This window comes from Eudoraea chungangensis (assembly GCF_029360665.1).
In the GTDB taxonomy this organism is placed as follows: Bacteria; Bacteroidota; Bacteroidia; order Flavobacteriales; family Flavobacteriaceae; genus Eudoraea; species Eudoraea chungangensis.
Genome location: NZ_JARDUB010000001.1, coordinates 692,055 through 807,397 on the forward strand (window position 1 = coordinate 692,055; position 115,343 = coordinate 807,397).

The following is a 115,343-nucleotide window of genomic DNA, read 5'->3' on the forward strand; positions in this document are numbered from 1 at the left end:
AGGATAAACTTATCAAATGTTGCACCAGTAATTTTTTCAATAATTTGGGTAAGAAGCCAATAGTTGGTTTGGTTATAGCTAAACTGATATCCAGTTTCAAACTCCATTTTATCATTGTATAATTTTCCCATCAGTTCATCATCAGTTAAAGTACTTTCATATTTCATGATATCTGGAAGCCCAGATGAATGACTCAATAGGTTTTTAATTTGGATCTTTTGCCATTCAATTGGTAAGTCATCGATGTACTTTGCTATTGTGTCATCCAATTGTAGTTGACCTCTTTCAATTAATTGAAAAACTCCTGTCGTGGTGATAAGCTTTGTGGCTGAGAAAATTCTAAATAAGGTGTTTTCGTTAACAGATAATCTATCTTCCAAGGATGCTTTGCCATAATAGTCTTTAAAAATCACTTCGTCATCTTGAATAACTGCCAAGGCCAAACCAGGAATATTATGCTGTTCTATGGTCTTCTTGATATAAAAATCAATTTCACCACTTAATTGAGAAGTTTTGATTTGCTCTTTCTTATAGGTAAAAGAGATTGAGATAATCGAAACAATAAAGATTATTGTCAATAGTTTTTTCATTTTGAATTTGTTTAAATCAACGATCCGCAAAATTACTCGAACTAGGAAAAAAAAAGTGCCACTAAAAAAAAGTGAACTGATTTGTTTGAGAAAAAATCAAGACGCTAAATAGAAATTTCAAACCAAACCCAAAAAAAGACACTAAGTGCTCATATCTTATTTTCTATTCGAAATTGTTTGGGTGTTTTACCCGTATGTTTTTTAAATGCCCTATGAAAAGCAGACTTCGAATTAAAGCCCACCTCGTATTGGATTTCTAAGACATGTGTTGATTTACGTTCAGGGTTTTGAAGTATTTTGATTGCCATTTCAATTCTATATTCGTTGATAAAATCGAAAAAATGTTTACCTATGTGCCTATTAATAAGTAGAGATAGGTCTTGTGTGTTAATGTTTAGGTTACGAGCCAATTCCTTTATGGTCAAGTCAGGAGAAAGAAAAGGTTTTTCTTTGATAATATAACTGTTCAGTCTAGTTATATCAAGATTGATTTTCTTTACATCGCTTGTAACCGGTAGATTTTTAAGATTAAATATTTTATCCCTCGGTACGCTAACCAATTGGTTTTTAATCCCCTTTGATTTAAATATTTCGGGAGTATACAGACTTCTAAGAGTTAACCATGTTACAAACGCTAGTAATAATACTGTATGCGTTGTGCGTGCAGTCAAGACAAAATCGATATTGCTTACATATACTGCTATGGTTCGAAGGAATGAAAAAACAAAAAATAATATTACTAAGGGGATAAAATCCTTTAACCACTTATAGTTTAAGTGAGTCTTGTGCGAATAATCACTTCTCAAGGTTCTATTTTTGTAATCTAATAATATCATACTCACAACATAAAATGCGCCAGAAAAAATGCTTATTGCAGCATAGGTTTTAGATTCTAGTTGGGCGTGGAATGATTGGTAAAAAACTATTCTTTCTAATTCAGACACCATAAAAAACCTTGGCATAAAAATGATTGACACCAAAATGAAAGGAGTGAGATGTATCAGGTGTTTTTTCTCAAATTTAAAATTAAAACGCAATACTGAGACAAAGTATAAATAACACAGAGGTGCCAACAACAATATTAACTGATCTCTAAACTGCTCAAAAATCAAAGGCATCTCTAAATACCTAGAATAGAGAAATACACTAATGTGTATGGAAAATGTTATTAGAAAGAATCCCATCAATCTATTGCTCATCTTCTTATGTCTATTACTTTTTACAGTGAGCAAAAAAACCGAAAGTACTAAAGTGATGAATACCACGAGCAATGTACTTTTTTCAAGAATTATATTTTTATACATATATTAAAATCAAATAAACCGTACACATAAAATAAAGATTTTTTAAGGTCAATTTAAAATATAGACAAAATAAATTTACTGCTGTATCCATTCCATACGGCATAACATAGTTTCGTGCTGTAAACGCACAATCTTAGCAAACTTGATCCTATCTTTTTGCGGGGTAAATCAAAGCTCTCTATTCAAAACTTGTTTCAGGTTTTCCAATTCGAGAATTTTCCAATGTATTTTTATCCAATAGTTTTGAAACCCTTTTGCGCTCCTACTTCCAATTCTCCTTAAGTACCTAGTTATTGTACTGTATAAGTCTATCACTTTCTAGTGAACAGTAATTAATTTTTAGCTCTAGTTCTAAATCCCTTCTACTGTTTTTTCTACTTGTTCCGTAAAGTCTAATCCCTTTAAGGGCATCTTATGGATTTCTGGAATTGTACTATTCTTTTCCCAATTGCCTAGTAGCTCTTCTAAATAATCTAATCTTTTTTGAGTCGATAATCGTAAACCATAAAGTTCATTAGATGTGTATTCTTGCACAATATTTGTCCCTTCAAAAAGTCCATCATCAGTTCAAGCGTCAATATATGTGATTTGGGGTCTTCTCTGAAAACTCCCTATCATGTACTGCAACAATTCGAATGATCGTGGTAATAGAGAAATCACTCATTCTCTTCTTTTTTATTTCATTTATATAGAAGCACCGCTACCATGCCTATGACTCTGTCACAATAGTTGCTAAGTTGTCAAAAAAGAGATTTTCGTAAGGGAGATTCATTAGGTTTCCCAAACCTCTTTTAAACAACCACTATTTCATTATAATGTAAATAGAAACTGTTGTTATTCTGTACGCAAACCTTTTTCTATATATTTCCAAATACTTGGATTATTTGAATCTCCATATTTATTTTCGCCCGTCCAAGTATACTCATCAAAGTCTTCATTAAAAACTATTTCACCATACCTCTCGTGAAATTCGCTTTCAGAATCAGGTTTATTCCGAATAGTTAATTTTCTTTGTTCCTTATCCCAAACAAGAACATCCAGCTGTGTTTTATACCAATTACTAAACATCGATACCATTTCGAACTGTTTGGCTTTTTTATTGTAATTGATGTACCAATTGTATTCTCTTTCTCTACCATTAGAATCTACCGATTTCGCAATGAATTCAATATAATTGCCTTTCAAAATATATCTTACTTCCCGGGTTGATGTTTCCCACCATCCTTTTTCAATATTATCTTCTCGGGTTTCCCATTTCCCAATTAAGAAATCAAGTTCTTTAATTCCTCTTTCTTGTGCACAGGTAAGCTTAGAAAGTGATACAATGATTAGAAAAAACAAAAATTTTCCTAGTTTTATATAATTCATATTCAAGTTTTTAAAAACGCCTTCCGGTCTTATTAAGCAATAGTTTTTAATCGTATCGAAGACATTGTTACTTATTGTTTTAATATAGTCGATTTTTTTCATCATTCTTAATGATTTCATCCATTTCACTATAGCTTTTTTCCAGTTCGCCGCTGTCCGCTAACTCATAAGGTTTCCTTAATTCCTGGGATTAAAAAGATTAATCCAACTTTGGGGTTTTCTAAGACGTTCATAAAGGTAACTGCTCTTCTATTTCCCAATCGATCCGGGATTGCTAAAGTTTTTTGGTCTAAAACTTTCACAAAGCCCGGAGGATCACCTTTTTGGTAGCTATCAAAATTCCCACTTTGGACCGATGACGAAATAACAATAAATGGGGATTTCTCAATAAATAATCATGACTTTTCATCAATATAATCAAGTGTTTTTCTGGCAACTAACGCACTAGAATGTCCAATAATATCTAGAAAATCTTGTTCGTTAGTAATGACTAATTCAAATTATCGTTTCATAATTAATACTTCTAATTACACATAACTATGAGTGTTCGATTGCTGTGGTCTCCGTTTTAAGGCTTTAGTTTCAATCCAAATTACATCCTGTTAGGAGGCGTTTTCTTAATTGTTTATTTTCTGCTTTTCGTAACCTGAAAAATAGATTTTATATCATGTTATTCATATAATTTTTGATATTAGGATCCTCATAGATTTTCTGAACTTTCTCCGTATACAACTTTGTAAACTCCTTATTTTCAATAAGATTTCCAAAAAGAGATTCTTGTCTTAAGAAGGCTAAAGTGTCTGTATTGGTTTTTTTGGCTGCCTGATGGAGTTCGATACTTCTGGCATCGATTATTTCTATGGGGTTTCCATTTCTATCTATTCCCTTATCACTATAATAACACCAAGCGGCAATCACTAAAGTTGCAAACTTTATACTTCCAGCAGTTGCTAAATTATCCTGTAGTGTGGCAATTAAAAATTTAGGTAATTTGGCGGAGCTTTCCGAACAAATCCGGCTGATACTGTCTTTAATATTAGGATTGGCAAAACGCTCTAACAAAGTGTCTTTGTAGTCTTTCAGGTTAATACCTTCTATCTCGCCTAAAATAGGGGTGGCTTCATTATCTAGAAAGGCACGTAAATAGATAACAAAGGTTTCGTCTTCCATACAGGCATTGATAGTGGGATGTCCATGAATAGCCCCCAAAAGACCCAAGACCGAATGACCTGCATTCAGTAAGCGTAATTTCATTTTCTCATAAGGACCAACATCGGGGACGAATTGCACCCCGGCCTTTTCAAAGGCAGGGCGGCCATTAGAAAATTTATCCTCTACCACCCATTGAATAAAAGGTTCGCAGGTAACGGGCCAGGCATCATCTACCCCATAGGCCTGTGTCAGGACTTCAACATCTGCTTCAGTTGTCACTGGTGTAATTCGGTCTACCATACAATTAGGAAAGCAGACTTCTTCGGCTATCCATTTGGCCAGGTCCGAGTCTTGTGCTGCTGCAAAAGTGAGTAACATCTTTCGCAGCATGTCACCATTATGTTCAATATTATCACAAGAAAGCACTGTAAATGCGGACAGACCTTCGGCACGGCGTCTTTTTAATGCTGCAGTTAAAAACCCAAAAACAGTTTTTGGTTCTTCTGGGTGCTGTAGTTCGTGTTGAATGTCCGGATTGTCAAAATTGAATTCCCCTGTACTGGGATTAAAATTATACCCTCCCTCGGTAATGGTCAAGGAAACAATTTTCGTCTCTTCAGAAGCCATGCGCAGGATCACTTGTTCTGCCGTATCGGTGCCCATTATAAAATCTACGATCGATCCGATAACTTCAGCTTCAATTTTTCCATTGGGATGTTTAACCATCAGGGTGTAAAGGTGGTCTTGCTTTTTAAAAATGTTATATAGTTTGACATCTGCTTCACGCAAGCCTACGCCACAGATTCCCCAGACTGAGGCCGCACTGTCATTTTTTAATTGGTGCAAATAATACGCCAAATGGGCACGATGAAAACCCCCAACACCAATATGAACTATTCCAGATGTTTCTTCTCCACGTTTATATTTTGGTACAGGGATTCGACTTCCCACTTTTTGTAAATTTCGTTGCCTGAGTTGTATTGGAATTTCCATGGCTATCCTTTGGTATTTGATTTACCTCTTCTTAGCGCCCAATAGGCCAATACGAAATAAACGATGGTACAAACAAAGGCGTAGGAGTAAAATAGTTCCCGATTTTCGATATAATCCGCTTCAGTAGAACTTGCGAATAGTACATTACAGGCCAAGATCAAAGTGGCTGCCAAGGCCGAAATTGCAATAATTTTCAATCCTTTGGAGAAAAAAGAAACATCCTTAAAAAGAACGGGTTCTTCCTTTGCTTGCTCCTCCTGAAAGCCTCTGATTCTATCATTTCGGAGGTCTTCTTCTTTTACTTGCTCAGAATACTCTTCCTTAGCGCCATATCGAGAGGCGAGAAAGGTATACACCGCAATGGTAAAAACCCAAGTGGGGATAAACAGGTAATAGAAGGAAATCAGGTCTAAAGCATTCAGGCCAAAACCAAAGACAAGGCCTAGGCCCCAAGAAGCAACCGCAGGCAAACTAAAGCTTAGCTTACGGTATGAAGACCAATAGCGGGTTAAGCCAATTCTAGGAAAAATCTGATGTTCTGCAAAAACAATGGCCCCTACAGGAACTACAAGCAGCCCGGCATAAGTCAATAATGGCAGTATTTGTGAAAACACAAAGGGAAAACAGGCAATGCAAACGGTGACCATACCAACTACAATGGTGGTTCTCTTTCTGGAATGGTTGAAGAAAATTGCCTGTGCAGCCAAACCCGATCTATATAAATTGGTAATGGCGGTTGTCCAGCCCGCGACAATTACAATAACAAACCCCGACCAGCCAAGGGCATAATAGGCTACATCTCCGGGATCCAATTCTATGATAGATTTTCCTAATATAACAGCAGCGCCGGCACCCATGATTCCGGCAGCAATCCATGCGATATAGTGTCCGAACATCATGCCCGTACTAGTGGCATAGCCATAGGATTTCTTTTTCGCAAAACGCAAAAGGGCCATGTCGATCAATCCAAAATGTGTAATAGTATTGGCAGCCCATCCAAAGCCTATAACTTCAACCAGTCCTATTCCTGGAGCTCCGGCACTATTGATGCCTGTCCAAATAGACTCGTCCCCAAGGGTCATAAAATCGGTCCATCCTCCCGGTAATGTTTTATGCAATACGTCTAATGATAAAGCAGGAAGGAGTACCATAGCTCCGCTGGTAAACATTACAAAGAGCCAGGGTGCACAGATGCCTGAAAATTCAGAAACTGCATTAAAACCATAGAGAGCAATGGAGACCACAACAATACCTACGGCGATTACAATCAAAATAAACCAGGCATTGGTAGGGTACCAATTGAGTTGTGCGGGAATATCAAATGCAAAGCGCACTGCTGTAGCTGAGACTGTTATCATCGCCGCTGATATTACCGAAAAGATGATAACGTTTGCCCAATTGTATAACTTTGTCATCGAGTCGCCAGCTATCTTATTGAGATAGGTATAGAGGCTCAAGCGTGTATCAACAGCTATTGGTGAGGTAATAAAGCGCCAGCTAAGTACGGCTAGAATATTTCCTATCAAAAGGCCAAGGATAATATCCATCGTTTTGGCGCCTAGGGCTACAAAGGTAGCCCCTATTACAAACTCTGTAGCCGCTACATGTTCTGCGGCATAGAGTCCTGCAAAATGAGTCCAATCGTGTAATCTATGTTTGGCGACTGGTAATTGTTCTTCATCAAGGTTTTTAAATTGTTTAAATTCTTCGGTCGTCTTCATATCTTAGTTTGTCCTTGGAAATAAGATTACTATAAGTTATTAAGTGCAGGGAATTTTCACAAACTTTATTCTAAATTTATGATGCCCCTACCCTAAATAATTCAACCCGTAGAAAGAATGAAAATAGTAGTAAGCTTTAATATACTAATAGACACTAAATTTTGCTGATATATTTTTCTGGTTCGTTTTCAAAGCTCACCTTACACCCATCACAGCAGAAGTATACCTTCTCTCCTTGGTATTCTACAATATGCTTAGGATTCAATTTGGAAACGGGAACATTACAGACAGGGTTAATGTAATAGTCGTTCACAAACTGCTCATTAACTTCTTCCTTGTTTTCCTTTATACCCCCACAACAAGACTCCTTACCGCTCTTCTCATTTCGGAAATCATCGATTATCTCCGCCAAAATACTGATGGCAACCTCACTGGCCAGTTTAGCATTAATATCCAAGCCTACAGGACTTCTCAGTTCTGCAATACGATCCTGTGATATCCCGGCATTCGTCAAAAAACTTTTGATATCCTCAGATTTTTTGGCACTTGCCACAAAGCCTACATAGCTCGCCGAGGTTTCTAAAGCTTTCTTTACGGATAGCTCATCATCTTCTCCCTGAGTAGTAACTATAATAAAGGTATTACTAAAATTTTTAAACCGGCTAAAGTCAACTTCACTTGAGATACTATTGGCCAAAGGAAACATTTGAAGGTCTGCGTCTGTTGCCATTACAGAAACTCTGAAATCTGCAGTGCAGGCCATTTGTACTAGTTTACGGGCTATATTACTTTTCCCTATTACAATTAACTCGGGTTGTGGCATCACAGGTTCTATCATAACTTCTAAGGTTCCTTTACTTTGACAAGACATTACATATTCTTTGTAGGTCGCTGTAGACCGAGAGCCACCTTCTGGGGATATTCGAATACGGCGGTAGCGCTTGTTTTTTATTACATCCAAGGCCTCTTTAATAACAATTCCGCGAACGCAACCTCCTCCTATCCACCCAATGAGTTCTCCGGTTTCTAAGATTAGTGCCTTGTCTCCCACCTTTCCAGAGCTTGGGGCAATGCGGTCTACCACCTGTGCAATGGCAAAGTTAGAGCCTTTGGCCAAGTGTTTTTCTATTTGCAATGCTAGTTCGTTAAACATCCATTAATAATTTTTCCAATTTAAGCAGACTATCTAGATTATGTGCAGATTCAAAAGCATCCAGATGGGGCATCACATTTACAATTCCTTTTTGAATTGGCTGATAGCCATCCATTCCTTTTAATGGATTAAGCCATACCAGCGTTTTGCACTTTCTGCGTATTGTGCGCACAGCTTCTTTTAGTTCTGTAACACTGCCTGTTTCTAAACCATCGCTTAAAATAACTACGATATGCTTTTGACTTAAAAGTTTACTCCCATAGTCCGACAAGAATTCTTGAAGAGATTCTCCTATTTTAGTTCCACTCGACCAAGAATTAACATTCTTCCCTATCTCCTTTAAAATTTCCAATTCATTATTTTGGCGGAGCATTGGTGTAATGTGGGTCAAATGCGTACTAAAGGTAAAGAACTCCAAACTTTTAAAATACTTTTTTAACACTAAGACATAGCGTAAAAGATAGTAACTATAGGTATCCATAGACCCGCTTACGTCCAGAATAAAAATTACTTTTCGCTTTTCCTTTCGCTTCTTTTTATAGGATAAATCCAATAACAAGCCTCCTTTAGAAACGCCTTGGCGGATAGTGTTTCGTATATCAATACGACCTCTATTGGAGTTCTCTAACCTACGCTTAAAACGCATGCTCATTTGATGAAAAAGCTCTTCCGCCAGCTCCTCTAGTTTTTCTTTATCGGTTACATCAACCTTTGAAAAATCTGTATAACGCAAGCGAATACTTTCATTTGCCCCTACGGTCTCTTTAGCTTCATGCTCTTTAACCTCTTTCTTAGGTAGTTTAAACTCTGTCCCCAAGAAAATAACCGTGGCGGTTTCCTTCTCCTTCTTTAATTGCTTAATCTGTTTTTTTCGTTTTTCTAACTTCTCCTCATAATACCGACTCCAAAAACGCTGGAACATTTCATCAAAACGGTCAAAATGTTCTTTCCTTTTGCAGTATATCGCCTTTAAGCTATATTGAAATAATTTTCGATCCAGCGCATAGCCTTTTTCAGCAATACTAAAAGCGTCACGCGTTTCTTGAGGTCCAAGCATAAATTGTCTCTCTCGGCAATACATGGTAAAGTCGATAAGGCGTTCTTTAAAGGATTTGTCTACTTCAACTAACATGAAATTAATGCAATTAATACTAGCGTTCTCTTGGATTTAGACCGGCATTCGATTCATATAGCCTCTTAAATTTTTCCATATTCACAGGCTTGTAAACTTCTTTAATAGTGACCGGAAAGTTTCCTACGTTATATTTGGTAAAGTCTTTTGTTGGCCGGCTTGGTCTTAAAGCAAAGCCTCCTCCACAATTGGGGCAAACATTGTCCAAAATATTCGTTACACATTCTGCACAAAAAGTACATTCAAAAGAACAAATCATCGCTTCACTACTCTCGTTGGGCAGTCGCTTGGCACAGTTTTCACAAATAGGACGTATTTCTAGCATAATTATATTTAAAAACCCCTTAGAGTGGTAAAATAAAAATGTTTTTGTCAATTAACTCAGCTCAACTAATAGGGTATAAGAATTCTTGAACAGATTTATTACGAACAAATTCAACGTCGTCTTTATGTTTTAAAACGCTTCCAATAGTAGTCTGGACGATTTCGTCTGTGATATTCTTTTGATTCATCAGTAATAAGGTCTTAGCCCAGTCTAAGGATTCGGCAATTCCCGGAGGCTTATGCAAACTCGACTTACGTAGATTATGAATAAAAGTAACGACCTGGGTAGCCAATTCTTCGTCTATATTAGGCAGCTTTTTTGCTATAATATTTATCTCTCCCGTTTTAGAAGGAAAATCCACCCAATGATATAGGCAGCGTCTTCTTAGTGCGTCGCTTAACTCCCTAGTACGATTAGAAGTTAAGATAACGAGAGGTTTAGATTTTGCATTAATGGTTCCTAGTTCGGGGATGCTAATTTGGAAATCCGAGAGCAATTCTAAAAGGTAGGCCTCAAATTCTTCATCGGCTCTATCAATTTCATCAATCAACAGAACAACTGGTTTATCAGAACTTATAGATTGTAATAATGGACGCTGCAATACATAGTCCATTCCAAATATCTGATTCTGTAACTCCATTTTATTCTCTTCTTGTTCAAAGAGTTTAATATGAAGAAGTTGTTTTTGATAATTCCATTCATAAATGGTAGTACTTACGTCTAATCCTTCATAGCATTGCAGCCTTATCAAGGTAGTACCTAAATGTTCTGCTAAGGTTTTAGCCAACATAGTCTTTCCCACTCCTGGATTACCTTCCAATAACAAAGGTTTTTCCAAATTTTTCAGTAGAAATAGAGAGGTCGCTAAAGCCTCGTTTAAAATATAGTCGTGTTCATAGAAGTCTTCTATGAGTGCCTGAATGTCTTTTGTCAATAGCCGCCTTTTTAAAAAAGAAAGCCATACCGTATGGGCATAGCTTTTCTTTGTTGATTATAATAATAATTAAACTGCTGCTTCAGCAGCTTCCAATTTTTTAGAAAAATTCGATACAAATTGTTTAAAAAGCTGATTGGATACGGTAGTAATTAATCGGGAACCGAACTGTGCAATTTTCCCATTAACCGTTACATCCATAATGGCATCTAATTTAACCCCTCCCTCTTCACGCTCATTTAAATCTATGGTCATCATCATTTCTGCGTTTCCATTTCCTTTAGAATCCACACCGTCACCAGTAATAATAATTTTACGGTTTTCTTCGTCGATTTCTTTATAAAAAATATCGGCATCATACTTCACTCCCATAGGGCCAAATTTCATTCCTACTTTTCCTTTGTAGTGATTATCCCCAACTTTCTCGTCTACGGTTACACCTGGCACGCAGTCCATAATTTTCTCTGGGTCTATCAAATGCTCCCATACTAAATCTGTGCCTTGTGGAACTTCGAACGATTTATCTAATTGTGTTTTCATTTAAGTTTCATTTTTAAAATCCCTTATAGGGGTTTCTTGATATTGATTTAATACTAGGCCTTGGCCTTCGCTTCCTGTATAGCTTCCCAAACTTTTGCCGGTGTAATTGGAATATCCAAATGCTTAATTCCTAAAGGATACAACGCGTCAATAATTGCATTTGCAATAGCTGGTGGTGCACCAACAGTAGGGGATTCCGCAACTCCTTTCGCTCCCAAAGGATGGTGTGGCGAAGGTGTTATAGTATGGCCTGTCTCCCAATGCGGACTTTCCACGGCTGTGGGCACTAGGTAGTCCATAAGTGTTCCGTTAAGCACGTTTCCTTCATCATCGTATTCAATTCCTTCGTACATAGCCGGAGCAATTCCCTGGGTTAATCCCCCGTGAACCTGTCCTTCGACTATCATAGGATTGATAATATTTCCACAGTCATCTATGGCAACAAAACGTTTTACATCGATAGCCCCTGTTTCCTCATCCACTTCCACAACACATATATATGCGCCATTAGGGAAAGTTAAATTTGGCGGATCATAATAATGTGTAGCCTCGAATCCTGGCTCCATCCCTGGAGGGAAATTAGTATAGGCCGCAAAAGCTACATCCTGAATTGTTTTGGACTTTTCGGGGGCACCTTTTACAAAATACTTCCCTACTTCCCACTCAATATCCTCTTCGCTAACTTCTAATAAATGTGCTGCAATTTTCTTGCCTTTATCTCTTAGCTTACGGGCCGCAATTGCCGCTGCCGCTCCTGCGGTTGGCGTACTTCTACTGGCATACGTCCCTAAGCCATAAGGCGCAGTGTCTGTATCTCCCTCGTCAATCTCAATATCTGTATATGGGATACCTAGTTCTTCAGCGAGTATTTGTGCATAAGTTGTTTCATGACCCTGCCCCTGAGACTTTGTCCCAAAACGTGCTAAAGCTTTCCCTGTTGGATGAACTCGAATTTCGGCACTATCGAACATCGCGATTCCCAAGATATCAAAATCTTTAGACGGCCCGGCACCTACCACTTCCGTAAATGTACATAAGCCAATCCCCATCAATTTTCCCTCCGCACGTTTTTTAGCCTGCTCTTTTTTATAATCGTCATAGCCCAACATGTCCATAGCTTTTCTCAGAGTGGCTTCATAATCTCCACTATCATAACTCCATCCCAAAGGAGAAGCATAAGGAAACTGATCCTTTTTAATGAAATTTTCCAAACGCAAAAGAGCTGGATCTTTTCCAATTTCGGCGGCTAACTTATCTACCATACGCTCAATAGCATGGACAGCTTCCGTAACACGGAAGGAGCATCTATAGGCTACACCTCCAGGCGCCTTGTTAGTATAAACAGCGTCTAGTTCCGCAAAGGCATTATCATAGTCGTAGGACCCTGTACAAATAGAGAACATACCCGTGGGATATTTGGACGGATTAGCAGATGAATCTGTATACCCATGATCGGCAAGAGTGGATACTTTAAAAGCCTGAATTTTACCATCTTTGGTAGCTGCTAATTCGCAATCCATATGATAGTCTCTAGCAAAACCGTTTACCAAGTTTTCAGAACGGTCTTCAATCCATTTAACTGGCTTTCCGATTAAGAAAGAAGCTGCAATGGCAATAACATATCCAGGGTATACTGGTACTTTTCCACCAAATCCACCTCCAATATCCGGAGCTATAATTCTAATTTTTTCTTCAGATAAACCTACATGGCCAGCAACCAAAGCTAAAATAGTACGAATAGCGTGTGGTGCCTGAGAGGTCAAATAAATCAACATTTTCTGGGTATCCTTATCGTAAGAAGCAACAACCCCACATGTTTCAATAGAAGCCACGTGTATTCTTGGCAGGTGAATTCTTTCTTTAACCACCACATCTGCATTGGCAATAGCAGCGTCGGTTTTTTCTCTGTCTCCACGCTCCCAATGATAAATATGATTGTCTTTCTGCCCTTCTTTATCGGGCCTTAATAAGGGCGCGTCTTCGTCTAAAGACTTGAAAGGGTCAACGATCGCTTGCATAGGCTCGTATTCTACCTCCACAGCCTCTGCCCCATCAACAGCGATATACCTATCTGTTGCCACTACTGCACAAACCTCTTGGGATTGATGCATAATAGTATCTGTTGGCAATACCATTTGAGAGTCGGAAAGAAGCGTTGGCATCCAATGTAGATTATACTGCGCCAAATCTTCACCTGTAATTACAGCTAAAACGCCATCAATGGCCAATGCTTTTTCCTTATTTATACTTTTTATTTTGGCGTAGGCGTATGGACTTCTAACCATTACCATACTTAACATGCCAGGTAATTTTACATCATCGGTATAGTTACCTTTGCCGTGTAAAAAACGGGCATCTTCTTTTCTTTTTACAGAGTGGCCCATTCCGCCTACCTCTGGTGATGTTTTACATGAGAACATAATTTTTTCTTTAGAGGTTAAACAGTTTCTTCCTTAGGGTTGGCCATTTCTTTTGCAGCCTGTTGGACAGACTTTACAATATTGTTATATCCTGTACAACGACATAAATTCCCTGAAATTCCCCATCGAATTTCTTCTTCCGTAGGGTTTGGATTTGTTTTCAACATATCTATAGATCTCATTATCATTCCAGGGGTGCAGAAACCACAATGAAGCCCGTGTTGGTCATGAAAAGCCTGCTGCAAAGGGTGGTTTGTGCCGTCGGCAGCAATCCCTTCTATAGTTGTGATGTTGGCACCATCTGCACGTACTGTTAGATAGGTACAAGACTTTACCGATTTACCATCAATAAGAATGGTACAGGCTCCGCAACTTGAAGTATCACAGCCTATATGCGTTCCGGTCAAATCCAGGTTTTCTCGAATAAAATGTACTAAGAGCAAACGCGAATCTACCTCAGCAGAAACACTCTCCCCGTTAATTGTCATTGTTACATTATGTTTAGCCATAGTAGTATTAGTTTCTGGCTCTTTCCAGAGCCTTATTTATCATTCGTTTAGTTATGGTATTTACAATAGACCTTTTGTAGGCTTCAGAGCCTCTTAGGTCCGATTCGGGTTCGCAATCTTCACTAGCTATTTGCCCAACTTGTTCAATTAGTTCATCGGTAACCTTCTGTCCTCGAAGAACTTCTTCTCCTCTATCTAAACGCATCGGCACTGCGCTAACATTGGTAAGGCCAATCCCAATTTCCTGGCAAACGCCAGCATCGTCTAATTCTATATGGACTGCAACTCCTGCCGTTGCGTAATCGCCAACTTTCCGTTCCATTTTATAATAGGCACCTCCGCTATTCTTTTTTGCCTTAGGTATTTGTATTTCGGTTAAAATATCTCCTGGTTCCAAGGCCGTCATATAGAAACCATGGAAAAATTCATCAATAGGGATTGACTTTTCGCCATCTGCTCCTTCCGCAACGATAGTGGCTCTAAGTGCAAGCATCACCGCCGGTTGATCGTTCGCAGCATCTCCATGTGCAATATTGCCTCCAATGGTTCCGAAGTTTCTAACGGAGGGGTCTGCCGTTAGCCAAACCGCATCTCCAAAAATAGGATAACTGGATATTAGTAAATCACTGTGCTCTAAATCGGTCTGCGTGGTCATCGCTCCTATTTTTAGCAAATTGCCTTCTTCCTTAATATAGGAAAGTCCGCCGATCTTACTTATATCAATAATGTGTTCTGGAGTTGCAAATCGAAGCTTCATCATGGGAAGCAGACTGTGACCGCCCGACATGTATTTTGCCTCTTCGCCAAGCTCCTGTGATAAGGCAATTGCTTCTTTAACAGAAGTGGCCTTATGGTAATCAAATTTCGCAGGAATCATAATTTTTTTGGTGTTTAATTAACAGGTAGACAATAAATATATCTTATTTTTCCCGATGTCACAAAAAAATAAGCTTTTGTTTAACGTTTTTGTTTAACCCTACTTAGGGTTAGATTAAGTGCTCTCCATTTTTCTTAATAATTAATCATTTTGAGGAAATTCTTACCTTTAATGCAGACTAAAAATTATCATTAGGCATGTACTCCCAACTCTATTTTGATTATAACGCTACCACTCCCTGTTCAAAACAAGTTGTAGAGGTTATGCTTCCTTATTTTAAGGAAGATTTTGGGAATCCTTCCAGTAGTCATCATGCCTATGGATGGTTGGCAATGAGTGCCGTAGAAGAAGCAACTCATTCTATAGCAAAGAGTCTAGGAGTCTCTCGAAATAGTCTAATTTACACTTCGGGTGCGACTGAAAGTATAAATATGGTATTGAAAGGCGTGGCAAGAAAATTGAAGGCTAAGGGAAAGCATATTATTACTACTAAGGCTGAGCATAAAGCGGTGTTAGATACTTGTAAATTTTTGGAGGAAGACGGATTTTCAATTAGTTATTTAGATGTAGATTCTTCTGGACTTATTTCTTTGGAAGCCTTAAACAAAACACTGCGCTCGGATACCATTTTGGTCTCTATACTCTATGCCAACAATGAAACCGGGAACATTCAACCTTTGCATAATATTGCCAAACTTGTTCACGATAATGGAAGTCTATTATTTTCAGATACTACTCAAGCTTTGGGTAAAGTTTCCTTGTCTACAATTCTAGATTTGGTAGATTTTGCTTGTTTTTCTGGACACAAAGTTTACGGGCCAAAAGGTATTGGTTTGGTCTATATCCGAGATAATGAAAACAGAAATACGGTGCCAAGTTTAATTCAAGGAGGAGGTCAACAAAAAAAACAGAGAGGTGGTACTATTAATACACCATTGATTGTTGGTTTGGCGAAAGCTATTCAGCTGGCCCAATCAACCTTAAACATTGAGAGTGAAAGGCAAAAAAAACTAAGAGACCAATTAGAGCAAAGCCTATTGGAGAAAATAGAAATGACTGTTCTAAATAGCAATGCGCCCCAACGCTTACCTAATACAACAAATGTTTCCTTTGCCTATGTTGATGGTGCAAATTTGCTTACTGCTTTAAGCCGTCAAATTGCCGTTTCCAATGGGTCTGCCTGTAATTCGGCCTCTGTGGAGCCTTCACATGTTCTAGTGGCAATGGGGGTGGATCGCAATTTGGCTTATGCTTCTTTACGCTTTAGTATTGGAAAATTTACGTCGGTAGAAGATATAAAAAAGGCTGTAGAGATAATATGCAAAGAAGTTACTAAGCAGCGAGAAAATAATATTCTCTGGGAGCGACGAAACGTTTAAGTAAAATACTTTTTTTGTAAGACCTTTATGATTTAATTATTCCGTTCGTGAATGGGTCCTATTTTCTCCCGCAGCATCCCTCCTTTTTTTCCTGATAGCACACTTAAGATTTCACTAAATAAACTCAAGGCAATTTCTTCTGGCGTATTGGCACCAATCTCTAGTCCACAGGGAGCGTAAATTCTATTTAATTCCTCTTCGGTAAACTCAATGCCATTTGCTTTAAATTCTGCTATCATTTTATCGAACCGTTTTCGCGGGCCCAAAGAAGCAATATAAATTGAGTCAGAATTTATCAAATTCAACAGATTGGCATAGTCCGTTTTATAATCATGAGCCATTAATATAATTGCGGTTCTGCTGTCAATGTCTGGCCGGGCTTCATCTTCTTTTAAGTAAATATTATTTACGGATTGTAGTTTTTGCTTTTTCAGTTTTTGAATATTCCCAACCAGACTTACGTCCCAATCCATCAGTTTTGCCAATTCTAAAATGGGGTAAACATCATAGTTGTCGCCATATATAGCTAAATGAAATTGTGGAGGAATCAGTTCAATAAAAACCCTAACCTCTAATTCATCTTTCTCAAACTTATAGGTTTTGGATTTATGATTCTGCAGTACTTCCTGAATCTTCTCTTGCAAAAAAATTCGCAGACCGTCATGCTTACAATCTTCCAGTGTTTCCGATTCTTTGTCGTAGTAAAAACTCTTCCCCAAAGGAATATTATCTGCCTCCATGTTCGTATCCGTAATAGTCGCAATTATATGAAAGCCTCTGTCTGAGACACATTTTTCCAACATTTCCAATGTGGAAGAATTTTCGGAAATGGGAGAAATCAATACATCTATTATGCCATTGCAGCCTAAACCTACCCCTATCTCATTCTCCAAGGAAGTATCATAAGTAACAATAGACGGTTGTTGTCTCAGTATAGCAACCTGGGATCTCCTCAGCGCATCTCCTTCTAAACAACCTCCGCTTATGCCTCCTTCAAAGACTCCAGACTCAAAAACGAGCATTCTGGCACCTTCTCTGCGATAGGAAGATTCTTCCACTCTCACTACCTGAGCAATGGCACATTTTTCGGGGGAATTCTTATAGGAATTATAAAGTTGTAGTATGGATTTTATTTCTTTCATTTTCTTAGAATTTCTTATTTCTTTCTTAAATAGCGCTCCGAATATATCAAAAAATAGCTATATTAACTGCTCTTAATTATCGAGTATTGCTATGAAGGATTCGTTTAATAGGACTATAGACTATGTCCGTATTGCAGTAACAGACCGCTGCAATCTGCGGTGTTTCTACTGCATGCCTGCAGAGGGAATTCCCTACGAACCCAAATCCCATCTGTTAAGTTATGAAGAAATTACACGGCTGCTCGAAGTATTGGGAGGCATGGGGTTTCAGAAAGTCAGATTTACTGGAGGGGAACCTTTTCTTCGAAAAGACTTTGTGCAATTATTAGAGAATACTTCGGAACTAGAGGCTATTAAATCTATACATATTACCTCCAACGGCACGCTGCTTCAAAGACATATTCCCAAGCTTAAAGAGCTCGGAATAAAGAAAATAAACCTAAGTATTGATTCTTTAGACAAAGATAGATTTCAAAAAATTACAAGGAGGAATGACTTTGAGAAGGTGATGCAAACCTTTCACCTTTTAGTAGAAAACGACTTTAAGATAAAACTGAATGCCGTTATTATGAAAGGCATCAATACTCAGGATATAATTCCTTTAGCAGAATTGGCCAAAGACTATCCGGTAGACGTCAGATTTATTGAAGAAATGCCTTTTAATGGCGGGTATAAGGAAAATGTGGAAATGTATTCTGCCCGGGATATTTATGCAGATCTAATAAAGCATTATCCAGACTTAGAAAAGCTTCCAAGCAAGCATGGAGATACGGCAAGATTACTCTCTAACCCAGGGTATAAAGGTAATATTGGTGTTATTGCTGCTTTTTCCAGAACTTTTTGTAATACTTGTAATCGTCTGCGAATTTCCTCTAAAGGAGACATTAAAAGCTGTCTTTACGATGACGGGGTATTTAATATTCGTGATTTTATGCGTTCTGGGGTAACCAATAAAGAACTGGAAGATAAGTTTAAAGAAATTGTACGTTTAAAACCAAAAGACGGGTTTGAGGCTGAAAAGATGCGAAAAATTCCAACCGCTGCCATGCAGAGCATGAGTAGTATTGGTGGGTAACTAATAATCCAAACCGTTATTGATGGTTGATTTTAGCCCTTTATTAATAGTAAAGTAGAGCTGCTTTTTTGTGATATAAAGCTCCGAAAGAACAAATGAAAAACACATTTATTCCCTACGAAAATGCCTTGTCTATCTTAGAGCAGCACAAGGCCGATTTACCCATAGAATCGCGAAATATAGAAGATTGTATTGGAGCATATCTGGCAGAAGACCTAATCGCAGATCGGGACTTCCCTCCTTTTGACAGAGTAACCATGGATGGGATTGCCATAGCATATGAAGCCTTTGAAAAAGGTATCCGAACCTTCCCTATAGAATCTACCGCCGCGGCTGGAAATCCACAAACAGGCCTGAAAGAGCCTGCCAACTGTATTGAAGTAATGACTGGTGCAATTATGCCGCAAAATGTGGATACTGTAATTCGATATGAAGATCTTACGATTGAGGGGCTAGAGGCTACCATAAATCTCGACAGTTTAAATTATAAACAAAACGTGCACTTTAAGGGAATTGATATTGCCAAAGAAACGGTAATAGTAGAAAGTGGAAAGAGAATGTCTAGTGCAGAGATCAATATTGCGGCAGCAGTTGGAAAAGATTATTTGCAAGTACATAAAATGCCAAAAGTGATTATTTTTTCTACAGGTGACGAATTGGTCCCGGTTAATGAAACGCCCAAACTGCATCAAATACGCAGGTCAAATATTTATGGGATTCAGGCAACTTTAAAAGAATGGGGCGTTTCTGCAGACCTCCTACATTTGGCCGACGATAAGCAAGAGATGTTCCGGACCATTTCTACAGCCCTTCAAGAATACGATCTCTTTATTTTTACAGGGGGTGTTTCCAAAGGTAAATTTGATTATTTACCAGAAGTTTTGGAAGAACTACAAGTAGAAAAACACTTTCATAAAATTCAGCAACGCCCCGGAAAGCCTTTTTGGTTTGGGACTAACGCAGAAGGAAAAAAGATTTTTGCCCTGCCTGGGAACCCCGTTTCATCTTTTGTATGCGTGTATATGTACCTAAAGTATTGGTTAGAAAAGTCTTTAGGAATAAAATCCGAAGTGTTCTATGTAAAACTAAAAAACGATATAGAGTTTAAACCAGATTTGGTATACTTTCTAGAGGCAGTCATTGAAAGCAAAGAAGACGGAACGCTGGTCGCAGAGGCTATAAAAGGAAATGGTTCTGGTGATTTCGCAAATCTTGTAAAAACCGATGGATTTTTAATATTACCGCAAAATAAAAGCCAATTTTTTGCGAATAATGTATATCCTTTTGTACCTTACCGGCAAAAATGGTAAAAAATTGCTAGGAATATTATGAAAAAAAAATGTTGTAAAACGAAGATAGAATCCCCAAAAAAATTTGTAGCTGCGGGGGAATCTATGTCTTTTTTGTCTACCGTTTTGCTCATTTTAATTCCTAAATGCCCGCTTTGCTTAACGGCCTACATGAGCGCTATGGTGATGTTCTTTGATGTAGAATACACAACTTTGGTTCCAGTTCTATTACATACCAAACCCGTAATGGGACTTATAATTATTATGATGATTATTCTTAATAGAAAAGACAAGCGCACCATTATTTCCTTAGCCATATCCGGGCTGGCCATGACCTTTTTAGTCTTAAAAACCTATTATGCCACCGCTTTATTCTTTCCGGACTGGATTATTTATATTGCTTTTATCTTTGCGATTTGGTATAATGGAAACTTCCAGTATTTCTACCGTTTCTTAAAATTTAGTCAGAAGAAAAAAGTGATTTCCTAAAACGCTATTTGAAATCCATTTACCAATAGAACTCTCACCCCTACTAGTAAAACAAGTATTGCAGTAACTATTTTAATACCGCTGCCAGTTAGTCTACTAAGACTTAAACGAATACCTATTTGTCCGCCAATAAATACGGCCACGATCAAGCCAATTACTTCCATATAAGGGAGTTCAAAAGTACCTCTGGTAAGTAAACCGCCAATTCCAGAAATAGAGTTTACTAAAATAAAGAAACTGGCAAGTGCCGCTATCTTAATAGATTTATCCCATTTCATATGGTTAAGAATAGGGGCCAAAAAAATACCTCCTCCAATTCCTACCAAACCAGATAACAAGCCAATCCCAGCGCCTAAAAGGTAGGTCAGATAGGATGGGTAATTCGGGTTTTCCCCTTCCGATTTTTTAGGTTTAAAGGTTTGGTAGATTAGGGCTAGGGCCGAAATAATCAAGGCAAAGCCCAGGATTACAAAAAAGATGTTTTCAGACAATCTAAAACGGGCGCCAACAAAAGCCATGGGGATACTACTGAGCACAAAGGGAAGAAATTTTTTAAAGTCGAGATATCCTTTTTTATAGTACATATAACAACTGCCTGTTACCACTACAAGGTTACATATTAGGGCGGTACTGCGTATCACAAAAAAACTTACAAACACCAGGCTTAGCAAGGCCAGATAGCTAGAGCCGCCACCAAAACCAACGGAAGAGTAGAGCGTGGCAATCACAAAGAAACCAAGCATTAACAGAAAGAACTCTGGGAGGGTTAGGAGCATGAAATCAAGTACTGATTAAGACCTCCTAAAATACTAAAAAATGAACTCTGAGGATACTGTTCCCTTAATTGTCTCAAGGCCATTTCACTCCGCTTCCCTGACTGACAAAGAAGATATACAGGCTCAGAAAAATCAATTTCACTCAAAGAACTGGATAAGTCGGACAAAGGAATATGTACGGAATTTGGGAGGTGATATTCTTTGAATTCTTCCACCGTTCTTACATCAATAATCTGAGCATTTGCGGCTATTAATTCATGTATCTCCTCTACCTCTATCGTAGGAAGGACTTCACAGGGCTCGTTCCATTCATAAAAATCTTGGAGTTTCTCAATCTTTAAATTTTCCGGACGCGCCTCAAATTCTATGGTAAGAGAAGACTGTTGCAAACCATTAAAAATCAATACTTTTCCTGAAAGTACCTCTCCAACTTCGGCCATTACTTTAACTGCCTCTAAGGCCTGAAAACTGCCAACTATTCCTGGAATTATACCGAGAACCCCATGTTCATTGCAATTGGGCACTTCGTTTTCCTTGGGCATTTTTGGAAAGAAACATCGGTAACTAGGTCCGTTTTTATAATTAAAAACACTAACCTGACCTTCATATCCATGAAGTGCTCCATAAACAAAGGGCTTGTTTAGTATAATACAGGCGTCGTTCACTAAATATCTAGTTGGAAAATTGTCTGAAGTATCTACCACCAGATCATACGATTCTATAAGTTCAAGGGCATTAGAGGGCGCCAAAAATTCTTGATGTGAAATAACCCTCGTCTCCGGGTTTTGCGCTTCTAACTTTTCTTTGGCGGCCAAAACTTTAGGCTTCCCTACATCGGCTTGGCCATACAGAACCTGGCGATGTAAATTACTAATCGAAACCACGTCCTTATCTACTATTCCTATAGTGCCTACTCCCATAGCGTTTAAATACGTAAGCACAGGAACACCCAAACCTCCGGCGCCAATAACCAATACCTTAGCCTTTTGCAGCTTTACCTGGCCTGTCCTACCAAAACCCTTTAAAATAGTTTGTCTGTTATAGCGCTCCTGCTTCATCCCTAGGCGAGTTGTTTTAAGGCCTTTTCATATTCCTCTTTGGAATTTGCATTCAGTAGTACGCTCTCTTTTTTGGGAAATACCAATTTGGTGTCGTGATTAATTAAGTACTTCCTAGGACAGGTGCCATTGCCAGCTTCCAGATATTGGATAGAGGCTTCAAGAGCCTCCGGTTCCCAAATAGCACATAATGGCTCTGGTAAGGGGTTTTCTTTTAAGGCAAAAGCCGTGGCCTTTTTAGAAGTATCCCGTTCAGAAATCAATTCTTTTAGGGAAGGAACGTCTATCAAAGGGAGGTCGCAAGCTAATACCAACCAGGCCACCTCCGGATACTTTTTATGTGCGGATAGCAGACCATTATAAGGTCCGCGAAATTCATTTAGGTCTACGATGGCTTCCATTTCTAGAGGTAGTTCTTTCTTCTGTTCTTCACGTAAGCTAATAAAAGTTTTATCACACACCTCATCTAAAAGGCCGTAAAGATACTCCCGCTGGGGAAGCCCGTGATAGGGAATTAAGCCCTTATCTGTACCCATGCGACTGCTTTTGCCTCCGGACAAAACCAATCCGTATATTTTTTTATTTGAAGTCATTTTTTTTATATATAAGTTTTGTGCCCTATGTGTCTCCCGTATTTACCGAGATATTCGGGTCTAAAAACGAGTTTCTTTATTCCACAAATTTTGAAAAATCAATTTAAGTAAAAATATATAGATCTCCTTTAGCTTTATTATCAATTTATGATTCACAGGCTATAATTTAAAACGCTACATCCCTAAAGGAGTCTTTCATAATTTGGTTTTTCCTAAACTTAAATTTCCAAAATTCGATTACTATCTTTGATGAAACCACTAGTATGTTTATGCCTTGTTGTATGCCCTCCAAATTGTTCCAAGCTTGAAATTAATACCTATAACTCATCGTAGGAGCTATGCAAAATGCATATTTAAGCATCTCTTTTTTGCTGTCTTCTGAACAGGAAATAAACCTCTGTGAAATGGATTATAAATGCCCTTTGGTACAGATGGAATATGCCAGCCCTTGTTGTTTTCAAAGAAAAATCACCCCTATTTCCACTTATAGAAATAGCTATCTATTTGTCTGCCCTAAGTTTAATTGTTTTGCATCTCTACAATCGGAAATGTTGCAATCAGTGTGTCAAATGAGGGTTTTTTGGTTACTCGTTAGTGGTTAAAATATGATATTAGAAATTGTGAAAATATCTCATATATTTCCTTTGGAGGATTTGAACCAAGGTATGTCATTGTAGGGTTTAATTCTAACCAACTAATCTAAAATAAAATGCAGCCTGGTCTCCGTTTTTTTCCTTGTTAAGTTTTCGCGCCATCTTCTTATACTTTAGTTTTTCGAAATATGTAATAATCCCTTTTTTAAATCCTTTGGGGTAAACAGAGAATAAGGACTCATCTTTTATATATTTTTCACTTCCTAAAAATTGAAATGCAGTAGAATCGTACTCTACTTTGTAAAAATCTAATTTTGCCAAGTCTGCCAGTTTTTGCATACTCCTAATGGAGTGAATAAAAAAATGTCGAGGTGCATCTAGTTGAACCCAGTTTGTTCGATATTTTTTCCATGCAAATGAAGAGGTCGTGGGAATTCTTAAAATAGCGACGCCATTGGGGGATAGTAATTCAGAAACTTTTAATAAAGTCTTTATAGGGTCTCCTATATGCTCAAAAGAATGATGGAAAGTAATAACATTCCATTTTCCAGAAATCTCATATATCTCAGAATTAGTAATCTCCAGGCCATTTTTATATGAAATCGACTTACTTAAATACGGGTCACATCCTAGGAGGTTTTTAAATCCGGCTTCCGCTAAGGGGTATAAAAAAGAAGAACCATTTCCGCTACCAACATCCAGAATTTTGGTGTCTATGTTTACGTCCAATCCCTTAAAAATATCGTAATCGGCCTTTCCTGTTATAATTCGTGTAAATTTTTGAAGCAATATGTTTTTACTAACCAATGAAGCGTATTTCCATTTTCTAATAGAACCAATAAAGCCCTTAAATTTTTTTTCCTCAAATTTCGTAAAACTATAATACCCACTTGGATAATATGGAGACATGTTTTCGGGTATTTCGCCTATCTGCAGACAATCACAAGCATTGCATTGAAAATACTTAAATTGATGACGCAATCCGTACATCATTTCTCTGGCGGCATATTCCATATTTCCATTTTCATTGCCACAAATTTGACAGACATAAATTTCCGTTTCATTTTTTATATCCATTGTAATTCACTTCGAATTAAATCCATCATCTCGATTAATGATTAATTGTCTTTAATACTTGTTCTTGAGATCCTTTCTATTTGCAATCGAGGAGTATTTATACCAAAGATCACCTATCTTCCATTATTGATTTTATACCATTATTGCGATCCATTCTCTTGGTAGTATAGACTAATTGTGCTGATTAAAGAATAATTAATTTGTGTTATTCCCTCTTAATCTCTCTTTCGCCACTACTTGCATTTATGCGTCTTTCATTTCAGGCGGGATTTAAAACATATTTCGTTCTCTGCCCCTCTACTAATTAATTAAAATCCATGCTGAGCCGATGAAAAATCTAAGTCTGTTAACCCTTGTTTAATTTCTGGTGCATTCATAAATAGGTTCCAAAACAACTGTGTTTTGTAATTTTCCATCATAGGACCAATGGTTCCCTGGTCAATTGCCAAATATCGCGGCGTTTTCCATTGATAATGTATGGAAAATGCATCATAAGGCCCAACAATACCAATATACTCATCCTGCATATCCTCGTATAAATAATGTAAAAATTTTAAGGATTCATCGGGCGTATAAGGAATGGAAGATAGCGCTGCGGTAGGTGTAATTACGCCTTTGTCATTATTTGGTTGATGCGCCGCATAGCCTGTGCTGCCGTCAGAATTGCGAGAATAACTAGCGGTTAACCCCCAACACTTTTCATTATAACCCTCAAATTCATTTGGGTTTTGAACGCTATGCTGATAAATAATTTGTGTATGATTTTTTACAACATCCCAATAATTAGCATAATTATCGGTTAGTCCACGCGGGTCAAGAGTCAGAAATGAATATTGAGCCCAGAACAATGGCCCTACGTTGTGGGGTGCTCCATTGTGATTAAAAATAACCGGTATGTCATACTGGCTGGCTCCGCTTAAAATACCTCCATTTCTCGCCCATCCATTGTGGTAGACATCTGGTGTAATAGAATGCGTAGGAGAGGATGCAGCCATTACATAAGCAATTAGACCTTCGTTATAACCTGTAATGGGCAAATTCAATTGCCACTCAAAATCTGGCGACCAATGCCAGTACAATACGTTTTCACCCTTTGTATACCAATTCCATTCTACGCCCTTCCATAATGCATCTGCTTTTTGCGCTAATTCCTGTTCCTGTATGCTGCCGTTTTTAAAATATTCTCGGATACAAATCAAAGCCTGACAAAGAAAGGCCGTTTCCACTAAGTCTCCTCCATTATCTAAAGGGCTAAAGGGGATTGTCTGGCCGTTGATTCCATCCATCCAATGTGGCCATGCGCCATGAAAACGGTCTGCAGTTTCCAAAAAGCTTAAAGCAGTTTCCAGGTGTTGTACCCCCTCTGTTCTGGATATGTACTGGTTTTCAATTCCCAACAGAATATTGAGAAAGCCAAAGCCAGAACCGGCTGTGGTTACTATATTCTCTTCAAAAGACAGGTTGTCTTCGTGTAATCTCTCTCGCGCTAACTTAGAACTTGGGTGTGCGTAATTCCAGAAATACCCTAAAACATCTTCTTGCGCTTTTTCGATTAATTCAATGTCAGAAAGCATTGGAACCTCTTCAACAACCATGTTGTCTTTCTTGCAGGAAGATAACAGGAAAGTCAAAATTAGAATATGTCTAAAGTGGTTTTTCATATACTATGATTGCTTTTCACTTCTTCGAAGAGGGCTTAAGGACATTGAAACATTGGATACTTTTTTTACCAATGTCTATTTGGAATAAACATAAGACTTTTTTACTTAAAGTAGTTGCCTACCAAATAACATATCGGTTCCATATTAGGAGAATACTTCACTTGCTTAATAAGTCGTTTCAGCTCTTAATTTGTACGCTTCGGTCATTTTGCCTGCATTTACACTATTCCTCTATCCTACATTTGTACTATAAAATAAAAAAACAATAATTTAAATAGTATAAACATGGGAAATATAACCTTATTATTAGCAACCGGAATCACCTCCTTAATGTTAGCGTTTAATGGGTCTAACCATTACTCCAACGACATAGAAGTGTCAAAGCACAACACTGCAATGCAGTCCGATACCTGCTTGTTGGCAGATCTAACTTATATAGACGAAAATGATGAAATAGAATTAGGTTTTGATACCGCTGTCTATTTACCTGAAGACTATAATGCTTATGAGGGCATGACTTTTGACATCAGCGAAATTGAATATGCTGAAATAGAACAAAATATAGAACTAGGATTCGACACTAAAGAATACCTTCCTGAAGATTTTAATGCTTACGCTGAAGTGGAGCTAAACTTAGATGATATCATATACATCGAAGACGAAGAGGAAGACTTCGAACATGGATTAGATGCTAGTGTTTACGTACAGTAAGACTTTAGTGTCCTCCAGAGATTAAATCGATGATTGGATTGGTTTGTTTATTACGAGCCCTATCTTTAACGATAGGGCTTGCTTGTATCAACCAAGGCCAAATTAATTTGACAAAGAAATTCATGTAAATTTGTGTTGTACCCGCCCTACCTTATAAACGATTGTTAATATGTTAAGACAAGTAAAAGTAAAACAAGCCCGTCTGATAAAAGTCTCTTTGATTCTAGCTGTTCTGGTTACTCTCCCAAAGACAATCTATATCTACAACAAATTTCATGAGGGGGATATGGATTTTTCCATAGACTGGGTGGCAGACTTTTTTATAAAGTTTGTTTTTTTCTTTCTTTTCTCATATCTCATTTTACAGCTAAATTCTAACTGGGGATATTTTTTTACAAAATATAAAAAAGTAATAAGGGTAGTTGCTGTTATTATTTTAAATCTCGGGATCCTTTTAGCAGGGGCTACCGTACTAGATTTTATTTTTGACTTCATAATTGGTAACCCATTGTCTGTGCAGGAAAAAGGGTTCTTGTTTTTTGAACTTACGGTACTTGTTATAATCTTACTTTTTGTTTCCAGAATACTTAGGCTTCAGTTGGTCACTCAGGTTAGCTTAGTTGAAAATGAAAGACTTAAACAACAAAATCTACAAACAGAATTAGCGGCATTAAAAAATCAAATAGACCCACATTTCCTATTTAACTCCTTAAATTCCCTAAGTTGCCTAATAAAGGATAACGACAGCGCTTCGCAATTTGTAAAAAAACTATCGTTTATGTATCGTTATATTTTACAGAGTGGAGACAGGGACCTAGTATCCTTAAAAGAAGAACTTAAGTTTTTGGATAGTTATTGCTATTTGATGAAAACCCGCTACAGAGATCGATTCCGTCTGGTTATTGATATCGATGAAAAATATCTTAGCAAGCAAATACCGCCATTAGCTCTTCAATTATTAGTAGAAAATGCCGTAAAACACAATGAGATATCGGAATCCAACCCTTTGACCGTCAACGTATTTTCCCAAGATGGTTCTATTTATGTTGAAAATAAACTGCAACCAAGAACAGTAATGTCTGAAGGCACAGGGAACGGACTTGTAAACCTGGATAAAAGATATTATTTAATAGAAAAGCAACGCATTACAATTTCTAAAGATGATAATAAGTTTAGTGTTAAACTACCTCTAAAATAAGAAAAATGAAAGTAGTTATTGTGGAAGACGAGCTGGCGGCTAGTGAAAACCTAACGTATTTACTTAAGAAGCTTAATCCCACTATAGAAGTACTGACAGTATTGGATTCTGTAAGATCTTCTGTTGCCTACTTTTCTGCACCGAATGAAGCGGAGTTAGTGTTTATGGATATTCATTTGGCCGATGGCCTTTCTTTTGAAATATTCGATAAGGTCCCCATAAACAAACCCGTGGTTTTTACCACGGCATACGACCAGTATGCGTTAAAAGCTTTTAAGGTAAACAGTATAGACTATTTGCTAAAACCCGTTGATGAAGAGGAACTGGCCAAGGCGCTAAAGCAATTTGAGGTACAATCCCAGACAGAGACCTCTCCTAATATGCAAATGGAAGGCTTGTTAGATCTTATTAAAGCGAATAGTAAAAGCTATAAAACCACTTATTTGGTGAGTCAGAGAGACCAATTGATCCCAATTAAAAGCTCCAATTTTGCCTATCTATATATATATTCCGGGATCGTCAAGGCCGTTACCAAAGACAACAAAAGCTATACTTTGGATAAGAAACTGGAGGACATAGAAAAGGAGTTAGACCCCAGCTGTTTTTTTAGAGCTAACAGACAATTCATAGTGCATAAAGATGCCATAGCGAATATTAAATACTATTTCAACGGCAAACTTTTATTAAATGTCTTGCCTGCTTCTAAAGAAAAAATTGTGGTTAGTAAGGCCAAATCCAAAGAGTTAAAAACATGGCTCAATTCCTGATTTGGGTTACCACAGGATTTTTAATAATGCTTATCGCAAAATTTCTGTCACGGTCCTTATGGTAGTATTCTATCTTATGCTCCTTAAGCATCTGATTTTTTTCTGAGATAAATGTACTTTATCAAAAGTGCGAAAATAAAAACCGTAACCATTTATTAATAAATGAATTACGGCTTTAATTTGTGGTCCCACCTGTACCACAATTATTGAATACCAGTGCAATCCAAAATATAGTTTTCGTTTCATAAATATTTTATAATATATTGAATACTAATGTTTTAAATGTTTATATTTTTGTTAATCCATTTCAGTAGTATTCATTAGAAGTCACCAAGCCGTACAAAAATCGTACATTTATCTCAAAAATTAAAATTTATGGCTTCCGTAAACTATTTATATCGATCTACAAAACCGGTCGGACCGCTGACCATTAGATTATTATTCAGAAATAATAATGTTGATGAAGTTTTTGCTGCTAGAACTAGATGCATAGTCCCTAAAGAATACTGGGAAAAACATCACAATTCTAAAAGATTAAAAGAAGCAAAAATGAAATCATTAAAGGTTAAAGTGGATAGGGAATTATATGAATTGGAAACACATATACTTGAATCCTTTCATGCTACTTCTTTCGAGCTATTAGACAAAAATTGGCTTATCAGTACCGTGGACGCCTTCTACAGGCCACAACTGGAAAACAATCTTTCTAATACCCCGCTACTAGAATATATTGATTCCTATATTCGATTTAAAGGCAGTGATTTAGCCAACAGCACAATCAAAAAATATGGTGTGGTAAAAGGTATGCTTTCTAAGTATGAAACTTTCATTGGTAAAAAGTTGCATATAAATCAAATTGATTTGTCTTTCAAACAAGGTTTTGAAACCTACTGCCTCGATGATGGTTATGCAATAAATACGATTGCGAAAGCCTTAAAAATTGTCAAAACAGTCTGCAATCATGCACGTAAAAGAGGTTTGGATGTAAGTCCGGAACTTGAAGAGATTAAATTGAAATCTGTTGAAGCAGAAACACTCTTCCTTAATTTAGAAGAACTAGAAAAGATTGAGGACTTGAAAGGCCTTCCCGAATATTTGGACAACGCCCGTGACTGGCTTCTGATTAGTTGCTATACGGGCCAGAGGGTTTCAGATTTCATGAGATTTAAACCGAGTATGATTACCGCAACGACGAATAAAAGTGACAAGGAAGTATTCCTCTTGGAGTTTAATCAACTTAAGACTAATAGTCCAATTACAATCCCCTTAAATCAGAAGGTTATGAAAATTCTTAATAAAAGAAACGGAAATTTCCCTAGAAAAATAGCTGATCAGCCATATAATCGATTCATTAAAGAAGTATGTAAGTTGGCAGGACTAACAAATAAGGTGTATGGAAGCAAAAAGGTTTTGGTTGACAAACTAAGCAAAAAATGGCGCAAAAAGGCCGACAACTACGAAAAATGGGAATTGGTCACATCACATATTGGCCGTCGTACATTTGCGACAAATAACTATAATTCAATCCCAACCACATTTCTAGCGTATGCAACTGGTCACAAAAATGAAAAGACATTTTTAACTTACATGCGCAAGAACAATAAAGATATGGCGTTAGAACTATCAGAGTATTTCACCTAAAAAAGAATAATTAATTGGCAACTACAAAACTGATTGAGCACCTTGAGAATATCAAGGTTTTTACAGACTATAAGAAAAGTGGACTTTCAAGTATTACCGAGTTTTGGGAACTTGTCCATGATGGAAGTTCCATAATGGACTTAGAAAACAAGAATATAAATTATGCTTCCAATGATAACCACGACCCAACTGAAAAAGAATTAGAGGAATTACAAAATAAGAGAGATTGGCTTAGTGCGAATGATCAAACAGAACTCTACCTAAGAACTGTAAGGGGACTTATTATAAGTCGCTTAGATGTAGATGAAGCGAATATCCCAGCCTTATTGGAATTGGATGACTTAAAGCAAATAATTAGTGAAAACCACTACCTAAAAAGTTATATGGCAACCACAGATAACATTATTGATGAGTACATTAGGTTTTCAAAAAATGTGAATCCTGAGGACTATTTTAATGAATATCAGCTACATGAAAGTCATTCTCGATTGAGTTCATTAAAGAACAAATCTTTTTTGGATAAATACGGAAGAATCCCTGAAAATGAACATAGTGATGTGTTTGGTATAAAAGGATACCGTTTTTTTGTTTTACTGATCAATCATTTCCCCAAATCAGATAGCGATTTTGCCTATATTTTCTGGAAATTAAAATCAGACAAATTCATTAATTCTTCGATTGGCGAAAGTGACTTTAGTCGATTTTTGGACTCTCAGGGTTTTGTAAAGGGACGACTTAAACCAATTCATACCATTTCCACAAATACTAGAGACCCCCTTTATAGTTTACTTCATAAACTTCTATATCTATAATACTGTTTGTACTATACTGTAGCAGACATGTACAATTTAGGAGCGAATTAGGTCATCAATATTGCGTTTCTTGCAGAGAACAGATTTACAAGCATTCTAATTTAATATAATGTTCCATGCAATCATTACAATTTATAGAGCTTAATCCACAGGACTTCAAAAGGGAACTCGTTAAATCGATAAAAGAAGTTCTTTTGAGCATCGAAGAACAGAAAAAACCCAAAAAGAGTATTGACTACTTGAGTAGAAAAGAAGTAGCTAGTCTTTTAAAAATCAGTGAAACCTCAGTATACCGTTGGACCAAAAACGGCCGATTGAAAAGTTACGGCTTAGGTAATCGCATTTATTATAAACGACATGAAATTGATGAATGTATAATTGATTTAACACCGGGATATCATGATTAATAGTTATAATAATATTTACAGCCCACAGGTGAACGGTGAAATTGATATATATGATTATTTGGATAGAATTGGAAATCCAGATCCAAGGACTAAGAAATTGATTTTACTTGCCAGAGAGTATAAAATGAATGGTGATGAAGTTGGATACCAAAAGATAAAAGAGTCATTAGTATGTCATACACTCAACTTTTCATTCAATAGTAAGAAATCCAATGAAAATATTATCGCCCCAACAGGCTTTATTTATTTGGACGTGGACAACGTTGATAAGATAAACCTGTCAAATCATTATGTGTTCTCTGCTTGGCGGTCCCTCTCGGGGGCCGGGTACGGGTTGTTAGTAAAAGTAGATGGCTTGACACTTGAAAATTTTAAGTCTACTTATGAATCATTAGGCAAAGAACTTGGGATTCCATTAGATTCAATGGCGGCTAAGGCTACTCAATTCACTATACAGAGTTATGATAAAGATTTATATCTTAACAATGATTCCATTTCTTGGATGGCTATAACTACGAATACCCCCACTTCATCACCATATAAAAAGAAAAAGAAAAGGTATACTACTGAAATGGGGGAGGAAGAAACTATTAAATATGACAATCTACACGAAATAGATTTTGATGGCCAAGACTACTTAGTGTTTCCAGATGAAAAATATCAAGCTGCCAAGGCCTTTGTTCCTCGCGTTATTCTCTCTGGGAATAGAAATTCAACCCTTTATTCAATTGGTTATCAATTTAAAGCCTTAAACCCTAATATTTCATTAAATTATTTATCTAAAAAAATGCATGGGATTAACAATGGCTGTTGTCTTCCTCCCATGTCGGAAAATGAAGTTGATAAAATAATTTTAAGTATTTATGAATTACAGGACTTAGAACCATTTTCAAATTATCCAAGGCGGGTAGTTTTTAATCCAGAAACGGATTTAAGCGTGTCTGAGAAGCGAAAAATAGTAAATAAGGTAACTGGTGCGATTAGGTCTCAAAAGACCTTAGCTTCTCTTGTGAGTGCTGTGTATAACTGGGATTACTGGATAGATGGAAGAATTACTCAAAGAAAACTAAAAGAACATACGAAAAAGAATATAAAAACCATTGAGAAGTATTATAAGCAATTAAAAGATATTGGCTGATTTGATCATTTCCACCAATTAACCTCTTCGCCAGTGATTTGTTTATAATCAACTTTAGTCAAATAAAAATGTTTTTTGGCACAATCAATTTTCCTTTTTTCATTTGGGAACTGTAATAAATTCGGATTCACATTACCTTTGGTTTCGCGAACTAGTTCCAGTCTAAATTTCTTGTCTTCATCCCAACGAATTATTCCCCAATCAGGATTGTAATTCCCAATTATTTTAGGAAGTGAAATCTTGAATTGATTTGGGAATTTGAAGAAGCAAATGATCTGATCATCTTCAGTCAATTTGTATTCTACAAACTTTCGTTCAATGTCAGAGTCGATTTGAACTTGATTGTATAAGGACCAATCTGCACCGTCCACCAATTCCTTTTGAGGGAATTTTCTGCTCTCAGGGAAAATTTCCTCAGGCGGATAATCCATCAATTCCTCTGTTAAGGTGTATTCCACTCTGTCTGCGATATGGTCTGCCAACGTGTTCTTGATGGAATCAATAAAAACAGAAGTAAAGCCCTCTGGATTCTTAAATATCTTTTCCTTTACGTCATTAGAGAGCCCCTTAAAAATCTCAACAAGCGTATTCTTTTTCAAATGAGTTGCTTCTTCGGCTCGTTGAATAAAGTTAAATACTGGATAGGTCGTTTGTGCTTCTTGTCGATATCGAGGATCTCCTTTTTGGCCTTTCTCACTTGAGAATGTAACAGTTTCGCCAACACGAAGAATCCCTTTGTCAGCAAATGTGATTTCGGAATGTTCTTCTTCTGCGTTAATGTCCACAATCTTGAATCCTTTTAAGCGATCATCTTTTGCGATTTTGGCTAAATCATCTCCCTTCTTAAAATTTAGTTTGAAAAGTTCTTCATTTCCGTCTGAATCGGCTTTGCGTATTTCCAACTTAATCGTTTCTCCAACAACCCCATTTAAAGTGATTTCAAATTTGGTCATTATGAAACGACCTTTTACGACCACAATGTTTGGTTCTGGAAATTTTTGACCATTGAGTTTTGCTATGCAATTCTTTATCAATACTCCATTATCAATATTGATTTCGTAAGTTGTTTTCTTGCGAAGCTTCTTCCAAAAGCTCTTAAAGCCTTCTGAGTTATAGATTTCATTATTTCTTTTCGCAGCTGATTTTGATGCATTTGATGGGCTTGGTGGCGCAACATCACCACTTTCAAGATAATCACTCTGTAATTGCTCGCAATAGCTCTCATAGCTCTCATTAGCGATTATCGTGAGTACGTTTACACCTTCGTCTGTTGCACGTTTACCATCTTGATCAACTGAAATTCTTAAACCTCTTCCTATTTCTTGTCTTTTCCTTCTTTCAGAAGTTGCATTATTGAGTGTGCATATTTGGAAGACATTAGGATTGTCCCATCCTTCTTTTAAAGCGGAATGCGCGAAGATGAAGCAAATCTTTTCATCAAAGCTCAGCAACCTTTCTTTATCTTTCATGATTAGGTTATAAGCAGCTTTTTCCAATTCTTTTTCACCTTTTGTCTTCCTTTCAATTCCCGTATCTACAAACTCGTCAGGTTTTCCTTTTCTCACTTTTTTAGCGAAATAACCTTCTCTTACATCACTTGCAGAATAGCCTTGATAGAAAGGATAACTTGTTTTTATGTTTTCAAAAGCTTCATCAAATAGTTTCTTGATAATACCATCATTCTCAACGTAGTTGGCAACCTTGTCGATGAAGAAGAGGGAGAGTACTTTTACTCCTTTTCCTAAAACTTGCTTTTGTTTGATCATGTGGGCCTTGATCGTCTCTTCGATCTGGACCCTGAAGATTTCTTCTTTTGAAAGTGTTACGTCGCCACCTTCAGCAACTTTATATTCTGTTCCGTTGGTAAAAACTACAACGCCATCTTTCTTATTGATTTCATCAATTTCAAGATCCTTGAAGTTTTCGTTACCTGTCTTTTCAAAAAGATCATCTCCTTTCTTCAGGTTTACAGTTTCAGTCTGCATCACTCCATTCTTCAAAACATTTAATCTTGCTTCAAGACCTAAACCATATCCGGCTTTTCCTTCCTTCAATATCAAGGAAAGTTGATTGTCATTGTAGTTATTTTGCTCCGTTACACCCAACACTTCAATCTTCTTCACCAAGTTTTGTTGAAATGCATCAACAGGAGTAAGGTTATAGAATCGATTCATCAATTCCCGATTATCCTCAGTTGTTTTTCCTGTCTCTTTTGGAGTAGCAGAATACTTGATTGCGAAAAGTGGGTTTAAGGTTCTCAGAGCCTCTTTCGATTTTGCACTCACATAGTTTTGTGACTCATCCAATAATATAATCGGTCTTGTTTCTTGAATATATTGGTAGGGTAATTTTTCCCCTTGTAATTTTTCGGTTGGTTTGAAGATCACATTCGTAGCTTTATTGAACGAATCGATTGTCATCACCATCACTTCCACATCTGAAGATGAAGCATAGCCTCTCAGTTTACTGATCCTTTGTCCAGAATACTGTGTGAGGTTGATCGTCTCATTGTCATAGAGTGAAGCGAAATGATCTTTGGTGATGTTGAATGTTTTTATGACACCTTCGTAGATGGCCACACTCGGAACGATGATGATGAATTTCCCCCAACCATAGTTTTTACGCAATTCATGAATGGTCCTCAAATAAACATAGGTTTTACCTGTTCCTGTCTCCATCTCACAGGTATAGTAGGGGTAACGCCATGAATCGATACCGATCATTTCAAAACCATCATCAAAATTCAGGAACATGTCTTCTACCAAGCCGTTCTCCTTTTGGACTTCCAAGAGGTTATCGAATAACCATTCTTCATCCAACATCTCATATTGGTCCATATTGGCGATGGTGTCATCTCCTAATTGGAAAGATGTTTCTCTCTTCGTGTAACCATTGAAGAGGCCAACGGTGCTTTCGATTGCTCTTACTTGGTGCTGTTGGTCACTCTCAAAATGTATCTTCAATTTACTCATCAGTCAATTCATTAATTGGTGCTGTTGGTCACTCTCAAAATGTATCTTCAATTTACTCATCAGTCAATTTATTAAATCGTTTTGATGAGCCCTTTGTCACTTAAGCGCAGTTTGTTTTGGTTGCTGATGGCACTATCCAAACAGATGAAAGTAGAAGAATTATCTAGTTCCAATTGGTCAATCAGACTTTCTTCAATTTCATCATCTAAGCAGATCAGCAGGGTGTTTGGTACCATCTCACTTTCAACCTTCACGATCTCATTGGTGCCTATTTGTGATTTAGCTTGTGAAGCATCCAATGGAAATCCTTCCAATAATATCAATTCCGTAAGCAGTTTGTTATTATTCCAGTCTTCTCTTAAAGGAGAACTATTGAAAAGGTCCAAAGAGCTTTCAAGTCGTAAGACATCTTCACTTTGAATGTCTTTCCATTTTCTATAGTTTGAAGAGGATAACTTAAAGCATTTAAACCCTTCATTGGATTCAACTTTTGAAATCACTCTTCTAATTCTTTCCTTAGTTATCTCAGAAATATTAAAAGCTAAAGAGTGATCTTTGCAAAACTCATATGCATATTTTTGCGTTTCATCATCCTTATTTAATGGTTCAGGATATTGAACTTGAATAATTTTCCTATTCTTTTTTTCGTTGATTTCTAAGTCATAAAGTGCATGTGCTGAGGAGCCAGAACCAGCAAAAAAGTCTAAAATAATATCATTATCACTCGTGGCCATTTGTAATATTGCTTGAATGAACCCAATTGGCTTTGGGTTTTTAAAAACCCTCTTGTCAAAACCTAGCTCAACAAACTGTTCTGTACCTCTTTCGCTGTTTGCCCATTTTTGAGTCCAAGAAGATGTTGGCTTGACTCTTTTTTCATCTGTTAAATAGTCTTTTTCCATAACACCCCAAATTTTTCTGGTAGGCATTAACTTTGGAAATATTTGAGTAATATTATTTTTAGCAGTATTTAACTCCCACCTCCATCGACCTAGAGAGTTATCCGCTCTCAATGGAATAATTTCAATATACCCTGTGAGGTCCATTTTATCTTTTGAAGGAAAAAAATCTCCAGTTTCCTCATTGTAATAAAAATAATAGAACATTGATTCTCTGTCTTCTTTACGATCCGCATCTCCAGTTTTTCTTAAATCTATTTCCCTATAAACAGCACCATCTTCGTCAGTTTTGTTATATCTCTTAATAACCTTTTCTTCTGGCTCCCATCCGTAAAATGATAAATCACTTTTCTTGAAAATAAGAACATACTCGTGTGATGTTGCTATGTATTTGTCGTCACTTCTTCCTTTCGGATTATTGATGTTCGCAACGCAAGAGATAAAATTCTCTTCTCCAAATACTTCATTCATTACCGCTCGAAGATTATGCACCTCATTATTGTCAATACTTACAAATATTACCCCATCTTCCTTTAATAAGTTTCTGGCTAAGCGTAACCGTGGGTAGATCATAGTAAGCCATTTAGAATGAAACCGACCGTCTGATTTTTTATTGGTGGTGAGTGGTTTCCCTTCTTCATCAATTTGGCCAGTTCTTCTCAAATATTCTTGCAATGGCTCAGTGAAGTCATCATCATAGACAAAATCATTTCCCGTATTGTAAGGTGGATCGATATAGATCATCTTGATCTTGTTGGCGTAACTCTTTTGAAGAATCTTTAAAACCTCTAAGTTTTCACCTTCTATGAAGATATTTTTCGAATCATTTACGCTATCATCATCTGGTGTTCCATCAGATTTCAAGCCTTGACCATAAACTGGCTCTAGTGTTCCTTCGGGTGGGATGGATGCTAATCGCCTTGCATCTTTCTTTCCTGGCCAGAAGAGACCGAAATGTTCCAAGTCGCCATCTTCTTCATCTTGTGCCCAATTGCCTAAATTTTGACGTAAGGTTTCAAAATTCAGCTTACCATCTTCAAAACACTCTGGAGCAATTTGTTTCAGTTGCTTGATTTTCTCATCATCAAACAAAAACTCAGGTTTTATTCTTTCGTGTGCCATCTATCTTTTAATCTTTTTTATCGTATTTCAGAAGGGTTAATATCATCAGGGCTTTTTGCTGCCAAATTGGCATTTACCCAGTCTTCTTTATCCGTATCAGAGCCAAAATCATCAAAGTATTTCCTAAAACTTCCTCGTTCACCTTTTCCTTTACTAGTTGCATATTCGCGGTAAGAAGCACAAGAAAATCTTGCATCGCATTCCCTACAAATTCTTTGGCCAAATTTAGAGTTTGTCCCCTCTAAATTACCTTTCAAAGTCTCAACGGATGCAGGCTTGAATTTCTTTTCTTCGATACAATCTACGGTGTTAGCGAAGTCAGCAACAACCTCTTTCACTTTCGCTTGATCAAAATCCAATTCAATCAAAGGATTCCATTTTGAAAGTTCATACTGTATCCTGAATTGATCATTTAAAAGGTGTGCTTCCTTGAGACCTCGGGGGTAAGCAGTTGAGATTACAGCTGTTTTATCTAATACTTGACCTCTGAGTTGTTGCCAGATATGTGCATAGACATTGAGTTGTTTTTCATACAAATCTTTATTTGACTCGATGTAAGCGGTATCATGTGTCTTGATATCGTACATCCAGGTTTCATTTTCATCTCGTACGATATCAACAATACCTTCAATGGTAAAGTTTCTCCCTTTCGGTGTTTTTTGATCGGGTAAAGTGAGTTTTACTTCCGTATCAGTGACTTTTGTAGCTACGTCACGTAATTTGGTGAAATAATATAACACTTGCGTTAGAGCAAGTTGTTTAACATCCTCTGTTAGAGCATGCCCTCCTTCTAGTCGCATTAATTCGTAATTGTCTTCAAAGTACTCTTTTATCTTTTCAAATATTTCGTATTCTTCCATCAGGCGGTTTCTTTTTTCTTCCTTTCGGAAATTAGTAAATGGTGTAAATCTTCAATAGTTTGATGCACCAAACTTCCGAAAAACATGGTTTGTGAACGTGAAGGGATGAAACAGTATTTTTTAAATAGCATATACCTTCTCGGACATTGTTGGTAATTCAAATAATCAGAAGTATAGGAATAGCTTTTGCCGAGATCATCTTCTTCTAATTTTATAAGTGGTAGCTCATCAATCTTTACCGATTCAATTATCGGATAGTTATTTTGAGCGAACATATTCTTGAAGGCTTGACTTCTTTGTTGTCGTTTCCATTGAGGAAGTATAGCCATCTGCTTGGCTCTAGATAATGCCACATAGAACATCCGCATATTATCGAAGTGTGAGATTTTATCCAGTGGTTCTCCTTCCTTTTCAAGAAGTTCTCGAATGATGATTTCTTTTTTATCGGCTGGTCTATCGATCTTGTTCATACTCCCGAGAACTACATATGGGAATTCAAGACCTTTAGATTGATGTATCGTAAGAAATGGGACACGTCCTTTCGGGAAGGGGTCATTTGCATCTTCATATTCAGACTCTCCTAAACGATAGATTGCATAGAGATAAGAACCAACAAATGTATTTGCGAACTTCTTGTCTGTAAGGAATGACGCTGTGATGATTGGTGTGTATCCTTCCATGAAACGAGCAAGGTATTGTGTAACCAAACCGAGGTTACAGACAGGTCCTTCATCAATTCCTTCTTCTGCCATTTCATACATTTTCTGGAAATGTTTGAAACCGTTCAAATGATAGAATAAATCAAGCACACTCCAGTCAACTGATGTGACACGGTTTACCACATATTTCAGTGACACAGGTTGTTTTGCTTGTTGCTTCTTCTTCAGAAGCTCAAGAAAGGCTCTTTTTTGGAGTGTTGCTCTGGCTGTTTTAGATAACCCACTTGCCGAAGCTAAATCTCGAATCATGTCTAGCTTGAGATTGTTATCAAGTTTCCACTTCTTCTTATTGATGACTTTCATCAAAGCTTCATAATCCGCTTTGATCTTTTTTACCTCTTCTTGTTTGTCGGTTACATATTCCTTCAACAAACTGTCTTCAGCCATCAACTGCTCAGCATGATACATTGCACCAACTTGCCATTGACGAAAATCTCTCAATCCGCCACTTGCTTGTCCTTGATGACTCGGTCTTTCTAAAATGTGAAAGAGTAATCCAAAAATCTCAATGGCTTCTGGAATGTCTAAAAAGCGGCCTGCCCTTGGTGCGAAAATCTGAATGCCACGATCATTCAATGCATTTTCAAAATCTGCAACTGCTCCGTTTTTCGCACCTCGAAAACTCAATGAAGGGAAGAGGAAAGCTACTTGGTTGTAATCTTCAATTTTTCCTGATGATTTCAAGTCATGAACAAACTGAGCGACCTTATCAAAGACTTCAATTTTGTCAGCTCTATCCGTTGTTACTATTGCAGAAAACTCTTCTTGATTAAATGACTGCACGTTTTTGTCAGCCACTCTATAGTGACCACTTCCATCTTTCTTTGCCCAATTAGTCTGATCAATAAAATCAGTATAGAAGTTTACTATTTTCTTTTTTGAACGATAGTTTGTGTCAAGGTCAATTCTTGTTGGTGTTTCATTGAGATATTTTTTACTTCTTTCTTCAAACTCTACAAGATTTTCAACTGTTGCACCTCTAAAGCGATACAATGCTTGATCATCATCCCCAACAACACAAATGTTTTTACTCTTCTTTGCTAACTCAAAGTAAATTTGTTCTTGAATTGAGTTTGTATCTTGATACTCATCTACAATGATGTAGTCGTATGCATCCTTTGATCCTTCATAGTTTTTGATTTTGTTGAATGCTCTTTGCTGAAGCAAGGAAAAATCTATAGTGTCGATCTTCTCTCCTTTATGGCTTACACAATAGAAAGCATACATCTTCAACACTCGTTCTAAAATCTCATCATCCGTTTGATGGGCATTTGGATCTAAATTCTCTTCAGAAAAGCGATTGAATATATTGATGATGTTTGTTGCAGCATAATGTCTTGAATAGAAATCACTACCACTGAAATACGTGTTTAATTCTCGTTGCGCAGTTTCTTCATCTTCTTCAATATTATCTGAAACCAAATAACCACCGGCACCCAAAAGCTCTCTCCAAAATGATCTTCGGTAAATCTTGAAATACTGAGCCAATGAGTCTAAAAGGATTGGTGCTTTACTTCTCACACCATCTTCAGAAAATACTCTATCTCGGTCAACCAAAATATCATGACAAATCGAATGTACTGTTCCAATGGCCATTCCTGAAATGTCATAAGGCTGCCCAGTTTCGTTCGTGATTAAGCCAAGTAAACTCCTCAGACCATCTTTCAATTGATGAGCTGCTTTTTCAGTAAACGTAGCGAGGAATATTTTCTTTGGATCAACTTGATGAAAGACTATCAAGTTTACTGTGCGCCATAGAATTACTCTTGTTTTACCAGAACCCGGACCGGCAGTCAAGAACAATGGACCTTCCGTATGAAGAATGGCTTGTTTTTGTTTTGGGTTGGGGGTAAAGTTTTTTAGATTCCAAAAGTATTCAATGGTTTTAATCATAAGTTTTCGTTCTTAAGTAGGAATTTTCGCATATAACTAATAAAGGACGGTAATTTTTTTATCTTAAAGAAATCTATACGAACAGAAATCCATTTAGTTGGAAAAAAGTAAAAGCTGTCATATAAATTCGATTTAGATCGGGAACCGAAAAGTTATATTTGGCAGGCCAAGGTCAAAAAAATGCTTTTTAATATGCCTGAGGTTTTTATTATTATGGCGTGCAACGTATTTGTAAATGAGTAATTGCCTGGGTTGGTACTAAACGTTGCAAGTAAACACTAAAATTGAAATTACTGCGGAAATTCCAAAGTAGGCGAGAAAAAACAATTGCTTATGGCCATTGTTGGTGTTTGTTTTTTATATAGACAATAACTTTTCATAGTCATATTTGTCATATTTCTTTATATCCTCTGTTTTCAATTTTACTATTTCGTTTTTAACTTGAACTCTATACCAATATTCAGGTTTTGTTCGAGAAAATGAACTAATTTTTAGTACAACTTCTGAATTCAGTTTTCTTTTACCAGTTAAATATTTATGAAGGTTACTGTCTCTCATTCCAAAATATTTAGCTAAATCTTTTTTGGAAATATCAAAGACCTTTAAGTACAATTTGACAAAATCCAAAATATCAAGAAGCTCATTTTCTTTAATGTCATCTCTTTCAATATAGTCTTCTAGTTTATATTGGATAGAAAGAAGTTTATTTCTAATTTTTCTTTCTTTAGATTGATTATCAGAATGCTGTTTAACAAACTCATTTATTTTGTTGAGTTTGTCATCGTTCCAAATGTCTTTAGGTAAGATTTCTATATTTTTCATAACCTTTTAATTTAAAAATTCATTAATGAGTTTTTCACTCCCTTCAGGTAGAATAATCATTGTTGTAGAATTTTCCATTCTTACAGCATTGTATTTTTGACTATACAACTTCATTAGTTTTATCTCATTTTCTTCTTTCTCTTCGTGTACATCAAATGCAACATATCCTTCTTTTCCTTGAATGAAACTTTGTTTACAAGCAAAAGCTATTAAACAACCTGTAACTCTATCATATCTTTTTCTATTACCTCTGTTATGCGGTGAAACTTCAACAAAAGCCATATAAACTTGATAAGGACTTTTAGTATCTATTATTAAACATCCCTCAATTATTTCAGGTGTTTTGTCGGTCGTTAAAATGTAGGTCTCGTATTCTTTCCTTTTTGAGTATTTATTAAAATTAAATCTCCATCCTTCATTCAGTGAAGGTAATTTTGATTTATTTTTTGTAATCAAATAGATTTGAGATTTAATCTCGGATTTGGTTGCTAATTCTAGGATTTTTACATTCATTCAAATCTTTGTTACAAGTCAAAGATACAAAAATTATACATATTGTACAATTTTATTTTTAATGAACGACAACTCGTTATAACCATGAATCTTTTCATTTCATAAAAATAATTCTATTTTTTGTGAAGGAATTAATTGGTATATAACATGTCATGCGCAATGCCATATATTTTAATCGTATTTAAACAATAACAAAGTCTAACAAAATTATAATTAAGTGAGCAAATTAAAATACTTAGCCTATATAAAGCTTGACATTTAAGTATTTATATCAGAATTCACCTTTTCACGGTGATATTCGACATAGGAAATTAGGAGTCTTATAAATTCCGTAAAAAGACCTACATTAGTAAAGGACCAACTAATGAAAAAGGAAAGTGAATTATTTTAACCCGGGTGGGGGCTGATTCTAGAAAGTTGGTCTAAAAACTTTTAGCTTTTACCGGAGCCGGCCTAGTCATAGTTTGGTGTGTTGTTAGTGCAATTTCCAAGATTTAGAATCAAATTAACAGTAATCATCAATGGAATCACCGCCTGTCCATTCAAGTCCTTGTTTTAGTGTAAATTGTTTTTCAACACCTACTTTTTCGAAAAACGTTCCGAGACTATCATGAATAAAAACATTGCTTTGGTAAGTTATCTCTGCCAAAGAATAAGGTTTTATTGGATGTTCATCACCACTTTTACACATAATCCATAATTTATCCTTGTCTTTTGACATTGCAAAATCTTCAACAATTGAACTCGTAAATTGGTTTTTAGAAAAAACGTCACCTACACTTAGATTTTTAAAATACCTGATAATTGGATGAGGTGAGTTTTCATTAGGACAAAGTGGAAATTCACTAGGTGTTTTCCAGTTTTGCGCCTTTTGGACAGCATTTGGAGATAGAGAATTTACAAACTCTAATTCCTCTATCCTAAGGTCATCAAAGTCAATTGACAGATTTCTATTATAAATCCAATCACCTAAAGTACCACCTTGTAATGGTTTGCCACTTTTAGCCCAAGCCATCAATCTTTCTTTGCATGTTTGCGCTTCTTTTTTGCTAACTCCACACATCCACTCATAGTTTGGGCTTTTAAATTTATCCCGAAATTTTGAAGGGTCAGCTAGAAAAGCCTCAACACTTCCGCAGACAAGTTCAATACGTCTTGATGTTATTGGATTGAGTATAATATTTTCTAATCTAGTAACCCAACGCAGGTTCTCTGGTCTGTTATTATGCTTGTTTGTATCCTTATGGTCAACAACATGATGTTTTGTAAGTGGTTCTCCGTGGAATGCTGTTGCAACTATTCGATGAACTCGAACTGAAGCAATCTCTAGATAGCCTGTCCTGACATTGGGTTTACCAAAAGTCCATTTATTGTCTGTTGGTCGAGTTCGCCTATTGTTTAGGGGATGTCGTAATATAGCACCATTATCACGAACAGAGTAATACTCATTTTTATAATAGCATTCTTGTATGCCATTATAAGTTTCAAGTAAACTTTCCATATTACCTACATTTGATTAGGTACAATGTCAATATGGTGTCCTAAAGCAGATGCTAGCTTTGAAAGAATATCAAGCCCAACGGAATATTTACCTTGTTCAATTCTGCTAAGATTTGCAGCGTTTATATTTGTTAACCTTGCTAAGTCTTTTGCTTCAATTCCCTTTTCTTTCCGTATTTGGCGAATTTTATTTCCGATTCGAGTTCTTTCTGCTTGTTTGTTTCCAGAACTCATACCCATGAACGTCACACCATTTTGCAATAAATCTCTCCAAATATTGTTGGTCATTAATTCCTTGTCATCGGAGAAATTTTTATCAAAAACATATTCTACTATATGCAGTTGATAATGACGAGTTTCTTCATTGGTGTAAATCCCAATCCGAGCCAATACGGAAAAAACTTCTCCATCTGGTGCAACAACTTCGACCATTGTTTCATCAATTATTCTTGCTTTTGACTTAAATTCATGTGCTAAAAATTCCTTATCGCTTGCGAAATACTCTTTGTGTTCTTGTTTCATATCTTTATGTGCTGTATTTAATGTGTTGCCGCCACTTTTAAGTTATAAAGCAAATATAAAGAAATAAACCATAATTGGCATATAAAATAATTATAAATGGTAAATATGCCAATTGACAAGAATTACATATTCGGATTTTGGTGTTATGTGTTTTGTTTAGCATAGGTGATTTATCTGCTGACCGCTAAAGGTTAGGCTATGGCAAGTAGGGCAGGCAAAGAAACGTTTCGTTTTCGTCTGCACACATAGCCAAAGCTTTTTGTTTTGTAATTTTTTTTAATTGCCAAATCCAAAAGATTTGGCGGACTTAGTAAATAAACGCAAACCATTAAATTTATCCCTTTTTGCCCTATTTGCTATAGGTGTTGTAAGGGTGCGTTTTTTTATTCGCAATTTTCTTAATGTATTTGATTCGCTGTATATGTCCATTACGTGAAGCTTCGCTTCTTAACAAATCAACTGCGCGTTCAAAAGTATGTGGCAAAGGGCTAATACCGTTATTTTTCACTTGAACTCCGGTAACTACTGGATTGAAGGTGCAATAATGCGTTTTTTTAAAGTTAATTTTAAGTCCTCGGTTGCGCAGCTCTTCTAATATTTTCCCAGTATTTTGTTTAAAATCAATTGGACTGGAAAACGTTATGTCGTCAACGTAAATAGAAACGGTCAGTCCATCATTTATATATTTTTCAAATAGGTCACCGCAACTATGAAAAACAACCAAAGACGCTAAGAATGATGAAGTTGGGCAACCTTGTGGTATAGCTCCTTCTTTTGTGCATATCCTATTGATTAATTTTGCCACGTCAGGATAAAACCCCTCCTTTCGTAAAGCTTTTTCAACACTAGTGAAAGCAACAGATGGATAGAAATCCTTCAAGTCAGTTAAGAAAAAGTATTTGTTTCCTTGGTGGTAGCGTGCATTAAGGACAGCATCTCTATTCTTTAAACCACCGAAAAAATATTCGGGAAGTTTTAGTTTATAAAGAACCTGTTTTAATAATTGAGATTGTACATATTTTAATTTTGTAGTAGGGGCGTTTATTGGTCTAGTCAAAGCCATGCCATTTTCAAATCTTGGCAATCCTTTTTCGTCAGTTTTTGGTTCGTCCCAGTTGCGATAAAATCTAGTTTCATCGGCATCAATTGAAGAAGCTAATTTTATCAAAAAACATTTATCGACTTTTAATGCATAGGCTAAATCTTTGATTCTTTTTTTCATTTCAGATGTATTATGAAATGAAAACGTCAGTAATTAAACCTTTTATAGAAGGTTCTAACATTTTGAAAGCATCTCGCTTTGATTCAGCAATATCTTCTTGATCGAGTGAGAAAAAAACTAAAACAGGCATTGGAATAGAAAGCGCGTTTGCTATCTGTTTAAGAATACTCAAAGTAGGTTCTTTTCTGCCTTTTTCAATTGAAGAAAGATAGGACTGTGAGAGACCGCATTTGTCAGCAAAATCGGTCTGTTTCAGACCCTTTTGCTTTCTTAAATCTTTTATGGCGTTACCTATATTCATATCAATAATAATTTTAAAAAAAATGAGAAGTGTGGAATTAGAATAACCCTGAGATATCGTCAATTCCGAAGAATTTTAAAAATCTCAAAAGCAGAGAGAGAATCCTCAAAATTTGGTCCGGACTATTGTCCTTTTCGCCGTTTGACATTTCTTCCAACTCTACAAGAATTGCTTCAAGTAAAGCTTTGTCCTCTTCCGAGAACGCGTACCCGCTCTTTGCGAGTAATGACCTAACTCCATCTTGGAGTTGGTCAACCCTTTGTTTGTTTTTAACCATTTTTAAATGATTTTAATTAATAAACATGGATAGCACTATGCTACCTGCCTATTTAGCTGCGTGAACCCATATAGGATATAGTCCTACGACACTTCTCAAGTTCCTGCCTAAAGAAAGCCTTATCTAACAAGTGGATAATAACCTCTTTAAGCAATTTTGTAAGGGGTTCAATAAGCCTATAAAGCGGTCTGGTGCACTACCACGCGGGTTGTACGTTCGTCCGTTCGTTAGATTTCTTGTTGCCGTTACAATAACCCATTACGGGTGGAGGGGAAACCCCTCTTCAATTGTTTTAGTTAAAAAACTCTTGAGTTCACTAAACAAACATTTCAAAGAACTACATGGCAAATATACACAAAATATTTCTGTGAGCAATAAAAAAGACTAAAATTATTGATTTATTTTCTGTGAGGAATAAAATATGATTGTGAAGAAGTCATTTTTTATAGGATTTTGAGGATATGACTAGATTATTTTATATGCACCCGAACTCGTTATGGGGAATTAAATTAACGTATATCCATGAATCTTTTCTGGATATCAGTATAATTCTATACTTTTTGTAAGGTACAAATTGGTATATAACTTGTCATGCAAGATGACGGATAATTTACCAATATTTTTAGAAGAAAATAATCTATAGCAATTAATCCAGGGACACTAAATAGAGTAATGTTTTGTGTAAAGCACTAATAACAAAGACATTAGGTTTAGCCTGTTTGAATTTTATTCGTCCCTTGAATTAATAAATACCTGTCTTTTAATTTCCCTAAAAGGACCTACTTAATAGGGGGAGTATGTATTGAAAAAAGAAAAGGAATATATTTAAGGCCGGGGGGGTTGATTCTGGAAAATACACCCAAAAACTTTTAGCTTTTCTTGAATGGACCTATTAAAATGTGACTGTTAATAAGTTCTAGCTATACAATTACCGTACAATTTTTCAAACAAAAATCCGTAAACATCTTTTTATCAATGTGTTACGGATTTAAGAAGTGGTCCCACCTGGGCTCGAACCAGGGACCCCCTGATTATGAGTCAGGTGCTCTAACCAGCTGAGCTATAGGACCGGTTATATCCAAAATTTTGGACTGCAATATTACTACTTATTTTATTAGGTTGCAAACCCCGTCTATGCTATTTTAAACGTTTCCTTGAGAAAAGTAAACCAAATTCTCATCGCTGTTATTCTCCCACAGAGCTACCTCCCTTTCCCTCTTCGTTTAAATATTCACTATATTTAATCCTCACCTTAAACCTCTGTATTGATTAGAAAAAGACTTACGCTTTTATGCGCTCTTTGTTATTTCTCTTTTGCCGGGCTGGCACAAGAAAACATCCTATACCAGGATATCTATAGCCGGGATTGGTTTGCTGTTGGGGTTGGCTCTTACGGCCGTATTGGGGTAAGCGGTACCACAGACGCCGCCGGGATTGATGGCCGAAGACTAAACCTCAACAATATGGGGAGTATTGGTGGTAGAATGGAAGAACAAGACTACCTGGAAGCGGGGGTTGCCTTTCATATGACACCCACAGATCCGGGGCCAGACTCGCTGCAGGTAAATGTGCAGCTGCGAACTTCTATTTTTTCGCGAAGTGGTTCCCTTTTCGGGAATTCTAATACCACCGGGGAGAACGGCCTGGCCATTGCTCTCCCAGAAATGTACGTAGAAGCGAAAAATGTGATCACAAAAGACCTAAACCTTTGGGTGGGTTCCAGGCTTTACCGAGGCCCTGATATCCATATGGCAGATTATTGGGTTTTTAACGACCATAGCGGACAAGGCTTTGGTATAGAATATAAAAATACTAGAGCTGCCGCACTATTTATTGCTTCTACAGATACTACAGCAACTGTACCTCCGTATTTCTTTATAAATATTAAATCGGGTACGCCCAGTCTGGAAATCAGAAACCGGCAGGTCTATATTCTAGAACACGATATTCGCACCCCTAAGGGCAATCTTTTCTCCTTCCTGGCAGAATACCACCATATTGGAGACCCAACCGCGGTTTCAGATACTACGAACGCTGTGCTCTCTGCTCCCGGGGATAGCGGCTTTGTTTTTGGTGCGCGCTATCAAAACAACTTTAAAGGTATGCAAGAGGGCTCCTTTAACCAATTGGGAGTTCGCTACGGACGTGGCATTGCAAACGGGGGTGATGGGGGTTCTTCGCGAACCTGGGAAACCTTTGGCGCTGTGAATACGGAGACATTTAAATTTAAGAATGCCTACTCTTGGCATATTATAGACCACTTTCTTTTAAACTTTTCCAACAACTTTAGCCTCAATGGTTATGCCGTCTATAATCGCAGTAAGGGTGCGGCCGATGGGAGGGGGCTGTCTGAAACCTATCTGGGCAGGGAAGTCTTTAATTTTAAACAAGACTTTACGGTGGGCTTTAAAGGGGTACGCTATATAACGGACCTGTTTCACCTGCAAGCGGAAGCTCATTATTCCCAACGGCAGGATGGTGACCAACCTTGGTATCGTATGGGTAAATTGTCTATTATACCTACCCTGGCCCTGCGAAAGGAACGCTCTGTATGGAGCAGACCACAACTACGTTTTATTTATTCTATGGGTATCTATAACGACTTTGCTCAGGAAAATTTGTATTCTCCTTTTCTGGAATTAGTAGGGCCGCGAAAAGTAGGGCATTATTTTGGAATACGGGCCGAGTGGTGGACCTGGTAAGACTTAATTAACAGAAAGATTTGTTTTAAATAAAGGACCTGTCTTTTCGCCAATATGCATGGAAAATTTTTGCATCAGGCAATTACTTTTTGAAACACTAATCCAAGTACAGAATTCTAATAATACAACTGGTGTATTTTTCTTTGATAAGTATTTATTTAGTAAATAATACACTATCTTGTTGAAGCAATAGTGTCTGTCCTCCCCTGACCAGTACTATAAGCAAACTAATTTATCGGCATTCTGAAAACATAGACTTATTCTGGTTTTTTGATAAGATTTGCGCTTACCGATTTAACTTGGTCTGTCATATTATGGCCACAGCCAGTACTGGCGATGAGCTTTTTCGGTTCTCATTATTACAGACAGCCCAACAGTACTTAAATAATTAATCTTAAAAATACACTACAATGCAAAATTATAAAAGGAATCGACTAGGTAGATTTAAAATTATCCCACTTCTGTTATGCGCGCTTATGTGGTCTTTCCAGCTTAGTGCCCAGGAAATGAAACCCAGTCAGACTGTTTTTAAAAATGTTCGTGTTTTTGATGGTAAAACAAATAAACTTTCCTCCACAACACAGGTGTTGGTTGAAGGCAATATGATTAAAGAAGTATCTTCTCAAGCAGGTGATAAAGCCTCTAAAGATGCTGTAGTGATTGATGGAGAAGGTCTCACCTTAATGCCCGGGCTCTCAGATACGCATGTGCATTAAGCCTTTGCATCGCTTCCACAAGCTGAATTACTATTTGGCGATGCAGCATACAGCTATATCCATTCTACCGTGGATGCCAAGATATACCTGATGAATGGAGTGACGTCTGTCCGCGACATGGGCGGCAATACCTTTGGTCTTAAAAAGGCCATTGATCAAGGAATAGTTGAAGGGCCAAGGATTTATCCGGCCGGAGGTGCAATCACTCAAACCGCTGGACATTTCGACTTTAGAACTCCTAATCAAAAACATCCAAGATTTGGAGGTAGCGATCCGGCCTATGTAGCGGAAGGACACGCCTATATAGTAGACGGAACTTCAGAAGTACTTGCAGCTGCCAGAGAAAATCTCCGACATGGCGCTTCCCATATCAAACTAGCTGCAGGTGGCGGTTATGCCTCCCCGGCCGATCCTTTACTTGGTGACCAATTTACATTCGATGAAATCAAGGCAGCTACAAATACTGCAGGCGATTGGGGTACTTATGTTACCATTCATTCTTATCATCCAAGTGCCATTAATAAGGCCATTGATGCGGGCGTAAAAGATATTGGCCATGGACAATTGCTTGATAAACCTACGCTGGAGAAAATGGCAGAAAAAGGGGTCTTCTTAAGCACCCAGCCGTTTACCCTATGTAGTGAGCCCCAACTGGATGACTTCTCCAATTCAAAATTAGCACAAGTGTGCAAGGGAACAGAATTTATCTATAAGACGGCCAGGGAAATACCCAATCTAAAACTCACCTACGGTACAGATATTTTCCTTAGCCCCAAGGAAACGGTAGAAAGCTCTGTAAAAATGATGGAACGTCTTCTGCCATGGTACAAGCCTGGAGAAATCCTGATTATGGCTACGGGAAACTCTGGCGAACTCTTTAAACTAAGCGGCCTCAGAAACCCCTACCCGGATGGAGATTTAGGAGTGGTTATGGAAGGTGCTTATGCGGATATCCTCTTGGTAAATGGAAATCCACTAGACGATATAACAATGGTGACCGATAATTCGAATATTCGAATTATAATGAAGGATGGAATGATTTATAAAAACACATTAGACTAAACTAGATACACTAGAGAAAGTACCTGGGTGGTTCTGCTGAAAACGGATAAATTATAGTGAAATAGGGTGTTTTAATTTTTAATTAGACCCTATGAAGGAGTGGTCTGAATTTTTACCCTATTATAAGATAACATAAAAAACCTAACCTATCTCTTGGCACAGTTCTACGAGTACACCGTTGGTGGTCTTAGGATGTAAAAAAACCACCAGCTTGTTGTCCGCTCCCTTTTTAGGAGTCTCATTTAAAACAACGAAGCCTTCCGCTTTCAGCCGGGCTACCTCTGCCTCAATATTTTCAACATCAAAGGCAATATGATGAATGCCTTCTCCTTTGCGGTCTATAAACTTGGCTATAGGACTATCTGGTTTTGTAGCCTCTAACAATTCTATCTTATTGGGGCCTACCTTAAAAAAAGAGGTTTTAACGCCTTCCGAAACTACTTCTTCCATCTTATAGTTAACTTCTCCAAAAAGTTTGGCAAACAATTCGTTGGAAGCATTAATGTCTTTTACGGCTATCCCAATATGCTCTATTTTATTCATAGTGCCCAACTGCTAAAGGTTTCTTTCTAAACTAACTCTAAAGTACGTATTTTTGCCCTATGGAAACACAAAGACAGAAAAAAATTGCAGGGGTTTTACAGAAAGATCTGGCCGATATTTTACAACGGGCGGCTACCGATGGTGGACTAAAAGGAACACTGCTTTCTGTTTCTAAAGTATATGTAACAACAGACCTTTCTATTGCCAAGGTGTATGTGAGTATCTTTCCGGTTGCCAAAGCCAATGAATTACTGGAAGGGTTAATTTCTAACCAACCACTTATTAAGCACGAACTTGCCCAACGTACCAAACACCAGCTTAGAAGGATTCCAGAGCTGTCTTTCTTTTTAGACGACTCTTTAGAATATATTGATAATATTGAAAAGTCCTTAAAGGGAAAAGAAAACCCTATTGATAATCCGGAACTACTGCCGAAAAGAAAAAAATCTTAGCTTGAACTTTCCTCTTTATATAGCAAAAAGGTATGTGCGTTCTAAAAGTTCACAGAATGCAGTAAATATTATCAACTTTATTACTTTTTTGGTTATAGTTATTGGGTCTGCCGCACTGTTTATTGTCCTTTCTGGATTCTCTGGCCTAAAAACCTTCAGTCTTTCCTTTAGTAACATCTTTGACCCCGACCTTAAGGCTTCACCCATTAGTGGTAAATTTTTTAGTCTCTCTGCTGAAGAGGAACAAAAATTAAAGGAAATAGAGGGCATTGCCTCCTATTCCAAGGAAATGGAAGAACAGGTATATCTTACCTATAGACAAAAAAGTTCTGTAGCCTATCTAAAAGGAGTAGATACGGCCTATACCCAAGCAACTCAGGTAGATAGCGCCATCTATTGGGGAAATTGGGCGGTAGACAACCAGCAGGCGGTTGTTGGTTTGGGTATCGCACACCTTTTAAGCCTAAGCATTAACGACTACCAAAACCCTCTTCAAATCTTGGCTCCCAAACCCGGACTAGGATCTCCTACCCAGCAAGGTTTTGGTGCAAAACCCTATAACGAAATGCCTGTGGTAATTAGTGGCGTTTACGCTGTGGAGGAAAATCTGGATAAAAAATATATACTGACGAGTCTTCCTTTGGCCCAAATTTTATTGGAAAAAGACAACACCCAAATTTCTGGGATAAATTTTCGATTGACCCCTGATGTAGAGATAACAGAAGTACGGAACAAAATACTTGCTCTTTTAGGAGACAAGGTAAATCTTATGAACCGGCGACAGCTGAACAATGCCTTATACCGCATGCTGAATACCGAGAATTTAGCTACCTATCTAATCTTTACACTGGTACTTATTATTGCGCTCTTTAATGTGGTAGGTGCTATTATTATGATGATTCTGGACAAACAACAAAATTCTAAAACCCTTTATAGTCTCGGCGTTACGATTAGAGAAATTCGAAAGGTGTATTTTGTGCAGGGGGTAATTGTAACGGGCATGGGAGGTCTTATAGGCCTGTTTCTGGCCTCTTTACTAATCTGGTCTCAATTGGCCTTTGGATGGCTGCGAATTACGCCTTCTTTGGCCTACCCCGTAGAATACAAATTAATGAATGTTTTGGTGGTAATCGTAACCATAGTGGTTCTTGGGATTGTCGCCTCTAAAATTGCCAGTAGCAGGGTAACAAAAAAGCTTTTGTCCTAGACAAAGGCGAAATCTCCAAACTTCTCTAACACCTCATCAAAGGCGTCAAAAACATCCTTAGAATGGTCGCTGGTAACCATTTTCATTCGGTACTCCTTAAAATTGGGAATGCCCTTAAAATAATTGGTATAGTGCCTCCGCGTTTCAAATACGCCTAGCTTTTCTCCTTTCCAATCTATAGACATTTGCAAATGTCTTCGAGCGGCCTCTACCCGTTCTTCCATGGTAGGCGGTGCGAGGTAGTCGCCGGTTTTCAAAAAATGTTTTACCTCTTTAAAAAACCATGGGTAGCCTATACTGGCTCTTCCAATCATTGCGCCATCTAAACCATATTCGTCCCGCATTTTTTTTGCTGCTTCCGGGCTATTCACATCCCCATTTCCAAAAACAGGGATATGCATTCTGGGATTATTCTTAACTTCTCTTATAGGATTCCAATCGGCATAACCCTTATACATCTGTGCCCTGGTTCTACCATGGATAGCAATTGCCTTACAACCCACATCCTGCAGCCGCTCGGCCACCTCCACAATTTTAATGGTACTATCGTCCCAGCCTAGTCTTGTTTTTACCGTTACCGGTAAATGGGTATGTTCTACCATGGCCTTGGTTAAGGAAACCATCAGATCTATGTCTTTTAAAATCCCTGCTCCGGCTCCTTTACTGACCACCTTCTTTACCGGGCATCCAAAATTAATGTCGATAATATCTGGTTTGGATTTTTCTACAATCTCCACGGAACGCAACATGGAATCCAGGTTGGCTCCAAAAATCTGAATACCTACCGGACGCTCCTTTTCATAAATGTCGAGCTTCATTACACTCTTGGCGGCATCCCTGATAAGGCCCTCGGAGGAAATAAACTCGGTATAGACTAAATCTGCTCCTTGTTCTTTGCAAAGGGCCCTAAAAGGAGGGTCGCTTACGTCCTCCATAGGAGCAAGTAACAACGGAAAATCAGGCAGTTCTATGGTGTCTATTTTAACCACTATATATTAGTTTAAGCTGCAAAATTAAGCAAAATTGAATATATCTATCTAATAAGGACAATCTCCATAAACAAAGAAAAGCTCCCGTTTCTTATCGCGGTATTCTTCAAACTAAGAATTTGTTTGTCCAGTAATAGGAAGTATAGACGGAGAAAAATGTATCTTTGACCCCTATTTTATATTGCGGATAAAGAAAATGAAGCACATTCGAAACTTCTGTATTATTGCTCATATAGACCATGGTAAAAGTACTCTGGCAGATCGTCTATTAGATTTCACTGGTTCGGTAACGGAAAGGGAAAAAAAAGAGCAGCTGTTAGATAGCATGGATCTGGAAAGGGAAAGGGGCATCACTATTAAAAGTCATGCTATACAGATGGACTATACCTATCAGGGACAGGAGTACATTCTGAATCTTATTGATACACCCGGACATGTTGATTTTTCCTATGAAGTATCCCGCTCTATTGCCGCCTGTGAAGGCGCCCTTCTTGTGGTAGATGCCGCTCAAAGCATACAGGCGCAAACAATTTCTAACCTATATCTTGCCCTAGAAAACGATTTGGAAATAATCCCGGTGCTAAACAAGGTAGACTTGCCAAGTGCCAGCCCGGAAGAAGTTACAGATGATATCGTAGATCTTCTAGGCTGCGACCCGGAAGAGGTTATCCCAGCAAGTGCTAAAACAGGCATAGGTATCGAAGAAATACTCAGCGCTATCATTGAGCGTATTCCGCCGCCTGAAGGTATATTGGAGGAACCATTACAGGCTTTGGTCTTTGATTCGGTTTACAATCCTTTTAGAGGAGTAGAGACCTATTTCCGAGTAATAAATGGGGAAATTACCAAAGGGCAAAAAATTAAGTTTGTAGCTACGGGTAAAAGTTATTTTGCCGATGAGGTTGGAACTTTAAAGCTTACACAATTCCCCAAACAAAGTATTAAGGCAGGAGATGTTGGCTACCTTATTACGGGGATAAAAGATGCCAGAGAAGTAAAAGTGGGAGATACCATCACCGATGCGGTAAACCCAACAGTAAATGCTATTGCCGGTTTTGAAGACGTAAAACCTATGGTTTTTGCAGGGATATATCCTGTAGATACGGAAGATTTTGAAGAGTTGCGCTCTTCTATGGAAAAGTTACAACTCAACGATGCTTCCCTGGTCTTTAGCCCGGAAAGTAGTGCTGCCTTAGGCTTTGGTTTTAGATGCGGATTCCTGGGGATGCTGCATATGGAAATTATTCAGGAGCGTTTGGAACGCGAGTTTGATATGACGGTGATTACCACTGTACCCAACGTAAGTTACCACGCCTTCACAACAAAACATCCCGACAAGGCCATTATTGTAAACAATCCTAGTGATCTACCAGACCCTTCTACCCTGGAAAGAGTGGAAGAGCCCTATATAAAAGCAACAATTATAACCAAATCCGATTTTGTTGGGAATGTAATGTCTCTTTGTATCGATAAAAGGGGGCAGATTACAAACCAGACCTATCTTACTACAGAAAGAGTAGAGCTCAACTTTGATATGCCCTTGGCAGAGATTGTATTCGATTTCTATGATCGTCTTAAAACGGTTTCAAAAGGCTATGCTTCTTTTGACTATTCTCCTATTGGCATGCGTGTTTCAAAATTGGTGCGAGTAGACATTTTATTAAATGCACAACCCGTAGATGCCCTATCTGCCCTAATACATTTTGACAACGCCCAATATATTGGAAAGAAAATGTGCGAAAAGCTAAAAGAGCTTATTCCTCGCCAACAATTCGATATTCCTATTCAAGCGGCCATTGGTGCTAAGATTATTTCAAGAGAAACTATTAAGGCGCTTAGAAAAGATGTGACCGCCAAATGTTACGGGGGGGATATCTCACGGAAAAGAAAACTTTTGGAAAAACAAAAGAAGGGGAAAAAGCGAATGCGCCAAGTTGGAAATGTAGAAATTCCGCAGCAGGCATTTATGGCGGTTCTAAAACTAAATGATTAGCTTGTTCCTTGTACTGTCGTCTTTTTCTTGCAGGTCGATGTCTTGAAGATTTTTCTTACTTTTTTGCTATAGAATACAATAATAACAGACATATTGTGTTATTTAGACTGTAGGAAAAAACGCAAAAAATGACAACTTATATTGCAGAATTTAAGGCGGTCCACTCCATAATTCAAATAATACAACACTCCGTATTTACCTGGCAACAGGAAGGTGGGGAAATAGATCCGGATCTGCTTTCTGGAAAAATTAAAAGAGAATCTTCTGTTCATTTTTACAAGCTTCTGGCGGGAAAGAACTACGATATTTCTCTAGAGGATATCTCTGTAGAAATTAATAAGACTACTTCCTTTCTTGGCTAAGACCACAAAAACTTAAGGGCGGTTTACTAAAGGGCTTCACCTGGAAGGCTTGCTCTAGCTTATTTGATAAGATTCTAGTAAGGTAGTAAAGAGTTCTTTAGGCAGATAAGAATAGGATGTGCGTAAAAGGAAAAGGCGTATTGTTATTTGCGCGACTTTTTATCGGCTTCCACTAATTTGTCGTCGTTCCATTCGCCTTTCGCCATTACATCTCCGTCGCTATCAAAAAACTGACCAGTACCACTGCGCTTATCTTCCTTCCATTCCCCAGTGTATTTCTCTCCATTAGGCCAGTAATAAGTTCCCTGGCCACTCCTTTTGTCTTTGTCGTAATGGCCAACATAGTATTGCCCGTCGGCCCAATAGTAGGTACCTTCTCCATGACGCTGGTTGTTTTTCCACTGTCCTTCGTACCGGCTTCCAGTATCTAACAACGCAATTCCAAAACCATTGGCCTTTCCATTTTTTACCTGCCCCACATAATGAATTTGGGCTCCTTTATTGCTTTTAAACTGCAAATATTCTCCAAAAGACTTCTGTTTTAATTGCTGTTGTAAACGAGAAAGTTTTACCTGTGTTTTTTGTAAAGCAAACTGTAGAGAATCGTATTGCTTGGCAGTTGTTGCATAGGTTGTTGCCTGGAGAGACAAACTATCTTTATCCTTATCACTACCTAGAGTGGGTGCCTGGCTTGAAGATTCCAGATACATCAATTTTTCAGCCAAGGCGATACGCAGCGGAATAGCCATTCTATTCTCGTTGGCAGTCTTCATTGTCTGTGCGTAAGATGCTACAGCATCTGTATAAGAACCGGTAAGCAACATAGAATCTATCTCGGCCAATTGCTCGTAGTGAGTCAGTTTTTCTGTAACCATTATGCTCTCGGCGTCTTTGGCAGCCATTTCTTGTTTCAGGCTAATCGTCTGATGTCGGTATATTATTGCAATACCTACGGCGAGCACTAGTAAAAGATAAGGGATAAATTTCTTTGCTTTCATACCTAATAAGCTGTTCTTACATGCTTATCTACGAATTAATCGGTCAAATGGATTTCGGGAAGCTTATTTTTCACCTTCCTAAAGTCCGGTGAGAAGTACATATGGAAACGCATGGTCCATGCCTGCTTGTAAATACCCCCGTTTATCAGCTGTTGTCCTTGGGAATACATCATGCCCGCTGCAAAGGACAATCTTGGGTTTACAATATATCCAAGCGTGGTTGTAAGCCGCAAATCTTCCATAGGACTGGCCACCACCGACTTTCCGCTTTGCATGATCAATTCGGCCTCTGGGGAAATATAAAAAGTCTTGGGCTGCAATTTATGGCTGTTTAAAGGCGTCTTCATCCTAAACATATACCGCCATCTATTTCTAAAGATGTAATCACTATTGTCAACAAAGCTCTGGGTCCATCGGTGTTCAATCCGAATTCGATGGTAGATCATAGAACTTCCCAGGGGTATGGCGAATTGATACTGATGCCATATACGCCACTCAGGTACTACATTGCGATCCGGAGAAAGTGGATCCGTATTAAAATTGATCCGAACCACTCCCCCAAGGCTTACATTAAACTTTTTGGAATAGATGTAACCTATCGCATGACGGTTATATATCTGGGCTATTTGACTCAGATAAGGAGTGCTCTCTGTTTCTACAAATCGAAAATGGGTCTGGGCATCCCAGAAAAGACGTTTGGAAAGGCGTATGTTCCCATAGGTGTTAAACCAAACCCTGGTAATAGGGTCCTTGTATTCCGATTCAGGAGGCAGCACTACTTCACCCTGTGCTTGCGCTAGGATACCATGGAATACGCCTATTAAAAACAAAACTGTGAGTCGTTGACTTCGAAAGGGATGCTTAGTTCTCATTCGACTTTGGTTGCAGAGTTTCCTAGGTTGAACAATTCCAGAACTGTTTCTGGATCCTTTTCTTTGCGAAGTTTTCGCTCTAATTTTTTAGTTTCCTCATCACGCAGGGCGAACATCCTTTGATTGGTGCGCTGTATTTGCTGGGAGAACTCCTTGGCTGTTTCACAGCTTAGCGAAGTCTCTATGTTTTTTAAGAAATAAGGAACTAACACTTTGTCATAAGCAGCAAGAATTCGTTTTTTAACCTCTTCCTCCATCACCGTGGCCATAAAAGGGTTCCATACGCCATCTGTATAGTGTTTTTTAAGCGAGTCTCGCTGCTGCGGAAGACTTCCTATAGTTCTGCCCAATTGATTTAATTCTTTAAAACAGACAACTAATTCCTCTGCCAAAGCAGTTTTTAAAGCCGTATCACTGCGCATGGCATAATCGGATAATTGTTTCTCTGCAAATACCCCTACAGACAGCAAGGTTTCATGATAGGCTTTTGGAAGTTTTTTCTGAACCGAATCTACATAAGTTTGCAGGCTGTCATTTAATACAATTAAACGCTGCTCTACGGCAAGAAGCTCTTGTTCTCCCTTATGTAACCCCAGTTTAATCTCTAATTCCTTTTGAATCATTTTAAGGCTTTCTAAAGCATAAGAAGCCGCCTGAGCCGAAGACATTAAATTGTTCTTATACAAATCATAGTGATCCGCATCAGGAAGAACGAAGGTGGCTTTTGGAATCTTGCCTTCCGCATAAGGGGATAGGTCTATGGTGGCAGATGGTATCCCATTGGGCCAGATATAAGCTACCAGCGGGGGGCGCTTCATATAGTCTAGTAAGTCTTGTTCGTAATATTGTTTTATTTTCCCTAACGGCTTCAGCCATTCTTGTCTTATTGCCTTTAATGCGGCATATCCATAAGCGGCCTGTTCATCAGACAAGGCCAAAAGGTTTAATTGAGAACTGTTCAATAAGGCATCGCTTATTACTTTGGCTTCTATAACATCCTGGTGTATGCTCTGTGCATACTGTTGTTCCAAAGAATCGAGTGGATAATACGCCAGTTTTACCTTCCATTTCGGATAAAACTCTGTAGTACCTAAAGCTGTGAAAATAGTGTCTAGATTATGGTAGAAGATGTCATTTTGTACTAATAAACTAGGTAATAAGCCTTTTAAATAGGATAAGGAATCATCAGCCTTGGTTTGAAATCGCAAGGCTTGCAAATATCCTTCTCCAAGAGTTTTAGTTTTAAACTCAGTAGTGGATTCGTATTCTAGCTGCCATACTTTTACTTCCCCATCATTCTTAGTTTCTACCTGCTGTAAAACACCATCCTCAAAGTACCAGTTCTCCTCTATTTCCAAGTCCCCTCCTCCGAATAAGGTCCATTGATCATGCGCAAGGCCATCTCTTAAAAAACGCCCCACCAAGGCACTTTCCAAATCTTCGATCTGAAAGCTGCCGTGTGGAATACCTTTTTCAAAATCAACCTTGCTTTTAAAATTAGATTGGGCCACCTCAGAATTTTCAATCCGGTTTACGGCTACATTCCACATTCCTTCTGGCAGGCCATTGCGAAGCATCCCTACTGCTTCTTGTTGTATGCCGTTCACCAAAACACGATATTGATAGTCCACTACCTCCGAACTATTCCCAGAAGTAAAGGAACCGTATTTAAGTCGCCAGGTTCCCTCTGGAATATTATCCTTATAATTTCCAGAAAAAAGAAAAGAAGTGTCCTTATTCTGCAACAACGATTCTAAATCTGATCTTTGAATACGAAAAGGACCGTTGCGCAGGGTATCTCCCTCTATAATGTAATATTGATAATTTGCCTCTCCCTTGTAGCCAGCCACCCGAAGAGGTCCCTGATACCTGGTCTCCTGGGACTGTGCTTGAAAAGAACCAAGGATTAGTATCCCGAGGACACATATGCCTGTAAATATAGATCGGAATGGTTTCATCCGGGAAATTAGGTATTTTATTGAATGGTTACGAGGTAAGTACGAAAAATTATGGGCTTTGGATTATATTCCTTAGTTCTTGGTCCGGAACAAGACAAAGCCTACTGTTCGTTTAAGCGTTTTCCCAGACATGAAATATTCCTATTTTCTTCTACTAGAGGCTTATTGCAGGTGACGAATAGAGTGTATTTATGGAATTAATAGGTCGGTTTTCGTTAAGTAATCTTCCTAAATTTCGCAATACTTCCATTAAAGATTTTTGAATTTTTCTTGCTAAATTCACTGGAAATACTTGTTTAATCATGCTTCAAAAATTATGTTTTAGTATTGCCGGCTTTTTGTTAGTTGGCTGGTGTTTTGCACAAACTTCAGGGCTTAAAATAGAAAAGTGGAATACATTGGAAATAACCTTAATAGGACAGGGCTCTTATTCTAATCCCTATACAGATGTTGCGGTCTGGGGCGTGTTTACCAATGCACAGGGAGACACTATTAAAAGACCCGCTTTCTGGGATGGGGATTCTATTTGGAAAATACGTTTTACTTCTCCTAACGACAAAGACATTTGGAAATGGACCTCTTATGCCTCAAATAAAAAAGACCAAGGGCTACATGGGATCAAAGGCTCGGCCCAGGCAATGCCGTATAAAGGCAAAAATAAACTTCTTGCTAAAGGGCTTTTGGCAATGAGTAAGGACAAGAGAAGTGTGGTCCATCAAAATGGCGATCCATTTTTACTGGTAGCGGACACCCCTTGGGCCATGCCGTTTCGGGCCACCTTAGACCAGGTTAAGACCTACAGCGAAAACAGGAACAGAAAAGGTTTTAATGCTGTTCTGTTAATGACTTTACAGCCCGATAAGAATGCTGAGGGACCCGATAAAAGAAATGCCGAGCAAGGCTTTAAGAGAGCCTTTGGAGATTTGTCCGAAGGGCATATCAACCGTATAAACCCTTCCTATTTTCAATACCTTGATAAAATGGTCGCAATCCTTATAGACCATAATATCGTTCCGGTATATCAGCCAGTATTTCATGGATTTGGGTGGAAAGGTCTACAGGTGTTAGGAACCAGTATTGAAGCAGAAGAGTATGTAAGGTATTCTACCTACTTACTGGCCAGATATGGGAGTCAACCCGCCATTTGGCTTTTAAGCGGGGACCACGACGGGAATGACCCAGGCATAGCGGAAAGCGGGGAAATGTTAGAATTATGGGACAGTTACAAACAACCGGCAGGCCTTCACTATAATCCTTGTGATGACTACGTAGCTGAATGGGCTATAAATGACCCCTCCAAACACTGCATGCACTACAATAAAACACATCAAAATAAGACCTGGTTAGATTTTCAATGGGCGCAAACAGGTCATGGAGGAGATCACAATTATAAGAAGGTTGCAACAATGTATAACAACCTCCCCACCAAGGCAGTGGCCAATGGAGAGCCTACCTACGAAGGCATGAATGATGGCAAAAACGGTTTAGGTTGGTGGCAGGGCGAAGAAGCTTGGATGCAATTTATAAGTGGAGCTACCATGGGAGTTGTCTATGGGGCTGCCAGCCTGTGGCAATGGAAAATATCTTCCACTGAAGAAGGCTGGACTTCCTGGGCAGTTCAGGAAAAATCATGGAAAGAAGCACTGCAAATGAATGGTTCTACCTATGTTGGTCTATTTGGAAAAATACTCTCGTCGTATAATACCACTGGCTTGGAAAAAAGATGGGATCTCGCAGAAAACAGACCTCTTTTAGTTAAAGAAGGAGTGCTTTATATCTCTTACCTGAATGAAGGTGGCAAAATAACGATTGAGAATCTTCCTAAAAGAATGTCCTATAAATGGTTAAATCCAAAAAGTGGTGAGGTGGTGCAAGAAGGAAAGGTTGAAAGTTCATCTTTAGACGCACCAACCAATACCGCCTGGGTTCTAATAATCCATAATTAAACTATCTGGGAACAATATCAAGATCAAACATCTTACCCAGATAAACTAATTTAAAGCCTTCATTTATGTTTTGATGGTTATTGTTAAAAGAAGATATTATGGAAATTTTTCCGTCTGGAGATTTAATAAAAATTGGTATTATTTCATCATCCTTGTTGGTAATGTCAATCAATTGCTGGTAATGCTCCTCTCCTTCTAAGTCTATTTCATGAATGGCAGGATATCTTCTGGTAGCCTCCATCAATTTAATAAAGTCGTCCGTGTGCGAAAACAAACCTTCCTCTGGGTTGTTCTCCGGATCGTTCATTTCATCCGAACTCACTAGTCTAAAAGATCCATTTTCTCCAAATTGATCCCCAAACTTCTCAATTACGTATTTGTTAATTTCGGAACTTCCCGTAAGAGCTAACAAATAACCCATGTCGTTTAGTTCAATATTGTTGGTAAGCGAGTCTGAATATATATTGGCCGACATTGCTTCAATACCCAGTTTTTGTGCATGTTTAATATTAGCTTCATTATTATCTATTAACACCACATGCCTGTTGTTCTTCTTAAGATAATTTGCTATAAGCCTAGAAACTTTAGAGGCGCCTACAATTAATATGCCTTCGGAATGTTTAAGGAAAACCCCAACCAATTTTGCAAAATATCTTGCCGTAGTGGCATTTAATAATACGGTGCCTAAAACAACCATAAAAACCAGAGGGGTAATATACTCTGCCCCCGGTTCACCTTTCTGCATAAGTTTTGTGCCAAAAAGAGAAGCAATACCCGCTGCAACGATACCCCGGGGACCCACCCAACTTATAAAGAGTTTTTCATTAAATTTTAAGCTAGAGCCTCTTGTACTAAGAAAAACTCCCAGCGGTCTTATGATAAAAACAATCACAAGAAATAGCGCAACCGTTTTCCAATTATAGATAAGCTCTACATCGGCAATATCAATATTTGCCGCTAGTAAAATAAAAAGAATGGATATAAGTAATACACTAAGAGATTCTTTGAAATATAACAATTCCTTTAAATTGGGAAGGTTCATATTCCCCAATACCATTCCCATAACTACTACTGCCAATAAGCCCGATTCATGAGCCAAAACATCCGATTCCACAAAGACAAGGAGAACCACAGATAAGGATACCACGTTCATTAAATAGTGTGGCACATAGTTCTTTTTAATAATAAAGGCGAGGGCATGTGCAAAGGCGAAACCAAAGGTGGATCCAAAGAGTAGTATCTTACCAAAGTCTATCAAGGCCGTTTTGGTATACTCCTGCCCTTCTCCAACGCTGATAAACTCAAACACCAATACGGCAACCAGGGCGCCAATTGGATCAATTAAAATCCCTTCCCATTTTAATACCGCTGAAACTTCTTTTTTTAAGGGAATGTTTCTAAGAATGGGCGTAATTACAGTTGGACCAGTGACAATTATTAGGGCGGCAAACAAAAACGAAATCTGCCAACTCAAATCAAAAATAAAATGTGCCGCCAGTCCTCCTCCAAAAAAAGTAACGATGGTCCCTACAGTAATTAACTTAGAAATTACTGGCGCAACATTCTTAATTTCAGATCGCTTTAAGGTTAAGCCTCCTTCAAAAAGTATAATGCTGATAGCGAGAGATAAGAAGTAGTAAAGACCATCTCCTGGAAATAATCCTTTGGTTCCGTTCCAAACTGGTTCAATGAGCTTGGATCCATCCTCCGTATACAAGGTTGCAATAGGGCCTACCAACAAGCCAATAAGAATTAAGGGAAGAATAGCTGGCAGTTTTAATCGCCAAGCCACCCATTGGGCAATAATCCCAAGTATAATAATTCCTGCTAATTCTACCATCACAAACGGTTTCCGCTAAAATTATCATAAAGTAATTTGCTGCGCAATTAATTAGCACTAATCTTTCATGGTAAGTCGCAAAACGGAGCATGCAGAGTTTTCAGCAAACTTGTCCTTTCCCGTCCCGAAAAGCAGTCTTATCCAATTGTCTTTTTGAGGGGTACCCAAAATAAGTAAATCATAGCTCGCGGAGGCATTGGAAATGGCCGAGATAGGGTCGTCGTTCCTTTCAATAACTACTTCGCTTGTTGCAGGCACTTTGGTTAATAGCTTTAAGGAGTTGTTTTCCATGGCACCCAACTCTTCATCGTTCAGGTGCTCGGGAACTACGTGTAGCAGAGTTAGACTGGCATTGTAGAAAGCACAAATTCTATCGGCAACTGCAATAAAGTTTTTGTCCTTACGGCCGGGTCTTAAAGCAAGAAGAATTTTCCCAATATTTCGCACCCCATTATCTTTAAAAAGGGCAAAATCAGAATCAATATGAGTTAAAAGCCAACCTATTGGGTTGCTCACCAAGATACCCGAATGAGATCTACTATTCCAACCCATCACCAACCAGTCACAGTTCGTTTGATTGCTAAGGGCGTGAATGGTATCGGCTATTTCATGGGTTACTGCAGCCTCAAAATCAATATTAATGTTTTGTGCGTTAGCTAGTCTTGAAAGTCTTCTCTCTAGAGAATTTGTTCTCGGGTTTTCTTCAACAAAAGCATCCAGAAAAGTCTGATTAGGAACCTCGGTTATATCTACTGCCTGAAGGATATCTGTTTTGTTAATAGCCGCTGCTATTTCTACTAACATTTCGGGGGAGTTTTCGTTGCCGAGTAGAGGAACAACTACTCCGGCATTGGATACTAACTGACCATCTAAATTCTGATCTCGAGCCGTAAGCCTTCTAGTGCTGCCATTTTCCTTTTTTTGGTCTTTTCGTTGGTACATTAAATATAAGGCCGGTCTGTGCCCGTACTTCCTTAGGACTCCAGTTCGCGTAACATTTTTACCGAAAAACCTGTATATAAATAAGCCCAAAACAAATATGCTGATAACGGCAACAAATGGTCCAAGACCTAGTAAAATCAACAATATTATGCCGCTAATTATTCCAAATAACTGCATAAACGGATACAATGGAGAACGATATGGAGGCTTATACCATTGCGCTGCAGTTTCTCTAAGTACAATAACACAAGAATTAACCAGAATAAACATGGTAACCATAAAAGCACTCGCTAGCTTCGCAATTTTCTCTACATCTAAGAAGAGAATCACAAGACCCATAACTACGCAGGTTAAGATTATCGTAACCACCGGGGTTAAATATTTGCTGTGAATTTTTCCCATAAACTTGGGCAAAAGTTCATCAATAGCCATAGCAAATGGAAATCTGGATGCCGCCAAAACGCCTGAATTGGCCATAGAAATTAGGGTAATAATCCCCACGAGTGCAGCCGCATATCCAACATATGGTCCACCTAATATATCTGCTACGGTATAAATCGGGCGAATGTCGCTTTGAAGGGCGTCTAAAGGTATGTTTCCTACTAAGACAAAGGCTACACTAACGTATATAGCCGACATAATTAGAAGGGAAAGTATCATCGCCCTTGGCAGATTAACACTTGGATTTTTTATTTCTCCGGCTATTGCAGCTACTTTGGTAACTCCGGCATAAGAGATATACACAAAGGCAACCGTAGATACTAAACCTAGTTTGCCGTCTAAAAGAAAAGGGGAAAGCAAGTCTGGAGAAACTTTGGGAAGGCCAAATAATAAGATAGACCCCAGAGTTAAGAGGCTTATTGAAACAATAACGATTTGTACTTTACCCACTTTCTTTACGCCGAAAATATTCAACATTAAAATAATTCCCAAGAAGATTAAAGCAATATAGCTGGTATAGCCCGGGTCTATTTGTACCAATACAGATAGGTAGGCACCAAAGCCAACCAGTGCAAAAGCGCTTTTTAACAAGAGAGAAAGCCATAGTCCAATCCCGGAAATTGTTCCCAATCGTGGCCCAAAAGCACGTTCTATATAAACGTACGTCCCTCCGGAAGAAGGCATTGCCGTGGCCAGTTCTGACTTAGACAAGGCCGCCGGAAGAATACAGGCTGCCGCTATTAAATAGGCAAGCCATAAAGAAGAACCTGTTTTCGCAGCAGCAAGACCAGGGAGCACAAAAATTCCACTACCTAGCATTCCTCCAATACTTATGGCAATAACGGAGGTTAAAGATAGACTTCGTTCAAGTTTTTTCAATCTCGGTTGATTAGACGCTAAAAATAGGCTTTTTTAATATACTTCCTAAAATGATAATATATTCTTAATCAATTAGTCAATTCGTATGGTTTTAGTAATTTGCGCTTCTTTTATGCAAATTACATGACAATTTTTCCAATTGAAACTGGGAATTTCAAGCTAGATGGAGGCGCAATGTTTGGGGTAGTTCCAAAAGCGATATGGCAGAGAACCAATCCGGCCGACAGTAATAATATGATTGATATTGCCGCCCGAAGCCTCTTGATTGAAGACGGAGATCGTTTAATACTCATAGATAATGGCATGGGTACCAAGCAATCTGAGAAGTTCTACAGTTACTATTATCGTTGGGGGAATTATAATCTGGAAAGTTCCCTAAAGAAATACGGGTTCCATAAGGACAACATTACCGATGTATTTATGACGCACTTACATTTTGATCACTGTGGTGGAAGTGTAGAATGGAACAAAGACCGCACCAGCTTGCGTCCTGCTTTTAAGAATGCGCGTTATTGGACAAATAAAGAACATTGGTCGTGGGCAATAAATCCGAACGAGAGAGAAAAAGCTTCCTTTTTAAAAGAAAACCTGTTCCCGATGCAAGAAAGTGGTCAGCTCTGTTTTGTTGACAGAAATGAAAATTCCTTTGTTTCTTCGCCCGATCTTGGTTTTGATATTTTGTTTGTAGACGGGCATACCGAAAAACAAATGATCCCACATATTAAATACAAGGGTAAGACATTAGTCTTTATGGCAGATTTATTACCTACTGTAGGACATATTCCGTTGCCATATGTTATGGGTTATGATGTTAGGCCATTAAAAACACTTACAGAAAAATCCTCTTTTTTAAACAAGGCGGCAGCAGATGAATTTGTGCTTTTTTTAGAACACGATGCGCATAATGAACTTTGTACTTTAAAAGAAACTGAAAAAGGAATTAGATTAAATAACACCTATAGTTTTAATGAAATTTTTAACGCTTAGTTCTTACTTACTTTTTGCCCTAGTTGCAATAATTAGTTGTAAATCTACGGATTTGACAAGTACTGATTTTACAAAAGAGAATGCTTTTACGCCCGGCATTGAAGGTCCGGCCGTAAGCCCAGAAGGAGATCTCTTTGCTGTGAATTTTAAGCAAGAAGGCACCATAGGGAAAGTGAATGCAAAAGGAGAAGGAGAAGTATTTGTGACCCTTCCAAAAGGTAGTATTGGAAATGGCATACGTTTTGATCTTCAAGGCAATATGTTTATTGCGGATTATAATGGTCACAAAGTTTATCGAATAGCAAGGGGGAGCAAAACCCTTGAAGTTTGGGCAGAAAACGATCTAATGAATCAGCCAAACGATTTGGCAATAAGAGACGACGGGTATATTTATCTCAGCGATCCTGATTGGGCCAACAGTACTGGAAATATTTGGATGGTGACCCCAGAAAGGAAAATTTTATTGCTTGAAGAAAACATGGGAACAACCAATGGTATTGAAATTAGCCCGGACAGCAAATATCTTTATGTTAATGAGTCTGTGCAAAGAACTATCTGGCGTTATGAGTTTGACGAAAAAGGAGGCTTAAAAAACAAAACGAGTTTTATACGTTTTAAAGATTTTGGCCTGGATGGGATGCGATGCGATCAAAATGGAAACTTATATATAGCACGCTACGGCAAAGGCACTGTGCTCGTGGTTTCTTCAGACGCCAAAATTCTACAAGAAATCTCGCTTAAGGGTAAAAACCCTTCTAATATTACTTTTGGTGGCAAAAAAGGAAACCGCTGTTTTGTAACCATGGCAGACCGGGGCTGCTTTGAAACTTTTAAATCCTTAGCCCCAGGAAATTATTATTCTAAAATACATTAATAAAATACGTTATGACTTTAAAACAATTAAAAAGCTCTTTCTATTCTGTGGCCCTGGCACTAACCCTTATTGCTTGTGGATCAACCAATATAGTTTCTACTCCAATAGAGAATATTGATTCCGTAACTCCTAAAACAACCGACCTAACGAAGGCTGAAAAACAAAACTGGGGGCATGCAGATTTAATGAACGATACCATTCCAGGTATCAGCCTTGATAGAGCTTATGCCGAACTAATAGGTTCTAAAAAAGGAAAAAAAGTAATTGTAGCGGTAATAGACTCAGGAATGGACCTAACGCATGAAGACTTAGATGATGTAATTTGGGTGAATAAAGGAGAAGTGGCCAATAACGGCAAAGACGATGACAACAATGGTTATATTGATGATGTTCACGGCTATAACTTCTTGGGAGAGTCCTATAATGAACAGCTAGAATATGTGCGTATGATAAAGTTCAATATTGGGGATGAAAACACTCTATCTGAAGCAAGGACAACAAGGGATAAGAAATACCTTGAAGCTACACAAAACAAGGAACAGTATGAGCAAATTCTTACTTTGGTGAAACAGGCAGACCTGAATATTAAAGAACACTTGGGTAAAACAGAATATACCTCAGCGGAGGTAGCTGAAATTTCTTCTTCCGACCCAAGACTAATGCAGTCTGTTTCTATTCTTAACCAAATGTTCGATATTGCCGATACAATTCCGGAAGTAATTCAGGAACTTAAGGATGGTCTGGTGCATTTTTCGGATCAGATCAACTACCATTTAAATGTTGAGTTTGACGGTAGAGAAGTCGTTGGGGACAATGCCTATAATTTTAATGACAGGGGCTATGGCAATGGAGATCCCCAAAACAGAGTAGATACTGAAAGTCATGGTACTCATGTTGCAGGTATTATTGCTGCAGAAAGGAATAATAAAATAGGAATGGACGGCGTGGCTAATAATGTGGAAATTATGAGCATAAGGGCGGTCCCAAATGGAGATGAGTACGACAAAGATATTGCTCTCGGAATTCGATATGCAGTAGACAATGGTGCAAAAGTAATTAACGGTAGTTTCGGAAAAGGATATTCTCCCAACGCAGAATGGGTACATGAGGCCATACAGTATGCGGCAGAAAACGATGTGCTATTTGTACATGGAGCGGGGAATGATGGCTTGGATTTAGACGACCCTGCAAACCCAGGCTTTCCAAATGACCAATTAACGTTCAACTCGGCTGAAATAGGAGACAACTTTATCAATGTAGGTGCACTAACCATGGACTATGGTTCGGAAATGGTTGCCTCCTACTCTAACTACGGTAAAATTAAGGTAGATGTATTTGCTCCAGGTAGTGATATCTATTCTACAATGCCAAATAATAAGTACAAGTTTAACAGCGGAACCTCCATGGCCTCCCCAATGGTTGCCGGCTTAGCTGCTCTAATTAGGTCATATTATCCCAAACTTAGCGCTTCTGATGTAAAACAAATACTGATGCAATCCGGACTATCATCAAAGGCAAATGTAATACTAGATGGCGATAGTAACAAGGCCAGAAGTTTTGATGAAATTTCAAAATCTGGTAAAATGGTTAATGCCTATAATGCACTAATTCTCGCTGATAAAAAATCTAAAAATTTATAATCCCATCACAATGAAAATCTTATTAAAATATACGCTTATTTCATTTTGCTTTCTGAATTTTCTGCCTGGGATCTATGGGCAGTCTAATCATAGTTATTGGCAACAACACGTTGACTATCAAATGGAGGTTGACTTTGATGTTGAGAATTTCCAATACACAGGAACTCAAAAATTAACCTACACCAATAATTCACCTGAGGAAATAAGTAAGGTTTATTACCATATGTATTTTAATGCCTTTCAGCCAGGTAGTGAAATGGATATTAGGTTGCAAAATATTCCTGATCCTGACCCTCGTATGTTCGTGGACGGACAAAGTAGAATCGCTAATTTAAAACCAGAAGAAATAGGTTATTTAAATGCCACTTCTTTAGAACAAGACGGGGTTAAACTGGAGTATTCTTTAGAAGGAACGGTTTTAGTGGTTAAACTTGCCAAAGCAATACCAGCTGGTGGTAAAGCTACTTTTGACATGAATTTTGAAGGACAGGTTCCTATTCAAATAAGACGTTCGGGCAGAGACAATGCTGAAGGTATCGCCCTGTCTATGGTACAGTGGTATCCAAAATTAGCAGAATACGACTTTGAAGGATGGCACGTAGATCCTTATATAGGAAGAGAGTTTCATGGAGTCTGGGGAGATTTTGATGTAAAGCTCACGCTAGATAAAACCTATGTAGTAGGTGCAAGTGGATACCTACAAAATCCTCAGGAGGTTGGGCATGGTTATGAAGAAGCAGGAAGTAAGTTAAAAAAGGTTCGTGGAAACAAACTTACCTGGCATTTTAAAGCCCCACAAGTACATGATTTTATGTGGGCAGCCGATCCAGAGTACATCCATGACACCTTAGAAATTTCAGATGGCCCAACCTTACATTTCCTTTACAAAAATAAGCCGGAATTACTGGAAAATTGGAAAAATCTGCAATCTAAAACAGCTGATGCTATGAGCTTCTTTAATCAAAATATTGGCTTATATCCGTACAAGCAATATTCAGTGATTCAAGGAGGTGATGGAGGTATGGAATATGCCATGGGAACTTTGATTACCGGAGAAAGAACCTTTGGTAGTTTAGTGGGAGTTATGGTCCATGAACTTGCACACTCCTGGTTTCAGCATGTCTTGGCTACCAATGAATTAAAACATAGTTGGATGGATGAAGGGTTTACCACTTTTATTTCTAGTCTCTGTATGAATGAAATCATGGAACAGAACAAGGAAAATCCTTTTGAAAATTCTTATGCCAGTTACTACGGACTCGTTAGTGTAGGGAAAGAACAACCACAATCAACACATGCAGACCGATATGCATTTAACTCGGCCTATAGTACAGCTGCATATAGTAAAGGTTCCATATTTTTGTCGCAACTGGGCTATGTGGTAGGGCAAGAAAAGCTTATGGAAAGTCTAAGACAATACTATGCCGATTTTCAATTTAAACACCCTACCCCAAATGATATCATTCGGACCGTTGAAAAGGTCTCTGATATGGAGCTAGACTGGTATTTAATAGATTGGACACAGACCACGAATACGATAGACTACGGTATTAAAAGTGTTGTCGCGGAAGGTGATAAGACCCGTATAACTCTAGAGAGAATCGGACTAATGCCAATGCCTCTAGATATTCTAGTGGTATATAACGATGATTCTCGAGAGACGTTTTATACTCCTCTGCGTATGATGCATGGGGAGAAAGAAAATCCATATAACAGCTTACAAAGAACGGTATTGGACGATTGGCCCTGGGCTTATCCCAGTTTTGAATATGTTATAGACAAACCTCTAGGTTCTATTAAGGCTGTTGTAATTGACCCCTCTCAGCTAATGGCAGACATAAACTTTGCCAACAATATCTGGCAAAAAGCCCAATGATTAAGAACTAAAATATAACTAGGTTAGGTTTTATTTAAACCAAAAGGTATTCCTGTACATTTCTTTCTTGGCCACCCGCTCTCTGTTGCTAAGAATTAGGTGGCTTCTGTCTGCTGTTTTATTTCGATATCCCAAAAGATGAAAAAATGGCTTGCTAAAAAACCGAGCTACTCTTAAGTTAACTTTTAATTGTTCCTTAGAGGGCTGTGACCAAGAAACTCCTGGCAACATTGTTAGTAGTGTATCTGTTTTCCATCTTCGTAAGCTTGCAGAAAAGCTAAGAACCCATGAAGGTATTTCCCTTATCAGAAAAAAGCCTTCTTCTCCTTGATCCTGATAAAGAGGCATAAAAATAATGGTGTCTTTTTTTGCCTTTATTTCTTTGCTATTATGTAGCGCCAGAAATGTGCCTTTTCTAATATAATCAAAGCTCTTAAAACCGGGCAGCATCTTAAATGTACTTGTTTCCTTAATTGCATGTCTATAAATAACTTCATAAAAAGTCCTATTGCTTTCCGCGTATTTCTGAAGCGCCTTAATTTGATTTTCAACATCCACATGCTTTTCGTCCAGAAACCCGCTGTAAATCATGGTAAGCCATGTAAATGCAATAGAACAAATGGCGGCAGCGTCTGTGTTGTGCTGGCCAGATTCGAAACCTAAAGAAACATAGCCTAGCTCATTGATATAGCTTAGCAATGGTCCTTCCAGATACTCTTCAATACCTAGGATTACCGGAACAGGGAACAAACTAGAAAAGTTTCTATTAATTAAGGCGTCATTAATGGTTATGAATGGTAAAGTTGGACTAGAAGTGGTATGAAAATCTACAAAATAATAAGGTGCAGCAGCGGTTTCTAAAATGGTAAAAATTTCTTTGTGAATTCCTAACAACTCCTTTTCCTCTATCGAACAATCTTCTTCACGTTTTCTTAATATCAGCTCTATCTGGGTTTTATACCAAATTCTGTTTAAATCGGTCTCTAGAAATCGCTTTTTCCTTAAGAGGGCAGGAATATTTCCTCTTATTCCATATACAGCACCTTTTAGGGGGTAGTTATTCCTGATAATCTCCTCGAAAACTCTTTCCAGAGCCACTACACCAGAGGGTTCATTCCCGTGAATACCTCCAAAAAAAATAAGCGTAGGCCCCTTCTCCTCTCCAACTAACTTACCAATGAGCCTTGCAGTCTTAACTTCTTGCTCGGATAGGGTTCCCTGAGTCATAAAAACTAAAAGTCATTAGAAGTAATAATTCCTATCAGTTTTTTACCATTTACAACGGGCAGGGAATTTATGTGGTTAGCCACCATCAGTTCTTTAGCTTCCGATAAAAGCGTCTCTGGGCCCACGGTTACCAGCTCCGTTTTCATTAGAGAACTAATACTTTTCTTTAGTTGTTTCTCATCTTGCAAATCGTTTTCAACATCTGTCCATGTAAGAATACCGCATAAATCGAGGTTAGAGTCTAATATCGGGGCGTGATGAATGTTCTTCCATAACATCATTTTTAAAACTAATTCTGCGCTATCGTTCTCCATGGCAGAAATAGTTTTGGTATTCATACGATCTTTTACTTTTAAAGACTCCTTTGGAATCAGGTATTCGTCTCCCCGAGGAAGCTGCCAAGCATCTACCGTGTAATGTCTTTCTTGCCTGTCATACATAGTAGCAACTAATATTCTAAGGGCATCCGGAGCCCTAAAAGATTTCTTAAGCTTGCGATAGGCCTTGGTTGTCCAACGGGACCCATTCTGGGATCTAATTCTATTTTCTATAATGGAGAGGTAGTGTTCCGCATCTTTTGGGGTAACACCCATGCTGTAGAGGCCTCTATAGGCCATCGGAAGAAATTCGGACATCAATAACTCGTGACTGTTTATTAATTTTTCATCCCAATGGAACTGGGCAGCCATACCATATCTGGCCGCATTAAAAAAGTTTCCCTTGGCATCCTTAAAATCCATTTTTGTATGAATTTCCTGAAACTTTTTTGGCCTACCCATCATCACACCAACCCAAAGCATCATATTGGCAATTTCATCATCCGTAGTAGGGCCAGATGGGAGGTACCTGTTTTCTATTCGCAGGTGTGGAACATTGTCATTAACGCCATAACAAAGGCGATTCCATTTGTAAATGGTACCATTATGGAGGGTTAAAGCCTTAAGACTCGGAGTCACCCCCTCCTTGAGCAACAACATGCTGTCTTTTTCAAAGTCTGTTGTCAAAAGACTTCTAAACCGAATTACGGCATCCTTATAAAAATCGGAAACGGAACCTTCAATCCAATCATTGCCGAAACTTACTCTAGATTCTTTTTCGTTCAAAATAAAGGTGCTTGCTCTGGTGTCTACGCTTTGGGTAAATAAGGCAATCCGAGTTTCTTCCCATAATTCCTGACCCATTAGCAAGGGAGAATTTGCACAGATAGAAAGTATTGGCCCCGCTATGGCCTGCGCCCAATTATAGGTGTCTGCAAAATCCTTAGGGTCTATTTGTAAATGTGTTTGAAAGCTTGTATTGCAGCCTTCATATAAAATGGAATTATGGTGCAGATTCACCTCGTCTACCCCCTTGATATGAAGCTCTATTTCATCTTTGCGAATATCATTTATAGCTTCATTTAAAACCTTATAGCGTTTTAAAGGAGTCATGTAATCCAATTCCAAATAAGGAGTATCAACCGTTGGCAAAATACCCGTAAGAAGCACCTTGTTATCATGATTTTGAGCCTTTTCTTTAGCTAAGTTTAAAAGGGTGTTGAGTTTGCCATGCAGCTCTGAGAAGCAGTTCCCGTTTAACACTAAAGGATCTAAATTAATTTCCAGGTTGTAACGTGTTAATTCCGATGTAAAATGAGGGTCATTTATTTCCTTTAGAATAACTTCTGCCTTATCTGAGGGGTTCCATTCTGCATCCGTTAGACAAAACTCTTGTTCCGCCCCAATCTTAACCGGGTCTTTAGTGAACATGTCGTTTTCTAACATATATTCTAAGGCCTCAATATCTGTAAGCAATTGCTCTATATAGCCCGCTTTATCTTCGTTCTTAGTGAGTTTTTTAACATTGAGTTCCCCCATAATAATCCGTCTTAATTAGTCTGTTTTTGGAAATATAATTCAATGCAAGGTAAAATCCTAGGAAGGGAATAAATATGATATAAGTCATGCGCTGAAAACAAGTATTATTTCCTTAATTTTGCTATTTATGCCTTTCCAATTTTCCAAACAAGAGAAGTTAAAAAGCAGAAGCATCATAGGGGATCTCTTTGATAAAGGCCTGTCTCTTAAGCAATCTCCTCTAAAATTAATTTACGCCAAAATAGACCCCCCTCTCGAACCCAAGATACAATTCGCCGTTGCCGTTCCCAAGAAAAGTTTTAAAGGAGCCGTAGAACGGAATAGAATAAAACGATTAATTAGAGAGGCTTACCGATTAAATAAAGGAGAATTTTTTAACAACATAGAGGGAAGCTATGCGTTACTATTTTTATACCTTGGAAAGGAAATGCCGACTTTTGATACCATAGAAAAACCTTTGATTAGTATTTTGGAGAACTTAATAAATAGGACAAATGAAAAGTAGTTTATTAAAAAAGACCCTTGTTCCAATCTTGGCAGTAGTTATACTTGCTTTTTCAAGTAGTTTTAAGAGTGATTATTTTGAAATCGCCAAGCAAATAGAAATTTTTACCACCTTGTTTAAAGAACTAAACATGAATTATGTGGACGAGACTAATCCGGCAGAATTAATGGATACAGCCATTAAAAATATGCTAGACGACTTAGACCCTTATACAAAGTTTCTTAATGAACAGGATGTAGAGGCATATAAAATAAGTAATGCCGGAGAGTATTCGGGTATTGGTTCTTTGGTCAGATCTTACGATGATAAATTACTTATTGTAGAACCATATAAGGGATATCCGGCAGATAAGGCTGGCCTGAAAGCAGGAGATGAAATTACTAAAATCGGCGATATTGAAGTCTCGGACTTTAAAGACAATGCCAGCGAATTGCTCAAAGGCGCTAACAATACAAAAGTAGAGGTAACGTATAAGCGGCAGGGCAAAAGCTATTCCACCTCTATTGAACGAGAAGGCATAGAAATAGACGCAGTTCCTTACGCCAAAATGTTGAATGAAGATACTGGCTATATTGTTCTTTCTCGTTTTAACTCTAAAGCATCTTCCCAAACTAAATCGGCCTTGTTAGATTTAAAAGGCAAAGGAGCCACAAAAATTATTTTAGATCTTCGTGGAAATCCCGGAGGACTACTCTCTGAGGCAATTAACGTCACCAACCTTTTTGTGCCTAAAGGGGAGCTCATTGTAACTACAAAATCGAAGGTTAAAAAATTCAATAGCGAATATCGCACGAAGAACAAAGCGGTAGATGAAACCATACCTCTTGTTGTTTTGGTAAACGGAAGTAGTGCTTCTGCTAGTGAAATAGTATCAGGAAGTCTGCAGGACCTAGATCGTGCCGTAGTCATTGGTGCCCGTAGTTTTGGCAAAGGCCTTGTACAACGACCTCTTAAGTTAACCTATGGTACCCAATTAAAAGTAACTATATCCAGATATTACACCCCCTCTGGAAGGTGTATTCAAGCACTTGATTACTGGAATAGAGATGCCTATGGCAATGCGGTAAAAAATAACACCTTTAAAGAGTTTAAGACCCGAAATGGCAGAAAAGTAGAAGATGGCGGAGGCGTAATGCCAGATATTGTTATTGAAGCACAAAAGACCAATGATCTCACCAAAGCCTTAAAAAGTGATCACTTGATATTTGACTTTGCGACCCAGTACTACTACAAGCATAAAGTAGAAAGTCCGAAAGATTTTGTTTTTAAGCAAACAGATTACGACGCCTTTAAGGATTATATTTCCCAAAGTAACTTTGTATTTGAAACGGCAACCGAAAAAGCCTTGAAAGATGCCATAAACGGGAAAGACAAAGCCTTAAGTAGTCCTGAAATTATGGATAGCTATAATAGTCTTCTTGCGGAGATAAATAGGGAAAAGGTAAAGGCTTTGAATAGCTATCAAAAAGAAATCCAGGCAAATCTAGAAGATGAAATTATCAAACGATATTTTTATAGAGATGGTCTTTACGACTACTATCTGAAAAATGATGAGGCCATCCTCACCTCTTCTGCATTGATGAACGACCCCGTGAAATATAATTCCATTTTAAACTAGATCGACTCTTGTCTGAGGTTTGTTCGAAATCTTTACTTTATGTTATAGTCATTTTTCCTATCTTACCAAAGCGATACCGTAACCGTATAAACAACGCATCTACTTGCTATTAGTTGCTGCGTAATTTTTGTTCGGGCGTAAATTGTTTACTGCTCTAATATGGGGGGCTCATTATTTAATCTATTTAAAGAGAAATGAATTATGAAATTAATCCGCTTTGGTGAAAAGGGAAAAGAAAAGCCAGGAGTAATCCTCCATGGAAAAAGACTGGATTGTTCGGAAAAGTTTGTCGATTGGAATCGTGAATTCTTCGAATCCAATGGTCTTCAACGTTTACAGGAATTCCTGCAAAAAGAAGGGAAGAATCTACCAGAAATTGAGGCCTCCGTTAGACATGGAGCCTGTATCGCCCGTCCGGGAATGATTATGTGCATTGGTCTTAATTATTCGGAACATGCAGAGGAGTCTAATATGGAAATTCCAAAAGAACCCATCATTTTCGGGAAAGCTACAAATACCTTAAACGGTCCTTACGATGATGTGGCTATTCCACTGCATGCAGACAAAACAGATTATGAAGTTGAGCTCGGTGTTGTTTTATCTAAAGACGTTTACGGCTTAAAAAATGAGGAGGAAGCCGAAGCAGCAATTGCCGGTTATTGTCTGGTAAATGATCTGTCTGAGCGTACCTTCCAATTAGAAAAGGGAGGGCAATGGATAAAGGGAAAATCCTGTCCCGGGTTTAGCCCCGTTGGCCCATTTCTGGCAACCGCAGATGAACTTGGAGATTTAGATAGCCTTAAAATGACCTTAGCCGTGAATGGGGAGTTACGACAAGACGGCAATACTTCCTATATGATATTCAGGCCTGCATTCTTGGTATACTACTTGTCACAGTTTATGCTGTTAGAAGCTGGAGATTTAATTTCAACTGGCACCCCCTCAGGAGTTGCTCTAGGGATGGATCCGCCTCTATATCTTAAACAAGGAGATGTTGTAGAGCTTAGCATAGATGGTTTAGGAAGTCAAAAACAACTAATGGTATAAACGATTCGCTTCCCATGTATAAGGCCAATCTAGTATACAATGCGCAAGCAACCCTCGGAGAAGGACCTATTTGGGATGTAAAACAGAACTCGCTTTATTGGGTAGATATAGAGGCTTGTCGGCTTCACCAGCACCAGCCCAAACTAAATTCCAATATATTTTGGCAATTTGAAGAAATGTTGGGGGCTGCACTTCTCACAGATGATAATTCAATACTCCTGGCCTTAGAGAAAGGTTTGGCGTTGTTTGATCCTAAATCAAGAGCTTTACACAAATTAGGTGTTTTGGAAAACGATGATGCTTTGCTTCGTTTTAATGATGGTAAGTGCGATAAAGACGGCAACTTATGGCTGGGAACTATGCACAAAGAGCTGGCGGCAAACTATGGTAGCCTTTTCAAAATAAGCCCCTCCTTAGAAGTAAGTAAAGAACTTTCCGAAACCACTATATCTAACGGCATGGCTTGGTCTATAGAAAACAAAGAATATTACTATATAGACACCCACAATTATGAAGTATGGCGTTTTGATTATAACCCAGATGATGCGAGCATCCAAAATAAAGCGGTATGTTTAACAATTCCACGAGATTTCGGAGGACCCGATGGTATGTGTATAGATACCGAAGGTTGTTTGTGGATAGCCCATTGGGGTGATAACTGTATCAGAAGGTGGAATCCAAAATCAGGAAAAGAAATAGATAAAATTAATGTGGATGCGCCCCATGTTACTTCTTGTTGCTTTGGGGGGGCAGATCTTAAAACTCTTTATATTACTACCGCTAGGAGTGGTCTTACAGAAAATCAACTAAAGGAGCATCCTCATAGCGGGGGATTATTTAGTTGCCAAGTTTCCGTAAAAGGCACGGCACCAAATTATTTTAAAAAAAGCTTCTAATGTTCACAGGGATTAAAAATAAAGTTGCGATTATAACAGGTGCAGGGACAGGGATTGGTTATGCCATAGCAAAACTCTTGCTCGAAAATGAAGCTAAAGTTGTTATAAACGAAATAGACAAAACTGTAGTTGAATCTTTGTACAATGAATTAAATTCCCAATTTCCGGATCAAACCGTACTACAACTTGGCGACGCAGGTGAAATTGAAGTAATAGACCAACTCATATCCGCTGCTGTGCATAATTTTGGCACCATAGATTTTGTAATTCCCAATGCAGGAATAACCCTTTTTGGCGATTTTTTTAAGTTTAAGCCAGAAGATTTTCAAAAAGTAATTCAACTAAACCTGCAAGGAGCGTTCTTTCTGGTTCAAAAAGCTAGTAAAATTATGATCGCACAAAACAAAGGTGGGCGGATTGTTCTTATGTCTTCTATTACAGGAATTAAGGGCTATCCGGATCTAACCTGTTATTCTATGACCAAAGCCGCCCTAAGGATGATGACCAAAAGCCTTGTGTTGGTATTAGGTCCTCATGAAATAACGATCAATTGTATTGCTCCAGGCGCAACGCTTACCGAAAGAACCAAGAATGAAGAGCCAGATTACGCCGGAACCTGGGCAAAACTAATTCCTAGAGGAAAAGTAGGGACTCCTGATGACATAGCCCAAACCTGCCTCTTCCTCCTGTCTAAAGAGGCCGCCCACGTTAATGGCCAAACCATTGTGGTAGATGGAGGGTGGACTGCCATTGGACGTTATCCTAATGATTTACAAGAGTAATCCTTGTTTGCTTCTCCTTTGATTCAATATTTACACTTCGAAGTCCTATTTTTACATCTTAAAAAATCATATCATGAGCAGTTTATATAGCAAATGGTTTCATCCATACAAGCCAGCAAAGGCATATCAAAAAAGAGTCGCCTATTTCAGCATGGAATTTGGAATAGATCAAGGGTTAAAAATATATTCGGGAGGCCTAGGGTTTTTAGCGGGGTCTCACATGCGCTCTGCTTTTGAACTAAAACAAAATTTAATTGGAATTGGCATGTTATGGAAATTTGGTTATTACGACCAGGGTCGAAATGCCGACCAAACACTCCAGGCTAAATTTATAGAAAAAAACTATTCCTTTCTAGAAGACTCTGGTTTGGAGGTTGAAGTAGCTATTAATGATAACAATGCTGTTAAGGTTAGGGCCATGGTTCTTAAACCAGAAATATTTGGAACCGTGCCTATATATCTGCTAACAACAGATGTGGAAGGGAACGACTATTTGTCAAGGACAATTACGGATCATTTATACGACGACAACCAATTTACCAGAATCTCACAAAATATTGTTCTAGGAATAGGTGGGGCCAAAATAGTACAAAAGTTAGGTGGGTCGGATATATACCATTTAAATGAAGGGCATGCCCTGCCGGCGTTTTATTTTCTTAATAATAATGGGATTAAGAAAGAACAGTTACGATTTACCACACATACCCCGGAAAAAGCTGGAAACATGGAAAGAGAGGCCAGCTTATTAAATAATATCGGGTTTTTTGGACGGTATCTTAACGAGGAGGAGTTGCAAAAAGAAGCCGTAGCCTTTAATGCACTAAATTATACTATTGCCGCCTTACGCCTTGCCCAAAAATCAAATGCTGTTTCTAAATTACACGCCAAAGTGGCTAAGGAAATGTGGAAGGACTATAATGGCATTAGCCAAATAATTCCCATCACCAATTCACAAAATCAGTTGTTCTGGCAAGACCCATCTCTAAAACTTGCATGGGAGGAAAAAGATAAAAAGGGCTTTATCGCCAGAAAAAAAAGGTTAAAAAAACAACTTTTTAAACAAGTTCTGGATCAGACCGGAAAACTATTTAACCCGGATGTTCTTACCATTGTTTGGGCAAGAAGATTTGCCCAATATAAAAGAGCAGATCTTTTGTTAAGAGACATTCATCGATTTGAGCGTTTAATCTCTTCTGAAGACCACCCCGTACAAATTATTTGGGCCGGGAAACCATATCCCAAGGACGCCTTTGCAGTAGATCTATTTAATTATTTAATTCAGTATTCTAAATTTAAAAAGAATATTGCCGTGCTAACCGGTTATGAAATAGCTCTATCCAAACAATTAAAAGAAGGTTCCGACGTCTGGTTAAACACTCCCAGAATAACCCGAGAGGCCTCTGGCACCAGTGGAATGACCGCCGCAATGAATGGGTCTTTAAACCTAAGTATTAATGATGGCTGGATTCCAGAGTTCGCCGTGAATGCAAAAAATGCCTTTGTATTGCCAGAAGCTAACCCTTTCTCATCAGACTGGGATCAGGACGAGTTTGATAGTAAAAATCTTTATAGAACTCTAGAAGAAGATGTTCTTCCTGTTTACTATGAGAAAAATGAAGAATGGATGGAAATGGTTTTTAATGGAATAGATGGGGTAATTCCTAAATTCTCCAGTAAAAGAATGGCCAAAGAGTACTACACCAAATTGTATAAATGATCTTCTAAAACTACTAATCAGACTTGTATGAATTTAAGGTTAGACCTAATGTCTGCACTAGAGCAGGAAGTCGGAACCAAAATATTAAATACAGTTGTTCTTAGCGGAAGTAGTAGCTCGCAAACCTATCTGCTAATCACGGCAAAAGCCAGATTATTCTGTAAAATAGACCTATCCGCGAAGGCTTGGAAAATGTTGTGTTCCGAGAAAGAAGGCTTAGACGCAATTAAAAAAGCAGAGGTTCTGAAGACCCCTAAAATATATTGCATAGGGAATTTTGAAAATGGTGCCTTTATGGTTCTGGAGCATATTGAGGCCAAGACTCCGGAGCGTAGAGATTGGCAGGTTTTTGGCAGACAGCTTGCCGAGCTGCATCAAACAACATCTTCGGAATATTACGGCTGGAGAAAAGATAACTTCATTGGAAGTCTTTTTCAAATCAATAAACCTCAAAAGAGTTGGGCTGCATTTTATCTTATAAATCGTCTTCTTCCACAACTTAGACTAGCTGTAAATAAAGGACTCCTAAGGGCCTCCGAAATTCCCTCCGAAAATAAACTTGAAAATACTTTAACTAATCTCTTAAGCTGTCATGCGCCCTCCTTGATTCATGGAGATCTTTGGTCTGGCAACTTTTTAATTGATAAAAGTGGTATTCCTGTGCTCATAGACCCTTCCATATCTTATGGGGATCCGAATGTTGATATCGCAATGTCTAAATTATTTGGTGGTTTTGGCAATAGTTTTTATGACTCTTACTACGCTAGTAATTCCTCTTTAAAACAGATGTCAGAAGATCAGGAAATATATCAATTGTATTATTTATTAGTACACCTTAACCTTTTTGGTGCAAATTATTATTCTCCAGTAATTGGAATTCTTAGAAAGTATTTCCAATAAATCATGGGACTTTATGAACAAATCCTTTTAGAAAATGCCATGAAGGTTTTATACTTTTAATGCTTTCTAAAGCTTAAATATGAAATTAAAAAGTCCTTATTGCTTGTCAACACTTCTGCTTCTCTCCTTTCTTTGTTCATGCAACCCAGAGGAAGACAGTGAGAAAAAAGACAGCCAATATAGAACCTGGACTTCATACCTTGGCGGACCGGATAGAAACCACTATTCTGAATTATCCCAAATCACAAAAGAAAATATATCCCAATTAAAGGTTGCCTGGGAGTACAACACGCCAGATTCCGGACAAATGCAAATGAATCCTATTGTTGTGGATAGCATACTGTATGGTGTAACTGCTGCTTTACGGGTTTTTGCCATTAACGCTAAGACAGGAAAAGAGTTGTGGCTGCATGGAGACTCTTTAAAAGTGTGGCATTCAACCAGTAGAGGGGTGTCTTATTGGAGTGATGGAAAAGACAAAAGAATACTGTTTACAAGGGGGAGTGAACTTATTGCCCTAAACGCTATTACAGGTGAGCGCATAAGAAGTTTTGGAAATAATGGAGTAACTGACCTGCATTTAGGAATGCCAGAATCGGCAAAGGATAAGTTTGTTATCTCAAACACCCCGGGAACTATTTTTAAAGACTTTATCATCATGCCTCTTCGAGTATCTGAGGGCGTGGGCGCAGCGCCTGGAAATATTATTGCATTTCATATTAAAACCGGCAAACTTGCGTGGGTTTTTGAAACTATCCCTCCTGAAAATAAGCCTGGAGGGAATACATGGAAAGGGGATAGAAGCAGAATTGGGGCAGCCAACAACTGGGCAGGCATGGCCGTGGATGAAGAGAGGGAGATCATTTATGTTCCTACAGGTTCTGCTGCTCCCGACTTTTATGGTGGCGACAGACTTGGTTCTAATTTATTTTCCGATTGTCTTTTGGCCTTAAACGCCAATACAGGAGAGCTCTTATGGCATTTTCAATTTACACACCACGACCTCTGGGATAGAGACCCTCCTGCGCCGCCTAATTTACTTACCGTTACTCGGGAAGGCACAAAAATTCCTGCCGTTGCCCAGGTAACTAAACAAGGTTATGTTTACGTATTTGACAGGAGAACCGGCAAGTCTCTTTTTAATATTGAGGAAATTCCTGTTCCCAAATCTCCTTTAGAAGGAGAAGTGGCTTCTCCCACCCAGCCGTTCCCGATGCTGCCGAAACCTTTTGCAAGACAATCTATCGATTTAACCGCAAAAGACATAAACCCTTATGCCAAAAACCAGGATTCCCTGCTAAAGCTTTTAGATAGTTTTGATAAAAGAATCTATGCGCCACCAAGCCTAGAACCCGTTTTATTATTGCCTGGTTATGATGGTGCGGCAGAATGGGGTGGTGCTTCTGCTGATCCAGATAAAGGAATTCTTTATGTAAACTCAAATGAAATGCCTCGTGTTTTGTTAATGGAGAAAAACAACACCCTTACATCGGAGGCCAGTTTGGGCGAAAGAGTTTATCAAAACTATTGTGCGACCTGCCATCAAAAGAATAGGAAAGGAATTCCAGAAAGTGGCTACCCTTCTTTACTAAACATTAATAATACCAGAACGGAAGAGGAGATTGGTGTGATTATTTCTAATGGTAAAGGAATGATGACTGGATTTCCTCAACTTACCGAGGAACAGAAAAAAAGTGTTATTGATTATTTGACAAACAATATTGAAGAAAGTGCGAAGGAAGTAACTACCACAGATGATTTAACTCCATTACCATATAACCACATGGGTTATGATAAATTTTTGGCTGCCAATGGGCAACCGGCAATTGCTCCGCCATGGGGAACTTTGCACGCCATCGACTTAAACTCTGGCGAGTACATTTGGTCAATTCCCTTTGGAGACACCCCAGAATTAAAGGAAAAAGGTTTGCCACCTACAGGAACCGAAAATTATGGAGGAGCAGTAGTCACAAAAAATGGATTATTGTTTATTGGAGCTACTAAAGACGGTTATTTTCGGGTTTTCAACAAACAGAATGGGGACTTGCTTTGGGAGTACAAGCTTCCGGCTGCAGCTTTTGCAACACCGGCTATGTATGAAATAGATGGCATACAGTATATAGCGATTGCTTGTGGGGGCGAGAAATTAGGTACCCCGAAAGGAAATAAAATTGTTGCATTTACCGTGAACTAAGGTTGTTTACAGTTAAACTCAACCCATTTACTGCCAGAAGGTTTTAGATAATAATAAGACTCTATTTCTTCTTGTAAATCGAAGTTCTGCATCTGATAATTTGGGGTATAAAGAACCTCGTCCCAATAGGTTGTTTTAGGAAGGCTTGCTCTTAGATCACCTGTGCCTTCCATCCATATTTGAAGCTGCTTTTTTAAAGCATTTTTTGTTTCTCTAAAGTCTGGTTTATCCGCCAAATTATGCATGTTGTAGGGGTCGTTAATAACATCGTACAATTCCTCTGAAGGTCTTTTTGCAAAAGCGAGATTAAAATAATCCACGCCAGGTGAGCTATCTTGCATATCCATTATTAGAAATTTTGTTATAGAGTTGTCTATGTCTCCATATTGTCCAACGGATTGGTGTACCTGTGGACTTCCTGCCGGCCACCTTGATGGCTCAAAATTCCATATAAATAAGAAGTCTTTGGTTCTGATAGCTCTTGAGGGATAACTTAGGTTACCTTTTCGAACATTGGCATGTCTTTCTCTTTCTAGAAATACCTCTTCTCTTTTCCAATCTGCCTCTGTATTTTCTTTTATTAAACCCAATAGACTCTTACCTTCAAACTCCTTTGGTATTTCTTGTCCAGCGGCCTCTAGAAAAGTGCTGCCAAGATCAATTAAATTTACAAAGCTTTCGATTTGGATCGGTTCTGCAATTCCATTCTTCCAATAAATAGCAAGAGGCATTCTTGTTCCATAGTCATATAAATTCGCTTTTGCCCTAGGAAATGGCATTCCATTATCGCTTGTCATAACAATAATAGTATTGTTAAAAAGACCTGCATCTTTAAGCTTCCGAACTATGTTTCCGCTCTCCCTGTCAAACCGCTCCACCTCATAGAAGTAGTCCATTATATCATTCCTTACGCAGTCAGTGTTCGGAAGGAAATCGGGTACCTCTATTTGGTCAGAATCCATTCCTGTCTTTACACCACTATTTGTTTCGTATACTCTATGGGGGTCCTGACTTCCAAACCAATAAAAAAATGGCTGCCCTTGTTTCCTGTCTTCTAAAAAGGCATCGAAGTCTAAATAATCCTTCCCTGCCGGATTGTTTGTATATCCCCCTTTTTGATAATTTCCTGGACCCCATCCTTTTCTACTTTTACCTGTATGATAGCCTGCATCTTCTAAAATCGAGACCCAGTTTTTAAACTTATCCGGAAAAACAGACCATAAATTTCCTGCGCTTTCTAATTGATGTGGATACCTGCTTGTTAAAATACTGGCCCTAGACGGAGAGCAAGAAGGCGCTGCGCAATAGGCATTGGTAAACAGCACTCCTTCCCTGGCCAAGAAATCAAAAGTAGGGGTTTGCACAACTTTGTCTCCATAAACCCCTGCGTGGGGATAAGACCAATCATCAGCAATCAAAAAGACAATATTCGGAGGCCTGTTTTTCTCTATTGAATTATCCGTAGTTTCTCGATTGGTTTGGCCAAAACCAAGCATACCAACCAGCAAAAAAATTCTAATAATATGCCGTTTAAAGTACCGTCTGTAATAAGTATTCTTCAATATTTAATAGGGTTGTACTCAAATATATAAAAAGTATGGTATTTTTATTGGACTCAATATTTACATTGAAAATATATAAGCGCACTTAGAATGGATCCTATCAGAATTTTAATTGTTGGTTGCGGAAATATGGGAACTAGTCATGCCAGAGCCTATCACAATATTGATGATTTTGAGATTGTTGGGCTAGTGAGTAGAAAGCCTGAAAGCAGAGAAAGACTATCCAACGAGCTTGGCGGTTTGCCAACATTTTCGGATTTTTCCAATGCCCTTCAAGTTACAAATCCCAATGCTGTGGCTATCTCTACCTATCCAGACACTCACGCAAAATTTATACGAGAAAGTCTTGAGTTTGATGCCCATGTTTTCGTAGAAAAACCTCTGGCAACTACCGTTGAAGAGGCAGAGGCTCTGATTGCTTTAGCAAAATTGAAAAACAAAAAGCTAGTCGTGGGATACATCCTTAGAGTACACCCTGCTTGGAGTAAATTCGTTGAGCTTGCGCAGGGTCTAGGTAAACCATTGGTGATGCGGATGAACTTAAATCAACAAAGTTCTGGAGAGCAGTGGTATACCCATAAACAATTAATGAAGTCTATGTCACCCATTGTAGATTGCGGTGTACACTACGTGGATATTATGTGCTTGATGACTGGGGCTAAACCGATCAGTGTTAGCGCAATTGGAGCTAAATTGTCTGATGAAATACCTGCTGGGATGTATAATTATGGGCAATTACAAGTTAGGTTTGATGACGGCTCCGTTGGCTGGTATGAGGCTGGATGGGGTCCTATGATAAGCGAAACGGCTTTTTTTATAAAAGACGTAATTGGCCCAAATGGATGTGTGTCTATTAAGGACGATGATAAATCAAATTCGGATGAGGTCGAAGGCCATACAAAAACTGGCGGCTTATTACTTCACAAAAGCGCTTTAGACAAAGAAGGAAAGTATCTTAACGAAGACCAGCTAATAAGTACGGAAAATGAACCAGATCATGACGCATTATGTGAGTTAGAACAGCTCTACTTCTTAAATGCTATTATAAACGATAAAGATTTAAATGAGCATTTAAGGGATGCCATTAACAGTCTAAAAATTGTTTTAGGGGCAGATCAATCATTCAAAACAAACCAAACAATAATTCTTTAGAGCCGCTAAATACTAAGCCATGATAACCCTATTGGAAAGAGCAAAATTGTTTATGGACCGTAAGGCCATTGTGTCTAATGGGCAAGACTACAACTATAAGGCTCTGCTTAAGGCATCGCATAATGTTGCTGCCAACCTATTAAACCAAAAAACCGACCTAAATGAGGCAAGAATTGGTTTTCTAGTGCCTCCTAGCTTTGAATATGTTGCAGTACAGTGGGGAATTTGGGCCGCAGGTGGAATTGCAGTTCCTCTTTGTGTAAACCATCCTTTGCCCTCTATTGAACATGTAGTAAACGATGCAGAAGTTAAGACGCTTGTTGTGCATAAAGATTACTATACCCTACTAGAACCTTTAAAACAAACACACGCTGTAGACATATTTCTGCTAAGCAGTCTTTTTGTTAAAAAAGAGCCCCTTCTGCCAGATATTGTATTAGACAGAAGGGCCATGATTCTCTACACGAGTGGAACAACGAATAAGCCAAAAGGCGTAGTGACTACTCATCAAATTATCGAATCCCAGATAAAAACCCTTGTAGACGCTTGGCAATGGGTCCAAGAAGATTATATATACAATGTTCTGCCATTGCATCATGTACACGGAATAATAAATGTCATGAGCTGTGCTCTATGGAGTGGAGCATGTTGTGAGTTTCAAGAAGTGTTTAGTGCAGAATGTGTTTGGAAGGCCTTTTTGGGAAGAAAGCTCCGCCTTTTTATGGCCGTCCCTACTATCTATTTCAAGCTTATAGCCTATTGGGAAAATTCCCCGGAGGCTAAACAAAAGGAAATGTCCTCGGCAGCTTCTGAACTGAGGTTAATGGTTTCTGGTTCTGCCGCACTGCCTGTATCGGTTCTGGAAAAATGGAGAACAATTACCGGCCAAACCCTACTGGAACGCTACGGTATGACGGAAATAGGAATGGGCCTATCTAACTTATATAATGGGGAGCGGCGTCCAGGGTTTGTAGGTCTGCCCTTGCCAGGAGTACAAGTGAAGCTACTAAATACATCCGGAGATGAAGTGGAGCAAGGCGAGGCGGGTGAAATTCATATAAAAGGACCCTCTGTTTTTAAAGAGTATTGGAATAACACAGAGGCCACAAAAAAGGCGTTTACAAAAGAGGGGTGGTTTATTACTGGGGACATTGCAATTCATCAAAATGGAATGTATAAAATATTAGGCCGGGACAGTGTAGACATTATAAAGTCTGGTGGCTATAAAATTTCTGCTTTGGAAATAGAAGATGCGTTAAGAAAGCAAGATCTCATTAAAGACTGCGCAGTAATAGGCAGTCCAGACAAAGAGTGGGGAGAGGTCGTAGTGGCGTTTATTATAAGTTCAGGCTCGCCTATTGGCCATCAGAAAGTTATAGAGCAATTAAAGACTGAATTACCAGCATACAAACTCCCTAGAAAAATTATATCTATTGATTCGTTGCCCAGAAATGTTTTGGGGAAAGTAACTAAGAATGCATTAAAATCACTTTTATAGATGGACTTTTTAACTCTTCTGCCTTATCTAGGAATAATAATACTAACCGTATTGAACGCAATATTAGTGCTTAAAAGGACTATTAAGGTTGACGATAATAAAAGTGAAGAAATCAACTAATGGCCTATTTACAGGAGCATTATATCACTTTGTTACTAACCCTATTTTATATTAGCGGTTGTTTATATATAGGCTGGTATTTTAAAAACAAAGCCAACAAAGGAGTTGAAGGTTACTATGTCGCTAAAAGAGAGATCCCTGGTTGGGTTATATCCCTGGCTTTCTTTTCTACTTCTGCCAGCACAAATACTTATATTGGACAGGCAGGAATTTCATTTCAATATGGATTATCATGGGCTTGGATGGGTTTAATCTGGACTGTTTTTTGTGTTATTTCCTGGCAGCTACTTGGCCCTAGAATGCGGTATCAAACTGCTCTATTGAAGTCTTTTACTATTCCCGACTATTTTCATCTACGCTATAAAAGTAATTTGGCCAAAACCATAAGGGTTTTCTCAGCGCTCATTATTCTGTTTGCAACCATCTGGTATATGGTGGGTATTGCCAAGGGTTGTGCGCATGTTTTAACTTCCGTCTTAGATATACCTTATTGGTTAGGGGCTTTTTTTATAATAGCAATCACCTGCATTTATACTATTTGGGGTGGGATGTACAGTGTGTTATGGACAGATGCTATTCAGGGGATAATCATGTTCGGTGTCGCCATTCTAATGTTTGCCATTCCCTTTATTTATGTCGGAGGAGTTAAAGAGACTTTTGAAATTATATCATTTACAGAACATATCACTCAAAATGGCGAACCAATTGAAAATGGTTTAGTTGTTTTTGGCAAATTAGTCTCCTTTTTATACATACTAGGTATAGGGCTTTCTATTGGTATGAAACAAATATCAGAACCAAAAAACCTAATCAGGTTCTATTCCATTGATAATGCCAAAAGCATGCGCTTTGCAATGATTTGGACGCCTTTTTTTCTAGGAATCTCTTTAGTCTGTGTTATGGGGTTAGGTGCCCTTGTTCACAGTATGGCTAGTTATGAAGAAGCTGCCTATCTTATTAATCATACAGACGAGGTAATTGGTTTTATGCTAAATAAATTTGATAATCAATGGGTAAGCGCTATTTGTGTAGCTGGTCTTTTTGCTGCGGGGATGTCTTCTTTGGCCTCCGTGATAATAATTATTGGTACTGCTTTTGTAAAAGACATTTGGCATGTAATAAGGCCTATGAAACAAGTAAAAATTATTCCCAGAACCAAATGGTTTATGGCAATTTATTGTGGTTTAATTTATATGCTTACACTATTTCCGTTAGCCGGAATTGTGGAGCTTACAGCTTTTGCAGGGGCGGTTTTCGCAGCTAGTTTTTTTCCGGCTATTTTTGGAGGTCTATATTTAAAATGGGGTACGGATATTGGTGCCTTAGCTTCCATGCTAACAGGGATTCTCGTAAACATTATCTGGCGGTTTGCGTTTAGATACACCTATGAAGGCTTAAATGACATACATGAGATAATACCTGCGTTTATAGCGTCATCTCTTGTTTATTTATTGGTTAGCTTACTCAGTAGTAGCCGAAAGCCCAATAAGAAACATCTAAGCCTTTTGTTTGATTAGAGCATCAAGTACGTTCCATTAGAATGTGTGGAATGCCGTCCTCTAAATAGCCTTCCCCTAGTTGCTTAAAACCTAATTCTTGGTAAAACCTTTTTAAGTATAACTGGGCGGATACTTTTACGGTTGTTTCGTTAAAAACATCTTTAATAGCTTTTATTGAAGCCTTCATTAGTTTTTCTCCATACCCTTTTTTTCTATAAGCTTGGCGAACTACAACTCTGCCAATGCTTGCTGTGTCCATATAATCCTGAGGTTTAAATAGCCTTGTATAGGCTATAATAATATTATTCTCATATGCCAACAAGTGCATAGCCTTATCGTCCTTATCGTCTATGTCTTGATAAACACAGTTCTGCTCCACAATAAAAACCTCTGCCCTTAGCTGAAGAATCTTGTATAGTTCTTTTTTTGTTAAATCTGAAAACGAAACAATTTTTATAGTCATAACTAGTCTTGAACAATTACATGCTTACTATCACACTTCCCAAACTCAGGTTGAATATTTACATGATTAACACCAAATTCATTAAATACAATCTCTTCTATTTCATTTAATACTTTATCAAACTGAGACAGCTTAATGTCTTCCTTGAAATCAATATGAGCTTCCAAATGAATTTCTTGCTCATTTAATTGCCAAATATGTACATGGTGAATATTTTTTATAAGTTCCAACTTACTGAGTACTGCCACAATTTTTTTTACTTCAATAGTATTGGGTGTAAAAAGCATTAAAACTCTTGTAGCGTCTTTAAGAAGAGCTGCACCTACATATATTAAATAGAATGCAATTAAAACAGTAAGTAATGGATCTACCCAAAAAAATGCAAAATACTTCATAAAAAGTCCGCCCACAAGAACCGCAATTGATGCTAACATATCTGTAAACAAATGCAAATACGCGGAGCGCATATTCATATTTCCGTGAGCTCCCTTTCTTAAAAGAAGAACACTAAAACCATTTACCAAAATACCTAACAACGCCATCCATATAACTATGCCCGACTTAATTGGTACGGGGTTTATAAAACGCTGAATTGCCTCGAATATTAATATTGCAGCAACTACTATTAGAGCAGAAGAATTAATAAAAGCTGCTATAATCTCGGCTCTTTTGTAACCAAAAGTTTTATTTGATGTAGCTTTCCTTTTGGATAATAGGCTTGCTATATAACTTATAATTAGAGATAAGACATCGCTAAAATTATGAAGCGCATCTGACAACAAAGAAAGGCTTCCGGATAGTATACCGCCAATAACCTGAGCTAAGGTTATTATTACATTTAATAAAATTGAAATAAATAGATTTTTTCCCTTTAGGTCGTTATGCGAATGGGGGGTGTGGGAATGATCATGACCCATAAAAAATGCTAATTAAAGGGAATTTTTTCTATTCTTCGTTCATGTCTTCCCCCTTCAAACTTAGTATTAAGAAAAGTTCTTACCATATCCAAGGCCTGATTAAGCGATATAAAACGAGCAGGTAAACTAAGAATATTAGCATCATTGTGTTCTCTCGCTAATTGAACAATCTCTTTGTTCCAACATAATGCTGCTCTAATACCATGGTGTTTGTTGGCAGTCATACTTGCACCATTGCCACTACCACATACAATGATTCCCAGGTCTACAACTTCGTTTTCAACATCTTCTGCAACTGGATGAATAAAATCCGGATAATCCACACTATCCGTACCGTCAGTTCCGTGATTAATAACCTCAATCTCTAAAGATTTTAACAAACCAACAATAGCGAGCTTATATTCGGTTCCTGCGTGATCATTACCTATGGATATCTTCATTTTGTTATCTTTTATACTATCTTACAAAGTTACTAAACCCTTTGAAATAGAATCTTAAAATACCTATCAACAATTAAATTTTTTAATAACTGTAATAAATTGATTTTTAGAAGTTTAATTTATATAATATTTGTTAATAATTACCAAGAAATATTAATTACTTAAGTTTTAAAAAACAATTGAAATAAGCAATACAAAATAGAATTAAGCTTTCAAACTTTAGTTCTTAAAAATTAGTAGAAAGTTATTCTTCTTTTAAATAGAGAACTTAACATATAAACATCTAATTACTTATTAAACATTTTAGTGAATAAAAGTTATTAGACCATGTTCAATAAAAACCTAATCAATTGATCTAGAGTTAAAAAAAATAAAGTTTTTAGTTGATAAACTAGTATATCTGTTAATAGCAATTTTTCTAACTTTTTTTTATCCCAACTATTAACACCCTATAATAAACACCATTTTTATTTTAAATTAATTAAGAAAAAAGATAAATATTATATAACGGTTAATAACTATTAGATTTTAAATTAATTTAAAATTAAAGTTAGCTAAAGAAGTCTCTTAATAATAATTCGTACTTTTCAAAACAAATAAATGATTTAATGTCGAAGAAGAAAAAGCGTGCTAAAGGGCACCTAAAGAATGAAATTACCAAAGGAATTTTTACAGTATTAGAGAAAGAACCTTCCAAGAGTTTTAACTATAAGCAGCTGGCTGCAAGGCTAGATTTAAAGGATACAGAGAGTCGCAACCTTCTTATAAGACGTTTAGGAGAATTAAAAAGCGATAAAAGAATTGAAGAACAGAATAGAGGAAGTTATAAAGCCTTAGAAAGAAATAATACATTACAGGGAAAGGTAGATATTACCGCCAGAGGAAATGCCTATGTAATAGTAGAGGAGTTAGAAGATGATATTTTTGTACCCTATAATAAACTGAATAGGGCATTTCATGGAGATTTAGTAGAAATTCTTATTTATTCCAGAAGAGGTAAGACAAAGTTAGAAGGGGAAATAATTAGAGTTGTAGAAAGAAGAAAAAACACCTTTGTTGGAATAGTGGATCTTCAGAAAAAGTTTGCTTTTGTAAAGCCAACAGATCCACGAGTATATAAAGATATATTTATCTCCTTAGATAAATTATCTAGTGCTCAAAATGGAGATAAAGTAGTAGTAGAAATAACAGAATGGCCAGAGAATGTAGACTCCCCTTATGGTAAAATTATAGAGGTTTTAGGAAAGCCAGGAGAACATCAAACAGAAATACATGCAATTTTAGCAGAGTATGGACTGCCTTATAAATTTCCGGAAGAGGTTGAAAACTATGCTAATAAAATTGATACCTCAATTAAACTCGAAGAGGTACGAAAACGAAAGGATTTAAGAGATGTTTTAACATTCACCATTGACCCGAAAGATGCCAAGGATTTTGATGATGCCTTGTCATTCGAAATAACAGAAAATGGGAATTATTCTATTGGCATACATATAGCAGATGTTTCGCACTATGTAAAGAAAGGAACCATCTTAGAAGAAGAGGCTTATGAAAGGGCTACTTCTGTGTATTTAGTAGACAGAGTAGTACCAATGTTACCAGAAGTACTTTCTAACAATGCATGTTCCTTAAGGCCTCATGAAGATAAGTATACATTTTCGGCAATTTTTGAATTAGACGATCAGGGAATTGTAAAAAAGGAATGGTTTGGACGAACTGTTATTAATTCTAACGAACGTTTTGCATACGAGGAAGCCCAATATATAATTGAAAATTCTAGCAACGAAATACCTGTGGATATTTCTATCCGAACAGATGCCTATAAGGTGAGTGAGGAGGTTGTTAATGCTATTATTAAACTAGATAAGATAGCTAAGGCAATGAGAAGTAAGAGAATGGAACATGGAGCTATTTCTTTCGATAAAGTAGAAGTAAAATTTCAGCTATCCGAAGATAATGAGCCCGAAGGTGTATTCTTTAAAGAGGCAAAAGATGCAAATAAATTGATTGAAGAATTTATGCTTCTGGCAAATAGAAAAGTGGCAGAGTTTATAGGAAAACAATCGCCAATTAAAACCTTTGTTTATAGAATCCATGATCAACCAGATGAGGATAAATTATTTGCATTAAATAGTATTATAAAAAGGTTTGGACACCGTTTAAACCTAAAGGATAGGAAATCCGTAAACAGCTCCTTAAATAAGCTCTTGGAAGATGTAAAGGGTAAAAAGGAGCAAAATTTAGTTGATACTCTTGCAATTAGAAGTATGAGCAAGGCGGTTTACAGTACTGATAATATTGGACATTATGGCCTGGCTTTTGATTATTATACTCATTTTACCTCTCCTATTAGAAGATATCCGGATGTATTAGTACACCGATTACTTCAACATTATTTAGAGAAGGGTAAATCTCCTGAAAAAAAAGAGTATGAAATATTATGCAAACACTCCTCTGATATGGAGATACTGGCGTCTAATGCAGAAAGAGATTCTATAAAATATATGCAGATAAGATTTATGGAAAACCATGACGATCAAGAGTTTTTAGGGGTAATTTCAGGAGTTACAGAATGGGGTGTTTATGTAGAAATAATTGAAAATAAGTGCGAGGGAATGGTTCGGATAAGGGATATAAAAGATGATTATTATACCTTTGATGAAAAAGAATACGCAATTATTGGACAACGTAACCGTAAAAAGTATCAGTTAGGGGATGAGGTTTTGGTTATGGTAAAGAGCACGGATTTGGTAAAACGTCATTTAGATTTTAAATTGTTAGGTAAAGCAGAAGTTCTTAAGTAGAACTTTTTACTAGTTGGGATAAAAAAAAGTATTAGAATGAAACAGTATGTTTTCTTTGTTTTTTGTCTTTTGGTAAACTTTAGTTTGATTTCTCAGGATCAAACGATTACTACAAAATTGTCTAAATTTTCCAGGGTGAAAGTTTTTGATGGTATTTCTGTTAATCTTATAAAGTCTTCTGAGAATAAGGCTATTGTAACTGGCGCTAATACGTCTAATGTGAAGTTTGTTGTAGCTAATGGAGAGTTAAAAGTAAGAATGGCTGTGACTAAATTATTCAGTGGTTATAGAACCTTTGTTGATTTGCATTATAGGGATGCTCTTGTAGTTATTGATGTAAATGAAGACGCCAGAATTATTTCTACGGAGAAAATTAATCAGGATGTTATAGAATTAAAGGCTCAGGAAGGAGGAGAGCTTCAAATAAATGCTGAGGTAGAACAAATGTTAATAAGATCTGTTTCTGGAGGAATTATAACTACAACGGGCATCTCTGATATACAAGACGTGGCTATAAATACAGGAGGTTCTTATCTAGGGAAAGACTTTAAAACCAATTTTACAACTGTAAATGTTAACGCTGGCTCCAAGGCCGAAATATATGCTTCAGATTATGTGAAGGCAACTGTGAAGGCGGGTGGCGAGGTTCTAGTCTACGGAGACCCTACCAAAATGGATGAAAAGACTGTTTTTGGAGGAAAAGTAACTCGAATGTAATTTTTGTTTTAAAATAGATGATAGAGGATGTACAGGCAGCGATACCGCTGGGGTTTTTACTGAGCTTTATGATTGGTCCTGTTTTTTTTGTACTCTTAGAGACCAGTGCTACAAAGGGTTTTAGGGCAGCTTTGTTTTTCAATCTAGGCGTAATACTTGCTGACATATTTTTCTTAACCATAGCATATTTTAGTAGTTATCAATTATTAGAAAACTTAAGCAATCAGCCGGGTCTTTATGTTTTTGGTGGTGTAATTTTATTAATTTATGGCCTTACCACGTTTTTTAGTAAAGACTTTGTGAAAAGAAAAACAGATATTAAACCGAGAAAGGGCGGGTATTTGAGTTTATTTATTAAAGGTTTCTTATTGAATTTTATAAACATTGGTGTCCTGGTGTTTTGGTTAGGCGTAATTATAATCGTTGGCCCAAGCCTGGAGAATAATCCAAACAGAATAATACTTTTCTTCTCTAGTATGCTAGCGGCATATTTCATAACAGATTTGTTTAAAATATTACTGGCAAAACAATTAAAAAGAAAACTTACCCCTGAAAGAATACGATGGGTGAAAAAGGGTTTGGGGATAATTTTGGTAATTTGTGGGGTTGTACTAATAATAAAAGGGTTCTTGCCAAAAGATCAATTAAATATTGAAAAGGGTATAGAATATATAAGAGATTAGCCGGGGCCTTCGTAGAATTATACAAGTAAAAAACCCTTCTAAATGGAAGGGTTTTTGGAGGCATCGAGCGGATTCGAACCGCTGTACAAGCTTTTGCAGAGCTGTGCCTAGCCACTCGGCCACGATGCCATTAGAAAGGGTCAAAGGTACTATTTTTTCCTACTTAGAAAAACACTTAGGACCTCTTTTTATTTAGCTCAATAGTTACCATCTCAACATCTCCTCCTATAGGGGGATTTACTTTTGAAACGGTTATGGAAATTTCATCTACGGCATCTAATTCTCGAAAAACGCGATCAATTATTCTGTTTCCAACATGTTCCAGTAGTTTGGACTTAATTTCCATTTCTTCTTTAACAATATGGTTTATGTGAACATAATCAACAGTGTCAGCAAGTTTGTCGGAAAGAGCTGCTTCTCTAAGATTTGCGAGAACTTCAATAGTAACCAAGTAGTCGCTTCCAATTAAGCCTTCTTCTCTTAGACAGCCATGGTTGGCATAAACCCTAATATTTTCAATTCTTATCTTGCCCATTCTTATAAAATAAGTGCAAACATAAGACAAAGAAAGTATTTTCTAATACGTACAGCGACAATTACTAATCCCTTGGAATAGATCCACACCGATAGTTACAACGTGAGTTCCGGTACTAAAGCCCAGAATTTCATTGAGTATAATTTGATAAGAGTAGCCAAAATAGAAGTTGCTCTTTTTTAATCCCACCAAAGGAGCAATATATAAGGGATCCCCAATCTGATCGTTCAGAAAGCGATAGGTGGCACCGACATAATAATAGTCTTCAAAATCGTACCATCTAAACTTTGCATTTAAATCGGTCACAGATCTTCCGTCACTTTCAAACCATTGAAAGAAGACAGAGGGTTCAATTTCAAAATTGCTATTCTTGTTTTTGCTAAATCTATATCCGGTGTATAAATAGTAATTTCTTAATTGATTTGGTTCTGATATTGGATTAAATTTAGTTAGGTCCTTATCAAGAATATTGGAGGCATTTAAACTAAGATAATACTTGTTTTTTCGGTATAAAACGCCAATGTCAAAGTTATGATTGGTTGTGGAACGATCATCTGTTACACTTGGGTCAAAACCGTCAAAATTTTCAATATCAATTCTAAATTGATTAAAATTATAGGACAAACCAAAAGATAGAAACTCGTCTTCGTATCGATCTAGAGTAAGGTGGTGGGCAAAGGAAAGTCTTGCTCCTCTTTGCTTAGTTTCCCCATTGCTATCGTTGTATAAGACCATGCCTATACCAGATTTATTTCCAATTCTTCCGTCTGCAGCCAAAGACTGTGTGTCTGGAGCATCTTCAATTCCTACCCATTGTGTAAGACCATTAATTCTTATTTTTATATGATCTCCAACACCAGCATATGTAGGGGACACTACAAATGGGTTGTCTGCCAAATACTGGGATAATTGGGGGAGCGTTAGCTCTTGTCCACGAGAGACAAAGGCAACTAGCAGCAGTATTGAGCAAATTAATCTATTGCGCATAATTCTTTTAGGTTAAGTTCGCTATCTATATAAGGTGAAATGGCCAACAAATTCTCTGTCATCTACTTCTCCTTTGAGTTTTATCACATACCAATAATCTCCTGTTGGGAGTTCTGATCCTTGGTATAATCCATTCCATCCAGCATCTCCATAACCCATCCTATAGACCTCTCTACCATAACGATCAAATACGACGGTTAGTATTTCTGGGAACTGTTCAATATTACGAGGGACCCAAGTATCATTTAGGCCATCGCCGTCTGGGGTAAAGAAATTCGGAATCTCGATATCTATAAATTCCATAAATATCTCTGCAGACGTTTCACATCCATTCTCATCTACCACTATAACCGTATAAGTATCTGTTCTATTGATATAGTAGGTATTGTCATTTCCATTATCGACCCCATCAAAATAGAAGGTATAATCTTCCAAACCACCGGTTGCTATGGCCGTTATTTCGTTCAGATTTTGTTGCTCAAGGCTAATAGTAAGGGGTTCAAAGTCTTGAATTTCAAAATCGATAGTTAGAACACATCCATTAGCGTGTGCAATTGCCAGATAATGATTCCCGGGAGTAATATTGCTAAAATCTGGGTCCAAGACCATATCAGCAGGATCAGTTGAATCTAAAGCATACATTACTGAGCCAAGAACAGTAGGATCTTCGAGCGTAATTTCCAGGCTGTTCTCAAGAAAATTGTCGGTACACTCATAGATAGGCTCAACTAGGGCATTTATATTTACGCCGGGCTCAATTTCAACAATAACATTAGTTTCACAACCCATGGCGTCCTGTATGAATATAACATAGGTGCCGGCTGCAAGATTATTAAATTGTACCTGGTCTAAAATGTAGTCAGACGCACTATTTGAATTAAACGCCGTGCTATAAGGTGCTGTTCCCCCAGAAATTGTTAATTGAATCTCCCCATCTTCATTGCCTATACACACTTCTGGAAGCGCAGTAAAGGTAGCAGCTAAAGGACTAGGCTCAATTATTGTAAACTGGAATGGGATAAAACATCCGCTTTCGTCTTGGGCAATAACGTCATAAACGCCCGGTTCTAGGTCTTCGAATGTATTTTCTGTATCAAATTGATTTAAGAAAGGGCTAATAGCGTACTGAATGGTACCAGTACCACCAGATACTTCTACTGTAATAGTTCCATCGTTTTGACCCGCACAAGTAACATCGGTAAACTCCTCCCGAACAACCTGTAAGGGAAGTGGCTCTGTGATTATAACTTCCGTAGAGACCTCAATACAATCACCGCTTGATACTCTAATAAAGTAACTGCCACTGGCCAACATATTAAATGTATTTGAAGTTTGAGGCCCGGCGATGAGGTTTGTTAACGTAGCATCTCCAAATAGTTCGTAGCTGTAATTACCTAGCCCGCCTCTTGCTTCGGCAATAATGGTAGCGGTTGCTTCGCCGGTACAATTTATTATGGCAGCGGTTTCATCTAAGTTTATGGTTAACGGAATTAACGGATCTACAGATATTTGATTCGAAATAGATGCTTCACACCCGAAAGAATCTCTTACATAATATTGATAATTGCCGTCTGGGACCGTAAATACATGCGTATTTCCAAAATCAAAGGCTGTAAATGAAGTTCCATCCAGACTAAACTCATAAGGTCCTGTTCCCCCCGTTGCACTTAGTTCTAATTCCGCCTGATCAATACAGGTTAAGCCAGAAAGCTGAATCAAATTGCTAGACACATCCGAGGGTTCGGTAATGGTTACTTGTGCCGTCTCTATGCCACAGCTCCAGTTGTCTGAAATTGTTATGCTGTAAACACCAGCACCTAAGTTATCAAATGTAGGACTTAATTGTCCACCACTACTAAAGTCAATTGTGGTTCCTGTTGGATCATAGTAATTCAGTTGGTACTGATACGTACCCTCTCCTCCAAGGGTATTTATTGCAGAAACGCTTGCATTTGTATCACCAAAACAAACTAAATTAGTTGGCGTAGCGGTTATCCCAGCCGTAATGGGCATCGGCAAAATCAATGTTTCCACTTCGTTTATAATACAACCGCCATTATCTGTAATTTCGACATCAAAATTGCCGGCAGACAAGCCAGTAAATACATTACTATTTACACCAGTAACGGTATATGTCTGCGTAGTTGTGTTGTTTGTTAATACAATGTCGTAAGGCCCATACCCTCCTGATGGCGTTACTATTATTTCGCCCTGATCATTGCTACAGCTTACGTTAGCCAGAGGGCTTACAATGGCTGTTAGCGGCATATCAGGAGAAATTATGGTGCTTATATCAGAGTCTTCTACACACAATGGATTGGCTGTTTGTCTAACCCTTACAAAGTAATTACCCCCAGAAAGTCCGATAATACTTAAAGGATTGGTACTCGTGTTTGCCGAGCCCGTTATTCCGGTGGTTACTCCGGCGGCATCAAACACCTCATAATCATAAGCGCCTGTATATCCTGAAATCGTTATTTCTAAAGCGCCATCGGCACCACCAAAACAGCTAACTTGGCTCACAGGGTTCGACGCTACTGTTATCAAATCAAAGGGCAAAATTTCATAAGGGGCCGTATCGACATAACATCCGGTTGTTGTATCTGTAATCCTAAAAGTATAACTGCCAGCCGCGGACAAATCAAATATTGCAGACGTGTTTGTAGGATTAGATGTAAGTGTTCCGTTAGGGTTTGCTAAAGGAAGCAATTCAAAAGTATAGGTGTTACCAGGATTGCCATCATCTGTTACAGATATCAATACCTCTTCTGGATTTGCACAGCTTATGGCAATATTTTGAGATACGAGCGCACTAAATGTATTAATAGGCGATATAGAAACAAGGTCTGTTTCAGTACAGCCATTTGCGTCGCTGACATAGACAGTAATATTTTGTACAACACCAGTATCGACTACCTCAAAAGAGCTTGAGCTTTGGAAATTAACATTGTCAATACTATATAAATAAGGAGCGGTACCAGTTCCAGGAGTTACACTAACACTAAGAGTGGAAGTGCTTACCACATTGGCTGGACTACAACTAAATGCAGTAGCGTTTGCAGATACAACTAAAGCTAAAGGTTCTCCCACTGTCACTGCTTCCCTAAGAGAGCATCCTCTTGCCGAAACTGCTTCTACTTCATAAGTCCCAGCAGACAAGCCATTAAATGTTGGACTAGCCTGAGGTCCGGCAATTAGCACTCCGAGATTGTCATATAGATTATATTGATATATTGGATTATCATTTGTACCTGGAGTTGATGCACTAAGCACAATGGATATGCTGCCATCACTTAGACCATTACAGGAAACATCTACAATGTCGTGCGGATCAAAAGCAACGATTGATGGTGCAATTAATTCGGTTGAGATTGTTTTGGTACAAACGGGATTTGTAGTGTCTAAATCTGTAACTACAAAATCATAAAGGCCTGCCTGATCTAGCCCAACAAAGACACCAGAATTGTTGCTGCTGGTTGTAATGCCATCAGGATAGGTCACAGTATAGTCTAGATTTAAGGAGCCTCCAGTTACCGTAATTGTAATTTCCCCATCTGGATTGATAGTACAATCTAGTGGCTTTACTAAAGTACTCACCAAGTTCATTTCTTCATAAAGTACTTCTGGCCCGATAGTAGCAGTACAGGCCCATTGGTCCGTTATTACTACTTCATAGGAACCAGCACCGAGTCCTGTAAATACTGTGGTAGTCTGTGGCGCACCAAATGGCGTTGAATCTTTGATAAGCTGATAACTATAGTTGGCATTCTGCCCTCCTGTAGTTCCAACAACTTCTAATTCGCCTTCTAAATTGGTACAATTCTCTTGATTTACCTGCAGACTTGCTGTAATAGGAGCAGGATCAGCCAAGACAATGCCATTTTGAACTAATTGTTCACAACCATTTTGGTCAATTACCCAAGCTTCATATGTTCCGGCAGTCAGATTTTCAAACCTGGGAGACACCAAGTAGTCTCCAGGGCCAGTAGGACTGACAACTCCGACATAATAAGAATAGCCTCCCCATCCACCAGCGGCATCAATTACTTCAAGAATACCATCGTTACCTAAACAAGTAATATCACTCAGGTTGACGTTAGCAGTAATTGCCTGGCTTGGTCCGTTAATACTGAAGGCTTCTATATTAACACAACTTGGATTATTGGTTTGACTTATCTCAACATAATAGCTTCCCGCAGGCAGGTTAACCACTGCGCTAGGCCCATTACCAGCTTCATTTCCAGTTAATATAGAAATATCATCTGCTATATTTACTGCTGTCCCATTGGTGTCCCATACCTCCCAGTCGAATCCACCAGGATAAGTAGCGTCTACAAGTTCAAACGTAACCTCCCCAGTAGAAGTTCCAAAACAAATAACATCTTGTAACTTGTCTACAACAATATTGAAAGTGTTTGGGTCTTCTAACACCTCAGAAGTTGTTATGATACAACCCGTATCTAAATGACGGACCATAAAATTGTAAGTGCCGATATCCAAACCAGAGAATACATTTGATGCCTGATAGTTTAGGCCATTATCAATGCTGTATTCAAATCGCGTTGGATCGTTATTGATGGAGGTGGCAGTTATTGATATTTCGCCATCTAAACCTGGATTACAACTGATTGGGTTTGTAATAGCTGCAGTGGCAGTGAGAAGCTCATCATAAGGTAAAATAACACCAGTTGTACTACCAAGACACCCATTGGAGTCATAAACATTAATTGTATAGCTACCTCCTAAGGGGTTTGTTTCCGTATATGAGGAATTTCCCCCTAGCTGTAAGACTACATCGTCACCTAAGGGTGCGGTTCCTTGATTGTTTATAAATTCATAAACCACATAAGAACCACTTCCTCCGCTGATTAAGGTATTGTCTATGCTAATAGTTGCATTGCTATTATTATTTCCAGAGACACAGCTAAACTCTACAATGGTTGGTGCTGGTAAGGTGATTACCCCGGGCTCACCTATGATAATTCCAGAAATATCAAATGTACAACCATTGGTTCCTGTAGCCGTAATAGTATAATTATTTGGCGGAAGATTTTCAAAAGAGTTGGTTGCAGCGTTAAAAGTTCCTGCGACTGGCAATATAGTATAGCTCAAAGGGCTTATTCCGTTGTCTGTTTCTGTAAGGGTAATTGAGCCGTCATTGGCACCATTACAGCTAACATCTAAATGCGTTTCTGTGAAAGTTGGCGTGATACTAGCAGGAACTTCTACCGTGAATACTCTATTACATTCTGGCCCACTTGTGTTGTTGTCATAAACAGTTATTGTATAAGTTCCAGGGGCGCTTGCAAGATTCCATACAAATGGATTTGCAGTCAATGAAGTTCTTGCCTCGTTAACAGGCCCTGCGATTTCGAAATCATAGTCATTAGACCCAGCCGTTACTTCAATAGTTATTTCGCCATTAGGGCTAAGCGAACAGTCTATTAACTTTGTTAAGTTCACACTTGCCTCAAGTACAGGGTATACTTCAACTACCGCAGTATCTGAACACCCATTACTATCAATTATTGAAATGTTATAAGTGCCTGGTGTAACATTTGTAAAGACCCCTCCATTATCTGCGTAGCTTAAGCCACCATCATTGGAATATAGTATTTGGGCTGCAGTACTACTCGCTGTTATTGTCAAAGAAGGATCTGAGGAGCAGTTCTCTACGGCTATAGCATCTATTGTAGGATTAGGGGAAAGCAATAGGTTAATTGGGCCAAAATCACTAAAACAACCGAATTGATCTTCTACTCTAACAAAGTAATCCCCAGCAGGAGAATTGGCAGCGATTTCAATAGGATTATCAGGAGTATTACTAATCGTTGTAAAACCAACAGGACCAGTAACTGTATATGTATAAATGCCGCCACCACCAATTACATTGTCTACAGAAATTATTCCTGGCGCATTACATGTAATATCCTGAACCTTACTAAGGCTGGCATTAATTTGGTCTAGTTCTTCAATTAATATGTTCTCACTTCCAGAGACACAATTGTCAACATTTAGAGCATCTACTTCAGTAACTACGATATAGTATTCTGCTGGCGCCAAACCATTAACAGTAATAGTTGGAGAATACGGTATATTCCCACCACTACTTGTAACCAATGCGCCCGTAGCAACGTTGTAGAATTCCCATCGCATGGAAGGCTCTATATTTCCGTCCGTATCTGTAAGCGTGTAGGTAATTTCTGCATCATTGGATCCAAAACACGATGGTTCATAGCTGGCCGTAATTTCTATAGGATTGGTGGTAATGTCATTTACATTTACATTACTTTGCCTGATACAACCACTTGAATCTCTTACATAAAATACGTAAGTCTTACCAGGTATAAGGGCTGTCCACGTATGACTTAAAGGCACCGGCGCCGTCCAAGCCGCAGTAAGCGGATTAAATGTGGAAGGATCATCTGTATAGGCATATTCATAATTAGGCACACCTTGTGTTCCTTGCACAGTTACCTGTAAATCATTACAGTTAACAACAACCGTAGATATTGTAATATCTAAGTCGTCAAGAGGATAAGGAATTACGTATCTGGGCAGATCGGTCTGACAAACAGTATTTCCTAGACCGTCAACTGTTCTCATGGAAGGAAACACACTAACTCCAGAGAAATAACCGGTAAGCACATCACTAGTTCCTGGAGCACTATTATCTCCTGTCCAGGTGGCACCTCCATCCGCACTAAATTCAATGGTTCCCAAGGTTGTCGGATAGTTCGTAAACCTAAACCCATAGTCATTTGGATCAACACTGCCGCAGGCAGCAGGCAATACACCACTAATATCGGCAGTTAGCTCGTCAGGATTGTTTATTAAAATAGGACTGTCCGAAACCATACATCCAAAAGCGTCAGTAACGTTAATCGTATAGTTTCCGGGCAATAGGTTAAAATAGCTTCTTGTGGTAGAAAGTATGTTGTTATTTGTTTCGTTAGACGCACCACCATTGTCTAAGTCGATTATTTCATAAGTAAAAGGACCGTCACCACCAGTAATAGTTACCTCTATAGAACCTGTGCCATCATGACATTCTGGATCGGTTGGTGTAGTTGTGAAAACCAATGGATTGGCAGGTAAAACACTTACCGTCTGCATGTTCTCGCAAAAAGGAACTATGGCCGAATTGTCTCGGACATAAACGTCAAAGTCTCCTTCATTTCCAGCAGATACAGCAAAGGTATTAGTAGTCGAGAAGGCGCTAGACGGACTATTTCCAGTGGGCACAAAGGCGTACTCATAAGCTCCGTTACCACCTGTGGCATTTGCGGTAATAGTTCCGTCTGCACAAGAACTAATATCTATAACATCAATGGTTACCGATAAATTTGGATGAATAGTTAGGCTTTGTTGTATTCCTACACAGCCGAATTGATCTCTTACATCTATGGTGTAATTGCCGTCAGATAGGCCATTAAAGGTGTAAGTTGTAGCATTGCTCGGCGATGGCGTTAACCATGGCCCGGAATTTAAGCTAAATTGGTATTCACCATTTCCAAGGGTAACATCTACTTGTATACTTGCATCATTGATACCGCTATAGCAAGCCGTAGGTGTAGAGGTAAATGTAATAGCCTGAGGAGCCACAACGCTTATTGCCGAATCAATAGGATCTTCACACGAATTTGTGTCTAAAACCCTAATTATATAATCACCTGTAGGAAGACCAGTAAAGACAGCATTTGTACTATATGCACTTAGTATTGCACCCAAAGTATCTTCTAACTGATATTGATAAGAAGGTGTTCCTCCTATAGCGGAAGCGGTAATCGTTGCTCCTGCATTACTACAGGTTGCTACTTCCGTAATTAGGGCACTTGCCACTAAAAGAGAAGGCTCTAAAAGGGTTTCAGAAAGTATAACAGAACAGCTGTTATCCAATACATCTCTTACTTCAATGGTATTAACACCAGCTGAAAGTCCGCTAATGATAATGGGAGAAGCAGTTTGTGGAGCAGAGAAACTACCGCCATTTACAGAATATTCAAAACCGTTAATGGCGTCAAAGTTTTCAACATCAAAAGTCAGTTCTCCATCGGAAAGACCGTTGCAGCTAATGTTTACAAAGGAGGTAATAGAGGCGTCAAAAGCATTCCCATCCTCTACTACTACGTCAATACTTACGGTAGAAGGACATACTTCAGGAATTTGAAAGGCCTCAATATCATCAATGGCAATATCATTTCCACCTGTTACGGCAGAATTTGTTCGTATCACAATGTCCAGATTGTTAATTGCTCCTGGATTTAATGTAACCGTATAGTTTTGCCAATCATTAGCATTATTATTTTTTGGTATATTACCAGTTGTGGTGCTAGCAATGACCGTTCCGCCACCATCCACTAACTGTATATTAATATCTGGATCCGCTCCACCAGTGCCCACTCGTAAGAGGTTAAATGCCCACAGTGAAATTGTAATATCTCTATTGGGAAGGACTTCAATATCTCTTTTAGCATAAATTATTCCATTAGGCCCAACCGCTCCGCCTACATTCATTGCCAAGAATCTACCATTAGGCACTGCAGAATGGTCGTTAGGGCTTCTCCAGGACCCATATGGACGAACAATTAACTGGGTTACCGAATATTCACCATCTTGAATCCTATCACTTATTGCCCAACCGCATGAGTTTACAGAACCATCTTGTGGTTCGTAACAATATGCAGGGTCTACTTCTGTGATGCTTATATTTGGACCAGCACCAAAGTCTTCTAATAACAAACTACTAGGAGAAGGAGGAGTACTTATGATATAGTCGGCTGTAATGGTATGGCTTCCTACAGCTACATCTGTAAATATTGCAGAGGTCGCGGGAGTGTTTGGCATGCCGTCAATAGAATACGTATAATTATATCCTGGATTATCCGGTGTAATTGTAATGTTACCTTCACCATCACAGGCGTATGTTATTACGGGACTGATGCCTGGAGGTGTTGGTTCTGGAGCAACGGTTACATCCATGGGATATGTACAGTTGTTGCTGTCTCTAATAAATAAAGTATGTGTTCCGGGTAGCAGAAAACCAATTGGACTTGCCACAAAAGACGTACCTCCATCAAAGCTATATTCATAGGTTCCACTCCCCCCTTGGGCATTCGTAATTCTTACCTCAGCCCCTATAGAAGGATTACATTCAATTAGTTCCGTTACTGCTGCCGAAGCCGTAAGGGCTAAGGGCTCAGAAATGGTATATATCTGAGATATTTCACAGTTATTGGCATCTCTTACTCTTGCAGTATAGCTGCCTGCAGCAAGGTTAACAAAGCTTGGTGATGACTGGTATGAGCCACCATTATCTATACTGAAAAGAAAAGGAGCAGCTCCGCCAGACGGTACTATAGTAAGTGTTGATTCCATAGATCCACTACAAAGAATAGGGGTATTAGAAATTGCAAGGCTTAATGGCGCATCTTGAACTATGTTAATATCAAAAGCAGCTTCACAAAATCCTGCATTTCCGTTATTATCCCGAACATAAACATCGTAATCACCAGTTCCGGTTATGGTAATGTTGTTTGAAGCTCCAAAATCTCCTGGAGCTGGAACTACAGCGTCTGCAACGATAGCATAGACGTAGGTTCCATCTCCACCAGCGGCATTAATGGTTACCTGAGAGTCTGTTCCGCAAGAAGTAATATTTGGGGCACTGGCACTTACACTTAGTTCCGGGTTTATGGTAATCGTACTGGTATCCGTACAGTTATTTCCATCTAACACGTCAATGGTATAGGTTCCAGGACCAAGTCCAGCAAAAACATTGGCAACATCGTAGGGGCCACCATTTATTCGATATTGAAAATTTCCATCTCCGCCTGAAGTAATGGAAGCAGTAAGAGTTAGGCCAACTAAAGCGTCGTAGCATAAGTCGTTCGCAGTTACGTCGAGAACAGGGGAAACGGCAGCATTAAGCACAAAAGTATCCGTTATTGAGCAGCCATTTGCATCTGTAACACTAGCGCTATAGGTACCTGCTTGGTTTAAAGAGTTGAAATTTCCTGTTGTATTGCTTAAAGAGGTCGTTAAATCGGGGTATGTAAGTGTATACGTATAACTGCCCCAACCGTCAGAGGCACTTAGGGATACACTACCGTCTGTAGTACAGCTAGGCTGAACTTCTGTATAGGATATGGCCAAAGGTACAGTAGGCTCTTCGACGACTACGTTGGCCAGAGCTTGGCAGTTTGTTTGATTATCCGTTACCGTAATGTCATAAGAACCAGCAGGCAGGTTTGTAAAAGGTATAGCAGTACTTGTTTCATTGGTACCATTAAAGTTTAGAGGACCCGTAACACTGTAGTCATAAGTTGTATTAAAACCATTAACGTTGAATAAGATAGCCCCATCAGAGCCATTAAAACAACTTACATTCGTGGCTAGCTGCCCTGTTGTATTTATGGGCGTAACAGGGTTAATAGTAAAACTCTCTTCATACACACAACCTTTATTATCTGTGACTCTATAAGTGTAGGTGTCTGGCGCTAAACCATCAAAATCGGCAGTGTTCCCTGAAATCGAGGAAGCAGGAGTAGATACCGGAGCAATTATTTCAAAATTAAAGGGTGTATTTCCTCCAATTACGGTAGCGGTTACGTCTGAGGTTTGTGTGGGACAGTTTGGTTCAGTTGCAGAAAAAGTTAGATCTGTTGGAGGGTTTAATGGATCAATTATCACAGAATTGGTTACAAAAACACATCCATTAGCATCTCTTACTGTTATAGCATAAGTACCATTAGTAAGATTAGGAAAAGTTTCCGCACCTAAACCAGCAACAAAGTTCACTCCGTCAATACTGAACTCATAAGGAGCTGAACCGCCAACAATATTTTGTGCCTCTAAAGTAGCGTCTTGCAAACAGGAATAGTCCTGTACTAGAACTGCATTTGCGGTAACTGAATCTGCTGGGCCACTAATAGTAAAAGTTTCAACATAGTCGCAAATAGCAGTGCCATTTGATTGGGTAATAGTAAGACTATAATTTCCCTGACCTAATCCAGTAAAGGTTCCTGAAACATTTGAAGCAGTACTTGTATCTGGATATGTTAATACATAGGAAGCGCTATAACCATTAAAATTAGTAACATTAACAGCATAGGATCCGTCTGCTCCACCCAAACAGGTTTCATCAGTCACTGAGGTAGTATATTCAATAGAAGGCGCAACAGCAATCGTTGCAATATTAGAAACGAAAGTACAGTTGTTAGCATCTACAACCAGAAACTCATAATCTCCGGCCTGAGCAGCATTAAAGAAAAACTCTGAAGTGTCTTGAAAAGCACTGCCCGGAATGTCGGATACATTTGCGTATAAATCCGTACCATTATAACTCCATATGGCATAGAGATAATTGGGGTTAGGAAAACCTCCCGACCCGCTTACTGTTATAATTCCATCGGTACAATCTATGGGTTTTGTGGTGACGGCATTTACATCTAAATCTGTAACATCATTAATAGTTACCTGTTGGGTTAAAGAACAACCATCATCTGTTGTTACCAGTACATCATAAACCCCATCATTTAGGTTAAAGAACGTATAATTGTTATCGGTAGAAGGGCCAAAAGTGTCAATAGTGGTTCCTCCTTGCGAAATTTCATAATAGTATTGGGGTTCCACATCCAAAGCGGATATAGCTATTTCCCCTAAGCCATTACAGTCAGTGTCTTTTGTGGTGATATCCAACTGAAAGTCTCTGGTAAGAACACCGATATCTTCTAATCGGAAAATACAGCCATCAAGTACGCCTTGTTGGCGCATTTCAACGGAGTAGGCCCCATTGCTGGAAATGGTGAAACTTGGACCATTATTAGCACTATAGGGAACTAAAATAGCATCGGTAGTAGCATCTAATAATTGAAATTCATAATTGGCGGGCATATTTGTTACCGTAATGTTTCCGGGAGAAAGACAGATTAAATCGGTGACGTTAAACTGAGGATCTAAAGGGTTTTTGAATATATTGAAGTAGAACCTGGTAAAACACCCATTCTGATAGTTAATAATTAGCCTGTATTCACCAGCATCACTGGCAAGAAAGTTGTTTCCGAAACCAACATTGTTCCATCCACAGCCAGAATCCTTATTGGCACAATCATCTAAAGAGGCAGCACAGCTTGTTTCATCTAAACGCTCCCATTCAATACTATCTGCGTCTGGAATGTTAATTTGTACTAGTTCCGTATCATTCAGACCACAAAGGAAGATTTTGGGAAGGAGTTCCCCATCGTTTGGACATACCGCTACTTCTCCTTCAACACTATTCGTAAGATCATTAATTAGGGATGCAATTGGATTTACCTGAGTAGTTCCAAATCTTTCAACAGTTATAATTTCTTTAAAGCCCTTACAGGGATCTGCAACAATTTTGTCTACAATATATACGCCCACATCAGTAACAATCTGCGTACTTGGATCATTATCAGGGTCTCCATCATTCAGGACAGTGTCTGTGGGATCTATTTCTTCGTTTCCATTCTCATCTCTTACCCAAACGTAGCTGTCAAAATTATCTCCAGCATCCAAGACTACATTATCACCACAAAGTTGTACAGTTCGGTTAAAATTACAGTCGCTAAGATCATCCAGAAGAAAGTTGGTTGCGCCTGGAGTAACGAAACCACAATTATCAAAATCAGAAACACTGGGGTCGTCTGTGATTATGGCGCTATTAAGAACACCATTGTAAGTTGAAAAGGCGATGTTTTCAATTAAATCGGTACAGGCATCTACAAAGTCAAAACAATTTTCAGCCACCCGCACACGCATGCGAATAGCGGAGACAGGATCTCCTATTTCTACGAGATTATTAGGAATATTAAAGGTAACTGCTTGGGTTGGGGCGTCAAAAGAGTACGTAACGCCCGGAGGAAGCACCATATTTGTTTCATCTAGGGTAACGTTTGTAGGCAGTACGTCCCGTATGGAATAGCTATCTGCATCATCATTTCCCAAGTTTCTAAAGGAAAGTACATATTCCAAGGTTTGGCCCAAATTTACCCCAAGGCCGGTAATATCATTTCCCGCAATATCCTCTACTTTTTTTTCCAAGATAATATCTGGCTCAATAATTTCAACGGAGAAGGTAGCTAAGAAAGCGCCGTATCCATCTCCGGTAGATGTAAAGCGCAGAGTTGCACCAGATTCATCGTTTGGAAGCACTGAGTTTAGAGGGTTGTTTAAATTAAATAGATCTAAATCAGTTCCTAAAGTATTCGTGCCAAAGGGAGTTCTGGTAGATACTTCTGCACCATTGGTAGTTATTGTAGAATTAAAAAAGTTATTGTTGGGGTTAAGCCCGGTAGACATCTCTACAAAGCCACCCGCAGACAAATCGGCTCTAAACCTAAATCTATCATTTCTTATACGTCGATCTCCTTCTAAAGCACCCACTCCAATTCGTGCCCGCACTGGAAAAGGAGGGGGTAAAGTTCTAAAACCATTAACGGCTACATCCACGGAACCAACGGATCCGGACAATCCGGCGTATCCGTCGAAGGTAGAAATAAACTTTCCAGTTTCTGTAGGGTTTTCATAAATAACCACCAGAACCCATCCTGCGGAACTAGAACCATTTCGTCTTCCTTTGGTGGCCCTTACATTTGCCACTGTGTATTCTCCGGATGGATCAGCGTTAGTTCTTACAAGATCTGTTACATTTTTATAGCAGATATAAGGAGAGTCCTTAAAGGAATTATTGATGTTTGTATAGTCGTATCCGTCAAATATAATATCGTCCTCATCGCCTACTGGATCGGCATTTGTATCGGCGGTTAAGTCAACATAGCTTCCTCCTGGGATTCTAAATTTAATATTATTCCAATCTTCAATTCTAGGCGTACCACTAAAAGGTTGACTGCCATTGGTACTTCTTTCATTAGGATAGGTGGCAGCCCAATATAGACCCGCATAACGTACCTGGGAACAGTTAGGGTCATTAAGGGTTAATTCGGCACTACTGGAACTAAAGGTTGAAGGATCTCCATCAATATCAATATACTCCATCCACAGAGAATTGTTATTCTGAGTACCATTATAGGGAGTATTGGCTTGTCCTGGGTTGGTTTCACTTGCGCGGTTTAGGATATTGTTTCCAACAAAAATTATATCTCCACGTATTTCAATATTACCACCATTTAATCTTGGGGTGAAGGGAACTGCTTCTTGGGAAGAGGCCCAGAAGTGACATCCAACTAAGAGAAATAGGAAAAAAAACTTAAGTAGGTTTTTTCTAGAGTTCTTTTGGTTCATTAGGTAATTAAGTTTGGTGTAACACGCATTATCCACATCTTGTCGTCGTATGCGTCATTTAGTTTGGAGTAGTATGATATCAACGCATTTGTCCAGGACTCATGCCGTTTTAAATAAACATACCGATAGTTGTTTTTGGGATTAATAAAATAGCTGGCGCTCAACCCCTGAGTGTTTAAGAGACGAACAAACCGATTGGCATTTTTAGCATTCGCAAAGACGTTAGCTATAATATAGTAACCGGATGGTCCACCTTTTATATTTCGAACTTCGTCTTGGTTAGAGACAAGCTTGTCTTTTACAACAACGTTTTTCTGGAGAACATTAGAGTCGTATTTTGAAGATTTTTCGCGTACCTTATTGCTATTCTCCGCATAGGCTTCGTTCGTATATCTATTTTCAACATTCATTACCCATAACTCTCCGTCATAGGTGCCGTTTATTCCGGATTTATGCGCTGCCAGAGCCTCTTTCCAAGTATCATAACGTTCAAGATAGACGTATTTAAGACCATTTTTATCGTTTTCAATATAGTCGGCATTAAGACCTTCATTATTGAGTTTATCAACAAACTTGTTTAAATAGTGCTTGCCTTTATAGACATTTGCTACGATATAGTAACCGTCTTGCACACCGTCTAGGTCTCTGAACTTCTGACCCTTAACTTTGTTCTTTTTTGCTTCTTGAAGAAATGCGTCAAGTGGTATAGTTTTCTCTGTATAGCTGGTGTTTTTGGTTTTTGAAATAGTTGTTCTTGTGGCTGCAATGGGGTTGGGTAGATTGTTGTTTGGCTCAACGGTTCTAGGCTTAGGTGTATTTTCAGCAAGTGCTGTTTTGTCATTGTTAATAAGATACATCTGTTGTGCCTTGTTTTCAATGTCTGGACGATTGCCACTTGTCTCTGCCCTTACCATTCTCATAACCATTTCAAAGCGTCTTTCTAGATCCTTTTCTTTGTTAGACTCAATAGAATCTTGTCTAAAAATCATTTCAGCAAGAATGGCGTCGTTTTCGGCCAAACGCCGTTTGAGCTCTTTAATTTCTTCGTCTTTGGAGCTAAATGAGGTAGCTTCATCTTCCTGTTCTTCCTCCTCTACGGCGGCAACTAGATCTTCACTGTCATCTTCTAGCATAACTCTGTCTTCTGTTAAGTTTGGAGTGAAAGAATAGGCAAAGGAAATTTCATGCGTTACACCGAAGTTATCAATGTTATTTGCAAGACCTTTCTCCATTGTATATCCTAAAGAAAGCCTTTTACCAAGGTTAAAGCCCACACCTGCGGCGGCACCGTAAAAACTGTCATATCCAGCTTGTACCCACCCTAGTTTGGGCAGATCAAATATGATGTTCCCACCGAGGGCAATATCTTCCTGCCCAGGCATTCTAACCCGGGCTATTGGCATTAGACGAGAGTTCTCCAGAACACCGGAGGTGTTTCTTAGCTGATGCGTATATTGTAAATGACCAGAAAAGGTTTTGTCTTTGAATTCTGTAATCGACTCACTTGTTTTCAGGTTATAGTCAAAAAGATTCTCAGCGAACATCCCAAAATCGAACTGGCCATAAGATAAATTAAAACCTGGCTGAAAGGATAGCAAGGAACTGTCTTGAAAACCATCTAATAAGGGATCTATTTCAATTGGATTGGCCCTGCTTTCATCAAATCCTGAGCTGTAATAAGAAACATTGGCACCAAAGGTAAAGTTGCTTTTATCGCTAAGTTTTACACCGTAGGCATAATTGGCTAGTATACCATAATTGCTGACTACCCCTTCTCTTTGCGTATATAGACTAAGTCCAACACCAGAACGGTCATTCACACGACCACTATAACTCAGAAAGTATAGTTGATTGTTGTCATCAAAAGATACCGACTGGTTTCTATGCAGAAGATTAACATAAGACAAATCTTCTCGGACAGTAGAGAAAGTAGGATTTATTAAAAATCTATTAAATTTTAATAAGTTTTGTGATGGCACGTCGTAGGTTATAAACGGGTTATCTTCCTGAGCACTAAGCCCCGTCAGTGCAAACACAAAAAGCAATATGTATACTAATTTAGACTTCATTTGGGTTAACGAATAATTGTTATGGTCCCCTGCTTTAACACAGCGCTGGCGTCTTTAATTTTGTAATAAAACACCATGTTTTGTTGTGGAAAAGACATTGAGGATTCTGGCCAGTTGTTTCTGTAATTGAATTCATTAAGAATTTCTTGGCCTGAATTGTTATATATTATGACATTGATATCTGATTTGTTTGAATAGGAATTTGGAATAATCCATTGGTCATTAATTCCATCACCATTTACGGTGATCACGTTAGGAATTTTAAAGGTGTCAAGATATTCTGCTGTAAAATTCTTGGTAACCTCACAATTTCCTATTGTAGCGATTAGAAAATAAGAACCGTCTTCGCTTATAGTTACCGAAGAACTATTTCCTATTTCATTATTCTGTGCATCAAACCATCTATAGGAATCTCCGCCACTAGCGGATATTGTTCTGTTTGTTCCTTCTGGAAAAACAATATTGTCAGAATCTGGGTCTAATGTAATGAGAGATGGATCTAAGGTTCCTATCACGATTTCGTTCGACATGAGAGAACAACCATTTCTGTCTAGTACTAATTGGTATATTCCAGGAGTACTAACACTTAATATCTCTGATACACTTTCAATATTTACTCCATCTCGGGTCCAAAAAAATGTTTCTCCTGTCAATGAAGTATTTGTGGTAATGGTTATTGGTTCAGCCGGGCCGCAACTTATCAGACTAGTACTATTAATTTCAAGTAACTCGTTAACTAGTAGCTGTACCGAAAGATTATTGGACGTTACATTATAAGTAGATAATGAACCGTTTAGGCTATAAGTGCCATTTTCTGAAATATCCGTCAAACTAATTGTAGAAGAAGTACTTCCCGTAATTGGGCTTCCGTTATGTGACCAGGCATAGCTAAAGTCCGATAGTACGGAAGCAGTTACGTCAATTCTATTTCCGGAGGGGTCCACTGCAAGAATCGTAGTGGCTTCCAGTACTATAGAATTGTTTACACAGGCAGAATAGGCTGATGCGTAGTCTATTAGTAGTTCGAAAGAATCTGGCGTAACTACAGTTGTAGTTTCAGAATCAATAGAAGTGGAAGTACAGGCGCCACCAGACAACGAAACTCTGGCAAAATATTCGCCCACTTCAGTATTGTTTATGTTTAAGGAATTAGAGGTCGCTCCTG

General features: G+C 38.2%; 87 protein-coding genes and 2 tRNA genes (2 of these 89 cut by a window edge). 37 read left to right on the plus strand and 52 right to left on the minus strand.

The window, feature by feature from the left end:
* The 15 genes from PXG98_RS03125 to PXG98_RS03190 all read right to left on the minus strand — a co-directional run.
* Positions 1–590, minus strand: the start of a protein-coding gene (locus tag PXG98_RS03125) for a serine hydrolase (protein ID WP_276388947.1). The gene continues 871 nt to the left of window position 1, outside the view; the window shows 590 of its 1,461 coding nt (coding positions 1–590); it begins with the start codon at positions 588–590; the stop codon falls past the left edge of the window.
* 149 nt (positions 591–739) lie between these two features.
* Positions 740–1,789, minus strand: coding sequence for a helix-turn-helix domain-containing protein (locus PXG98_RS03130; RefSeq protein WP_276388948.1), 1,050 nt, complete (start codon positions 1,787–1,789; stop codon positions 740–742).
* Positions 1,790–2,245: 456 nt separating this feature from the next.
* Complete coding sequence (locus tag PXG98_RS03135) at positions 2,246–2,428, minus strand: hypothetical protein (protein WP_276388949.1); 183 nt, start codon at positions 2,426–2,428, stop codon at positions 2,246–2,248.
* Between the two features lie 300 nt (positions 2,429–2,728).
* A complete protein-coding gene (locus PXG98_RS03140) occupies positions 2,729–3,367 on the minus strand; it encodes a hypothetical protein (protein ID WP_276388950.1) in 639 nt (212 codons plus the stop codon).
* Between the two features lie 59 nt (positions 3,368–3,426).
* A complete protein-coding gene (locus tag PXG98_RS16510) occupies positions 3,427–3,651 on the minus strand; it encodes a PNPOx family protein (protein ID WP_420909545.1) in 225 nt (74 codons plus the stop codon).
* 271 nt (positions 3,652–3,922) lie between these two features.
* Positions 3,923–5,407: a mannitol dehydrogenase family protein gene (locus PXG98_RS03145; protein WP_276388951.1), complete on the minus strand. Its 1,485-nt coding sequence runs from the start codon at positions 5,405–5,407 to the stop codon at positions 3,923–3,925.
* A gap of 2 nt (positions 5,408–5,409) precedes the next feature.
* Positions 5,410–7,128, minus strand: coding sequence for a purine-cytosine permease family protein (locus PXG98_RS03150; protein ID WP_276388952.1), 1,719 nt, complete (start codon positions 7,126–7,128; stop codon positions 5,410–5,412).
* Between the two features lie 154 nt (positions 7,129–7,282).
* The gene (locus PXG98_RS03155; protein ID WP_276388953.1) at positions 7,283–8,281 is read right to left on the minus strand and encodes an XdhC family protein; all 999 of its coding nucleotides are present in this window, start codon (positions 8,279–8,281) and stop codon (positions 7,283–7,285) included.
* Positions 8,274–9,413, minus strand: a complete 1,140-nt coding sequence (locus tag PXG98_RS03160; protein ID WP_276388954.1) for a vWA domain-containing protein — start codon at positions 9,411–9,413, stop codon at positions 8,274–8,276. The genes PXG98_RS03155 and PXG98_RS03160 overlap by 8 nt, the downstream gene beginning before the upstream one ends.
* 19 nt (positions 9,414–9,432) lie before the next feature.
* Entirely contained in the window at positions 9,433–9,738 is a 306-nt protein-coding gene (locus PXG98_RS03165; RefSeq protein WP_276388955.1) for a DUF1272 domain-containing protein, read from the minus strand.
* Positions 9,739–9,799: 61 nt separating this feature from the next.
* Positions 9,800–10,672 carry an AAA family ATPase gene (locus PXG98_RS03170; protein ID WP_276388956.1) on the minus strand — a complete coding sequence of 291 codons (873 nt, stop codon included), beginning with the start codon at positions 10,670–10,672 and terminating at the stop codon, positions 9,800–9,802.
* Positions 10,673–10,741: 69 nt separating this feature from the next.
* Positions 10,742–11,212 (minus strand): SRPBCC family protein, encoded by a 471-nt coding sequence (locus PXG98_RS03175; RefSeq protein WP_276388957.1) that lies wholly within the window; start codon positions 11,210–11,212, stop codon positions 10,742–10,744.
* Positions 11,213–11,265: 53 nt separating this feature from the next.
* On the minus strand, positions 11,266–13,632 hold the full coding sequence (locus tag PXG98_RS03180; RefSeq protein WP_276388958.1) for an aerobic carbon-monoxide dehydrogenase large subunit: 2,367 nt from the start codon (positions 13,630–13,632) through the stop codon (positions 11,266–11,268).
* A 17-nt stretch (positions 13,633–13,649) separates the two neighbouring features.
* Positions 13,650–14,141: a (2Fe-2S)-binding protein gene (locus PXG98_RS03185; protein WP_276388959.1), complete on the minus strand. Its 492-nt coding sequence runs from the start codon at positions 14,139–14,141 to the stop codon at positions 13,650–13,652.
* 7 nt (positions 14,142–14,148) lie between these two features.
* On the minus strand, positions 14,149–15,018 hold the full coding sequence (locus PXG98_RS03190) for an FAD binding domain-containing protein (protein WP_276388960.1): 870 nt from the start codon (positions 15,016–15,018) through the stop codon (positions 14,149–14,151).
* 197 nt (positions 15,019–15,215) lie between these two features.
* Here PXG98_RS03190 and PXG98_RS03195 point away from each other — a divergent pair, with 197 nt between their 5' ends.
* Positions 15,216–16,397, plus strand: coding sequence for a cysteine desulfurase family protein (locus PXG98_RS03195; RefSeq protein WP_276388961.1), 1,182 nt, complete (start codon positions 15,216–15,218; stop codon positions 16,395–16,397).
* A gap of 32 nt (positions 16,398–16,429) precedes the next feature.
* On the opposite strand, the gene PXG98_RS03200 is transcribed toward PXG98_RS03195, so the two are convergent.
* Positions 16,430–17,539 carry an XdhC family protein gene (locus PXG98_RS03200; RefSeq protein ID WP_276388962.1) on the minus strand — a complete coding sequence of 370 codons (1,110 nt, stop codon included), beginning with the start codon at positions 17,537–17,539 and terminating at the stop codon, positions 16,430–16,432.
* A 91-nt stretch (positions 17,540–17,630) separates the two neighbouring features.
* On the opposite strand from PXG98_RS03200, the gene moaA reads away from it, so the two are divergent.
* The 3 genes from moaA (at position 17,631) to PXG98_RS03215 (ending at position 20,392) form a co-directional block, all read left to right on the plus strand.
* Positions 17,631–18,614: a GTP 3',8-cyclase MoaA gene (moaA, locus tag PXG98_RS03205; RefSeq protein ID WP_276388963.1), complete on the plus strand. Its 984-nt coding sequence runs from the start codon at positions 17,631–17,633 to the stop codon at positions 18,612–18,614.
* 95 nt (positions 18,615–18,709) lie between these two features.
* Entirely contained in the window at positions 18,710–19,924 is a 1,215-nt protein-coding gene (locus PXG98_RS03210) for a molybdopterin molybdotransferase MoeA (RefSeq protein ID WP_276388964.1), read from the plus strand.
* An 18-nt stretch (positions 19,925–19,942) separates the two neighbouring features.
* Positions 19,943–20,392, plus strand: a complete 450-nt coding sequence (locus PXG98_RS03215) for a hypothetical protein (protein WP_276388965.1) — start codon at positions 19,943–19,945, stop codon at positions 20,390–20,392.
* Here PXG98_RS03215 and PXG98_RS03220 read toward each other — a convergent pair.
* The 5 genes from PXG98_RS03220 to PXG98_RS03240 all read right to left on the minus strand — a co-directional run bounded on the left by PXG98_RS03220 (position 20,389) and on the right by PXG98_RS03240 (position 26,150).
* On the minus strand, positions 20,389–21,168 hold the full coding sequence (locus tag PXG98_RS03220) for a sulfite exporter TauE/SafE family protein (RefSeq protein ID WP_276388966.1): 780 nt from the start codon (positions 21,166–21,168) through the stop codon (positions 20,389–20,391). The genes PXG98_RS03215 and PXG98_RS03220 overlap by 4 nt on opposite strands.
* A complete protein-coding gene (locus tag PXG98_RS03225; RefSeq protein WP_276388967.1) occupies positions 21,159–22,226 on the minus strand; it encodes a HesA/MoeB/ThiF family protein in 1,068 nt (355 codons plus the stop codon). Before PXG98_RS03225 ends, PXG98_RS03220 begins: the two co-directional genes overlap by 10 nt.
* A 2-nt stretch (positions 22,227–22,228) precedes the next feature.
* A complete protein-coding gene (mobA, locus tag PXG98_RS03230; protein ID WP_276388968.1) occupies positions 22,229–22,819 on the minus strand; it encodes a molybdenum cofactor guanylyltransferase in 591 nt (196 codons plus the stop codon).
* A gap of 686 nt (positions 22,820–23,505) precedes the next feature.
* A complete protein-coding gene (locus PXG98_RS03235; RefSeq protein WP_276388969.1) occupies positions 23,506–24,489 on the minus strand; it encodes a class I SAM-dependent methyltransferase in 984 nt (327 codons plus the stop codon).
* A gap of 308 nt (positions 24,490–24,797) precedes the next feature.
* Positions 24,798–26,150 (minus strand): glucoamylase family protein, encoded by a 1,353-nt coding sequence (locus tag PXG98_RS03240; RefSeq protein ID WP_276388970.1) that lies wholly within the window; start codon positions 26,148–26,150, stop codon positions 24,798–24,800.
* Between the two features lie 285 nt (positions 26,151–26,435).
* Between PXG98_RS03240 and PXG98_RS03245 the strand changes: the two genes are divergently transcribed.
* From PXG98_RS03245 to PXG98_RS03275, 7 genes are all read left to right on the plus strand, one after another.
* Complete coding sequence (locus tag PXG98_RS03245; RefSeq protein ID WP_276388971.1) at positions 26,436–26,861, plus strand: hypothetical protein; 426 nt, start codon at positions 26,436–26,438, stop codon at positions 26,859–26,861.
* A 169-nt stretch (positions 26,862–27,030) separates the two neighbouring features.
* Positions 27,031–28,059 carry a sensor histidine kinase gene (locus tag PXG98_RS03250; RefSeq protein ID WP_276388972.1) on the plus strand — a complete coding sequence of 343 codons (1,029 nt, stop codon included), beginning with the start codon at positions 27,031–27,033 and terminating at the stop codon, positions 28,057–28,059.
* Positions 28,060–28,064: 5 nt separating this feature from the next.
* Complete coding sequence (locus tag PXG98_RS03255) at positions 28,065–28,826, plus strand: LytR/AlgR family response regulator transcription factor (protein WP_276388973.1); 762 nt, start codon at positions 28,065–28,067, stop codon at positions 28,824–28,826.
* A 375-nt stretch (positions 28,827–29,201) separates the two neighbouring features.
* Positions 29,202–30,467, plus strand: a complete 1,266-nt coding sequence (locus tag PXG98_RS03260) for a phage integrase SAM-like domain-containing protein (protein ID WP_276388974.1) — start codon at positions 29,202–29,204, stop codon at positions 30,465–30,467.
* A gap of 14 nt (positions 30,468–30,481) precedes the next feature.
* The gene (locus PXG98_RS03265) at positions 30,482–31,279 is read left to right on the plus strand and encodes a hypothetical protein (RefSeq protein ID WP_276388975.1); all 798 of its coding nucleotides are present in this window, start codon (positions 30,482–30,484) and stop codon (positions 31,277–31,279) included.
* 116 nt (positions 31,280–31,395) lie between these two features.
* A complete protein-coding gene (locus PXG98_RS03270) occupies positions 31,396–31,686 on the plus strand; it encodes a helix-turn-helix domain-containing protein (RefSeq protein WP_276388976.1) in 291 nt (96 codons plus the stop codon).
* A complete protein-coding gene (locus tag PXG98_RS03275; protein ID WP_276388977.1) occupies positions 31,679–32,824 on the plus strand; it encodes a BT4734/BF3469 family protein in 1,146 nt (381 codons plus the stop codon). The genes PXG98_RS03270 and PXG98_RS03275 overlap by 8 nt, the downstream gene beginning before the upstream one ends.
* A gap of 5 nt (positions 32,825–32,829) precedes the next feature.
* On the opposite strand, the gene PXG98_RS03280 is transcribed toward PXG98_RS03275, so the two are convergent.
* The 12 genes from PXG98_RS03280 to PXG98_RS03335 all read right to left on the minus strand — a co-directional run bounded on the left by PXG98_RS03280 (position 32,830) and on the right by PXG98_RS03335 (position 47,516).
* A complete protein-coding gene (locus PXG98_RS03280) occupies positions 32,830–35,796 on the minus strand; it encodes a restriction endonuclease (RefSeq protein ID WP_276388978.1) in 2,967 nt (988 codons plus the stop codon).
* A 71-nt stretch (positions 35,797–35,867) separates the two neighbouring features.
* Positions 35,868–37,817, minus strand: a complete 1,950-nt coding sequence (locus PXG98_RS03285; protein WP_276388979.1) for a site-specific DNA-methyltransferase — start codon at positions 37,815–37,817, stop codon at positions 35,868–35,870.
* A gap of 17 nt (positions 37,818–37,834) precedes the next feature.
* A complete protein-coding gene (locus tag PXG98_RS03290; protein ID WP_276388980.1) occupies positions 37,835–38,677 on the minus strand; it encodes a PD-(D/E)XK nuclease family protein in 843 nt (280 codons plus the stop codon).
* Positions 38,677–41,289, minus strand: coding sequence for a UvrD-helicase domain-containing protein (locus tag PXG98_RS03295; protein ID WP_276388981.1), 2,613 nt, complete (start codon positions 41,287–41,289; stop codon positions 38,677–38,679). The genes PXG98_RS03290 and PXG98_RS03295 overlap by 1 nt, the downstream gene beginning before the upstream one ends.
* Positions 41,290–41,646: 357 nt before the next feature.
* A complete protein-coding gene (locus PXG98_RS03300; protein WP_276388982.1) occupies positions 41,647–42,111 on the minus strand; it encodes a helix-turn-helix transcriptional regulator in 465 nt (154 codons plus the stop codon).
* A gap of 6 nt (positions 42,112–42,117) precedes the next feature.
* Positions 42,118–42,624, minus strand: a complete 507-nt coding sequence (locus tag PXG98_RS03305) for a hypothetical protein (RefSeq protein ID WP_276388983.1) — start codon at positions 42,622–42,624, stop codon at positions 42,118–42,120.
* A gap of 505 nt (positions 42,625–43,129) precedes the next feature.
* Complete coding sequence (locus PXG98_RS03310) at positions 43,130–44,125, minus strand: HNH endonuclease signature motif containing protein (protein WP_276388984.1); 996 nt, start codon at positions 44,123–44,125, stop codon at positions 43,130–43,132.
* Positions 44,126–44,130: 5 nt separating this feature from the next.
* Positions 44,131–44,646, minus strand: a complete 516-nt coding sequence (locus tag PXG98_RS03315; protein WP_276388985.1) for a helix-turn-helix domain-containing protein — start codon at positions 44,644–44,646, stop codon at positions 44,131–44,133.
* A gap of 349 nt (positions 44,647–44,995) precedes the next feature.
* Complete coding sequence (locus PXG98_RS03320; RefSeq protein ID WP_276388986.1) at positions 44,996–45,868, minus strand: reverse transcriptase family protein; 873 nt, start codon at positions 45,866–45,868, stop codon at positions 44,996–44,998.
* Positions 45,869–45,878: 10 nt separating this feature from the next.
* A complete protein-coding gene (locus tag PXG98_RS03325; protein ID WP_276388987.1) occupies positions 45,879–46,169 on the minus strand; it encodes a helix-turn-helix domain-containing protein in 291 nt (96 codons plus the stop codon).
* A 37-nt stretch (positions 46,170–46,206) separates the two neighbouring features.
* Positions 46,207–46,446: a hypothetical protein gene (locus PXG98_RS03330; RefSeq protein WP_276388988.1), complete on the minus strand. Its 240-nt coding sequence runs from the start codon at positions 46,444–46,446 to the stop codon at positions 46,207–46,209.
* A 996-nt stretch (positions 46,447–47,442) separates the two neighbouring features.
* A tRNA-Ile gene (locus PXG98_RS03335) sits at positions 47,443–47,516 on the minus strand.
* A 195-nt stretch (positions 47,517–47,711) separates the two neighbouring features.
* On the opposite strand from PXG98_RS03335, the gene PXG98_RS03340 reads away from it, so the two are divergent.
* The 3 genes from PXG98_RS03340 to PXG98_RS03350 all read left to right on the plus strand — a co-directional run bounded on the left by PXG98_RS03340 (position 47,712) and on the right by PXG98_RS03350 (position 50,926).
* A complete protein-coding gene (locus PXG98_RS03340; RefSeq protein WP_276388989.1) occupies positions 47,712–49,148 on the plus strand; it encodes a carbohydrate porin in 1,437 nt (478 codons plus the stop codon).
* 410 nt (positions 49,149–49,558) lie between these two features.
* The gene (locus PXG98_RS03345) at positions 49,559–49,864 is read left to right on the plus strand and encodes a hypothetical protein (protein WP_276388990.1); all 306 of its coding nucleotides are present in this window, start codon (positions 49,559–49,561) and stop codon (positions 49,862–49,864) included.
* Between the two features lie 90 nt (positions 49,865–49,954).
* Positions 49,955–50,926 (plus strand): metal-dependent hydrolase family protein, encoded by a 972-nt coding sequence (locus PXG98_RS03350; protein WP_276388991.1) that lies wholly within the window; start codon positions 49,955–49,957, stop codon positions 50,924–50,926.
* Between the two features lie 141 nt (positions 50,927–51,067).
* On the opposite strand, the gene mce is transcribed toward PXG98_RS03350, so the two are convergent.
* Entirely contained in the window at positions 51,068–51,469 is a 402-nt protein-coding gene (gene mce, locus PXG98_RS03355; RefSeq protein WP_276388992.1) for a methylmalonyl-CoA epimerase, read from the minus strand.
* 59 nt (positions 51,470–51,528) lie between these two features.
* On the opposite strand from mce, the gene rbfA reads away from it, so the two are divergent.
* A complete protein-coding gene (gene rbfA / locus PXG98_RS03360; RefSeq protein ID WP_276388993.1) occupies positions 51,529–51,921 on the plus strand; it encodes a 30S ribosome-binding factor RbfA in 393 nt (130 codons plus the stop codon).
* 1 nt (position 51,922) lies between these two features.
* Positions 51,923–53,128: an ABC transporter permease gene (locus tag PXG98_RS03365; protein WP_276388994.1), complete on the plus strand. Its 1,206-nt coding sequence runs from the start codon at positions 51,923–51,925 to the stop codon at positions 53,126–53,128.
* On the opposite strand, the gene dusB is transcribed toward PXG98_RS03365, so the two are convergent.
* Entirely contained in the window at positions 53,125–54,117 is a 993-nt protein-coding gene (gene dusB, locus PXG98_RS03370; RefSeq protein WP_276388995.1) for a tRNA dihydrouridine synthase DusB, read from the minus strand. The genes PXG98_RS03365 and dusB overlap by 4 nt on opposite strands.
* A gap of 196 nt (positions 54,118–54,313) precedes the next feature.
* On the opposite strand from dusB, the gene lepA reads away from it, so the two are divergent.
* Positions 54,314–56,110, plus strand: a complete 1,797-nt coding sequence (lepA, locus tag PXG98_RS03375) for a translation elongation factor 4 (RefSeq protein WP_276388996.1) — start codon at positions 54,314–54,316, stop codon at positions 56,108–56,110.
* 128 nt (positions 56,111–56,238) lie between these two features.
* Entirely contained in the window at positions 56,239–56,472 is a 234-nt protein-coding gene (locus PXG98_RS03380) for a GTP-binding protein LepA (RefSeq protein ID WP_276388997.1), read from the plus strand.
* Positions 56,473–56,615: 143 nt separating this feature from the next.
* Here the strand turns inward: PXG98_RS03380 and PXG98_RS03385 are convergent, their stop codons facing one another.
* Genes PXG98_RS03385 through PXG98_RS03395 form a run of 3 tightly spaced genes read right to left on the minus strand, consistent with a single transcriptional unit; the run spans position 56,616 to position 60,300 of the window.
* Positions 56,616–57,470: an MORN repeat-containing protein gene (locus PXG98_RS03385; protein ID WP_276388998.1), complete on the minus strand. Its 855-nt coding sequence runs from the start codon at positions 57,468–57,470 to the stop codon at positions 56,616–56,618.
* A gap of 35 nt (positions 57,471–57,505) precedes the next feature.
* Positions 57,506–58,342: a DUF2490 domain-containing protein gene (locus tag PXG98_RS03390; protein WP_276388999.1), complete on the minus strand. Its 837-nt coding sequence runs from the start codon at positions 58,340–58,342 to the stop codon at positions 57,506–57,508.
* On the minus strand, positions 58,339–60,300 hold the full coding sequence (locus PXG98_RS03395; RefSeq protein WP_276389000.1) for a hypothetical protein: 1,962 nt from the start codon (positions 60,298–60,300) through the stop codon (positions 58,339–58,341). Before PXG98_RS03395 ends, PXG98_RS03390 begins: the two co-directional genes overlap by 4 nt.
* 302 nt (positions 60,301–60,602) lie before the next feature.
* Here PXG98_RS03395 and PXG98_RS03400 point away from each other — a divergent pair, with 302 nt between their 5' ends.
* The gene (locus PXG98_RS03400; RefSeq protein WP_276389001.1) at positions 60,603–62,246 is read left to right on the plus strand and encodes a glycoside hydrolase family 140 protein; all 1,644 of its coding nucleotides are present in this window, start codon (positions 60,603–60,605) and stop codon (positions 62,244–62,246) included.
* Position 62,247: 1 nt separating this feature from the next.
* Here the strand turns inward: PXG98_RS03400 and PXG98_RS03405 are convergent, their stop codons facing one another.
* Together PXG98_RS03405 and PXG98_RS03410 are read right to left on the minus strand one after the other, a co-directional pair.
* The gene (locus tag PXG98_RS03405; RefSeq protein WP_276389002.1) at positions 62,248–64,086 is read right to left on the minus strand and encodes a cation:proton antiporter; all 1,839 of its coding nucleotides are present in this window, start codon (positions 64,084–64,086) and stop codon (positions 62,248–62,250) included.
* A gap of 57 nt (positions 64,087–64,143) precedes the next feature.
* Entirely contained in the window at positions 64,144–66,348 is a 2,205-nt protein-coding gene (locus PXG98_RS03410) for an amino acid permease (protein ID WP_276389003.1), read from the minus strand.
* A 123-nt stretch (positions 66,349–66,471) separates the two neighbouring features.
* Between PXG98_RS03410 and PXG98_RS03415 the strand changes: the two genes are divergently transcribed.
* Genes PXG98_RS03415 through PXG98_RS03430 form a run of 4 tightly spaced genes read left to right on the plus strand, consistent with a single transcriptional unit; the run spans position 66,472 to position 71,725 of the window.
* Positions 66,472–67,335: an MBL fold metallo-hydrolase gene (locus PXG98_RS03415; RefSeq protein WP_276389004.1), complete on the plus strand. Its 864-nt coding sequence runs from the start codon at positions 66,472–66,474 to the stop codon at positions 67,333–67,335.
* The gene (locus PXG98_RS03420) at positions 67,316–68,209 is read left to right on the plus strand and encodes an SMP-30/gluconolactonase/LRE family protein (RefSeq protein WP_276389005.1); all 894 of its coding nucleotides are present in this window, start codon (positions 67,316–67,318) and stop codon (positions 68,207–68,209) included. The genes PXG98_RS03415 and PXG98_RS03420 overlap by 20 nt, the downstream gene beginning before the upstream one ends.
* A gap of 11 nt (positions 68,210–68,220) precedes the next feature.
* Positions 68,221–69,849: a S8 family peptidase gene (locus tag PXG98_RS03425; RefSeq protein WP_276389006.1), complete on the plus strand. Its 1,629-nt coding sequence runs from the start codon at positions 68,221–68,223 to the stop codon at positions 69,847–69,849.
* A 10-nt stretch (positions 69,850–69,859) separates the two neighbouring features.
* A complete protein-coding gene (locus PXG98_RS03430) occupies positions 69,860–71,725 on the plus strand; it encodes a M1 family metallopeptidase (protein ID WP_276389007.1) in 1,866 nt (621 codons plus the stop codon).
* Positions 71,726–71,755: 30 nt separating this feature from the next.
* On the opposite strand, the gene PXG98_RS03435 is transcribed toward PXG98_RS03430, so the two are convergent.
* Entirely contained in the window at positions 71,756–72,952 is a 1,197-nt protein-coding gene (locus PXG98_RS03435; protein ID WP_276389008.1) for a succinylglutamate desuccinylase/aspartoacylase family protein, read from the minus strand.
* 5 nt (positions 72,953–72,957) lie between these two features.
* Positions 72,958–74,808, minus strand: a complete 1,851-nt coding sequence (locus PXG98_RS03440; protein ID WP_276389009.1) for a glutamate-cysteine ligase family protein — start codon at positions 74,806–74,808, stop codon at positions 72,958–72,960.
* Positions 74,809–74,935: 127 nt separating this feature from the next.
* Between PXG98_RS03440 and rnpA the strand changes: the two genes are divergently transcribed.
* The 8 genes from rnpA (at position 74,936) to PXG98_RS03480 (ending at position 84,467) form a co-directional block, all read left to right on the plus strand.
* Entirely contained in the window at positions 74,936–75,313 is a 378-nt protein-coding gene (gene rnpA / locus PXG98_RS03445) for a ribonuclease P protein component (RefSeq protein WP_276389010.1), read from the plus strand.
* Positions 75,303–76,931, plus strand: coding sequence for a S41 family peptidase (locus PXG98_RS03450; RefSeq protein ID WP_276389011.1), 1,629 nt, complete (start codon positions 75,303–75,305; stop codon positions 76,929–76,931). Before rnpA ends, PXG98_RS03450 begins: the two co-directional genes overlap by 11 nt.
* A gap of 201 nt (positions 76,932–77,132) precedes the next feature.
* The gene (locus tag PXG98_RS03455; protein ID WP_276389012.1) at positions 77,133–77,978 is read left to right on the plus strand and encodes a fumarylacetoacetate hydrolase family protein; all 846 of its coding nucleotides are present in this window, start codon (positions 77,133–77,135) and stop codon (positions 77,976–77,978) included.
* Between the two features lie 14 nt (positions 77,979–77,992).
* On the plus strand, positions 77,993–78,874 hold the full coding sequence (locus tag PXG98_RS03460) for an SMP-30/gluconolactonase/LRE family protein (protein ID WP_276389013.1): 882 nt from the start codon (positions 77,993–77,995) through the stop codon (positions 78,872–78,874).
* Positions 78,874–79,656 carry an SDR family NAD(P)-dependent oxidoreductase gene (locus PXG98_RS03465; protein ID WP_276389014.1) on the plus strand — a complete coding sequence of 261 codons (783 nt, stop codon included), beginning with the start codon at positions 78,874–78,876 and terminating at the stop codon, positions 79,654–79,656. The genes PXG98_RS03460 and PXG98_RS03465 overlap by 1 nt, the downstream gene beginning before the upstream one ends.
* A 73-nt stretch (positions 79,657–79,729) precedes the next feature.
* Positions 79,730–81,373 (plus strand): alpha-glucan family phosphorylase, encoded by a 1,644-nt coding sequence (gene glgP / locus PXG98_RS03470; RefSeq protein WP_276389015.1) that lies wholly within the window; start codon positions 79,730–79,732, stop codon positions 81,371–81,373.
* 27 nt (positions 81,374–81,400) lie between these two features.
* The gene (locus tag PXG98_RS03475; protein WP_276389016.1) at positions 81,401–82,273 is read left to right on the plus strand and encodes a fructosamine kinase family protein; all 873 of its coding nucleotides are present in this window, start codon (positions 81,401–81,403) and stop codon (positions 82,271–82,273) included.
* A 79-nt stretch (positions 82,274–82,352) separates the two neighbouring features.
* Complete coding sequence (locus PXG98_RS03480; protein ID WP_276389017.1) at positions 82,353–84,467, plus strand: outer membrane protein assembly factor BamB family protein; 2,115 nt, start codon at positions 82,353–82,355, stop codon at positions 84,465–84,467.
* On the opposite strand, the gene PXG98_RS03485 is transcribed toward PXG98_RS03480, so the two are convergent.
* A complete protein-coding gene (locus PXG98_RS03485; RefSeq protein ID WP_276389018.1) occupies positions 84,464–86,029 on the minus strand; it encodes a sulfatase family protein in 1,566 nt (521 codons plus the stop codon). The genes PXG98_RS03480 and PXG98_RS03485 overlap by 4 nt on opposite strands.
* 90 nt (positions 86,030–86,119) lie before the next feature.
* Here PXG98_RS03485 and PXG98_RS03490 point away from each other — a divergent pair, with 90 nt between their 5' ends.
* From PXG98_RS03490 to PXG98_RS03500, 3 genes are all read left to right on the plus strand, one after another.
* Complete coding sequence (locus tag PXG98_RS03490; protein WP_276389019.1) at positions 86,120–87,181, plus strand: Gfo/Idh/MocA family protein; 1,062 nt, start codon at positions 86,120–86,122, stop codon at positions 87,179–87,181.
* 19 nt (positions 87,182–87,200) lie between these two features.
* Positions 87,201–88,679: an acyl-CoA synthetase gene (locus tag PXG98_RS03495; protein WP_276389020.1), complete on the plus strand. Its 1,479-nt coding sequence runs from the start codon at positions 87,201–87,203 to the stop codon at positions 88,677–88,679.
* 119 nt (positions 88,680–88,798) lie between these two features.
* A complete protein-coding gene (locus tag PXG98_RS03500) occupies positions 88,799–90,316 on the plus strand; it encodes a sodium:solute symporter family transporter (RefSeq protein WP_276389021.1) in 1,518 nt (505 codons plus the stop codon).
* 4 nt (positions 90,317–90,320) lie between these two features.
* Here the strand turns inward: PXG98_RS03500 and PXG98_RS03505 are convergent, their stop codons facing one another.
* The 3 genes from PXG98_RS03505 to rpiB are packed head-to-tail and all read right to left on the minus strand — an operon-like array spanning position 90,321 to position 92,118.
* Entirely contained in the window at positions 90,321–90,761 is a 441-nt protein-coding gene (locus PXG98_RS03505) for a GNAT family N-acetyltransferase (RefSeq protein ID WP_276389022.1), read from the minus strand.
* 2 nt (positions 90,762–90,763) lie between these two features.
* Positions 90,764–91,678 carry a cation diffusion facilitator family transporter gene (locus PXG98_RS03510; protein WP_276389023.1) on the minus strand — a complete coding sequence of 305 codons (915 nt, stop codon included), beginning with the start codon at positions 91,676–91,678 and terminating at the stop codon, positions 90,764–90,766.
* A gap of 8 nt (positions 91,679–91,686) precedes the next feature.
* The gene (gene rpiB / locus PXG98_RS03515) at positions 91,687–92,118 is read right to left on the minus strand and encodes a ribose 5-phosphate isomerase B (protein ID WP_276389024.1); all 432 of its coding nucleotides are present in this window, start codon (positions 92,116–92,118) and stop codon (positions 91,687–91,689) included.
* Positions 92,119–92,726: 608 nt separating this feature from the next.
* Here rpiB and rnr point away from each other — a divergent pair.
* The 3 genes from rnr to PXG98_RS03530 are packed head-to-tail and all read left to right on the plus strand — an operon-like array spanning position 92,727 to position 96,322.
* On the plus strand, positions 92,727–94,922 hold the full coding sequence (gene rnr, locus PXG98_RS03520; RefSeq protein ID WP_276389025.1) for a ribonuclease R: 2,196 nt from the start codon (positions 92,727–92,729) through the stop codon (positions 94,920–94,922).
* A gap of 36 nt (positions 94,923–94,958) precedes the next feature.
* On the plus strand, positions 94,959–95,639 hold the full coding sequence (locus PXG98_RS03525) for a head GIN domain-containing protein (protein ID WP_276389026.1): 681 nt from the start codon (positions 94,959–94,961) through the stop codon (positions 95,637–95,639).
* 17 nt (positions 95,640–95,656) lie between these two features.
* Positions 95,657–96,322 carry a LysE family translocator gene (locus PXG98_RS03530; protein ID WP_276389027.1) on the plus strand — a complete coding sequence of 222 codons (666 nt, stop codon included), beginning with the start codon at positions 95,657–95,659 and terminating at the stop codon, positions 96,320–96,322.
* A gap of 55 nt (positions 96,323–96,377) precedes the next feature.
* On the opposite strand, the gene PXG98_RS03535 is transcribed toward PXG98_RS03530, so the two are convergent.
* From PXG98_RS03535 to PXG98_RS03560, 6 genes are all read right to left on the minus strand, one after another.
* A tRNA-Cys gene (locus PXG98_RS03535) sits at positions 96,378–96,451 on the minus strand.
* Positions 96,452–96,497: 46 nt separating this feature from the next.
* Positions 96,498–96,857, minus strand: coding sequence for a dihydroneopterin aldolase (gene folB, locus PXG98_RS03540; RefSeq protein ID WP_276389028.1), 360 nt, complete (start codon positions 96,855–96,857; stop codon positions 96,498–96,500).
* A gap of 42 nt (positions 96,858–96,899) precedes the next feature.
* The gene (locus tag PXG98_RS03545) at positions 96,900–97,844 is read right to left on the minus strand and encodes a PorP/SprF family type IX secretion system membrane protein (protein ID WP_276389029.1); all 945 of its coding nucleotides are present in this window, start codon (positions 97,842–97,844) and stop codon (positions 96,900–96,902) included.
* 21 nt (positions 97,845–97,865) lie between these two features.
* Positions 97,866–112,109 (minus strand): T9SS type B sorting domain-containing protein, encoded by a 14,244-nt coding sequence (locus tag PXG98_RS03550; protein WP_276389030.1) that lies wholly within the window; start codon positions 112,107–112,109, stop codon positions 97,866–97,868.
* The gene (locus tag PXG98_RS03555; RefSeq protein WP_276389031.1) at positions 112,109–114,178 is read right to left on the minus strand and encodes a PorP/SprF family type IX secretion system membrane protein; all 2,070 of its coding nucleotides are present in this window, start codon (positions 114,176–114,178) and stop codon (positions 112,109–112,111) included. The genes PXG98_RS03550 and PXG98_RS03555 overlap by 1 nt, the downstream gene beginning before the upstream one ends.
* A gap of 5 nt (positions 114,179–114,183) precedes the next feature.
* Positions 114,184–115,343, minus strand: partial view of a T9SS type B sorting domain-containing protein gene (locus PXG98_RS03560; protein ID WP_276389032.1) — the 3' portion only. It continues 1,099 nt past the right edge of the window; 1,160 of the gene's 2,259 nt are visible here — the last part of the coding sequence; its start codon lies beyond the right edge, outside the window; its stop codon occupies positions 114,184–114,186.

Coding starts and splice junctions, on each gene's coding strand:
- PXG98_RS03435 (WP_276389008.1), bottom strand. CDS start 72,952: ATGACTCAGGGAACCCTATCCGAGCAAGAAGTTAAGACTGCAAGGCTC.
- PXG98_RS03380 (WP_276388997.1), top strand. CDS start 56,239: ATGACAACTTATATTGCAGAATTTAAGGCGGTCCACTCCATAATTCAA.
- rnr (WP_276389025.1), top strand. CDS start 92,727: ATGTCGAAGAAGAAAAAGCGTGCTAAAGGGCACCTAAAGAATGAAATT.
- PXG98_RS03260 (WP_276388974.1), top strand. CDS start 29,202: ATGGCTTCCGTAAACTATTTATATCGATCTACAAAACCGGTCGGACCG.
- PXG98_RS03295 (WP_276388981.1), bottom strand. CDS start 41,289: ATGATTAAAACCATTGAATACTTTTGGAATCTAAAAAACTTTACCCCC.
- PXG98_RS03550 (WP_276389030.1), bottom strand. CDS start 112,109: ATGAACCAAAAGAACTCTAGAAAAAACCTACTTAAGTTTTTTTTCCTA.
- rnpA (WP_276389010.1), top strand. CDS start 74,936: ATGCCTTTCCAATTTTCCAAACAAGAGAAGTTAAAAAGCAGAAGCATC.
- folB (WP_276389028.1), bottom strand. CDS start 96,857: ATGGGCAAGATAAGAATTGAAAATATTAGGGTTTATGCCAACCATGGC.
- PXG98_RS03555 (WP_276389031.1), bottom strand. CDS start 114,178: ATGAAGTCTAAATTAGTATACATATTGCTTTTTGTGTTTGCACTGACG.
- PXG98_RS03310 (WP_276388984.1), bottom strand. CDS start 44,125: ATGGAAAGTTTACTTGAAACTTATAATGGCATACAAGAATGCTATTAT.
- PXG98_RS03525 (WP_276389026.1), top strand. CDS start 94,959: ATGAAACAGTATGTTTTCTTTGTTTTTTGTCTTTTGGTAAACTTTAGT.
- PXG98_RS03545 (WP_276389029.1), bottom strand. CDS start 97,844: ATGCGCAATAGATTAATTTGCTCAATACTGCTGCTAGTTGCCTTTGTC.
- PXG98_RS03190 (WP_276388960.1), bottom strand. CDS start 15,018: ATGATTCCTGCGAAATTTGATTACCATAAGGCCACTTCTGTTAAAGAA.
- PXG98_RS03325 (WP_276388987.1), bottom strand. CDS start 46,169: ATGAATATAGGTAACGCCATAAAAGATTTAAGAAAGCAAAAGGGTCTG.
- PXG98_RS03465 (WP_276389014.1), top strand. CDS start 78,874: ATGTTCACAGGGATTAAAAATAAAGTTGCGATTATAACAGGTGCAGGG.
- PXG98_RS03455 (WP_276389012.1), top strand. CDS start 77,133: ATGAAATTAATCCGCTTTGGTGAAAAGGGAAAAGAAAAGCCAGGAGTA.
- PXG98_RS03175 (WP_276388957.1), bottom strand. CDS start 11,212: ATGAAAACACAATTAGATAAATCGTTCGAAGTTCCACAAGGCACAGAT.
- PXG98_RS03480 (WP_276389017.1), top strand. CDS start 82,353: ATGAAATTAAAAAGTCCTTATTGCTTGTCAACACTTCTGCTTCTCTCC.
- PXG98_RS03280 (WP_276388978.1), bottom strand. CDS start 35,796: ATGAGTAAATTGAAGATACATTTTGAGAGTGACCAACAGCACCAAGTA.
- glgP (WP_276389015.1), top strand. CDS start 79,730: ATGAGCAGTTTATATAGCAAATGGTTTCATCCATACAAGCCAGCAAAG.
- PXG98_RS03255 (WP_276388973.1), top strand. CDS start 28,065: ATGAAAGTAGTTATTGTGGAAGACGAGCTGGCGGCTAGTGAAAACCTA.
- PXG98_RS03460 (WP_276389013.1), top strand. CDS start 77,993: ATGTATAAGGCCAATCTAGTATACAATGCGCAAGCAACCCTCGGAGAA.
- PXG98_RS03290 (WP_276388980.1), bottom strand. CDS start 38,677: ATGGAAGAATACGAAATATTTGAAAAGATAAAAGAGTACTTTGAAGAC.
- PXG98_RS03160 (WP_276388954.1), bottom strand. CDS start 9,413: ATGTTAGTTGAAGTAGACAAATCCTTTAAAGAACGCCTTATCGACTTT.
- PXG98_RS03440 (WP_276389009.1), bottom strand. CDS start 74,808: ATGGGGGAACTCAATGTTAAAAAACTCACTAAGAACGAAGATAAAGCG.
- PXG98_RS03330 (WP_276388988.1), bottom strand. CDS start 46,446: ATGGTTAAAAACAAACAAAGGGTTGACCAACTCCAAGATGGAGTTAGG.
- PXG98_RS03415 (WP_276389004.1), top strand. CDS start 66,472: ATGACAATTTTTCCAATTGAAACTGGGAATTTCAAGCTAGATGGAGGC.
- PXG98_RS03400 (WP_276389001.1), top strand. CDS start 60,603: ATGCTTCAAAAATTATGTTTTAGTATTGCCGGCTTTTTGTTAGTTGGC.
- PXG98_RS03235 (WP_276388969.1), bottom strand. CDS start 24,489: ATGGATATAAAAAATGAAACGGAAATTTATGTCTGTCAAATTTGTGGC.
- PXG98_RS03495 (WP_276389020.1), top strand. CDS start 87,201: ATGATAACCCTATTGGAAAGAGCAAAATTGTTTATGGACCGTAAGGCC.
- PXG98_RS03215 (WP_276388965.1), top strand. CDS start 19,943: ATGAAAAAAAAATGTTGTAAAACGAAGATAGAATCCCCAAAAAAATTT.
- PXG98_RS03510 (WP_276389023.1), bottom strand. CDS start 91,678: ATGGGTCATGATCATTCCCACACCCCCCATTCGCATAACGACCTAAAG.
- rbfA (WP_276388993.1), top strand. CDS start 51,529: ATGGAAACACAAAGACAGAAAAAAATTGCAGGGGTTTTACAGAAAGAT.
- PXG98_RS03450 (WP_276389011.1), top strand. CDS start 75,303: ATGAAAAGTAGTTTATTAAAAAAGACCCTTGTTCCAATCTTGGCAGTA.
- PXG98_RS03505 (WP_276389022.1), bottom strand. CDS start 90,761: ATGACTATAAAAATTGTTTCGTTTTCAGATTTAACAAAAAAAGAACTA.
- PXG98_RS03305 (WP_276388983.1), bottom strand. CDS start 42,624: ATGAATGTAAAAATCCTAGAATTAGCAACCAAATCCGAGATTAAATCT.
- PXG98_RS03530 (WP_276389027.1), top strand. CDS start 95,657: ATGATAGAGGATGTACAGGCAGCGATACCGCTGGGGTTTTTACTGAGC.
- lepA (WP_276388996.1), top strand. CDS start 54,314: ATGAAGCACATTCGAAACTTCTGTATTATTGCTCATATAGACCATGGT.
- PXG98_RS03395 (WP_276389000.1), bottom strand. CDS start 60,300: ATGAAACCATTCCGATCTATATTTACAGGCATATGTGTCCTCGGGATA.
- PXG98_RS03220 (WP_276388966.1), bottom strand. CDS start 21,168: ATGCTCCTAACCCTCCCAGAGTTCTTTCTGTTAATGCTTGGTTTCTTT.
- PXG98_RS03200 (WP_276388962.1), bottom strand. CDS start 17,539: ATGAAAGAAATAAAATCCATACTACAACTTTATAATTCCTATAAGAAT.
- PXG98_RS03185 (WP_276388959.1), bottom strand. CDS start 14,141: ATGGCTAAACATAATGTAACAATGACAATTAACGGGGAGAGTGTTTCT.
- PXG98_RS03225 (WP_276388967.1), bottom strand. CDS start 22,226: ATGAAGCAGGAGCGCTATAACAGACAAACTATTTTAAAGGGTTTTGGT.
- PXG98_RS03155 (WP_276388953.1), bottom strand. CDS start 8,281: ATGTTTAACGAACTAGCATTGCAAATAGAAAAACACTTGGCCAAAGGC.
- mobA (WP_276388968.1), bottom strand. CDS start 22,819: ATGACTTCAAATAAAAAAATATACGGATTGGTTTTGTCCGGAGGCAAA.
- moaA (WP_276388963.1), top strand. CDS start 17,631: ATGAAGGATTCGTTTAATAGGACTATAGACTATGTCCGTATTGCAGTA.
- PXG98_RS03275 (WP_276388977.1), top strand. CDS start 31,679: ATGATTAATAGTTATAATAATATTTACAGCCCACAGGTGAACGGTGAA.
- PXG98_RS03140 (WP_276388950.1), bottom strand. CDS start 3,367: ATGATGAAAAAAATCGACTATATTAAAACAATAAGTAACAATGTCTTC.
- PXG98_RS03180 (WP_276388958.1), bottom strand. CDS start 13,632: ATGTTCTCATGTAAAACATCACCAGAGGTAGGCGGAATGGGCCACTCT.
- PXG98_RS03490 (WP_276389019.1), top strand. CDS start 86,120: ATGGATCCTATCAGAATTTTAATTGTTGGTTGCGGAAATATGGGAACT.
- PXG98_RS03320 (WP_276388986.1), bottom strand. CDS start 45,868: ATGAAAAAAAGAATCAAAGATTTAGCCTATGCATTAAAAGTCGATAAA.
- PXG98_RS03345 (WP_276388990.1), top strand. CDS start 49,559: ATGCAAAATTATAAAAGGAATCGACTAGGTAGATTTAAAATTATCCCA.
- PXG98_RS03350 (WP_276388991.1), top strand. CDS start 49,955: ATGAATGGAGTGACGTCTGTCCGCGACATGGGCGGCAATACCTTTGGT.
- PXG98_RS03430 (WP_276389007.1), top strand. CDS start 69,860: ATGAAAATCTTATTAAAATATACGCTTATTTCATTTTGCTTTCTGAAT.
- PXG98_RS03250 (WP_276388972.1), top strand. CDS start 27,031: ATGTTAAGACAAGTAAAAGTAAAACAAGCCCGTCTGATAAAAGTCTCT.
- PXG98_RS03245 (WP_276388971.1), top strand. CDS start 26,436: ATGGGAAATATAACCTTATTATTAGCAACCGGAATCACCTCCTTAATG.
- PXG98_RS03165 (WP_276388955.1), bottom strand. CDS start 9,738: ATGCTAGAAATACGTCCTATTTGTGAAAACTGTGCCAAGCGACTGCCC.
- PXG98_RS03300 (WP_276388982.1), bottom strand. CDS start 42,111: ATGAAAAATATAGAAATCTTACCTAAAGACATTTGGAACGATGACAAA.
- rpiB (WP_276389024.1), bottom strand. CDS start 92,118: ATGAAGATATCCATAGGTAATGATCACGCAGGAACCGAATATAAGCTC.
- PXG98_RS03210 (WP_276388964.1), top strand. CDS start 18,710: ATGAAAAACACATTTATTCCCTACGAAAATGCCTTGTCTATCTTAGAG.
- PXG98_RS03145 (WP_276388951.1), bottom strand. CDS start 5,407: ATGGAAATTCCAATACAACTCAGGCAACGAAATTTACAAAAAGTGGGA.
- PXG98_RS03240 (WP_276388970.1), bottom strand. CDS start 26,150: ATGAAAAACCACTTTAGACATATTCTAATTTTGACTTTCCTGTTATCT.
- PXG98_RS03420 (WP_276389005.1), top strand. CDS start 67,316: ATGAAATTTTTAACGCTTAGTTCTTACTTACTTTTTGCCCTAGTTGCA.
- PXG98_RS03500 (WP_276389021.1), top strand. CDS start 88,799: ATGGCCTATTTACAGGAGCATTATATCACTTTGTTACTAACCCTATTT.
- PXG98_RS03150 (WP_276388952.1), bottom strand. CDS start 7,128: ATGAAGACGACCGAAGAATTTAAACAATTTAAAAACCTTGATGAAGAA.
- PXG98_RS03195 (WP_276388961.1), top strand. CDS start 15,216: ATGTACTCCCAACTCTATTTTGATTATAACGCTACCACTCCCTGTTCA.
- mce (WP_276388992.1), bottom strand. CDS start 51,469: ATGAATAAAATAGAGCATATTGGGATAGCCGTAAAAGACATTAATGCT.
- PXG98_RS03425 (WP_276389006.1), top strand. CDS start 68,221: ATGACTTTAAAACAATTAAAAAGCTCTTTCTATTCTGTGGCCCTGGCA.
- PXG98_RS03270 (WP_276388976.1), top strand. CDS start 31,396: ATGCAATCATTACAATTTATAGAGCTTAATCCACAGGACTTCAAAAGG.
- PXG98_RS03285 (WP_276388979.1), bottom strand. CDS start 37,817: ATGGCACACGAAAGAATAAAACCTGAGTTTTTGTTTGATGATGAGAAA.
- PXG98_RS03390 (WP_276388999.1), bottom strand. CDS start 58,342: ATGAGAACTAAGCATCCCTTTCGAAGTCAACGACTCACAGTTTTGTTT.
- PXG98_RS03475 (WP_276389016.1), top strand. CDS start 81,401: ATGAATTTAAGGTTAGACCTAATGTCTGCACTAGAGCAGGAAGTCGGA.
- PXG98_RS03315 (WP_276388985.1), bottom strand. CDS start 44,646: ATGAAACAAGAACACAAAGAGTATTTCGCAAGCGATAAGGAATTTTTA.
- PXG98_RS03130 (WP_276388948.1), bottom strand. CDS start 1,789: ATGAGCAATAGATTGATGGGATTCTTTCTAATAACATTTTCCATACAC.
- PXG98_RS03385 (WP_276388998.1), bottom strand. CDS start 57,470: ATGAAAGCAAAGAAATTTATCCCTTATCTTTTACTAGTGCTCGCCGTA.
- PXG98_RS03405 (WP_276389002.1), bottom strand. CDS start 64,086: ATGGTAGAATTAGCAGGAATTATTATACTTGGGATTATTGCCCAATGG.